The following is a 93,370-nucleotide window of genomic DNA, read 5'->3' on the forward strand; positions in this document are numbered from 1 at the left end:
CGCGAAGATCTCGGCGCTCGTCGTGCCCATCGCGGGGATCGCGCTGCAGGTGTCGTTCCTCGTCGTGCTCGGCGTCGGCGGGTTCCGGGTGGCGAGCGGCGCGATCACCATCTCGAGCCTCGTGGCGTTCATCCTGTTCCTGTTCATGATGATCATGCCGCTCGGCCAGGCCTTCGGGGCGATCAACTCGGTCAACCAGGCCCTCGGGGCCCTCGGCCGCATCCAGGAGATCATCTCCCTGCCGAGCGAGGACCAGTTCGACGCGGCGATCGAGCCGGCCGCCCCACTTGAGACGGATGCCGCGATCAGCTTCGACGGCGTGCACTTCACCTATCCGGAGGCGGCGAGGCCGGCCCGGACCGACGGGGCCGACGACCCTGACGAGCCCCCGGCCCGCAAGGATCTCACCGTGCTCCACAGCATCAGCTTCGAGGCGCCGCGCGGCAAGCGCACCGCCCTCGTCGGCCCGAGCGGCGCGGGCAAGAGCACGATCCTGGCCCTGATCGAGCGCTTCTACGACCCGGCGGCCGGCGTGGTGCGCATCGGCGGCCTCGACGTGCGCGGCCTCGACCGCGAGGCCCTCCGCGCGCAGATCGGCTACGTGGAGCAGGACGCCCCGGTGCTCGCGGGCTCGCTGCGTGACAACCTCACCCTCGGTGCGCCGGATGCCACGGACGCGGAGTGCATCCGGGTCTTGCACGACGTGAACCTCACCGAGGTGCTGGAGCGCAACGAACTCGGCCTAGACGCCCCCGTCGGCGAAGACGGCATCATGCTCTCCGGCGGCGAACGCCAGCGCCTCGCCATCGCGCGCACCCTGCTCGCCGCTCCTCCCATCCTGCTGCTCGACGAGTCCACCTCGAGCCTCGACGGGCTCAACGAGCAGCTGCTGCGGGAAGCCATCGACGCCGTCGCCGAACACCGCACGCTCATCGTGATCGCGCACCGGCTCTCCACCGTGGTGGACTCCGATCAGATCGTCGTGCTCGACCACGGCCGCGTGGTGGGAGTCGGCACGCACTCCGAGCTGGTCAAGTCGACTCCCCTCTACAAGGACCTGGCCAAGCACCAGCTGCTCGTCTAGCCATCGGGGCCGGGCCACCGGCTCAGTCGGCGAGCGCCCACATCGCCACGGCACTCGCGGCGGCGACATTGAGCGAGTCGATGCCGTGCGCCATCGGGATCGTCACGATCGTGTCCGCGGCCGCGAGCGCCTCGGCGGTGAGCCCGTCGCCCTCCGCGCCGAGCACGAAGGCGACCCGCTCGGGCGCGGTGGCGGCGAAGTCGCGCAGGCCGACTGCGCCCGGCCCCAGGGCCAGCGCGGCGATGTGGAAACCGGATGCCGAGAGCAGTTCTCGCGTCGACGCCCAGTCTCCGACGCGCGTCCACGGCACCTGCAGCACGGTGCCCATGCTCACTCGGATCGCGCGGCGGTAGAACGGGTCAGAGCAGCGCGGCGTCACGAACACGGCGTCGGCGCCGATCGCGCCGACCGACCGGAAGATCGCCCCGACGTTGGTGGGGTCCGCCACGTTCTCCAGAATCACCACTCGGTTGGCCGTCGCGAGCAGGGACTCCGGGGCGGGCAGCGCCGGCCGGTGCATCGCGGCGATGAGGCCGCGATGCAGGAGGTAGCCGGTGAGCTCCTCGAGCAACGCCGACGGGCCGGAGAAGACGGGCACGTCGCGGTCGCCGAGCAGGTCGAGCGCCTCGTCCACCGAACCGCCGAGGGCGAGAACGGACCGCGGCCGATGCCCGGCAGCGAGGGCCCGTTCGAGCACGAGCGCCGACTCGGCGATGTAGAGCCCGTGCTCCGTGCCGCGCGCCTTCTTGAGGGCGACATCGGTCTGATGCGAGTAGTCGCCGAGGCGGGCATCGGCCAGGTCGGTGATCTCGATGACGGGAATCTTGGGGCCTCCAGGGAAGGCTCCAATTCTAGGCGACGGCCCCCGCCACGGCCGCCGGAGCGACCTCCCGGTCGCCGTTGTGCACGACCAGCACCGGACAGTGGGAGTATTCCGCGCACCGGGAACTCACCGAACCCAGCAACAGCCCGACGAAGCCGCCGTGGCCTCGGCTGCCCACGATCAGCATCTCGGCGCCCTTGCTCGCGTCGATGAGCACCTGCGCCGTCGCCCCCTCGCACACGACGGGGACGAACCAGTCGGGCGGAGTCCCCCCGAACACCTGCTGGGCCGCCTCGTCCAGCACCGAACGGGCGTCGGACTCCGGGGACCACTCCGAGGTGACGTAGCCGCCGAATTCGAGCGGGTACTGCCAGACCGTGATGGCCTCGAGCCGCACGCCGAGCGCCTCGGCCATCCTCGCCCCGCGCCGGAGTGCGTCGATCGACGAATCGGAGCCGTCGACCCCGACGACGATTCGCGCGGAGTCCTGATCCTTGTGTGTCGTGTCCATGGTTCATGGTCTGCCCCCTCCCCCGCCACCGACGGGCCGAAAGTCCCTCCGCCGGGGACCTTCGGCCCTGACGGTCCGCAGCCCTCGGGCCGAGGCTGGGCAGATGACTACTTCCGCGAATGGACACAGCGACGCCGAGGTCCAGGCCGCCGTTGTCGACGAACTCAGCTGGACCCCCGACGTCGAACCGGCCGGCATCGGCGTCTCGGTGCACGACGGGATCGTCACCCTCTCCGGCGAGGTCGACCCGAGCGAGCGAGCTGCCGCCACGCGGGCGGCACTGCGAGTGCGGGGGGTGTCGACCGTCGTCGACCAGTTGGAGGTCCGCGCGCCGACCGCGGGTGCGATCACCGACGCGGAGGTGGGGACGGCGGTGAACAATGCACTGCTCTACACCGCGGACGTTCCCCACGCGACGGTGCAGGCCGAGGTGCGCAACCACGTGGTGACCCTGCGCGGCACCGTCAACTGGAATTACGAACGCGACGCCGCCTACCGTGCCGTGGAGCGGATCGCGGGGGTGTACTTCGTCGACAACCGCATCGCCCTGACGCCCCGGCCGACCGCGCACGACACCGAAGAGAAGATCCGCCGCGCACTCATCCGCAACGCCATCGTGGACGCCGACAGCATCACCGTGCAGGTTCGGGGCAGCGAGGTCACCCTCACCGGCACAGTCCGGTCGTGGGCGGAGAAGCGGCAGGCGGGATTCACCGCATGGGCCTCGCCCACCGTCTCGAGCGTGCACAACCAGATCTCGGTTCGACCGTTCTAGCCGGCCTCGGGGTGACTGCCGGCCGCCGTCAGAGTTCCAGCACGAGGGAACCGGAGGCGGATCCGCTTCGCAGGTCGTCGAGCGCCTCCGCCGCCCGCTCGAACGGGTACAGGGTGGTCCGGGGTCGCAGCCGCAGCGTGTGAGCGAGCCGGAGGAAGGCCGCCCCGTCGCCGCGGGTATTGGCCGTCACGCTGCGCAGGTCCCGCTCGTGGAAGAGAGTGCTCTCATATTCCAGCGTCGGAATATTGGTGAGGTGGATGCCGGCGACCACCACCGTCCCCCCGGCGGCCGTCGCCCTCAGCGCGAGCGGCACCAGTTCGCCGGCCGGGGCGAACACGATCGCGGCATCGAGCGGATGCGGAGGCACGGCCTCCGCGTCGCCGACGAACGCGACGCCCAGGCTGCTCGCGAGTTCACGGTTCGCCGCGCCGCGGGTCATCGCGTACACCTCCGCGCCGGCCGCCATCGCGAGCTGCGCGGTGATGTGGGCGCTGGACCCGAAGCCGTAGATGCCGAGCCTGCCGCCCGGCGGCACCTGGGCCCTGGCGAGGGCGCGGAAGCCGATGATCCCGGCGCAGAGCAGCGGCGCGGTCGCGATCGGGTCGCTGTCGCCGGGAAGAAGGTAGGCGAAGGCCTCGGGCACGGTGGCGAACTCGGCGAAGCCGCCATCCGCATCCCAGCCCGTGTAGGTCGAACGCGGGCACAGGTTCTCGCGGCCCGTTCGGCACCACTCGCACGCCCCGCAGGTGCCACGGAGCCAGGCGATGCCCACGAGGTCTCCGAGCCGGAGTTCGATCACGCCGTCTCCGAGCCCCGCGACCGTGCCCACCACCTGGTGGCCGGGGACGACGCCGACCCGGTGCACCGGCAGGTCGCCGTCCACGACGTGCAGGTCGGTGCGGCATACCCCGCACGCCGTCACCCGCACCAGCACCTCGCCCGGCGCGGGGAGTGGCGGCTCGCGCTCCGCCAGTCGGATCGATCGCGTGGTCGAGTCGCTGGTCCAGGCCTTCATGCTCTCCGTCCCTTCGCCGCCGCCTCGGGCGCTCTGGCCAGTCAACCCGGGGAGTGCCCCGAATCGACGGTCGAAAGTCCCGCATCCCGGTGTCGCGTGACGAAAGGCCCTACCGGGCGCTCGGTCCGGGGCTAGCGTCGGAATCAGGGCGACGGCCCTCTCCGATCGGCCGCCGCGAAGAGAGAGGAAAAGAAAAATGGCTATGTTCTTCGACCCGTTCCGCGAATTGGATCGCATGAGCACGATGACCGAAGGGCGACGCGGTCCACGATTCGTGCCGATGGACCTCTATCGCGAGGGCGACCACTACATGCTCAACGCCGACGTGCCCGGGGTCGATCCCGGCTCGATCGACATCGATGTGGACGGTTCGGTGCTCACGATTCGCGCGGTTCGCACGCTCTCCACCGCCGAGAACGCCGAGTGGCTCACCCAGGAACGCCCGAGCGGCTCGTTTGTGCGCCAGTTGAGCCTCGGTGACGGCATCGATGCAGACAGCATTTCGGCGAGTTACCACAATGGGGTGCTCAGCGTGATGATCCCGGTGAGCCAGCGGATGAAGCCGCGCAAGGTGGCCATCACGGCCGGAGCCCCGGAGACGATCGCCGTCACCACGGGCAAGCCGGCCGCCGCAAAGAAGTAGCCGCGGCATCCGCCGAACCTTCCGAAATCCATGCAATCGGCGCCGACGCGCCGCTCAACATCGCCCCGGAACGGCGTGTTGAGCAGAAATGCATGGATTTCGGAACGGGAACGAACGGGTCGGGAGGGGACGGGCGGGGACGGGCGGGGACGGGAGCCGGCGAGGGCGGGGTGGGCGTCAGGCGAAGGGGTTGGGGGTGAGCACGTACTTGGTCTCCAGGTACTCGTGGATGCCCTCGGCCCCGCCCTCGCGGCCGAGGCCGGACTGCTTCACCCCGCCGAACGGGGCACTCGCGTTCGAGACGACGCCGGTGTTCAGCCCCATCATCCCGGTCTTGAGGCTCTCGATGAGGCGCTGGCCGCGCGCGAGGTCGCGCGTGAAGACGTAGCTCACCAGACCGTACTCGGTGTCGTTCGCCTTGGCGACGGCATCCGCCTCGTCGGTGAAGGTCGAGATGGCGAGCACCGGCCCGAAGATCTCCTCGCGCAGGATGTCGCTGCCCGCCAGGACTCCGGAGATCACGGTGGGTTCGTAGAAAGTGCCGTCGCTGTCGATGGCCGATCCGCCGGTGAGCAGGGTCGCGCCGCGCGTCACCGCGTCCCGAACGAGATCGGAGGCCTTGGCCACGGCCGCTTCGTTGATGAGCGGGCCGATGCCCACGCCGTCCTCGGTGCCGCGACCCACCGTCAGTTGTTTCACGCGCGCGGTGACCCGGGCGGCGAAGTCCTCGGCCACGGATTCATGCACGATGAATCGGTTGGCGGCGGTGCAGGCCTGGCCGATGTTGCGGAACTTGGCGATCATCGCGCCGTCGACCGCCTTCTCGATGTCGGCGTCTTCGAAGACGAGGAACGGCGCGTTGCCGCCGAGCTCCATCGAGGTGCGCAGCACGTTGTCCGCGGCCTGCTTGAGCAGCCGCACGCCGACGCCCGTGGAGCCGGTGAAGCTGAGCTTGCGCAGGCGCGGGTCGGCGATGATCGGCGCCGACACCTCCCCGGAGGTCGAGGTGGTGATCACGTTGAGCACGCCCTTGGGCAGTCCGGAGTCTTCGAGCAGCCTGGCGAAGTAGAGCGTGGTGAGCGGCGTCAGCTCGGCGGGCTTGACGACGGCGGTGCAGCCGGCGGCGAGCGCCGGGGCGATCTTGCGGGTGGCCATGGCGAGGGGAAAGTTCCAGGGCGTGATGAGGAACGACGGACCCACGGGCAGGTGCGTCACGATCGTGCGCCCGGTGCCCTCGGGGTTCACGCCGTAGCGACCGCTGATGCGCACCGCCTCCTCGCTGAACCAGCGCAGGAATTCCCCGCCGTAGGCGACCTCGCCGCGCGCCTCAGCGAGCGGCTTGCCCATCTCGATGGTCATCAGCAGGGCGAACTCATCCGCTCGCTCCTGAAGCAGGTCGAATGCCCCGCGCAGGATCTCCCCGCGCACCCGAGGTGCCGTGGCCGCCCAGGAGTCCTGCGCCGCGGCGGCGGCGTCCATGGCCCGCGCCCCATCCGCGACCGAGGCATCGGCGATGGTCCTGATGACCGCCCCGGTGGCCGGATCATGCACCTGGATGGCGCGGCCGGAGGTGGAGTCCACCCAGTCGCCGCCGATGAAAAGCTGATCGGGCACCTTTGCCAACAGCTCGGATTCTGACAGAGCACTCATGGAATCGAGTCTACTGATCCCCGCCGGTCGCCGAGTGCCCGTCAGGCCGGGTGAACCTCGGCGCCGGCCGCGGCGAGTTCCCTGAGTGCCGCGTCGCTCGAGGACGGGGCCACCCCGGCCACCAGGTCGGAGAGCACGGCCACGCGTCGTCCTGTGGCGAGCGCGTCGATGGCCGAGGCCCGCACGCAGTAGTCGGTGGCGATCCCGGCCACGTCGATGTCGTCGATGCCCAGGGCGGTGAGCAGCTCGGCGACCGTGCGGCCGTCTTCCGTGACGCCCTCGAAGATCGAGTAGGCGGGACGCCCCTGGCCCTTTCGCACCTGCACCGTGAGGAGACCGGTTTCCAGGTCCGGGTGGTACTCGGCGCCGGGGGTGCCGGCCACGCAGTGCACCGGCCAGGTGGACACGAAGTCCGGGGCCTCCGCGGTGGCGAAGTGACCGCCGTTGTCGTTGTCGGCGTCGTGCCAGTCCCGGGAGGCGATCACCTGGTCGTAGCGGCCCGGATGTTCGCGAAGGTAGCGTGTGATGCCCGCGGCGACCGCCGCCCCACCGTCGACACCGAGAGCGCCGCCCTCGGTGAAATCGTTCTGCACGTCGATGACGAAGAGCGCCCGGCTCATCGGCGCGCGCTGGTTTCTGTCATCACGGCTGGCCCGGTCAATTGTTGGAAAGGTTGTTGCCGCAGCTGAACACGGCGGTGGTGATGGTGTCGAGGGCCGGCTGCGTGCGGCTGTTGATCTTGCCGAGGGCGTAGAAGGCGAAGCTGAGGGTGGTTCCGTCGGCGGCGTGCACTATTCCGGCCAGGGCATATTCGGTCTTGATCCAGCCGGTCTTGGCGTTCACCGCTCCGCGGGCGATCGCGTTCGCTCCGGTGAATCGGCTGGCCAGGGTGCCCGTCTTGCCGGCGATCGGCAGGGCGTCGTAGATGATCTTGAGGTTCTGCTCGCCCGAGGCGACCTTGGCCATGAGTTGCGCGACGAAGGTGGCCGGAACCGCGTTGGAGTTGCTCTCCCCCGACCCGTCGATGATGGTCAGCCCGGTGGGCTGCAACCCGTAGCCCACGAGGGCGGCGGGGATCACGGTCTTGAGCGAGGCCGACGAGCCGTCGCCGCCACTCATCTTGGAGGTGACCCGCGCGATCATCTCGGCGAGCGTGTTATCCGAGATGGGAAGCAGGTAGGAGATGAGCGTCTTGAGCGGCTGGGACTTCACCTCGCCGAGGAGCTTGGTTCCGGCGGTCGCCGTGCCGGCCGTGACCGTGGCGGTCGCCGCCAGACCGAGCGCCGAGACGAAGGCCGCACCGGCGCGGCCCACCGGGTCGTTGCTGCGGGGGCTGTCCTGGGCCTTCGGGTCGGCACGGTCGCCGTCCACCATGAGCGCGGTGATCTCGGGCTGGTAACCCTCGGTCTGCTCGCTGCGCTCCCAGGTGGGGTCCCAGTTATCTGCCGGGTTCCACATGTTCGCGTCGAGGATCACGCTCGTGATGTCCACCCCGGCGTTCTTGGGGTCGGCCGCCCACTGGGCCTTCACCTGGTACGCCAGGTCGCTCAGCTTAGGCGCGCCCTTGTAGACACTCTCCTCGGCCGGCCCGAGGGCGCTCAGGGTGGGGTCGCCGCCGCCCACCAGCACGACACTGCCCGGGGTGCTTCCCTCGTAGACCTTGGTGGAGAACTGGTAGGCCGGCCCGAGCACGGCGAGCCCGGCCGCCGTGGTGAGGGTCTTCATCACGCTCGCGGTGCGCGCCGGGGTCGCCCCGGCCCGGTCGAAGAGCACCTCGCCGGTCGTCGCGTTGATCACGCTGCCCTGGAAGGTGAGCAGGTTGGGATCGGATGCCGCCTTGGCCACCGTACAGGTGCGCAGGTGGGTGGGGTCGGCGATCGCGCTCGGGGTCGGCCTGGCGGTCGGGGTCGGCGTCGGCGTCCTGGTCGGCACGACCATCGCGGCGGGCGTCGGCGAGCCGACGGCCGCTCCGGCGAAGAGCGCTCCGGTGCCGAGGAGTACGAAGGCCAGTCCGAGAGCGGAGAAGAGCCACGCGTTCGGATGCGTGCGAATGCTCGCGAAGACCCCGCCGAGCGCCGCGCTGGCCGCTGCCTTCACTCCCGGCCGGGGCGCGCCGGGAGAAGTCCCGGCGGAATCCGGGCCGGCTCCGCCTGTCGCGTGGGACCCCGGCGCGCTGTCGAATGCCGCGGGAATGTGGGCCGTGGCCGCGGCCACCGGGAGGAACGGGGTGGCGTCATCCGCCAGGCCCGGTTCGGTCGAGATCAGTTCCGTCGCGGGCGGCTCGTCCCCCACGGACGGCGGGGTGTCGGGCCGGACCGCACCGGGCAGGGCCGCATCCGCACGGACCGCGTCGGCAGCCTCGGCAGCCTCACGAGCGGCGCGCCGGCTCAGGTGCTGCTCTGGAGGCGACTGTGGGTCCTGGGGGTCACTCACGCCTCCATTCTAAACGGAGGCGCTTGTGCCCCTATTCGCCCGGGTAGACCACGCCGATCTGGCGCCGGATCTCATCGAGGGTCTCCATGATGCGCACGCTCTCCTCGGGCGGCAGGATCTCGCCGCTCGTGAGTCCGGCGCCGATGAGGCGCTCGGCCTCCCAAGCCTGGAACTGCATCCCCCGAGGCTCCACCGTCGTCTCGAATCGCTCGATCACGGTGCCGGCCGAGTCGAGCACGGTGAAGGTGGTCGGCGAGTACCAGACCGAATCGATCTCGATGCGCCCCTCCGTGCCGAGGATCACGGCCCGGTTCGGGCCGGCGGTGTCGAGCGCGCAGTGCAGCACGGCCTGCTGGCCATCGGCGTAGCCGAAGACGATCGCGGTCTGGCGGTCGACGCCCGTTGGCGTCTTCGCGGCGTTCGCGAAGACCGTGGACGGGGAACCGAACAGGTCGAAGGCGAACGAGACCGGGTAGATGCCGAGGTCGAGCAGGGCCCCGCCACCGAGCTCCGGGTTGTTGATGCGGTGCCGGGGGTCGGTCGGCAGGCTCTGGTTGTGGTCGGCGATGAGGGTGCGCACGTCACCGAGCGTGCCGGCGGCGATGATCTCCCGGATCCGCGCCATGTGCGGCAGGAATCTCGTCCACATCGCCTCGAGCACGACGAGGCCGGCGTCGGCACCCACTCGAACCACCTCGCGGGCCTCCGCGGCGTTGAGGGTGAACGCCTTCTCGATCAGCACGTGCTTGCCGGCGCGCAGGGCGAGGAGGGCGTTCTCGGCGTGGAACGGATGCGGGGTCGAGACGTAGACGATGTCCACGTTCGGGTCGGCCACGAGCGCCTCATAGCTCCCGTGGGCCACCGGAATGCCGAACTCGGCCGCGAAGGCGTCGGCGGAGTCCTGGCTGCGGGACCCGACGGCGGTCACGGCGAACCCATTGTTCACCAGATCGGCCGCCTGCAGGTGGGCGATGAACCCAGTGCCGAGGATGCCCCAGCGAATCGTGCCAGCCATGTCTTCCTTCCGACCGGGCGACCGCGCCCGCGCCACAAGGAATCTAGCAGCCACCCCAGCGGGCCGCGGCCCGCGTGAAGCTGTGCGGCTCGTTGGGGATTCCGCCGTGGGTCATCGCGAAGTAGATGCAGACGCCGCCGGTTCCGCCGGCGTAGCTCGGCTTGTAGAGGGACAGGCGGTGCGGCGCCGAGTCCCACCACTTCTGGGCGACCGTCGCGCCGGTGTTGCCGGTTCCGCCGGCGAGATTGCCGTCGCAGCCGACGCTCGGCACGCCGTCGCTGCGCACCGAGCCGAGGTGGCCCCAGGCGCTCATCGGGTCGGTGCTCGGGTCTTCCGCCATCCAGAACAGCCGTTGTTCCATGCAGCTGTCGTAACGGAAGTTGCCGGCCGGGATGGAGGGCAGGCAGTTCGCCGCCCGGATGGCGTTGTAGGCCGCGGAGAAGGACTGGATGTCGCCGGAGGTCGTGCCGGCGACCCCTCCGCCGGACGTCCGGCCGGGCGCGCTTCCGCCGCCTCCCGCGCTCCCGGGGCAGCCGGAGCCGGTTGCCACCGCCGCGGCGCGTCGCTCCGCGGTGCCGGAGGCAGCGGACGGGGTCGCGCGATGCCCGCTCACCGTCCTCGACGCCGGCGGGGCCGGCGGGGCCGGCGGGACGACGACGACGGGCACGGGCACGGGCTTCTGCCCGAGGTGCTCGGTGTCCGTCTTGAGGTAGTCGGCGGTGTGAGCGGCGCGGCTCACGATGGCGTCGATGCCGGGGACCGAGATCTGAACGGTGGCCCTGGCCGCGCGAGCGACAGGGGAAGCGAAGACGGGCACGCGGATCTCCGCGGCGGTGGCGGACGCGGCCGCGCCGAGCGCCGGTCCGCCGCCGCCGACGAACGGCAGCACGAGTGTGAGCACGGCCGTCACGAGTGTCGTGAGTAGTGCGAAGCGCTTCATTCCAGATTCCCCCGAACCCCCGAAAGGTGCGTACCCCTCAGCAGCACCTCCCTCAACGCTAGGCCCGCCCTCGCCCGGTCACAACCAATTCCGGGCATCAGGCCAGAGGAACACCCTCGAAATGGGGGCGTGTCGTTGCCGCCCGAAACCCTCAGTCCGGGGGCAGACCACACGTTGCGTCCCCCTTAAGGCGGACAGGTTTTGGGGCGAGGCGCCTAGAACCCGAAGCGCACCCTGGCGAGCCGATGAGCCTCGAAGGCGGCCCCCTCGAGCGGGGCGTGAGTGCTCACGATCACCTCGGGCGGGTCGAGCGCCAGGCCCGGGATGCGGCGCGCGAGGCCGTCGACCAGGCGCGCGCTGGCGGTGAGCGGGCCCCCGAGCACGACCGCGCGGGGGTTGACCAGAATCGTCGCGTTGACGATCGCGGTCGCCAACTCGTCGATGGCGCGCTCACCCGCCTCGCTCGGCGGAGTGCGGGAGAGAAGCCCGACCGCCGCCTCGAGATCGATGCCATAGGCATCCGCCGAGCCGAGGCCGAGCAGCGCGAGAGTCTGGGTGAGGTCCCGGCCCGTCGGGGTTCGAAGGTAGCCGATCTCGCCGGCGAGGCCGCGGGAGCCCCGCACGAGGGCACCGGAGGCGAAGACCCCTGCGCCGATGCCCGTCCCGAGATAGACATAGACGAAGTCTTCACAGGCGGTCATCGAGCCCAGATGACGTTCGGCGATCGTCGCCCAGTTCACGTCGTTGTCGACGATGGCCGGGCCTGTGGGGGCGAGGGCGAGTTCGCGCAGAGGGTTGAACTGGCCGGCCGGGAACGGGGAGTTGGGAAGCCGCACGGTATCGCCCGTCGAGCTGTCGACCGGCACGGCGACGGAGACCGCTGCGGAGATGAGCTCCGTGCGCGCGGCATCCGCGCTCGCCCGGATGAGCCGATTGGCGAGCGCGACGACGTCGTCGGTCGTGGCGGAGGGCGGCAGGGCCTCCGCGCGGTCGAAGAGCGTGTGGCCCGCGAGATCCCTGGCCCGCACCGAGACGCCGGTCGGCTGCAGCCCGAGCGCGAGGGAGTGACCGCGGCTCCCGTTGATCCGGTACAGAGTGGCGACTCCGCCGCGTCTCCCGCCGCGCACGCCGGCATCGACGATGAGTTCGCTTCGCTCGAGGCGCACGGCCGCGTCGGAGATGGCGGGTTTGGAGATTCCGGTCGCGGCGGCGATCTCGGCGCGAGACAACGGGTCACCCGAGTCGTCGAGCGCGCGCAGGAAGCACTGGTCGGTGTGGGCGGCGAGCGGGTTGAGGCGGGGCTGGTGGCCGTCGTCGGTCATGATCACCTTTTCAGTTCGCAGGCTTTACCAAATGCTACCCGGTGGCGTAGGATCGTCCCAACACTTCAGTAAGACCTCATTACTGAATAACCAGGGAGACATCATGAATGCAATGGAGCAGACGAGCTGGGCCACCCCGCCCGAGGACATCTCGACCGCCATCGTGGCGGTCAAGAAGAAGCTGCGCGCCCAGATCGGCGATGTGAACGCACTGTTCGCCCGGATCGAGGCCGCGCTCGAGATCGAGGTCGCCGACATCGTCGCGACGAAGGAACGCGGCGAAGACGTCTGGCCGGTGATCCAGTTCTCGGACATCGCCGCCGGCACCGTGTCGAAGCAGCAGCTCGACCTCATCCATCGTCGCGGCTGCGCCGTCGTTCGCGGGCAGGTGCCCGTGGAGACCGCCACCGCCTGGGACCGGTCCCTCGTCGACTACGTCGACAGCAACGACTTCGAGAAGAAATACCGTGGACCGGCGGACGACTTCTTCGGAACGCTCGCCGCCTCCAGGCCGGAGATCTACCCGATCTACTGGTCGGCCGCGCAGATGGAGGCACGCCAGCACGCCAACACGGCGACCGTGCAGAGCTTCCTCAACGCGCAGTGGAAGAACGAGTCGCAGGGCACCGTCTGGTTCGACCCGGACCAGGACTCGATGTATCCGGACCGCATCCGCCGCCGCCCGCCGGGGGTCACCTCCCAGGGCCTCGGCGCGCACACCGACTCGGGGTCGGTCGAGCGCTGGCTCACGCCCGCGTACCAGGAAGTCTTCTCCACCCTGTTCCACGGCGACTTCGACAGCTACGACCCGTGGGATGCCGCGCACCGCACCGAGGTCGACGAGTACCCGTCCTCCACGATGTGCAGCGTGTTCCGCAGTTTCCAGGGCTGGCTCGCGCTCTCCGAGATGCAGCACGACCAGGGAGTGCTGCACGTGGTTCCCGCGCCATCGGCCATGGCGTACCTGCTGATCCGGCCCCTGCTCGAGGACGTTCCGGAGGACTCGCTCTGCGGAGCCGCCCAGGGCAAGGCGCTCGGGGTGAATGAGCAGTGGCATCCGCTGCTCATGAAGGCCGTCTCGGGAATCCCCGACGTGCAGCCGGGTGACTCGGTCTGGTGGCACTCCGACCTCATCCACAGCGTCGCGCCGGTGACCGACCAGGAGGGCTGGGGCAACGTGATCTACATCCCCGCCGCGCCGATGTGCGAGAAGAACGCGCGCTACGCGGCCAATGTCGCGGAGCGGTTCCGCCTCGGCGAGAGCCCGACCGACTTCCCCCAGGAGGACTACGAGGTGGAGTGGCCCAACCGCTTCGCCGAGGCACAACTGAACGAGATCGGCGCTCGGGCGCTCGGCCTCAGGGGTGCCGTCCGCTGAATCGTGGGCCCACACGTCACGGGACGACGCGCACGGGGCTGCCGACGGCGATCTTCGCCAGTGCGATGTCGCCGGCGCTGTCGAGACGGATGCACGCGTGACTGACCGCCCCGTCGTGCACCGCCGCCCAGTGGATGCCGACGAGACCCTGCACTACAACCGGCCATGCCCGCCCCCGAACTGCGGACCTGGGGTTGTCGAGCGCCCTACCGCGGCCTATGGTCAGGGGCAACACCACCCACGCGACGAGTGAGGAAACCATGAGCGACAACACCTACCGAGTGATCGAAGTCGTCGGAACATCCCCGGACGGCATCGATGCGGCCATCCGAAACGGCATCGCCCGTGCGTCCGAGACGGTCCGTCACCTCGACTGGTTCGAGGTCATCGGCACCCGCGGCCACATCGAGGACGGCAAGATCGCCCACGTACAGGTCACGATGAAGGTCGGGTTCAAGCTCGAGTAGGGGCTCCGACTTCGGGATGGAACTCGGTCTGGTCGCGCGGGAAGAGTAGCCGCACACAGCCCCAGCCGATCGCGGCGCCGACAAGCTGCGCCGCGATGTAGCCGCCGGCAGAACCGGGAGCGATGCCGGCGAAGCTGTCGGTGACCATGCGGCCGATCGTGATCGCCGGGTTCGCGAAGCTTGCCGACGACGTGAAGAAGTACGCCGCTCCGATGTACGCGCCGACGGCGGGAGCGGCCAGGGCGGAACGTCCGGTGTGCGCGAGGGCGAAGATCACGAGGACGAGACCCGCGGTGGCGACGGCCTCGGCAAGAAGGTGCGGCGCGGACAGTCGCTCGGTCGTGCTCCAGGTCACGGCCGGTTCGCCGAACATCAGGTTGGCGAGCATCGCGCCGACGATGCATCCCACGACCTGCGACGGGATGTAGCGCACGACCTCTCCCCAACCACGATGACCGAGGAGCGCATCGACGAGGGAGACGACGGGGTTGAAGTGAGCCCCCGACAGCGGGGAGAACACCAGAATCAGAACGGCCAGGCCGAGCGCGGTGGCGAACGCGTTCTCGAGCAACTGCAGACCGGTGTCGTTCGGCGACAGCCGCTGGGCGGCGATCCCCGATCCCACCACGATCGCCGTCAGCAGTGTGCTGCCCAGGAACTCGCCCACCACGCGCCGCGCGGCGGATGCGGAAGCGGCCGGAGATCCGCCAACCCCGGGCGGGGAAAGGGTCTCGGCCCATTCACTCACGGTCAGCCCGCGACGGGCAGCAGTTCGGCGAGCAGGGCCTGAACCCGGGCCTTGATGTCGTCGCGGATCGGGCGAACCTCGTCGATCGACTTGCCCTTGGGGTCCGTCAACTCCCAGTCCTCGTAACGCTTGCCCGGGAAGATCGGGCACACGTCGCCGCAGCCCATGGTGATGACCACGTCCGAGTCCTTGACCTGCTCGGTCGTCATCAGCTGGGGCACGGCCTGGGAGATGTCGATGCCCTCCTCGGCCATCGCCTGGATCGCCATGGGATTGATCTGGTCACCGGGCTCGGACCCGCCGGATAGCACCTCGACGGCCCCGCCGGAGAGTGCGCGCAGGTAGCCGGCGGCCATCTGCGAGCGACCCGCGTTGTGGATGCACACGAACAGAACGGTGGGCTTCTCGGGCATGGGATTCCTTACTCTCGACGGCACTTCAAAGCATAGACCGAGATCTATGGGTCCGCGTTCGATCGAGAGGGAATTCAGACGGCGTTCACCGTGAGGGACTCGAGAAGAGCCCGCACCCGGGCCTCGATGTCGTCGCGGATTTCCCGCACTCGCCCTATCGGCAGGCCCACCGGGTCTGCGATCTCCCAGTCGAGGTATCGCCTCCCCGGGTAGACGGGGCAGGCATCCCCGCATCCCATCGTGATCACGACATCCGCCGCGCGCACCACCTCGTCGGTCAGCGGTTTGGGAAACTCGCCGCCGATCGACACCCCGATTTCATCCAGCGCGGTGATCACCACCGACCGGACGGCGCTGGCCGGCGCCGATCCCGCAGTGCGGACCCGTACGGCATCGCCGGCCAGCTGGCGCAGGATTGCGGCGGCCATCTGAGACCGGCCGGCATTCTGCACGCAGACGAACAACACCTCCGGAACATGATCGAGGGCGGCGGACTCGCTCCTCGACAGGGCAGAGAGCCGGTCCGAGGCGAACCGCGAGGTGAGCGAGGGGAGGTAGCGTGTGATCCGGGCGTTCTCGGCCAGGAGGGCGTAGCTTTCCCGCACGTACCGTTCGACGGTTTCCGGACCGAAGACGCCGGCAAACCGCCCGGAGAGATCCGCAGCAATGCGCTCGAGCACACCCTCGGCCATCGCCGTGGCGTGGGACCCGGTGAGCACCTCCGCCACGCGGTCCGCCTGGTCGGGCTGCATCGAGTACCACGCGACTCTGCCCTCGGGTGTTCGCTCCAGAAGGCCCTCCCCGACGAGCGCCTTGAGGTGATGGCTCACCGTGGGTTGGCGCAGCCGGAGCTCGGCGGCCAGCTCGCCCACCGAACGCCGCCCGGTCGGGCTGTCCATGATGAGCCCGAGGATGCGCGCCCGCGTCGGATCCGCGAGGAGTCTCAGCACCGCGGACGGGACCGAATCGGTATCCATAGATTGCAGTCTATGGGTCCGCGCATGATCTGGCTGTGCTGCCCAGGGACGTTGGTTATGTTTCCTGGCACGGGTGGCGCGGGACGGCAGGACGGGTTGTGCAGGACGGCTCCGCTGTCCACGGGTGCCCACCCCGCAGACTCCAGTTATGCAGGACGGGTTGTGCAGGACGCCTCGGGCGGATAGCGAGGACAATAGGTGCAGAACCGACGGGAGCGTCCTGCAGACCGGGACCGTTCGGGTCGCCACACCCCCGCCGTGTCCTGCACAAACTGTCTTGCCCACGCTGTCTTGCCCACGCTGTCTTGCCCACGCTGTCCTGCACAACCAGAGTCTGCGGGGTAGGCACCGCACCTCCGGCGCCCGTCCTGCAGAACCCGGCCCGACCGACGCGGGCGGCACAACGAGATGGTCCGCCCCAGGAACTCGAGCATCGACTCCCCCACCTCACCCCGCGTGGGTCTCCAGGAGGAAGTGCCTAGAGCGATTCGGTGAGGGAGGCGGCTTCTCGCCTGGCCCAGTCGGAGAACGAGGTCGCCGGTCGGCCCAGCACCCGCTCGACGCCGTCGCTGAGGTAGGCGTCTTCGCCGCGGCGAATTCCCCCGAGCATCGCCATCCGCCACGCGATGTAGCCCTCGGGAGTGTTCGCCTCGCGAAGACGCTCCTCGTGTCGAGTGGGGTGCTCGTCGACGAAGGTGAAACTGCGACCCGCGTGCCGACCCAGCACGGAGACGGCCTGGTCGAATCCGACCGCACTCGGACCGGAGATGTCGATGGTGTCTCGGGCATATCCCGGGTCGACCAGCACGGCGGCGGCCACCTCGGCGAGGTCTTCGATGTCGATGAACGGCTCGGCGCCATCCGCGACGGGGGCGTGCACCTCGCCGTCGACGGGCACGAACATCGCCTCGGTGAAGTTCTGGGCGAAGTGCGTTGGTCGAAGAATTGTCCAGTCGAGCGGACCGGCGCGCAGCGCCTCCTCGGCGAGCGCGACCGCTCCGCCCGGCAGGAATTCGACGCCTCGTGCGGAGAGGAACACCGCGCGCTGAACGCCCTCGGCCTCGGCCGCCTGGAGGAGCTCGGTCAGAAGGCCCGACCAGTCGGTCGCGCTACCGGGCCCGACCACGAAGATGCCGTCGATTCCGGCGAGCGCGGGTCGGTAGGTGGCGGTGTCACGCCAATCGAAGCGCACGTCGCCGCCGGTCCTGCTGGCGATACGAACGGTGTTGCCGGCCGTTCGCAGGATCTGGGCCAGTCGGCCTCCGACCTTGCCGGTGCCGCCGATGATGAGGTAACTGTTCATGGGTTCAACTTTCTAGTGATGACGCGTGGACGTGTGATCAGGAGATGGCGAGCCAGCAGCGCGGCGATGTCGATGATCATGGTGTGTCCCGCCTTCCTGTTGGTCAGTTCGATTGGGTGCTGAGGGCCGGGATCGGTTCCCGCTTCGCCCCCGCGTTTGCGGTCGCGAGTCGTGCGTGTCCCTGTCGGGAGCGGGCGAAGTAGAGCCGAATCGAGTTGATGCCGATAGCCCCGATCAGCACCGTGATGCCGGCCAGGATGGCGATCACCGGCGCCTGCCAGCCGAACGGCCGCACGAGATGCAGCCATTCGATCGCGTACCCGCTCACCGCCGCGAAGGGAAAGGTGAAGGACCAGAACCCGAGCGAGAAGCGCAGCGTGCGGTAGCGGGGAATGAGGAAGAGCTGCATGACAACCATGACCACGGTCAGGGCCGCGAGCGCGTATTCGACGGTTCCCGCGTGGCCGTCGATCGCGAACCAGGCCGTGCCGGCAACGGCCGGCGGGGCGACGATGATGGCAAGCGTCGGAGTCAGCGGTGCGGGCAACGCCGGTCGGGTAGCGAGTCGGGCGATCAAGGCGGCGAAGATCGCGACCCAGAAGAGGATGCCCACCGCGAACGCTCCGACGGCGAGTGCGGTCAGCCCCACGTCCGCGGCCGTCGCCGCCCCCACGAGGCCGGCGGCCACCGTGGGCAGGAAGTATCCCCCGTGCATCGCGTCCGCCTGGAGCGACCCGCTCGTCCAGAAGGCGAGCAGCCACCCCGCGAACAGAGCCGCCACGACTATCGATGCGACGACCAGAACGACACCCGCCACCGGAATCAGGCGGTACAGGGTGGCCCCCAACAACATCCCGACGGTCGGCACGAGAGCGGCGATCGGACCCTGCGCCGGGTGCCTCAGCTGGCCGACCAACGAGTCCGCGCTGCGGGCACCGCGCACCGCGTGCGCGACGATCATCCACACCCACGCGATAGCCGCCAGCACCCACAGGGCGTCAGCGATCCCGCCGGGCCACTCGAGATCGGCACTCGCCCCGGTCCACACCGCCGCCAGGCCGGAGAGACCGAAGGGAATCGCGAGGGTGTTCAGGGGGATGCGGGTCCCGGTTGTCGTCATCGCACCACGCTAATGCTTTATTGTAAATAAATCCATTAGCTCGTCTCGTGCAGAACATGGACGTGCACGGTGCGGTCCTCGGCACGAGTGCTCCATCTCGGGCCGAGTCGGGCGCCGGCGACGTGCTCGGGCGCCACCGCGCGGCTGGGCGTCGCTCGCCGGACGCGATCGACGCGGCATGCGCTGTCGCACCGCTAGGCCGAGACGGCCGCCCGAGCGTGCCGCGCGACGCGTTCCCGGTTGCCGCAGCCTTCCGGGGTGCACCACCGGCGCTTGGCGTTCAGCGCCACGAAGAACATGCTGCACGTGGGCGAGGCGCATCGCCTCAGGCGATCCGCGCTGGATCCGGTCAACACCGTGATGGCAGAGCGCGCGGCGACCGCCAGTGACAGGGCGCCGGGCGTTTCTGCTATCCACCGCACGCGAGACTCGGTGGTGGCCCCGTTCGTCGAGAGTTCCGGCCGAGCGACCGCGGAGGCGACCGATTCATTCACGAGGCGGAGCGCTTCCTCGTCAAACGGGGCACCGTCGACCTTGGCATCGAACAGCCTTCGGATGGCGCCGCGGAGTCGCTGGGTCGACTCGAGGTCTGGCACTCCAGCGCCCTCGGGGAGTTGGCTCTCTTCCAGCCGCCAGAACACCTCGTGGCGCCGGGCGTCTCCAATCAGGTCCAGCGGAGGCTCGACCGCCGTCTTGATGGTGTCGGCGAGATCGACGGCCAACGGCTCTCCGGCCACCACCAGGCCGGCCGCACGAGCGGCTTCCTTGGGAACGATGGACGGCGCGCGCATGCCCACAGTCTACTCGCATATAACGGATAGCTAGCTTATTGTGCATTAGTTTCTCGACGTCGCGCCGACGATTCCTAGGTGTACTGTCCAGGAAAGTCGGCCGAGGCACTCACGCTCGCCCACTTCTCGGTCTCCGCGGCTCGGGCATCCGCCGCGGCGCGGATCAGGCTCACCGCTCCGGCGCCGAGCACGAGGCGGAGGGGCAGATCGTCGCCGTTGACCGTGTCGACGATCACGTTCGCCGCCCGCGCGGGATCTCCCGGCTGATTACTCGCGTTCGAGGCGCGGTACGCGTTCAGGGCGCCCACGGTCTCCTCGTAATCCGCTCCTACAGGGTGGAGCTGCATGGAAGAGCCCTGCCAGTCGGTTCTGAACGCTCCGGGCTCGACGATCATCACTCTGACTCCGAAGGGGCGCACCTCATTGGCCAGCACCTCGGAGAAGCCCTCGACGGCGAACTTCGCCGTCTGGTATGCCCCCATGCCGGGAGTGCCGCCCACCCGGCCGCCTACCGAGGAGAACTGCACGATAGTACCGGAGCGCTGCGCTCGCATCACTGGCAGTGCGGCCCGCGTCACGTTGACCGTGCCGAACAGGTTCGTCTCCACCTGGCCACGGAAGTCGGCGTCCGTCATCTCTTCGATCGGCGCGCTGTTCGCATAGCCGGCGTTGTTCACGACGACGTCGAGAGATCCGAATTGCTCCACAGCGAACCTCACCGCCGCCTTCGCCGAGTTGTCGTCGGTGACGTCGAGGGCGAAGGTGCGCACGCTCGAGCCGTGGGCCTCGACCAGGGGAGCGAGTTCCTCGGGGCGGCGTGCGGTAGCGACGAGGCGATCGCCGCTGGCGAGAACCGCGCGACTCAACTCCGCCCCGAACCCTCGCGAACTGCCCGTAATGAGCCACGTCTTCGTCATCGGATGCTTCCCTTCGATCCATGCCACGAAGCAACTAAACGGTTATTCGTGGCTGTCGACAATGCAACACCCTCTTAGATGAGCTTGTCAACTAAAAAGTTAGTTGTAAAATCGGGAACATGATCCGAGACGCCGAGCGCACGAAGAAGCTACTGCTGAAGGCCGCCACGGACGAGTTCGCCGCCTACGGCATCGCCGGCGCCCGAATCGATCGCATTGCGGCCAGCGCCGGTGTCAACAAGGCGATGATCTACAGCTACTTCGAGAGCAAGGACAACCTGTTCGACACGGTCTTCAACGCCATGACGAGCGCGTCGCTCGAGCAGGTGGTCTTCGACGTCGCTGACCTTCCCGGCTACGCCGGTCGCTTGTTCGACTCATTCGAGGACAATCCGGACACGGTCCGGCTCACGACCTGGTACCAGTTGGAGAGGCCGCACGGGACTCCACTGCACGCCGTCGTTGCATCCAACGCGGCCAAGCTCCACGAGCTGCGCGGCGCGATTGCCGCCGGCACTCTCCCCGACCGCTTCGAACCCGTGGAGTTCCTCGCCCTCGTTCGCGCGGTCGTGCTGTCCTGGTCGACGACGGTTCCCGAACTGGGTCCCGCCGTGCCGAAGGACAGGGCTCGGCGGCGCGCGGTCATCGTCGACGCCGTGCGGCGGCTCATCGCCTTCGACTGAAACAAAAGAGGGGCCCGACGCCTGGCGAGCCTCGGCTCGAGCGGTTGCCCAGCGCCTACACGTACTGCGCCTCGCCCGACTCGAAGGGCCACAGTTCGACGACGATTATCATGTCGATCCATTCGTAGCGCGCAGCCCGGCGAGCAGCGTCTTTCACCTTAAGACAGGAAGCGGCACGAGTTTGTGACACCCGGTCACATCTCGATGAGCCACCCGGTCATAGTTAGAAAGCGGACCGACGCCTTCGGTCCCGTCGGCTCAGGAGGAACGCCCATGCCGCAGAATCTCGACCAGGGAAGCACCAACCGCGAAGACGACGTCGACATCGACGACGCGGTCGCCGTGTTCGCCTCCGTTCGGCGACGCCTCTTCGGTATCGCCTATCGCATGCTCGGCACATCGTCGGACGCCGATGACATCGTTCAGGATGTCTGGGTGCGGTGGCAGACCTGTGACCGGAGCCTGGTTCTCGACCCGCCAGCGTTTCTCGCAACGGCGACCACGCGCCTGGCGATCAACGTTCTCCAGTCCGCGCACTCCCGGCGCGAGACGTACATCGGCCCCTGGCTCCCGGAACCGGTCAACACCAGCGACGACCCCGCGCTCGGCGCCGAGCGCGGTGAAGCGCTCGGGTTCGCGATGCTCCTCCTCTTGGAGAAGCTGACGCCCACCGAGCGCGCCGCCTACATCCTGCGTGAAGCCTTCGACTACCCGTACGAGCAGATCGCGCAGATCGTGCAGCTCAAAGAACCCGCAACACGACAGCTCGTGAGCCGTGCGAGAAAGAAGCTGACGACCGAGCGCCGGGTGCCCGTCGAATCCACCGAGCAACGTCGCCTGCTCGCCGCGTTTCTTCAAGCCGCCCAGCAGGGTGACGTCACGACGCTCGAGGAGCTGTTCGCCTCAGACGTGGTCAGCTACTCCGACGGCAATGGCGTAAGATTCGCCGCCAGGATTCCGGTCCACGGACGCAGCCGCGTGGCGAAGTTCATCGCTGCCTTCTCGACCCACTTCTGGACCGGCAAGACCATCGACTGGGTCGAACTGAACGGTCAGCAGGCCGTGACGCTGACGGAAGACGGCACGGTGACAACCGCGCTCACGATGACGGTCGGTGATGACGGAATCCAGCAGCTGATGTGGATCATGAATCCCGACAAACTCGGTCACGTCGCGTCCGCACGCGCGTGAACAGCCGTGTTGGCCCAGATCCCGCCATTGGCGAACGACGAAGGTGGAACAGGTGTCGCCTGTGGACCCCGTGAACCCGAAGTCCGAGGACGACCTCTCCAGTGAGCGCCCCCGGCTGCACGACATCGCCTTCCGCATGCTGGGCTCCTCCTTGGAAGCCGAACGCGCCGTCGACCAGACAGTCGCCCGATGGCGCCGGGCGCAGAAGGCCGACCCGCACGCGATCGCCGCACGGCGCGATCTGCTGACGGAGATCCTCGCGCGCACCTGTGTCGATATCTTGAGACAGGCCCGGGACGGCCATGACCGCTACCTCGGTGGCTGGCTCCCTGAGCCCATCCCCCACCCGCGCGCCGAGACCCGGCAAATCCTCGCCGATCCGGTCGACCGGATCTCGCTTGACGAGTCATTGAACATGCTTCTGCTTGTCGTGCTCGAATCGCTCACTCCCGAACAACGCGTCGCGTTCATCCTGCACGACGTGTTCGGTGTGCCCTTCTGGGGCATCGCCGATGTCGTCGGCCGCTCTCCCGATGACGCTCGTGAGCTCGCGCGCTCCGCTCGTCGTCAGATCCAGCAACGGAGGAAGCACGAGGTACCCCAAGAACACCACCGCAGCATTGTCATGGAACTCCTCGGCGGCTGCACGGCGAGAGCCGAAGACCGCGTGCGGGCGATTCTCCACCCGGACATCACCGTGCTCATCGACAACGGGGGGAGGGTGAACTCCGCTCCTTCGCCGGTCCGGGGCGTGGACGAGGCCGCGCGGCTCCTCATCGGCGTCGTCACCGGAGTTCCCGGTATGACCGTCTCCGAGCAGTCGGTCAACGGCCAGACCGGACTCGTCTTCCGGCAGGCATCTCGGGTGGTCGGCGTGCTGAGCGTGAACATCAAGGCCGACAATATCGTCGACACCTGGATCGTTCTCAACCCCGACAAGCTCCGCGCCTGGAACACGGACTGACGCAGGCTCGAACGCTCCTGCCGGTCAGCTTGGGCGCGCCGGATCGACCAGGTCCGTGTACTCCCGATGTTCGCCTATGAACGCTGCGACGACCGGACACTGCACGATGATCCTGAGGCCACCTTCGCGAATGTCGTCCAGGGCGTGGGCGATGAGACCCGCGGCGATCCCCCACCCTCGGAATCGTGATCGCGGAACATTGCGCTCCTCCTTCTGCGGGACGGGTGCCTCCGCGTGGGTCGCCGAGCCCGTCACGATGCCAGACGAACCGCTGTCTCAGCCAGACGCATGGAGAACCCGGCCTCATTGTCGTACCACGCGGCCACGGAAATCAGTCCATTGAATGACTGGGTCAGCGGGAGGTCGACGATCGAGGAGTGAGGGTCACCGACCACGCGGGCCGACGTCCACTCGTCCTCGAAGGTGTCGAGGATGCCCTTCAGCGGGCCGGCGGTCGCGGCGCTGCGGAACAGGTCCCTGAGCGACTCGGTTGAGATCTCTCGCTCCGGAACCGCGTTCAGTTCCACGATGCTTCCGGTGCGCACCGGCACGCGATACGCCTTCCCCGTGATCTTCAAATCCGGCCAGATGAACCCGAGCGCCTTGGCGGCTCCTGAGGAGGAGGGGATGATGTTCTCGGCACCTGCCCAGGAATCCCGTCGGCTCTTCATCGGCTGATCGGTCAGCGACTGCGTGTTCGTGTACGCGTGCACCGTCGAGAACACTCCGTGTCTGATGCCCGTCGACTCGAGAAGCACCTTGACCACCGCAGCGAGAGCATTCGTCGTGCAACTCGCCATGCTGATGATCTTGTGGGCCTCCGCGTCGAAGTCATCGAGGTTGATGCCCGGGAGCAGGACGGCGTCGCAGTCGTCGGCCGTCGCGCTCGGTCCGCTCACGAGCACCCGCTTCGCGCCGTTCTCGAGATGGAGGCGCGCCACCTCGCGGGTGACCGCTCGGCCGCTGCAGTCGACGACGAGGTCGACCCCCAACTCGCCCCACTGGGGAAGCGATTCGCGCGAGTTCAGATAGGTGATCCTCCTGCCGTCGACGGAGATCGATCCCTCGTCGGAGGTGACCCCGGGCCAGCGGCCGTAGTTGGTGTCCACCTCGAGCAGGGCCGCGAGGGTGCCGGCGGGCGCAATGTCGCACACGACTTTCGGCACGAAGAGGTCGTTGCGCACTGCGCTCCGCAGCAATTGGCGCCCGATGCGCCCGAGTCCGTAAATCGCGATCGAGTCCATTTCCCATTCCTTTCGCCGGGAGTGAAGCTTCAGCCAGGTCTACTTGACGACCACCGGTGCCGCGCTCGCCAGCCACTCCTCGAAGCGGGTGGCGAAGATCACCGCGTCGGCGCCCGGCAGCAGCATACGCTCGTCCAGTTTCTGACCGAAATAGGTGGATTCGGCATCGGTGAGCACGGTACGCGGGTCGCCAGCGAAGCCGAGGCCGGCACGGATGAGGTCATCGAGTCCGAACTGCTCGGGTCCCGCAACCTCGATGGTGGCATTGAGCGGCTCGCCGACGGTGGTTCGGGCGACCGCGGTGGCGACGTCCTCGGCCGCGATCGGCTGGATGAGTGCGTGCGAAAGACGCACCTCGTCACCAACAGTCGCGGTCGCGGCGATGCTCGTCACGAACTCGAAGAACTGGGTCGCGTGAATGAGCGAGTATGGGATGCCGCTTGCCTTGATGAGGTTCTCCTGGGCGACCTTCGCACGCTGGTAGCCGCTGTCCGTCATCCGCTCCGCACCGACGACGGAGAGCGCCACATAGTGGCCGATGCCGGCCTCCTTCGCTGCGGCGATGATGTTGGCGGTCGCGGTGGTGAAGAATCTCATCACGTCGTCGTCGGCGAACGAGGGTGAGTTCGACACGTCGAGCACGGTGTCCGCACCGACGAGAACGTCGGCCAGCCCCTCGCCGGTCAGGGTGTTCACGCCGGTGTTCGGCGAAGCGGCGATGGCTTCGTGGCCGTGGGCGGAGAGCTTGGCGACGACCTTGGACCCGATGAGGCCCGTGCCCCCGATGATGACGATCTTGGACATGAGTGAACCTTCCCTGTGCGCGGCGCGGGGAGTTCCGCTGCCGTCACAGAGCTATGACCGGATAGCGTGCCCTCGTGTGACGGTCAGCACCCACGGCGCGGGCGACACGGTGCCACCGGTCGGGCGCAGAGCGGGCGCCGTCCCTCATCCACATTGCGTATCCCCCCCACGAAGATCGCCGGGACTTACGGCCCCATGACTGTGCGGGCGAGTGGGAACACTGGGAGGGGCAGGATCCGTCAGGACTCCGCGGAATACACGGGCAGCGAGGCGACAAGATGATGTGGGGCTACGGCATGAGCGGTTGGGCCTGGGGCTTCGGCGTGCTGGTGGTGATCGGAGTGGTGATCCTCGTGATCGTGCTCGTCCGGATGCTCGCCACCCCCCGACCGACCCCGCCACCGACGCTTCCGGGCGCGGCGCCATCGCCGAAGCAGATCCTGGATGAGCGCTACGCCAGGGGCGAGCTGACGACCGAGGAGTATCGGGAGCGGCTCGCCGCGCTCGGGCTCGGCTCCTGATGCAGCCGATGAGCCGCCGTACCGCCCTCACGCTGGGCGGCGTCGGTGCCGCTCTCGTTCTTGCGGGGGGCGCCGGGTTGGTCTGGGACGTCTCCACGAACTCCGGCTCGCCCCCACCCTCGCCCCGCGGGAGGGAGCTAGCCCAACCCCGGATCATTCGCAGCGCCAACGGCACACTCGACGTGACGCTCATCGCGAGCCCCTCCCCGGTCGTCATCGGCGGCACGTCTGTCACTGCCCTGGCCTACAACGGATCGCTCCCGGGGCCGACACTCCTGGTGCGTCCAGGAGACACACTGACGGTGACGCTCACGAACCGGCTGAACGATCCGACGAACCTGCACACTCACGGGCTCCACGTGTCGCCGGCCGGTTCGAGCGACAACGTGTTCCGCCGCATCGACCCTGGCACGACGGCCGAGTACCGCTACGAGATCCCGACTGACCATCCTCCCGGGCTCTTCTGGTATCACCCCCACCACCACGGGATGGCCGCCCAACAGGTGTTCGGTGGGCTCTACGGCGCGATCATCGTGGAGGATCCCGCTCCGATTCCGGCGACGACCGAGCGAGTCCTCATCGTGTCGGACCTGACGTTCGACGCGTCCGGGACCATCGCGGCGGCCTCGCAAATGGACCGGATGCGCGGACGCGAGGGCACCACCGTGCTGCTGAACGGTCAGGTCGGCGCGACGATGACCGCGCATCCTGGGGACCAAGAACGCTGGCGGATCGTCAACGCCTGCACCTCCCGCTACCTCGACCTGCGGCTCGACGGTCAATCGATGCGGCTCCTGGGCAACGACTCCGGCCGGTTCGCCACGCCCCGCCCGGTGGACTCCCTGACGCTGTCGCCCGGCAACCGAGCCGACGTTCTCGTCACCATGGCCGCTGGCACCTCGGTGCTGCAGACGCGGCCCGTAGATCGAGGGACCCCAGCCGGCATGATGGGAAACCCCTCGTCCGGTGACTCGGTGAGACTCGCGACTCTGCGCGTCTCCGGCGCCGCGGCGGCCTCGTTGCCGAGCCCGCCCGGGGCCACGCCGCGGGAGCTCCGTTCCGAGCCGCTCACCGGCAGGAGGACGCTCACCCTCGCCATGGGTGGAGCCGGGATGGGCGGATCGATGATGCGTTTCACCATCGACGGTCGCGACTTCGATGCCGCCCGCGTCGACCAGACCGTCGCCGCCGGCGCGATCGAGGAGTGGACCATCGTCAACACGAGCCCGATGGATCACCCCTTCCACCTCCACGTCTGGCCCATGCAGGTCATCGAGACGGGCGGCCAGTCCTTCGCGACACCGACCTGGCAGGACGTCGTGAACGTGCCGGCCCGCAGCCAATCGCGGGTTCGCATCGCCTTCGAGGACTTCACCGGCACCGCCGTCTATCACTGCCACATCCTCGACCATGAGGACAACGGCATGATGGGCGTCATCTCCGTGGTGTGACGGTGGTGGCCTCCACCGCCGCCCGGACGCTCGATCGCGAGCACGGTCGACCTGTGCGGCGCCCGAGGGACGAAGGCTCGGACTAGCCGATGAACCCGGCCCGAACGGAACAGCTCAACCGACACGCCCTTCGGCTTGCCGGTTTCACGGTGGCCTACAACGTGCTGGAGGGCATCGTCGCCATCGCCGCCGGCATCACGGCCGGCCTGGTCTCCCTCATCGGATTCGGTTTCGACTCCGGCATCGAATCCGCGACCGCGATACTCGTCGGGCTCCGTCTCGCTGCCCGTCTGCGGCACGGCGAACGGGACGAGGCGAAGGAGCGCCGAGCTCTCAAATTCGTCTCCGTCACCTTCTTCGTCCTCGCCGCCTATGTCGTCGCCATCGGCATTCGCGACCTGGTGCTGCGGGAACAGCCGAACCCCTCTCCGGTCGGGATCGGGCTCCTCGTCGCGTCGGTCGTCGTCATGCCGATCCTGGCCGCGATGAAGAAACGCGTGGGCACCACGCTGGGCGACAGCCTCGTCCTGGCCGATGCGGCAGAGACTCGAATCTGCGTCCTGCTGAGCATTTCCACCTTGCTCGGACTCGTCCTCTTCGCCCTCACGGGGGCGGCCTGGATCGATCCCGTCGCCGGTTTCGTGATCGCCGTCTTCGCCATCAACGAAGGTCGCGAAGCCTGGCACGGGGAACTCGAAGAAGACGACCACCACACCCGCCGCGAACACGAGACCAGCGGGCAGTGACCGGCTGGACACCGCCCGCGAGGAGCGCTTCTCGGAGACCGCGCGTCGAGACGGCTCTAGTGGTCGTGCCGATGGTGCGAGTCGGGGTAGTGCTCATGGGTGTGAGTGATCGGCTCGTGAGCGTGCTCGTGCTTGTGCCGCTCGCCCGGCGCAACCACTCCCTCGTGTTCGTGCTGGTGGTGCTCGTCGTGAGTGTGCCAGTGATCGTGCGTGACAGCGTCGTGGGTGTGCTCGTGCTCGTGGCGTTCCGTGAGATGCAGCCACACGCCGAAGGCCATGAGGACCCCCGCGACCACGATCGGGATCGACACACTCGCGCCGAGGGCGATGGCGAGCACGGCGCCGAAGAACGGGGCTATCGAGAAATAGGCCCCGGCCCGCGCCGTGCCGACGAACCTCATGGCCACGATGAAGAGAACCAGGCTCACACCGTAGGCGAAGAACCCGACCACCATCGCGGCGGCGGTGGTGAAGGCGGGTGGCACCTGCGCACCGAGGGCAAAGGCGATCACCAGGTTCACCGGGCCCGCGACTCCCCCCTTGACCGCGGCGAGCCAGGTCGCATCGTTCAGGGCGATCTTGCGAGTCAGATTGTTGTCGATGCCCCAGCTGAGGCACGCGCCGAGGATCGCCAACGACGGCCACACGGTGCCGAGGTCTGCCCCGGTCGGGATGCTGAGCACCACCGCCCCCGCCACGATCGCGGCCATGCCGAGAGCAATTCGACGGTCGAAGTTCTCTTTGAACACGAACCACGCCAGAAGGGCCGTAAACACGCCCTCCGCGTTCAGAAGGAGCGATGCTCCCGTCGCGGGCATGCCCGACAGGCCGAACATGAGCAACACCGGGCCGAGGATGCCTCCGAAGCCCACCGCGCCCACCAAGGGCAGGAGTTCACCTCGCGGGAGACGCACACGAGGTGAGCGCCGAATGATTCTCACCAGCCCGAGTCCGAGACCGGAACCGGCGTAGAGCAGACCGGCGAGCATCCACGGGCTGACGGACCCGAGAAGGATCTTCGCCAGCGGCGTGCCCGCCCCGAAGAGGATCGCGGCGGCAAGACCCGCCTGCACGCCCGGGCTCCGAAGACTCGTGAGTTTCATGTCCCCATTGGATCACGAGGAGGCGGCGCTTCTGCATCCTTCAGGTCTGCCATTCAGGCCCGCTCGAAGACGGCGGCGAGGCCCTGCCCGCCGCCGATGCACATGGTTTCGAGGGCGTAGCGGCCGTCCATCCGCTGCAGCTGGTGGGCGAGGCCGGCGAGGATCCGCACGCCGGTGGCGCCGATCGGATGCCCGAGGGAGATCCCGCCGCCGTTCGGGTTGGTGCGCTCCCAGTCGGTCTCCGTGAAGTTCCACTCGCGGCTGACCGCGATCACCTGGGCGGCGAAAGCCTCGTTGAGCTCGATGAGGTCGAGGTCCTTCAGACCGATTCCGGCGCGCTCGAGTGCCAACTTCGTCGAGGGCACCGGGCCGAGCCCCATCCGGGTCGGGTCGACGCCGGCGCGCGCCCAGGACACGAGGCGCACGAGCGGGGTGAGGCCGAGCTCGGCAGCGCGCTCGGGGGTGGTGACGATGCACGCGGCGGCCGCATCGTTCTGGCCGCTCGAGTTGCCGGCGGTGACCGTGGCGTCCGGATCGCCCTTCGTCACCGGCTTCAGCCGGGCGAGCACCTCCACCGACGTGTCGGCACGAGGGTGTTCGTCGGTCGTGACGACGACGTCGCCCTTCCGGCCCGGCACGGTCACGGGCACGATCTCCGCGTCGAACAGCCCGGCGGTCTGTGCGGCCACCGCCCGTTGGTGCGACCGCGCCGCGAGTTCGTCCTGCTCCTCGCGGCCGATTCCGTAGTCGCGGCGGAGGTTCTCCGCCGTCTCGACCATGCCCCCGGCGGTCGGGTAGAACCTGCCGCCGGCGGTCGAGCGACCGCGGGTGAGCGCGTCGTGCAGCATGAGGCCGGCGCCCGAGATGCCGCGACGGCCCTCGACCGTGTACAGCGGGGCGTTCGACATCGACTCCACCCCGCCGGCGATCACGAGGTCACTCGCGCCGGTCTGCACCTGCAGCGCCGCGTCGATCACCGCCTGCAGGCCCGATCCGCACCGCCGGTCCACCTGGTAGCCACCCACGGTGACGGGGAGCCGGGCATCGAGGGCCGCGACCCGGGCGATCGGTGGCGCCTCGGACGTGGGGTAGCCCTGGCCGAAGATCACGTCATCGACCAGCGAGCCGTCGAGTCCGGTTCTCGCCACCAGCTGCTCGATCACCAGGGTCGCGAGCGACAGGGCGGACAGCGTGGCGAACTGGCCGCCGAACCGGCCGACCGGGGTGCGCAGCGGCTCGCAGATCACGACCTGGCGCAACTCGGTCATGCCGTCACCAGCGCGATCGCGAGCGGGGCGCCGGTGGCGGCCACGACCTCCTCGACCGTGACTCCGGGGGCGAGTTCGCGGAGGACCAGGCCGTCTCCGGTCACGTCGATCACGGCCAGGTCGGTGATGATCAGGCCCACGCAGCGCACCCCCGTGAGCGGCAGGCTGCAGCGCTCGACGATCTTGTGGCTGCCGTCCTTGGCCACGTGCTCCATCAGCACGATCACCCGGTCCGCGCCGTTCACGAGGTCCATGGCCCCACCCATGCCCTTGATGAGCTTGCCGGGCACCGCCCAGTTCGCGATGTCCCCGGCGACCGAGACCTGCATCGCGCCGAGCACCGCTGTAGCGATCCGACCGCCCCGGATCATGCCGAAGCTCGCCGCGGAGTCGAAGTACGACGCACCCGGAAGCACGGTGACGGTCTCCTTGCCCGCGTTGATGAGCTTCGGATCCTCCTCGCCCTCCCACGGGTACGGGCCGACACCGAGGATGCCGTTCTCGGAATGCAGGACAACGGTGACGTCGCCCGGAATGTGGTTGGGAATCAGCGTCGGCAACCCGATGCCGAGGTTGACATAGGTGCCATCGTGCAGCTCCAGTGCGGCACGGGCGGCCATCTCGTCGCGGGTCATCGCCATCAGTTTGCTCGCCTTCGTACGGTGGTCTTCTCGATCGGCAGCTCCGTCGACTGCTCGCGACTGAGCACGACGACGCGGTCGATATAGATGCCGGGCAGGTGGATCTCGTCCGGGTCCAGCTCCCCCGGCTCCACGATCTCGTCCACCTCGGCGATGGAGATGCGGCCGGACATCGCCGCGAGCGGGTTGAAGTTGCGGGTGGACTTCTCGAACACGAGGTTGCCGTGCCGGTCACCCCTCGCCGCCCGCACCAGCCCGTAGTCGGCGCGGATCGCCTGCTCGAACACGTACTCCCGATCCTCGCCGAGCGAGGAGAGCATCCGCGTCTCCTTCGCCGGGGACTGCACGGCGACGCTGCCGTCGGCGGCGTACCGCCAGGGCAGGCCGCCCTCGGAGACCATCGTGCCGACACCGGTGGCGGTGAAGAAGCCGGGGATGCCGACCCCTCCCGCGCGCAGCCGCTCGGCGAGGGTGCCCTGCGGGGTGAGTTCGACCTCGACGTCTCCCCCGAGGTACTGCCGGGCGAACTCCTTGTTCTCGCCGATGTAGGAGGCGATCACCCGGTCGATGCGCCCGGCGGCGAGCAGCTCGCCGAGCCCCCAGCCGTCGACGCCGCAGTTGTTCGACACCACCTCGAGCCCCGAGGTGCCTCGGGCGAGGAGCGCCCGGATCAACACGATCGGCACTCCGACGAGGCCGAAGCCGCCGACCGCGATCGTGGATCCATCGGGGATGTCCGCCACGGCATCCGCGGCGGAGTGGGCTGTCTTGTCCATTCAGTTGTCTCCTGAGTCGAGGTCGGCGAAGACCGACCGGGCGATGGCGAAGGCGCCGTTTGCCGCGGGCAGTCCGGCGTAGAGAGCGGTGTGCATGAGGACCTCGGCTATTTCCGCCCTGGTCAGCCCGTTGGCGATGGCGGCCCGAACGTGCATCGCGATCTCGTTGTCGTGCCCGCCGGTGACGAGGCTCGCGAGGGTCGCGATGCTGCGCTCGCGCCTGCCGAGCCCGGGTCGGCTCCACACGTCCCCCCAGGCATACCGGGTGAGGAACTCCTGGAAGTCCGCCGTCTCGGGCGTGATCTTGGCGTTGGCCCCGTCGACGTGCGTGTCGCCGAGCACCTCTCGACGCACTCGCATCCCCCGCTCGTAGGCGGTATCGGCCGACTCGCGGAGGAGGTCGGCGAGCACCTCGGCGACGAGTACCGGCTGCTCGAGCACGGCGAGGTGGGACGCCGCGGCGATCGTCACGGAATGGGCTCCCGGGATGCGTGCCGCGAGGTTCTGCAGGTCGGCAGCCGTGGTCACAGGGTCGCTCTCGCCGCCGACTACCACCGTCGGAACGCGGATGCCGCCGACCTCTGCCCCGCGGTCGAAGCCGGCGAGCGCCTCGCAGCAGAGGGCGTACGACTCGTCGTCGACCTCGCCCAGTTCGACCAGGGTGCGGGATGCCTCGGCCGGTGCCCGCTCCACGAAACCGGGGGCGAACCAGCGGCCGGGCGTCGCCCCGACCAGCGAGGGCGTGCCTTGGCGGCGCACCTGGCGCGCCCGATCGGCCCAGCCCTCGGCCGTGCCGATCTTCGAATCGGAGTTGAGGATCGCCAGTCCGAGCAGACGGTGCGGATGCCGCAGCGCGAGTTCGATTCCGATGGCCCCGCCGAAGGAGACCCCGGCGTAGACGAAGCGGCCGCCGCCGGTCTCGTCGACGAGCCGGATCACCGCATCCGCGAGTTCCGCGAAGTCGAACGGCGCTGACGCAACCGGGCTGGCCCCGTGCCCCGGGAGGTCGAAACGCAGCACCCGGACGGCACGCCCGGCGGGGGTGGCGCGCAGCGCGGCGAGCGCCGGACCCCAGAGCGCCGTCGTCGTGCCGAGGGAGGGGCCGAGCACCAGAAGGGTGCTCGACGTGCTCTCGGCGCCCGCGGGGTCGATCGAACAGCGCAGGGTCGGCACAGTCATGAGGCATCTCTCTTTCTCAGGCGGGCAGCGCGTCTGGCGAGCGCGGCATCCACCACGGTCGCCGCGGCGACGAGGGTGGTGGCGGTCGACAGTTCCATCGGCACTGCCTCCGCGAACGGCGTTGGGCCGTCGATGGCCGAGGCCACCATCGCGGTCGCCTCGGCCCGGCCGCGGTCGCGGGTGAGCCGCGAGAACACCTCTTCGGAGTAGATCAGCCCGGCCGTGAGATCGACGTTGGCACGCATCCGGTCGGCATCCACGACGAGCCCGGCGAAGAGGGCGGCGGATGCCTCGGACGCCTCGACGGCGAGCGCGAGAAGCTGCCGAAGGGCCTGCCACTCGGAGTGCCACTCGCCCGCGGCCCGTTCGTCGGCCGAGGCCATCGCCGAGAACAGGGTCGAGAGCAGCCCGGGCGATCGCCCTGCGGCCGCGACGATGAGCACCGCCGTGGCCGGATTGCGTTTCTGCGGCATCGCCGACGATGAGCCGGCTCCGCCCTCGGCGACCTCGGCGACCTCGGTACGGGCGAGCACGAGCAGGTCGGCGGCGATGCGACCGAGGGCACCGAGGGCGGTCGCCAGGGCCGAGGCCAGCCGAGTGACCGGGGAGCGTTCGGCCTGCCAGCTGCGACCGGGGTCGGCGAGACCGAGCCGCGCGGCGAGCCCGGCACGCAGCGCGGCGGGGGCGTCCGGTGAGCCGGTCAGATCCACGAAGGACGACCCGATGCCGACGGAGCCGGCGAGTTGCACGGGGGGCTCGATGCGGCCGAGAGCCGCGATCGCCGACTCGACGCCGTCGAGCCAGCCGGCGACCTTCGCCCCGAACGTGATGGGGGCCGCGTGCTGGGTGAGGGTGCGCCCGGGCATGAGGCTTCCGCGGTGCTCGTCGGCCAGGTCGGCGAGGCGGGCGCCCAGGTTGTCGAGACGATCGGCCACGACCACGATCGCCCGGGAGGCCACGAGCATCAGCGCGGAGTCGAGGATGTCCTGGCTGGTCGCACCCCGGTGGATCCAGTCGCCCGCGCCGGGCCGCTCCCGGTCGGTGTAGTCGCGAAGCGCGGCGACGAGCGGGATCACGGGGTTGCCGCCGGCGCGCGCTCCCCGGCGGAGGGCGTCACGGTCGACCCGGGCGCCCGAGAGCGAGGACGCGATCTCCTCCAGCCAGGCCGGTGCGAGGCCGGCGTCCGCCCAGGCGCCGGTGAGGGCGGCCTCGACGGCGATCAGGGCGGCGAGCACGGCGTCGTCCCCGGTCAGCGCGCAGGAGCCGCTGCCGAAGGCGAGCGGCTCGAGGAGGCCCCAGTCCGAGGCGTCGTCGCCCGGGGCGTCAGGCACGGCGGGAGAGCGGATAGTCGATGAACACGGTCTCATTCTCGCCCTGCAGGCGGATGTCGAACCGATACTGCGCGGCTCCGTCCCGTTCGGCGACCAGGGTGGCCACCCGAGCCGCGTCCACTCCGGCCAGGAACGGGTCGGCCCCGTTCGCGGCCGGCTCGTCGGAGAAGTACGCCCGCGTGAACAGGTGGTGCAGAAGCCCCCGCGCAAACACGGTCACGAGAATGTAGGGCGCGGACCCGGCGCGGGCCGACCCCGGCTTCACCGTGGTGAAGGAGTAGTGCCCGGAGCCATCCACCGCGGCACGCCCGAAGCCGGTGAAGGTGTAGCCGTCCCGGTGCAGGCTGCCGCGCTCCGCGACAACGGCGCCCGCGGCATCCGGCTGCCAGATCTCGATGAGGGCATCCGGCACCGGCTCGGAGTCGCCGTCGAACACCGTGCCGTGGAGGCGGATCGTCTCTGGCGCGTGGGGCGGCAGCAACTCGGGCCCGCCCGCATAGGGCAACGCGTAGCCGTAGAACGGGCCTACCGTCTGTGACGGGGTCTGGCGCGCCGCCATCGCATGGGTCGAATCAGGCGTGGTCATCGTGTTCGCCCTCCATCCAGGTCGCCTTCGAACCGGTCAGCACGATGTCCCAGCGGTAGCCGATCGCCCAATCCGGCTCGGTCACATCGTGGTCGTAGTGCGCGATCAGCCTCTGCCGGGCGCTCGCGTCGGTGATCGACTGCAGGATCGGGTCGAGCGGGAAGAGCGGATCGCCGGGGAAGTACATCTGGGTGACGAGCCGCTGGGTGAATTCGGTTCCGAACAGCGAGAAGTGGATGTGAGCCGGTCGCCACGCGTTGCGGTGGTTTCTCCAGGGGTAGGCGCCCGGCTTGATCGAGGTGATGCGGTAGCTGCCGTCGTCTCCGGTGATCAGCCTGCCGGTGCCGGTGAAGTTGGGGTCGAGCGGCGCCGGATGCTGGTCGCGCTTGTGCACGTAGCGTCCGGCCGAGTTGGCCTGCCACACCTCCACCAGCTGGTTGCGCACCGGGCGTCCCTCCCCGTCGAGCACCCGTCCGGTGACGATGATGCGCTCGCCGAGCGGTTCGCCGGAGTGCTGGATGGTGAGGTCGCTCTCCTGGGGCGCCACATCGGTGTGGCCGTAGACGGGCGAGACGAGTTCGATCACCTCGGGGTCGGCACGAACGAGGTCGTGCAGCGGATGCCGCAGCGTCGCGCTCCGATAGGCCGTGAATCCACGGTCCGGGTGATCGGCGCCGGGGGTGGCCCCCGCCTGAAGCCGGGTGATCTCGGCGGAGATCTCGGCCTGGCTCGCCAGTTCGTCTCGGGACGGGTCGGTCATGGTTACAGCCCTTCGATCGGGAGTCCGGTGTACTGCTCGGCGAGCCCGCGCCTGGCGTGCTCCGATCCGGTGACGTAATCGAGTTGCCCGAGCTGGCTCATGTGGCGGAAGGCCCGGTCCGCGTCACTAGCACCCGGGCCGCTGGTGTGCAGCATGTCGGTCATCCACTGCGAGAAGTACTGGGTCTTCCACTGCCGGCGCAGGGCACGGTCACTGTACAGCGTCAGTGGGACGCGGTCGCCGGCGAAGAAGGCGGTGAAGGCCGCCCCGAGCATCGCGACGTCGGAGATCGCGGCGTTGAGTCCCTTGGCTCCGGTCGGAGGCACGATGTGGCCGGCGTCGCCGACCAGGTAGAGGCTGCCGTACTCGAGGGTGGATGCGACGAAGCTGCGCATCGGCGTGATCGACTTCTCGGTGACCTCGCCCTCGTGCAGCGTCCACCCGTCCACTCCGAGGCGGGTGTGCAGCCCGTCCCAGATGCGGGCGTCGCTCCAGTCGTCGATGGACTCGCCGGGGTCCACCTGCAGGTAGAGCCGGGAGACCGACGGCGATCGCATGGAGTGCATAGCGAAGCCGTCCTCGTGCAGCGCGTAGATCAACTCGTCGGTCGACGGGGCGACGTTGGCGAGGATGCCGAGCCAGGCGAACGGGAAGTCCCGCTCGTACGAGGTGATGGCTCCGGCCGGGATGATCGTGCGACAGACACCGTGGAACCCATCGGCCCCGACGATGAAGTCGGCGTCGACGGTGAATTCGACCCCGTCGTTGACGAAGTCGACCGAGGGATGTGGGGTGTCGATGCCCCGGGGAAGCACGCCGCTCGACTCGAAGTAGACGGCCGAACCGAGGGCATCGTGCGCGAGCATGAGGTCGTTCACCACCTGCTGCTGGCCGTAGACGGTCACGGTGCGGTCGATGAGCGCCTTGAAGTCGATGCGGTGCCGAGTGCCGGCGTACTGCAGGTAGATGCCGTCGTGCACGAGGCCCGCCTCACGTAGCCGGGAGTCCAGCCCGAGCGAGGCGAGAACATCCACCGAGGACTGTTCGAGCACCCCCGCACGCACGCGGGACAGGATGTACTCGCGCGAGCGCTGCTCGACGATGACGAAGTCGATGCCCGATTTCTCGAGCAGATGTCCGAGGAGGAGACCCGCGGGACCGGCGCCGATGATGGCGACCGTGGTTCGAATGTTCACTGCGGGCCTTCGCGACGGTGGGAATGGTGGCTCAACTGTCTCGGAACGGCGCACCAGCCACTACGGCAATTCCATTGAGTGGAAGAAAGAACTCAGGCCCGCCAGCCGAGCGCCCGGGAAATCCCTCGAGCCGCGACGCTCACGGCGAGCGGAAACTGCGGATCCGCACTTCGGTCGGCGTGCGCCACGATGGAGACGGCCGCCACCACCTCGCCGGTGTGATCCCGTATCGGTGCCGCGGCCGAGAAGGAGTCCTCCGTCATCTCGTTCACCGAGACGACGAGGTCCCTGGCGCGGATGTCGGCGAGCCGCGGCCGTAGCTCGGGGTCCGTCGTCATCGTGTTCTGCAGATACCGGCGCGGCCGAGCCTGCACCACCTGCTCGAACACGTCGGCCGGCGCGAACGCGAGCAGCACCAGCCCCACGCCCGTGGCGTGCAGGGGAAGCCGGCTGCCCACCTCCGAGATCACCGGGACGGCACCCCGGCCGGAGAACCGCTCGAGGTACAGCGCGCCCAGCCCATCCCGCACCGCGAGGTGCACGTTCTCCCTCGTGAGTTCGTAGAGGTCCTCGAGGTATGGCCGGGCGACGGTGCGCAGCCGGCGGGCCGTCGGCGCCCGCATGCCGAGCTTCCACAGCCGCATCCCCACGCGGTAGCGGCCCTCGTCGGTGCGCACGATTCCACCCCACTCCACCCACTCGGTGACGAGCCGGTGGGTGGTGGACAGCGGCAACCCGCTGCGGCGGGCGATCTCGCCGAGCGTCAGGTCGTCGCTGCCCGGGCCGCCGAACGCGTCGGCGATCGCGAAGACGCGTTCGGCGACCGAGCGCGGGTCGTCCGACGAGCGGTTGCCTGCCATGGCGCAATGCTAGCGGTGCCACCCCCAGTCAATCGCTGATGACCGTTCCCCCATCCACCATGATGTTCTGGCCCGAGACGAACGAACCGGCCGGCGATGCGAGCCAGAGGGCAGTTCCGGCGATGTGGAACGGCTCACCGAAACGGCGGAGCGGCGTCTTCGCCAGTCGCGCGTCGGCCAGTTCGGAATCCGAGGTGATCGTGCGCGCGAGATCGGTGTCGATGACGCCGGGCGCGATGGAATTGACCCGGATGTTCCGATCGCCCCACTGCACGGCAAGGTTGCGGGCAAGCTGCGCATTCGCCGCCTTCGTGATGCCGTACTGACCAAGAATCCGATTGCCACGAACGCCGGCGATGCTCGACATGATGAGAAAGGTTCCCCCTCCACCCCTCGCTATCACCGGCAGGGTGAGGTTGGCCATCGCGATGACGCTGCGGACGTGAACGTCGAACATCACCTCGAGCTGGTCTTCAGTGCCGCCCGTATGCGGGCTGCTGTCGAGGGCGACCCCGGCGTTGCAGAACACGACGTCGAGACGGCCGTGTGCCCGGATGACGAAGTCGACCAGATCCTCGAGTGCCCGATGGTCTGTCACATCGAGCGTCCGGCCCTCGACGGCCAGCCCGTGTTCGTCGGCGATTCGCGCGGCGACGCGCTCTGGATCCTCGTGCTCGAGTCCGGTGAGAATCGTGGTCGCGCCGGCCGAGGCGAAGGCCTCGGCCGTGGCGAGTCCGATGCGGCGGGTCGCTCCCGTGACCACGGCGACCATTCCCTCGAGGGAGAAGAGCTCGGTGACCTGTGCTGCCGTCATACCATGACCTCGGTTCGCGCTCGGGCTACGCGACGAGCGTGACTCGGGTGACCTTCGCCGAGGCGAGCGAACCGCCGACGAACACCTCGAACTCCCCCGGCTCCAGGACCAGTTCGGGCAACGGGCCAACGGGCCGTCGCCCCAGAACCCGAGATCCTCCGCGCCCAGATCGAACTCGACCGTCACGGAATGGCCGGGCTCCAGGGTGACCCGCCGAAAGCCCCTCAGCCGGCGCACGGGTTGGGCGATGCTCGCCACCACGTCGTGGACGTACAACTGCACAACCTCGTCGCCGAGCACCGTGCCCGTGTTCGTCACCGATACCGAGACGCGGACTCCGCCCGCCGAAATGCTGAAATCCTGAGCTGTCCCCGACTATCACCCCATCGGTGAGTTCGACGATCTTCGGCGCGAAGTCTCCGACGACCCTCTGGATGGCGGAGGGTTCGGTCATTGTGGGCTCCTTCTACATGGCGGGAACGGTCGCGGCAGCGTTGGATTGCCGTACTCGCGCGCGGGCCGAGCGTGCGGCTGGCGCGATGAGCGCCAGGGTGGCGGCCAGGGCAAGTGCGAGCAGGACGCTGCCGGCGGTGAGGGCTGCCGACACTTCGGTCGCAAGCCGTGCCTGAGCAGACGCGTGGTCGACAGCGGCTCCCGCAGCGGATGCGGTGGCCACAAGGATGCCGAGTCCGAGCGATGATCCGACCTGGTGGAAGGTGTTGACGAGCCCAGATGCGGCACCCGCGTCAGCAGGCGAGGTGCCGGCGATCCCGGCGGAGGTCATGGGTGCGAACGCGAGGCCCTGCCCACCGCCGATCAGCACCATGGGCAGGGCGACCCCGAGCAGGTAGCTGCTGTCGGGGTCGACGCGACTCAGCCAGATCATGCCGGCCAGGGTGAGAGCGACTCCCGCGACGAGCACCGGCACGGCACCGGCGCGCCCGATGATCCGCGGGACCAGCATGGCGACGGCGAAGTTCACGATGGTCATCGGCAGGAACGCCAGCCCTGCCTGCAGCGCGGTGAATCCGAGCACTCTCTGCAGGAACTGCGAGGTGAAGAAGAAGAATCCGATCATGGCCGCGAGGTAGAAGAAACGCGTGAGGAAAGCGCCGGTGCGCTCACGACTCGCGAACAGCCTCAGCGGCACGATCGGCTGCACCGCACGCGATTCGACGATGACCAGGAGCACCAGGGCGACGACAGCGCCACCGAGGGCGATCAGCGTGGGGACCGACGTCCAGCCATTCTCCGAGCCGTTGAGCGTGGCGAACACCAGTCCCCCGACGCCCAGAGTGGAGAGGATCGCACCGGCGATGTCGAGCCTCCCGGGATGCGCCGGGATTCGCGGGAGGTACCGGGGAGCCAGGGCGATCATCGCGATGCCGATCGGAACGTTGACGAAGAACCCGGCACGCCAGGAGATCCACGACGCCAGAGCGCCGCCGATGACGAGGCCGAGGCTCGCCCCGATTCCCGCCATCGCCGCGTACCAGGCGACGGCCCGTGCTCGTTCCCGTCCTTCGAAGCTCGCCGTGAGCAACGAAAGGGCGGAAGGGGCCACGATCGCGGCGCCGATGCCCTGCACCGCGCGGGAGGCGATCAGCCATCCCGCCGATGGGGCGAGCGCGATGGACAGGGAGGCGGAGGCGAAGATGATCAGCCCGACGATGAACACGCGTTTGCGGCCGATCAGGTCGCCCGCCCGCGCGCCCAGCAGCAGCAACCCTCCGAACACGAGGGTGTAGGCATCCTGCACCCAGGCCAGTTCGGTTGCTGACAGGTGCAGGTCCGCCTGAAGGCTGGGCAGCGCAGTGAAGATGACGGAGTTGTCGAGCAGGATCATGAAGTAGCTGACGAGAATGATCGCGAGGATCGCGCCCTTGTGCCGCACGGTTGTCCCGGGGGTGCTCACGGGGTGACCATCACCTTGAGCGCGGAGCGCTCGTCCATCGCCCGGTATCCGTCTGGGGTGTGTTCGAGGTCCACCGTCCGGTCGAACACCTCGCCGGGATTCACGGTGCCGTCGAGCACCGCGGGCAGTAGGTGCTCGATGTAGGCACGAACCGGCGCGGGGCCGCCGGTGAGGGTGACGTTCTTGCCGAACAAGCTGCCGAATCCGACCGGGGCACTCTCGTATTGCGGCACGCCGACCCGGCTGATGACTCCGCCCGGACGGACGACGCCGAGGGCCTGCTCATAGGCGGGCATGTGTCCGACCGCCTCGAGAACGGCGCGGGTGCCGTACCCGCCGGTCAGCTCTCGGACTCTCTCGATGCCCTCCTCACCGCGCTCGGCCACGACATCCGTGGCACCGAACTTGCGGCCGAGGTCCGTGCGGGACTGGTGACGGCCCATGAGGATGATCTGCTCGGCACCCAGCTGACTGGCCGAGAGCACGGCGAGCAGTCCGACGGCGCCATCGCCGATCACCGTGACGGTGCTGCCGTCGGTGATGCCGGCGCGGACCGCGGCGTGCCACCCCGTTCCGTAGACGTCCGAAAGGCTGAGGAGCGACGGATAGAGATCGGGCGAGACGGGGCCGGGTACCTTCACGAGGGTGCCGTCAGCGAGCGGGACGCGAACGGCTTCGGCCTGCGCGCCCCCGACCTGCAGGCGCGGCATGTTCCAGAAACCGCCGTGCTCGCAGGAGGTCTGCAGTCCCTCGCGGCAGAACGGGCAGGTGCCGTCCGACCAGGCGAAAGGTGCGATGACGAAGTCGCCGACCTTGAGGGTCGCGACGTCGGCGCCGGTCTCCTCGATCACCCCGATGAACTCGTGGCCGATGGTGGCGCCCTGGTCGGACGCAGGCATGGAGTGGTAGGGGTGCAGGTCGCTGCCGCAGATGCACGCGCGCGTCACCCGGACTATCGCGTCGGTGGGTCGGAGGATTCTCGGGTCCGGCGCATCCTCGACACGGATGTCTCCGGCTCCGTAAATGTAGGTGGCTCTCACGGGCGTTCCTTTCACTGATGTTCTCGAGTTCCATCCCATCCCTGATGCGCACACCGCGGGAGTGACTGCCATTACGTGTAATGCCAGTACCTCCCACAGCGCGAGACGGCGGCCTAACGTCGTAGTCATGACCAACCAGGACGACGTCAAGGAGTTCCTCTCCTCCAGACGAGCGAAGATCACCCCGGATCAAGCGGGTTTACCCGCCTATGGCGGCAATCGACGGGTGAAGGGTCTCCGCCGCGAAGAGGTCGCCATGCTCGCAGGAATGAGCGTGGACTATTACAACCGCCTCGAACGTGGGAACCTCCGTGGGGTGTCGGACGCCGTGCTCGGCTCCGTCGCCCGCGCGCTTCACCTCGACGAAGCGGAGACCTCACACCTCTTCGACCTCGCCCGAGCAGCGAGCGCGTCGCCGACGAAGCGACGCCGATCGAGTCCGCTCGGCGTGCGGCCCAGCGTTCAGCGGATGCTCGATGCCATGACCGAGGCCCCGGCCTGGGTGCGCAATGCTCGCCACGATTTCCTTGCGGCCAACCGTCTCGGGTTCGCGCTGTACAGCGAGATCTTCACCGACCCCGTGCGGCCGGCCAACAACGCGAGGTTCGTCTTCCTCAACGAGCGCTCGAAAGCGTTCTTCCCGGACTGGGAACGCGCGGCAGACGACATCGTGGCCATGCTTCGATCCGAGGCGGGCGTGAACCCCTACGACCGGGACCTGTCCGACCTGATCGGCGAACTGTCGACCCGCAGCGAGACCTTCCGCACTCGCTGGGCGGCGCACAACGTGCGGTTCCATCGCACCGGGGTCAAACGGCTGCATCACCCGCAAGTCGGCGACCTCGAGCTCTCCTACGAAGCGATGGAACTGAGCTCAGACCCCGGCCTCACCTTCCTCGCCTACACGGCCGAACCGAACACGCCCTCGGCGGACGGCCTGCGCCTTCTCGCAAGCTGGGCCGCCACTCTCGACGCCGTCGAAGCGCCGACGACCGACCCCGCCATCCCCCACAACAACTAGACAACCGCTCCCCACCTGAAGGAGAACTCCGCATGGAGATCATCACCCTGCCCGCCACCTCCAAGGGCCCGGCAGCCATGTTCGCCGGCGACGTCTGGTTCGACGTCGTCGCCCCGCCGCAGGCCGACCCATCGCGCATGAAAGTCAACATCGTGCACTTCTCCCCCGGGGCGCACACCGCCTGGCACTCACACGCTCTCGGGCAGACCCTGCACGTCACCGAGGGCGTCGGATACGTCCAGTCCCGCGGAGGAGAGGTCGTGAAGATCCTCCCCGGCCAGACCATCTATACCCCGCCGGGGGAAGAGCATTGGCACGGTGCGACACCCGACCATTTCATGTCTCACCTGGCGATGTGGGAGGGCATCCCCGAAGGCGGGGAGACCACCTGGGGTGCCCACCTCACCGACGACGAATACCCGTCAGCATGAGCGGCTGGACAGCCGACGAACTCTCCCGGATCGGTAAAGCGGGCGAACTACGCATCGCGGGACGCCGCGCCGACGGCACGCTCCGCACACTTGTCATCATCTGGCAGGTTCGAGTCGGCGACGACATCTACGTGCGTTCTGTCAACGGACCGGGAGCCGCCTGGTACCGCGGCACCCAGGAACTCGGCGAAGGACACATCGAGTCCGGCGGTATTTCGAAGGACGTCACCTTCACCAGCGACGACTCGAAGGACGCGGAAATCGACGCCGCCTACCGAGCCAAATACGGAAACGGCAGCCCCGTCCGCGCCATCACCAGCGCGACCGCCACCAGCACCACCCTGCGCGTTGACCCGCGCTGAGTTGAGCGGCACTGAAAGGACAACCGACATGGACACCTTCACCCTCAATAACGGCATCCGGATTCCCCAGCTCGGGTTCGGCGTCTTCCAAACGCCGCCAGACGAGACCCGGGACGCCGTGGGCGCCGCACTCGCCGCCGGGTACCGGCACATCGACACCGCGGCGGCGTACGGCAACGAACGCCAGGTCGGCGAAGCGATCGCGGAATCCGGCATCGACCGGGCCGAGGTGTTCATCGAGACGAAGGTGTGGATCAGCGACTACGGCTACGCCGAGACGCTGCACGCGTTCGACAAGAGCGCACGCAAACTCGGTGTCGAGCAGATCGACCTTCTGATTCTCCACCAGGTCCTCCCCAGCGAATTCGACAAGACCCGCGAGGCCTACCGTGCCCTCGAAACCCTCCTCGCCGAGGGAAAGGTCCGCGCGATCGGGGTGAGCAATTTCATGGTCGACCACCTGGACCAGCTCATGGAGACCGCCACCGTCATCCCGGCCGTCAACCAGATCGAACTCCACCCCTACTTCCAGCAACCGAACGTGCAGGCCGCAGACGCCGAGCGCGGCATCCTCACCCAGGCATGGTCCCCGATCGGCGGAATCACCTTCTACCGGGACAGCGGCCACGGCAACACGCTCGACGACCCGACCATTGGTGAGATCGCAGCAAAGCACAAGAAGTCGCCGGCCCAAGTCATGCTCCGCTGGCACATCCAGGAAGGCCGCTCGGTCATCCCCAAGTCGACGAAGCCGGCACGCATCGCCGAGAACATCGACGTGTTCGACTTCGAACTGTCTCCGGAGGAACGTTCCGCGATAGACGCCTTAGACACCGGACACCGAGGCGGCCCCGAGCCCGAGGCGATAACGCTCGAAGCCTTCGGCCGCTCGATTCCCGAGGACTGAACCCGCTTCGCGGCCGGCACTTCCCGGCGGAGCCCTGCTGCCGCAACTTCCCGTTCAGCGCAACCGACCTTTGACGACGGGCCTCGATCGGAGCCGGTCTAGTACCCGAGCGCGAGCTTGGCTTCGGAGTGCTGCCTCGCGATCTGCGGCGCGAGTTGCATCGCCGGAAGTTCGGCTAATTCACTGGGCCACTCCGGGAATGCGCCCAGGGCAGCCGCAGCGGCCTGCATTCCTGCGCCTCGTCTGACGTACCCATCGATAGCAGGCACACCCACTGGCATGTCGACCATCTCGCGCAGGACAGTCTGGACTGCGACGTTCTGGGCGGCGCCTCCGATGAGGAGCACCCGTCGAACCTCGACCTCGCATCACCTCGCCGAGCGCTGGCTGTAGCAGCCATCGACGGCCGTCGGTCCTTTCGAGACTCCTCCGGTTGTGGCGGCAATCAGCATCTGTAGCGTAGGGGCATGGACCTTCAGCTTCGCGATCGTGTCGTCCTCGTTGTCGGGGGAACTGGATTCATTGGCTCTGCGATCGTTAGTCGCGCACGTGAGGAGGGCGCGACTGTGGTCGTCGCTTCGCGCCATGGTACTGAGGGAATCATGATGGATGCTCGGGACGAGAAATCTGTTGCAGCAGCTGTCGAACGAACGCTCAAGGACTACGGCCGCTTGGACGCGGCAGTAATCACTGCCGCGCCGAGCGCCCAGACATTGGATCCCACGCGTAACGGCGATCCTGCCCAAGTCGCTGAAGCATTTGATGCCAAAGCGATGGCGTTCCTTCGAGTAGCAAAGGCCGTCGTGCCGGTGATGCGCAAGGCAAACTACGGTCGCATCGTGGGCATCAGCGGGCAAAATGCCTTCGTTACTGGAAATATCGCCGGATCAGTCCGGAACGCCGCGCTGATCATTGCCGCAAAGAACCTGGCAGATGAACTAGCGGAGACTGGCATCGATGTGATGACCGTCAACCCGGGAACAGTTGCGGAAGACCCATCTGCGTTAGTTGAGAATGGCAAAGGTGGCGAGTCGTCACCGACGCAGATCGCCGACCTTGTTGCGTTTCTCATTTCCCCAATTGCGTCTATGTCGGGTGAATCGATCGCAGTGGGACACAGAGTGCGTGGCTTCATTAGCCTCTAAGAGGCTCCCGCATCGGCTAGCGAACTCATCAGGGCCGTCACAATGCACACCCCTGAGACGCTAATTAGCGAACGACCGCCCGAGATTGCGGACCGTGTCGCTCAAGCCCCGAGAGCCTCGCGAAGCAGCCTCTTGGTGCTGACCATTGCCTCGTCCGCCACGATCGCAAGCGGAAGCGTTTCGAGCGCGTTGGAGATTGGTTCGAGCGAGAACGGAAGGGGTGATGCCGCCGCGGCGTGCAGCGCGCGGAGGAATCCGAGCGAATCCAGAGTCCCACGCCCCGGATACGTGCGCTGATAGCGCGCCTCTTCCTTGTGATTCGATCCGCGATCGACTACATCGGAAAGCTGCACGACCGCGACTCGGCTCAAGGCCTCAGCGGTGAGCGCATCGAACGATGTGCCGGCTCGGAAGAAGTGCAGGATATCAAGCACGATCGAAGCATTTGGTGCTCCTACTGAATGTACGAGGTCGAGTGAAGCGGCGAAGCTGGGAATCGCGTTGTATGGCATGAACTCGAACGCGATCGGCAGGTGCGGGAGCCGCTCGCATACGCTGGCGAAGGTATCCCGGACCATTGAGTGCTCTACGTTCCACGCGGCGACGTGGACTCGGTCGGGTTCGAGGGCGAGCGCCAGGTCCTCGACAAGGGAATTGATGTGCCGCACGTGGCTGTCGTCGCCGAGCCGGATGAGCTCGAGCTCCCCGATGCTCAGTCCCGCATCCGAGAGACGGAGCCGGAGCTCGTCGAGCGAGATCCCGCGCTCGAGCGCGGCGACACACTGCCCGACTGTAACCCCAATGCGGTCAAAGCCCGCCGCCCTGGCCGCACTGACGACGTTCGGAAAGCTGCGGTCACGGAACGTAATGGCGCCAAGCGTGAGGGAGCCAACGAGGTCAAAAACGGTCATGGGGCTACTCTGGCTAGTCGCTCGTCCGCGCACCCACCGAGTTCTCGCCGGGCGAGAACAGCGGCGGCGTCGATAACAGTCCGGTGCGCAGACTAGGGGCTGGGAGAGGAACTGACATGGAACGGTTCGCACACAACACGCTTGCACAGCGCGTCGTCGTCGGGACGGGAACGATTGTCGGCGATCTCCTCGATGAAGTGGCCCGACTGTCTCTCGGTAGGGTGCTGCTGATCGGCGAGAACCGCCCGGACGGGCCGGCCGCCGAGATCGATGCGGCTCTGCATCCGGTCGCGTGGCTCACGTCCATCGAGCAGCACGTACCCGCGGACCTCGCCACGCGAGCCCGCGAGACGGCGACCGAGTCGGCCGCCGATGGAATCGTCGCGGTCGGCGGAGGGTCATCCATCGGGCTCGCCAAGATCATTGCTCTGTCTCACGGCATCCCAATCATCGCGGTGCCGACCACCTTCGCCGGCTCCGAGGCTACGGATGTCTGGGGCATCACTGAGGACGGCCACAAAAAGACGGGGCACGATCTTCGCGTGCTCCCCCGCACCGTCGTGTACGACACCACACTCACCGCGACTCTGCCCGCGTTCATGATCGCGGCCTCGGGGATGAACTCGGTCGCGCATGCGATCGACACTCTGTGGGCACCGTCCGCCGATCCGATCAACGGTGCTCTCGCCCTCGAAGCGCTCCGAGCGCTCAACACCGGACTCCGCGCAATTGTTGCGGGCGACGCCGCTGACGCGGATCGCATGGAGGCCACGACGGGCACGTATCTTGCGGGTGCCGCGTTCGCCTCCGCCGGCTCCGGACTTCACCACAAGATCTGCCACGTGCTTGGCGGCACCTTCGGTTACCCCCACGCTCCCACCCACGCAGTTGTGCTGCCCTACGTGCTGGCGCTCAATGGTCCACTCGTGCCCGACACGACGCGTCGGATCGCCGACGTGCTCGGCACGGGCACCGCTCTCGGCGGCCTGATCGCGCTCGGCGCGGCACTGGACGCCCCCCGCGCGCTGCGCGACATCGGACCCGTCTTCGATCACGCGGCGGCAGCGGACATTATCCTCGGCGAAGCTCCGCCCTCGAACCCGCGTCGACTGACGCGCGACCTGCTCATCGAACTCCTCGATCTCGCGTGGCAGGGCGGCGACGCGGAAGAACTCGAAAGGAACGCACGATGAACACCGCTTCCGGGGGTTCGGCCCCCGACCTCCAGACACGATCGGAACTCGAGCTCATCGACGAGGTCGTCCGCTCCTTTGATGGCACATCGAATGCCCGACTGCGGCAGATCCTGCAGGCGGTCGTGCGGCACTCCCACGCCCTCGTTCGCGAGGTGCGGCTCACCGAGAAGGAGTGGGACGCAGCGATCACGTTTCTCACCGAGGTCGGGCACATCACCGACGACCGGCGCCAAGAGTTCGTCCTGCTTTCCGACGTGCTGGGCGTGTCGATGCAGACGATAGCCGTGAACAACGAACGTCAGGGTGACGTGACGGAGGCGACGGTGTTCGGCCCGTTCTTCGCCGACGATGCGCCGCGTATCGAGAATGGCGGGGACATCGCTTTCGGCGCCGCGGGCGAGCCCAGCTGGGTGCACGGTTCGGTACGCGATCTCGACGGCGAACCTATCGTCGGTGCTCGCATCGAAGTGTGGGAGGCCGACGAGAACGGGCTGTACGACGTGCAGTACTCCGACGAACGCACCGCTGGCCGCGCCTGGCTCACCTCGGATGAGAAGGGTGACTATCGGTTCTGGGGTCTCACGCCGACGCCGTATCCGATTCCCCACGACGGCCCGGTCGGCCGACTTCTCGAGGCGGCGGGGCGCTCACCGGTACGAGCCCCGCACCTGCACTTCATGGTCTCCGCGCCGGGCAAGCGCGCTCTGATCACGCACATCTTCGTTGCGGGCAGTGACTACCTGGAGAGGGACAGCGTCTTCGGCGTCAAGGATTCGCTGATCAAGGACTTCGTCCGGCACGCCGTCACCGAGCCGACCCCCGATGGTCGGCTCATCACTACTACGACCTGGACCTCGGTGCTATTCGACATCGTGCTGGCCGACGAGCTCGACTGACGCGCGAGAACCGGCGAGTCGCCAGGCGAACCGCCGGTTCTCGCTGGGCGATCAGTGCAGGGGGATGCCCGCCGAAGGCGCACCACCGAGCCACGCGGCACCCGCGCGGTAGAGCTCGTCGACGGCGTCTCCCACGAGGCCGGGCAGGTGGTTCTTGACAGTGAATCCCTGCTTGACCTGGAGGTATCCCAGATGGCGGTAGCCCGTCGGCAAAGAGTCCAGTAAATCGGGATCGAGCGCGAGCGTCGCCGAGGGGTCAATAACAAACAACTGGTCCTTCTCGTAGATGGGTTGGCGGCGAACGATGCGCCACTGCCCCGCGCGGCACTCGAAGAAATCGTAGAACCGGCCCGTGCACAGCACGTCTACACCGACCCCGTCGATCTCCGCACGCTGGCTGATCGTCATCTTGGTCTGGGCGATGGCCCGATCCCCGACGACATCGATCGAGCATCCACCGAGGAAGTGCAGGATGCGCACCCCGGCCTCGAAGCCCTCGCGGCTGACGCGGATGAACTCGGTGTACGCGCCCTGAAACCAGGTCGCGGTCATGTATCCGTCGTCGTGCCAAACCGTCGCGAAGCGTTCCCAGTCGCCGGCATCCCGCCACACCGCCCAGCTTTCTACGGTGTCGCGGATCTCGCGACGAGCACGCGCTACCTCGGCGGCGTCGCGTCGGTTGCCGCTGGCGGTGTCGGCAGAAACGTCGTTCGTTAACATGGCGATTTTACCTTTCGTGCGCGTTGCTTTGACCGGTACTGCGCGCCTGCAGCTTGGCCGCAGAGTCCCGCGTTCGGGTCCCCAAGTTTTCGCCCAGCGGTATTTGAATGGAAACGCTATAAGCTACGAGCGGCGCAGCAGGGCGCTGCAGACGACGACCGGAGGCACCATGAGCGGGAATTCGGCAGAGCCGGGTCGCACGACCACGAGCCGGGTGCTGGCTATTCTGGGGGCGTTCTCCCCGGCAGCGCGATCACTGTCCCTCTCCGAACTCTCGCAGAACAGCGGGCTGCCCATACCAACGGCCCACCGCCTCACGACGGAACTCGTGACTTGGGGAGCCCTCGAGAAAACTGAGACGGGCCGCTACCGCATCGGAATGCGAATTTGGGAGATCGGGTCTCTAGCACCGACCCAGCAAGGCCTGCGCACGGTCGCCCTTCCGTACATGCAGGATCTCTACGAGGCGACTCACGAGAATGTGCAGCTCGCCGTGAGAGAGGGAAACCGGGTGGTCTACGTCGACGCGATTTCGGGTCATCGCTCGGTGGGGACTGAAACTCGGGTCGGCGGAAACCTCCCGCTTCACGTCACCGCTGTCGGCAAGATCGTGCTCGCTTACTCCGAACCCCAGTTGTTGAGCAGTACGCTCGCCGCCGGACTTACCTCGTATACCCGGTTCACCATCACAGAGTCTCACCTGCTCGCTGAGGCTATCCAGCAGATACGGGCCGAGCAACTCGCCTACTCTCGGGAAGAACTCACTTTCGGGGTGTGCGCCGTCGCGGCTCCCGTGCTCGCGAACGACGGCAGTCTCATCGCCGCTCTGGCGATCGTCGGCAGGTCATCGATGAATATCACCGCCCTCGCACCGGCGCTACGTACGGCAGCGCTCGGCATCGGACGACGCATGACAGCGCTGCCCGCCGCGTGGCGCCGGTCGCCGACGACGCAGCTCGCGGCACAGTTCGACTGATCTCTTCTCGCCCAGCGAAAACCGCTGTCTTGCCCATGTCGTCGGGCGCCTAACGTGCGGATGTCGTCGTGTTGCTGCGAAGCCACGTTTACGCGCTCATCCAGCAAGCCAAACCGCACGGCGAACAGCGAGCAACGGTGGAGAGCATCCAGAGCCTCGCCATCGCGCCGGAATCCCCTCCCGCGCGCTGATCAAGCAGGCCGCTTTGACCACCGCGACCAGAAGCTGAGGAGTGCTTTCGCGAGTTCGAGCGGGCGCTCCTCCGGCGCGTAGTGGCCGCATTCCAGGATCACGCCGCGGATGTCGTGGGCACGCAGCCTAAGCCTGTCGTACAACAGGCCGCGGACGCCAGCGCTCGCGTCGACCGTCAGCAACGGCACCAGGATGCGGCGCTCTCCTCGGCGAGTAGCGACCCCGCGACCCGTGTCGCTGAAGTTCTCGCGGTAGTACTCGAGTCCAGCGCGGCAGCTGGACCGCTGGAGTCCACGCTGCTTCTGTCTCTCGGGTGCTCCGGACGCGTTACGGCCAGTCGTGAACCGTGACATCGGTGACGTACAACTCGCGGATGACGACGGAACTGGGCTGCTCCAGGCAGAACATGACGGTGTCGGCGACGTTCCCGGGAGCCATCCTGTCCATCGACGGTGTGAATCGTTCTGGGCGTCCGTCGAAGAAGTTGGTGTCCATGGTGCCAGGGTTGACAAGCGAAATCGGTATCACGCCGTTGAGCTCGAGCGAGAGGGCGTGGAACATCGCACGGAACGCGTGCTTCGAAACCCCATATGCCGACATCCCCGGCGTGATGCGCCGCCCGGCGGTGGAGCCGATGCCGACGAGCCGGCCCTTCGCCGCCTTCAACGCCGAGATGCCCGCTCTGGCGACGGCCGCGTTGCCGAGCAGGTTCACCGCGATGGGCTTACTCCAGGTTTCGATGTCCTGCTCCTCGAACATGCCCGGGATATTGATTCCGGCGCACAGTACGAGCGCGTCGATCGCGCGACCATCCCCAATCGCTTCCTCACCGGCCGCGAAGGCCGCGGCTGTATCCGAGAGGTCGGCCAGTACGGTGGGAGCCTTTTCGCTTGGATTGCGATCGATGACCGTCACCTCCCATCCCTTGAATAAGGCACGGGTCACGACCTCTGCGCCGAGGCCGCTCGAGCCTCCCGTGATTACGAGTCGGCGGGAGGGGGTGTCAATCGGCATCAGGCTTCCAAGAACGGAAGCAGTACGTCCAGCAGTTCACTCGGGCGCTCCTCGGCAACCCAGTGACCACAGTCACGGATGGAATGAGCAGTGACGTCCTCCGCGAACTCCGACAGCACAGCCCCGATCCGATCGCCCCAGCGTCGGTCGCCGCCAACCCCGAGCACCGGAATGCGCAGCGGGTCGAGCGCGAACCGTCGGTTGTCGATCACATCCTGCGGCAGCGCACGATACCAGCCGAGGGTTCCGCGGGTCGCGCCGGGCTGGGCCAACGCCGCGGCCCACATCGCTAAGTCATCGGCGGTCATCGCCCCCTGGTTGTACATCCGCTCCCGGATCATTGTCTCGACGTACGCGGTCTCCCGGCCGGCGATGAGCAACTCCGGCAGGTCTGGCTCCTGATGGAAGCTGAAGTGCCACATGGGTCGACTCAGCAACGCCGTCTCCCATTCGCGAGCGCCCGGCAGGAGAACGTCGATGACGGTGAGACGGTCCACGGACTCCCGGAAGCTCGCGGCCCACGCGTACGCGACCATCCCCCCGAAGTCATGTCCGACGACGGATACGGTGTCGAAGCCCAGCTCTCGCCGTAACGCGTCGAGCTCGCCCGCCATCGTCACCTTCTCGTAGCCCGTTGCGGGCTTAGTGGACTGCCCGGCACCCTTCAGATCGACGGCGATGACGGTGAAGCGCTCGGCGAGCGGGTCCATCACGTGGCGCCACCCCTGCCAGGTCTGCGGAAAACCGTGCAGAAGAAAGAGAGGACGACCCGATCCCCCGATGACCGAGTGCAGCTGCACCCCGTTCCCAACATCCGTCATGTGATGCTGGAAGTCGCCGCTGGAACCCGCGTCCATGTAAGCCTGCTCTCTATGTCTTCGCGACGGGCGGACTACCCGTCTCTCTTCGAAGGGTAGAACGCATGCGCCTCTGGACATCGATGGGGTTACCGCCGGGCGAGATGGTCCGTGCGGCCTCCGCTGGCTCCCGGCATAGCGTGCTCGAAGAACGCCGCTGAGAGGACAGGGAACCGTGAGCTATGAAGTGACTCTCTGCGCGATGAACCTGCTCCAGGTTGGATTCGACGAGCGCGTGCGCGTGGCATCGGCAGCCGGATTCGACTCTATCGGCCTCTCCCTCGCGCAATACCGACAGGCTCAGGACGACGGTTTCACGGATGCCGCGATGCGGGCTCTGCTCGCGGACACCGGGCTGCGCCTCGCCGAGATCGAGGGACCGTGGGATTGGCTGAGCGGCGACGCCTCGTCCCTCGAAGACACCGCAACGATCTTGCATGCAGCGCGCGCGCTTGGATGTTCCCACATCACCGCTGTGCAATTCGTGCCCGCCGATGTCGATCATCGGGTCCGTGCGCTAAGCCGACTATGCGATGCCGCAGCGGAGTTCGGCGCCCGAGTCGGGCTCGAATTCATGCCGTTCAGTAACGTCCCGACGCTCAGCGATGCCTGGGGCATCGTTCAGGCCACCGCTCGGGACAACTGCGGCTTGGTACTCGACAACTGGCACTTTCAGCGGACGAACGGGTGGGAGGAGCCCCTAGCCCTCATCCCCCATGAACGCCTCTATGCCATTCAGCTCTGCGATGCCGCGGCCGAGGCGGAACCGGATGCGCGCGAGGAGGCTCGTCACCGTCGACTGCTCCCGGGCGAGCAATCAGTCGCCATCCTCCGCCGCCTCGAGGACATCGGTTTCGCGGGTCGGCTGTCGACCGAGGTCTGGTCCGATGAACTCTTCCGCGCCGACCCGCGCGACGCCGCCGATCGTCTGTTCTCCGCCACGGTTACCGCGCTTCGCGCGGCGAACTGGCCCTGAGTGACGTCGAGACCAAATGCTGTCAGCTCACCGCGCTAATCGGAATGAGACTCTCCGGATCCGCGGATGCCTCGACGAGGCTCTCGAGCTGCGTTTCGAAAGTCACCGGCTGCAGGGTCTGGACGGTGCGGCAACGCTTCGTCCCATAGAACAAGACCGCGGATGAACGTTGCCAAAGCAAGATGGGACATCAGAATGCCCCAACGCTTCCTACCGCTGCGGGTGGCACCCGCCATAAGGTGTCGGGGATCCCGCGCGATGTGCGAGCCGCGTCGGTCGTCCACCCCGCCGATTCCCCATTCCGACACCGGCCTCACTGAACGCCACTGCCTTCGCTCCGATACCACCAATTCTATTTCGCCCGGCGGAACCTCGATCGATCAGTCCGATCCCGAGGCGCCTAGTGTCCCGAGGATGTGACGCCAGCCTGACGCTGTGTCACCACAAATCACGACAGACAAGGAACAACGATGTTCAGATCCAAGTCCATGCCTAAAGCCATTGGTGCACTGGCGTTGGTTGCGCTCTCGATGGTCGCACTTAGCGGCTGCGCTACCACCGCAGGGACCCCTGCCGCGAGCAAGCCAGCGGACAGCAAGAGCGCTGCGGAATTCACTGCGAAGATCGGTGCCGACATCACCGAGTTGTCCAAGCCGAATCTCGCACCGGCCCCCGCGTCCGGCCCGGCAGCCGTTTCGGGGAAGACGATCGCGGTCTTGCCCGTCACTTTGGCCGACGCGTCTGCGAAGCGCGCGTCCAATACCGTCGTGGAGGCGAGCACGGCGATAGGTTGGAAGGCCACGATCTACGACACTCACGTTTCCGCAACTGAGGCAAACGAGAAGCTGCTGCAGGCGGTCACCACAAAGGTCGATGGAATCGTCCTCGTCGGCCTCGACCCGCAGAACATCGGAAGTGGTCTGGCCGCTGCAAAGGCAGCTGGCATCCCGGTCTCGTGCATCGCCTGTTGGGGGCAAGACGATGCCGACACGAAGTCGAAGTTCCTCTCGGTCGCCCCGTCTGAGCAGGTCCTGACGGACTTGGGACGGGTGAGCGCCGAGTACGCCTATCAGTACACGAAGGGACATCCCAAGTTCCTGGCGATGAACGACACATCGCTGACCAACCTCAAGTTCCGCCAGAACGGCTTCGACAAGTTCGTCGCGGACTGCACGAGTGCCGGAGCGGACTGCCGAGTATTGGCGAACCAGAATTTCCAGTACGCCAACACATTCACGACTCTTCCGGCGCAGGCTGCGTCGCTCGCCCAGGCACATCCCGGCTTCAATGCATTTTGGGCCGGCTTCGACGTCGCGGCACCGCCGATCATCAGTGGGCTTACTCAAGCCGGACTGACCTCGAGTGGTTCCTTCCTCGTCGGCTCGCAGGGTGACGGGGCAAGCGAGAAGCTCATCGCCAGCGGCGGATACCAGAAGGCCACTGTGGCCATCTCCTGGGAGTGGGCGGCGTACGGGATCATCGACAACTTCAATCGCCAGTTCAGCAAGGGAAAGCCGATCGACGTCACGGTGCCGATCCGCCTCTTCGACAAGTCCAACATCGCAGAAGCGAAAGACGGCACATGGGACGGAGACGTGGACTTCCGCGCCGCCTTCAAGAAGATCTGGAACGGCTAGCCGCGATGAACAACGAGGCCCGTTCAGCACTGCAGGTGTCAGGTTTGAGTAAGACGTTCACTGGCGTCCGAGTGCTGGACGGCGTCTCTTTCGATGTGTTCCCCGGAGAGGTCCATGCGCTGCTCGGCCAAAACGGTAGCGGCAAGTCAACCCTCATCAAATGCCTTGCCGGGGTCTATCGGCCCGATCACGGTGCTGAGATCTCTATCGCGGGAAAGCCCACCCGGCCCGGATTCCCGCCGAGCGGAGCCCGGCAACTGGGCCTGGCCTTCGTTCACCAGGACCTCGGCCTCATCCCCGACATGACTGTCGCCGAAAATCTGGCGTTGGGAGTAGGTTTCACCACACGAGGCGGCCTCATCAGCTGGCGGAAGCAACGCTCACTCGCCGAGCAGGCGATCGATATCTTCGACCTCGCGGTGCGGCCGGATGAACTGATTCGCGATGTGCCCGTGACCATGCGCACGCTTCTCGCCATCGCCCGCGCTCTGCAGACGCGCACCGGCCCTAACTCCTCCGAGCTGGCTTGTCTGATACTCGACGAACCGACGGCTTCGCTGCCTGATAACGACGCGGACATCCTGTTCGCCGCTCTCGATCGGGTCAAGGCGCAGGGAGTAGGCATCGTGTACGTCTCCCACCGGCTCGATGAGATCTTCCGGATCGCTGACCGCGCGACCGTTCTGAGAAATGGGGTGAAGACGGGATCGTACGACATCGCCGCGCTCGATAAGCGCGCCCTGGTGGAGATCATCATCGGGCAGAAGCCGCCGACAACATCGTCATCGGCCGCGACATCTCGTCCCTCCTCGGCCGCCCTGCCCGATGTACTACGCGTCTCGAACGTCTCGGGAATCCGGATTAAGGATCTGTCTTTGACCGTTCGTGCCGGTGAGATCGTCGGCGTAGCAGGTCTCGGCGGCAGCGGACGCAGCGAGCTAGCTCGCCTGATCTTCGGAGCCCAGGAGCGGCGGTCGGGGACGGTTCAGGTCGCCGACACAACCCTCCCCGCCGGATCGGTGTCGGCCGCTGTCGAAGCCGGTGTCGGCCTCGTGCCGGAGGACCGGCGTCGGGACGGATGCGTCATGTCGATGACGGTGACCGAGAACATGACCCTAGTCCACCCGCCCACGCTCACGTCCGGATTCCTCGACCTACGGCGTGAGAAAAGGAAGGTCAGGGACTCCATCCTGGAGTTCGATATCCGTCCGACCGACCCGAATACGGTGATCGGCACCATGTCGGGAGGGAACCAGCAGAAAGTGGTGCTCGCCAAGTGGCTGGAGGTGAATCCGAAGCTGCTCATCCTCGACGAACCCGTGCAGGGCGTGGACATCGGAGCGAAAGCGGATATCTACCGCTCGCTCCGCTCGGCTTCAGAGCAAGGAACGGCACTACTCATGATCGACAGTGACTTCGACAACCTTGCCGAGTTATGCGATCGAGTACTCGTGATCAGAGATGGGCACGTCGCGGAGGAGTTGGTGGGCGCGCAGGTGACTTCGGCGGCCATGTCGCGAGCGACGTTCGGCATAGCCGATACACACAGCATGCTTACGACCGAATTCGATGAAGGAGACCGGTAATGACTCAGCACGTAACGGATAAGCCACAGGTAGCTTCCGGCCCGGCGCCGGCGGGCGCGGCGATCCAATCGAACCGAGCGATCGCCGTCTCGGCATCTCGATTCGGATTGCCGGTCCTGCTCATCATCCTCATCGTCATCTTCTCGGTTCTGGCTCCCCAGACCTTCGCGACAGTTACGAATTTGAGGACGGTCCTCAGTACACAATCCGTTCTCGCCGTGCTCGCGCTGGCGGCCATGATGACGTTGGTCATCGGCGAGTTCGACCTTTCGCTCGGTGCGCAGATGGGGCTTTCGGCGCTACTCTTCCCCGGCCTTGCCGCGAATGGGACGTTGCCTCTTCCCGTCGCACTGATTTGCGCGATTCTCGCCACGACGCTGGTAGGCCTGATCAACGGCATCCTGGTCGCGAAACTGAAGATCAACTCGTTCATCGCGACGATCGGGATGGCGGCGTTGCTCTCCGCCGCAGTTCTCGCATACTCGGGAGGCAACACCATTTATGCGGGCGTTCCGCCGTCGCTCCTCTCGATCGCGGCCTTTGCCCCATTGGGCATCCCCGGACCGATCATCTACGTAGCCGTTATCGCCCTGGTCGTGTGGTTGCTTCTGCAGCGCACACCGTTCGGTCGCTGGATGGCCGCTGTCGGCGGAAGCCGGGATGCGGCCAAGCTCTCGGGAATCAACACAGACCGGGTCACGGTTGTCACGTTCACGCTGGCGGGAGTCTTGTGCGGGATCTCCGGTGTACTGCTGGCAAGTCAACTCGGAAGCGGGAACCCGGCCGTCGGCCCCGGCCAGCTGCTGCCCGCCTTCGCCGCCGCGTTTCTCGGTGCGACCTCGTTCCGTGTGGGCCAATTCAATGTGTGGGGAACGATCTTCGCGGTCTTGACGATTGCGACGGGAGTCGCTGGATTGAACCTGCTGGGACTGCCCTCCTGGGTGGAGCCAGCGTTCAATGGGTTGGCCTTGATCGTCGCGGTGACCGCCACCCGTTACCTCCGTGGAAAGCCGTTGTAGACCGTCTCGTTGCCTGTGGCGGCTCGTCGAGCCACCACAGCGGGCCGCGGAGGGCGGGAGCATTCCGGGCGCCCTCAAACTGTAGACAAGAATCAAGATGGTCCTCGGCCTGGACCGGAAGATTTGGCGGTTGCTGAAGCGTGACGGCATCGACGTGGCCCGCTGCACCGTCGAGCGGCTGATGCGCCGGCAGGGGATGCCTGGGATCCGCCGCCTTCGTCGCCGACGTCTTCGGCCGCCGCATCGTCGGTTGGCGAACCACGACCGGAGAAGCCACCGCCGGGGTCGCGCACCACAGCGACGCGGGATCCCAGTACACCTCAATCCGACGCACCATTCCGCACCATCGACGAGCTCGAACTCGCGACCCTGTCCTGGGTGAAAACACCGCCCAGCCGCAACCGCGACAGGGAGAACCCGCCCTCCACCAACCCCGGGGCGATCCAGGACAGTACAACTAGCGACTCACGCCCACACGGTCACGGCCCTTCAGGCGGCGAACTGGCCCGCGTGAGTGCGAGCGTTACCGCGGTCGGCGCAACCGCCGTTTATCGGGATGAAATCCCGGCGGACACGCGGAGATCACGACGATGCACTCGAGAAGCGCTTCGAACGTTATCGAATCTCCGGGCCGCCCCTTGCGGCAGCATAAAGCCAGGGAACCGAGACAATCGAGCACGTTACCGCTGGGCAAGAAGACATGATGTGCGTGGCAACGACACCGGCCTAGGGTTTTGCCTGCGCGCCATAAGGACGTGGCCGCGGATGGAGAGAGAAATGCCGCAGACCTTCGTATTGATAAACGGCGCCTGGCACGGCGGTTGGGCGTGGCACGCGGTCGCGTCCGAACTTCGGACAGCAGGACATGAGGTGTACGCCCCGATCCTCCCCGGCCTGGGCGAACACGATGACCCGTCGACACTCACCCTTCAAGAGTGCGTCGACTTCGTCGCTGACTACATCACCAGCAAAGGCCTCTCAGAAGTGATCCTGGTTGGACATAGCTGGGGCGGCTTCCTCGTCTCGGGCGTGACCATGAAGCTCGGACGCGCGATCGCCCGCCGCGTCTATTTAAACGCCCACGTACCACTCACCGGCGAATCGCTCAACGACATCGTGCCGCCGGAATACGTGACACTATTCGACGAGCTCGCAGAGGCCTCCGGCAACAACTCGGTGAGCTTGCCTTATGAACTCTGGCAGGAGGCGCTCATGCAAGATGCCGGCGAGGAAGCGCAGCGAATCGCCCACGCGGGGCTATTGCCCCAGCCCTACCGCTACTTCACGGACAGCCTCGATCTCGATGGCCTCGAAGATAAGGGCGTCCCGGCCAGTTACGTCACGTCGCCAGATGACCTCGCTCTGCCGCCGGGTGAGTACGGCTGGACGCCCCGCTTCCCCGACCGCCTCCGGAACGTCAGGATCGTAGCCACGGTTGGCAGTCACGAGAGCCTCTTCACCCAGCCGGCAGCAGTCGCTGCTGCGCTACAAGAGGCCTCAGCCTAGTTGCCGAACCGATCGGCGGGAGCGCTCGATTGGCTCCCGCCGTTTCCCCTTATTTCCTTGGCTCCGGTCGCTGGCGTCTCGCAGAAATGAGGTTTGATGCGGCGAGGAGCCTACGTGCAACTCTGCCTCGACGGCTACGCCGTTGGCGATCCAGCGATACTTCCTGCTGCGCCTGACGCACATTGGCCCGGCTGCCCTTCCCCGACGAGCTCGACGACCTGGTCGTCGGCACCGGCCCTGCCGGGTGCGTTCTCCCAGGCGTTCTGAATGGCCATGACCATGCGGGCCAAGACCACCGGGCGAAAGAGAGCGTGTTCTGCCAGCCAAGGTGAACTAGGTGCCGAGTTCAACGTCAACCGGTCGACGAACGCGGACATGGTCGCGCGCTCAAACGCCGTGGCGTGATCGAGCGTGCTCGGCACGAGAGCGACGCCCGCCGCCACGTATCAAGTCTCACCAACTCAGACGATGGGGACGCTGCTCCGGCGCATCCTGGACCAGTCAGGAGTGCTCCGAGCGGAGCTGAGCCGCACGTCGCACGGGCGAATTGCTGGCTCCGAATGCGAGGTAGTCGCCCAGCCTCTGCACTATCTCGAAGAACACGTTGTCGCGCGTCTCGGTGTACGCCTGCAGGAACTCGCCATCGGAATTCCGGTCATACATGATGTTCAACGCCTTGAGCGTCTGGACGTATTCGGGCGACAGATCGAATCGGCCGATCAAGTCGTCGTAATAGTTAGTCGGCAGCTGCAGCATCGGCACCCCGTTGAGGTCAAGGGAACGCACGGTCGAGAAGATGTCTCTCGACCCGAGCGCGATGTGCCCCGGAGATCGCGCGCCTCCTCCGGCCACGGACTCGACGACGCTCGTGGGGAGCACGTTGAGCACGACCCGAACCGTGCCGGCCCCATTGGCGAGCACCTGACTGCGAACGAGGCCGCGCTCGTCGGCCACGTCCTCGCTCGGTTGTGCGACCAGCCCAAGGATCGACCGATAGAAGAGAACCGCTTCGTCGAACGTGCGCCAGTTCTGAGGGAGCGCGATGTGATCCACATGGTCTATTGCTCGAGACCTCGCCGGCTCGGGTTCGGTTGCACCCGAGAAGCGTCCGATCCAGTCCGGCTCGTTCGCGACCGGTGCGGGACTCAACCCGACTCGCACCGATCCCGGGGCCCGCAGCACGTGGCTCGACGGACTCGGATCGGGTGCGACGTCGTGAGCGAGTAGCTCGCCTGCCCTCCGCGATGCCGCCTCGACGTCGACCAGGTGAAACCCGATCCCCACGATCCCGACAGGTGCGGTGTCGTCCGACCCACTCGTCGTGATAATGAGCCGCACATCCCCCTGCGACCACAGATCGTCGCCGTTGCCGGATGCACCGCGATGAACGAATCCCAACGCGAGGAAAGTGCCGTCCAGGTCGTGCCGCTCGGGTACCGCGACCCGGATGTAATCGAAATCCTCCGCGGGACCACTGTGCGTCAGACGCGTCAACGAGGGACTGACTGCGCCGTCTCGAAAGCCGACTGTGGTCGCGGTGATGTCTTCGAGATAGCGAAGCGAACGGAGGCCGTCGATCGCAGTCAGTCGTGGATCCGTCTGCCTGAATACGTCGTTGAAGACCTCGATCGACATCGGACCGGCGTATCCGGTTTTGGCGATCGCGGCGGTCCACCCGACGAGGTCGAAATCACCCTGCCCGGGAAACAGGCGATAGTGGCGACTCCAGGACAGCGGATCCAGCTGGATCAGGGGGGCATCCGCGACCTGGGCGAAGAAAATCTTCTCACCGGGGATCTCCTCGATCAGCTCGAGCGATGATCGCCGAGACAGCATGTGGAAGCTGTCAAGACACAGGCCGACCGCGGGGTGGTCCGCCTGGCGAACGATCGACCACGCATGGTCGTACGTCGACACGAAGCGCCCCCAGGCGAGCGCTTCGTAGGCGATCTTGACCCCCCTCTCCTGGGCGAGGTCGCCAAGGACCCTCAACTGCTCCGCCAGCAGGTCATCGTCATCGATCACCGCCGTCGCTACGTTCGAGCACAGCAGCATCAGCGGTGCGCCGAGCTGTGCGGCGACATCCAGCTTTGCAGCAGCCCGGCGAAGGTTGGCTTCGAACTGGGATTCGAGCACTCCCTCGAAGTCGCGGAAAGGCTGATAGAGCTCTACGGCCATGCCAAGGTCCCTGGCGAAACGCCCCACGCCCCGCGGACTCAGGGGACTCGCGATGAGATCATTGTCGAAGATCTCGACGCCGTCGAATCCGGCAGCTGCCGCGGCCCCGAGCTTCTCCTCCAATGAGCCGGAGAGGCTCACCGTGGCGATGGATGCCCTCATCAGACCGACGGTCCTGCACCAGCGAACCCGGGGGACAGGGGTAACCCGCGGCTGGTATCGCTTCCGCCATTCAGAAATGGAACGAGCAGGTCCAACAGTTCCTGAGGACGCTCCTCGGGAACCCAGTGCCCGCAGTTCGCAATGGAGCCGCCGGTTACATTTACGGCGAATTCCTGCAGAATACCGACCATCCGCGATCCCCACCGCTGGTCCCCGCCAATCGCGAGGACCGGTAGCTCAAGCGGGGTGCGCGCGAATTCACGGTTGTCGTCGGCGTCGCGCGGAAATGCCCGGTACCATTCCAGCATCCCTCTGATGGCACCGGGTCGAGCCATCGCCTCGGCGAAGACGGCTACATCCTCGGTAGTAATGCCCCCCTGGTTGTAGATGCGCTCGCGAACGAAAGAGTCGATGTACAGGAACTCTCGCCCTTGAATGAGCTGCTCTGGAAGATTTCGATGCTGATGAAACGCGAAGTGCCACAGCTTCGGGTCGACGAGGGCTGTATCCCAGAAGCTCGCCCCGGGGATCGGCACATCGATGATCGCCACTCGCTGTACCGAGGCCGGTGCCGATGCCGCCCAGGCGAAGGCCGTCATTCCTCCAATGTCATGACCGACGACCGATACCTCGCCATAGCCGAGCTCTCGACGCAGAGTGTCGAGTTCTCGAGCCATGGCGAGTTTGCTGTATCCGTCGACCGGCTTGTCCGAGTCGCCGCTGCCTTTGAGGTCCACGGCGATCACGGTGTGGTGCTGCGCGAGCGGCCCCATGACATGGCGCCACTCTCGCCACGTCTGCGGAAAGCCATGAAGGAGGAATACCGGCTGGCCGACACCGCCGATGACCGAATGCAGCCGTACTCCCCCGACGTCTGTCATGTGGTGCTCGAATACAACACCGTCAAACACGACCATTTCGTCCGCCTCTCGTGAGTTGCGACTGACATCAGGCGGATGCAGTCGCCGAGCAGCCTAAGCAGGGATGTTCGACGCGGCTCAGTCACGACTCCGCCCGGCGGAATAGGTCGCTCGGGAGGTTGAAGCCTCTCATTCAAGGCCCAGCCGAGAAGAACTCCTTCAAGTGCCCCAGTACGGCCCCCGGCTGTTCCTCTGGCAGGTAATGTCCGCAGTCCGGGATGGCGTACCCCTGGACGTCGGACGCATATCGTCCCCAGATTCCGAGCACGTCATCGTTGCGCAACCCACCGTCCGCGCCCCATAACAGGAGGAGCGCAGCGGTGACGACGGTGCCTGCTGCGGCATCTTTGTCGTCCCTCTCGAGGTCAATGCCGAAGCCGGCGCGATAATCCTCCAGCGACGCCGCCAGATGTGCCGGATCTTCAAACGCGCGGAGATATTCGGATAGCGCATCGTCATCGATGGCACCCTTCTCGAGCGGCTCGCGAAAGAAATATCGCAGGTACGGCTCGGTGTTGCCGGCGAGCAGGATCTCCGGGAGGTCGGGCTGACGGTGGAAGAACCAGTGCCACATGCGCGTAGCCGAATCCACATCGACGGCAGCCATCACTTCGCGGGTAGGAAGGATATCGAGGAGAGCGAGCCGCTCGATGTCGGCGGGGTGGTCGAGCGCCCAGCGGTGAGATACGCGGGCGCCACGATCGTGACCGGCGACGAGAGCAGACGCATGACCCAGATGCTGCAGCAGCTCATGGAGATCGCGCGCCGTCGAGCGCTTATCGTAGCCTGTCGTCGCCAGGCCAGAGGCCCCGTACCCTCTCAGATCGGGAGCAACGACGGTGAATTCTCCGCCGAGCCCCTGCATCACGTGACGCCAGCAGGTGCTCGTCTGCGGCCATCCGTGCACCAGCACGACCAGCCGCTCGCCGTCCCCGAAGCGGCGGTAGGAAAGTCGCACCTCGTCCAGATCGACGGAGTGTGCGGTGACTTTCGACATGCGGCAACCTTCTCTCCGGTACGCAATCTCGCACCGTCGGTGACCGTACCACCTGGACCGAATCCAATAGTCTCACCGGTTTCCGCCGACCGAAAACTCGACGTGCAACGGAATTGCGTCCATGGAACATTCGGACCTAGTGCAATCTAGGGAGTGACATGAGCGACGATACAAAGAACGCAGTGGCCGTCGTCACCGGGGCAGCTGGCGGCCTCGGCAGGGTGATAACTCGCGTTCTGCTCGAGGACGGGTTCCGCGTGGCCGCCATCGACATCGGCCGAGGCCGGCTCGACGAGGCTTTTCGCGACGAGATCGGCTCTGGAGATGTGCTCGCGCTGGAATGCGACATCACCGACGAAGCCGCGGTCGCCCGCACGATCGCTCGAGTCGACGACACTTGGTTGCGGCTAGACGCACTCATCAACAATGCTGGAATTGAGCCACAGCACTCGATCCGCGATGCCGACATGACCCTGTGGGATCAGACGTTCGCGGTCAACGTGCGAGCCCCCATGATGTTGGTAAAACACGCCACGCCTATCTGGGAACGACAACAACGCGGCACAGTCGTCTGCATAGGCTCGCGTACCTGGCAGAGCGGAAGCAGCACCGCATCCTACGGAGCGTCGAAGGCAGCGCTCGTTGGATTGGTTCGGTCGATCGCCTCCGAACTCGGACCGATCGGCGTGAACGCGAACGTCGTCGCTCCCAGTTTCGTGCGGACTCCCCTCAATGCGATCAAGGGCGACCATGATTACATCGACGACTACGCAGCGCGATTCACGGCGATAAGCGCGATGCGACGACTGATCGAGCCGATCGATGTGGCCAACGCCGTTGCGTTTCTCGCGTCGCCTCGGGCTAGGAACATCACCGGCGACGTGATCAACGTCGCAGCCGGCAGCCACATGCCACCGACCATCAGGTAAACGAGAGATTGAAGGACGCTGGGTTCTCGACGTTCGGCCCCGCCCGGTGTGGAAAATTGAGACTTCACGTCGTCAGCGATCCGGTTCGGGCTCACCCGTCGGTCGACGAGTGCGAGGCTCCAGCGCTGCAGCCAGGCTCTCTTCAAGCGCGCGCTTCCGGATCGCATGGAACGTCTTCCGAGACAGACCATGCTCGAGACAGAAGGTCGTCACCGACCCGCGTGGCGCATCGCGGAAGTGTCACCGATCTACTGACGGTTGACGTAGAACAATCCGCCCTTCCAGTGCCGGTCGTCATCGACGGCATCCGGACGCGGGCGGCAAGGGTCACGCACATTGGCGGGGCACGCGTCGTGCTGACCTCTAGCCGAGCGCGCCGCCTGGGACTTCATCGGGCAGGAGGGCGGCGGCACCGAGTTGGTCGTGCTCAACCCGACCTGGATCGCCGGGTCGACGCTGACATCCGACGCCCGGTCGTCCCTGCAGGCGTTCTCGGCGATGCTCGGCGGACACATGCCGCTCGCGCCGCGGCAGCGGTTCGGGATCGCCGACGTGCGGGACGTGGCCTCCGCCCACCTGGCCGCGATGTCCGCCCCGGATGCCGCCGGCAAGCGCTACTGCTGCTCGCCGACGGGCCCACTACAAGCTGGCTCGGCGTCGCACACGTTCTGCACGAGCACTTCGGCGCCCTCGCCGCGAAAGCGCCGACAGAGGAGGCGCCCGGCGACGACCTGCCGCCGCTGGTGATCCACAACGAGCGCGCGAAGGCGGAGCTCGGGTTCGCGCCCCGGCCGGCCGAGACGACCATCGTCGAGACGGTCGAGAACATGCGCGTGCAGCGGATGCTCGGCTAACGCTCCGCCTCTAGAGTGCGAACCCCGACTGAGTCATTCGTCCCAGAAGCGCGAGCGCATGCTGCGAGGAGGTACCTTCAACCGCCGTGCAGATGACGATGCTCTGACCCGGCGTCTCCGCGCTGGTCAGGAGTTGCTGGCGCAGGGCGAGTTCACCCGCGACCGGATGCCGCACGCGATATGTCGCGCTCGACGAGGTACGGATGCTCTGCCCGGCCCAGATCCTTACGAAGTCGTCGCTCGACACGGATAGCCGGCCGATCAACGCGAGCAGGCGAGCGTCGGTGGGGAATCGAGCCGAGAGCACACGAAGGTGCCCGACGCTGGCGATCGCCTTCTCTTCCCAGTCGAGGTAGAACTCGCGCATGTGAGGGTCGAGGAAGATCATCTCTGTGGCGTTTGGTCGGCGCTCGGAGTCATCGACATCTGCTGGGTCGAGGTGCGGCGCGAACAGGGCGTGGCCGGCGCGGTTCCAAGCCAGGATGTCACGGCGCCTCCCGAGAACCATTGCGGCAGTGTCCTGAAGTCCGGTCAGGATCTCGCGGAAGCCGGCACTCGCCTGCTCCTCCGGCGGATCCGCGAACGGGAGGGGACGCGTAGCTGCACGCGCGAGGTTGTGCAGGTGGTCGCGCTCGACGTCTCCGAGCCGGAGCGCCCGCGCGAGCGCATCGAGCACCTGGGGCGATGCGTTGGCCGCCTGTCCCTGCTCGAGCCGCGTGTAGTACGAGGCACTCACTCCGGCGAGGATCGCGATCTCTTCGCGACGAAGCCCAGGAACACGACGGCGAAGCGGGCCCCGCTCTTCGCCTGCATCCGGAATCACCCGGGCGCGGCTGGCAGCGAGAAACGCACCCACTGTTCCCGCATCCCGACTGTGCATTGTTCATGATCCCACAGAATGCCACTCTGATGCCTGACCCTGTCAGGGGTAGTCCAGCCCGGGCGTGGCAGGTCGACGCTGTTGCAGGCAAGCTTGCCGATACCTACTGAGAGGACTGCGATGAAGACCATCACAATCGGCGAGATCCCGATCATCCGGGTGGAGGAGATGCACGGCCCGATCATGCCGCCGGACGTCTTCTTCCCCACCGTCCCGGCCGACGCGTGGACGAACCACACCGAGTTCGTGCCCGATCACATCGATGCCGAGGCCACCCTGGTCGAGGTCGCGATGCAGACCTGGGTGCTCAGGAGCAAAGACAAAACGATCCTCATTGACACCGGCGTCGGCAACGACAAAGCCCGACCAGCCGTCGACGTCTGGGACCACAACAGCATCGACTTCCTCGGTGCCCTCTCCAGGGCGGGCGTGAATGCGGCTGACGTGGACATCGTGGTCAACACCCACCTTCACGTCGACCATGTCGGATGGAACACCTTCCTGCGCGACGGCGAGTGGCATCCCACCTTCCCGAACGCGACGTACCTGGTGAACCGACTCGACTTCGAGTTCTGGAACCCGGCCGGCAACGACACCATCACCGGGAGTGTCAACGAGAACGTCTACGAGGACAGCGTCGCACCTGTGCACCAGGCCGGGCAGATCCAGCTGTGGGAGGGGACTCACGCGATCGACGACGCGATCACCCTTCAGTCGGCGCCCGGCCACACGCCGGGCCACAGTGTCGTGCTGCTCGAGTCCGGCGGGCAGAGCGCGCTGTTCGCGGCGGACCTCATCCACAGCCCCATCCAGATCCCGCATCATGAGCACAACAGTTGCTTCTGCCTGGATGCCGCCGCCGCCGCCGCCTCGCGGCGCAACTCGTTCGATTGGGCCATAGACCACGACGCCCTCGTGCTTCCCGCCCACATCAGCGGGCACGGGGCCTTCCGTGTCGCGCGGGCGGGTGGCGGCTACGCCATCCAGGCCTGGGCGGAATTCGACCGACTGTGAACATCACCGCCGAAACCGAGCAGGGGACGGTGGTGGGCACTCGCGGACCCTTGGCGGTGGTCTTCCATGGCGTGCCTTATGCGGCACCGCCAGTGGGGCGGGCGCGTTTCGAGGCTCCCGCCCCTCCGCCGCATTGGTCGGGTGAACGGGACGCGCGCTTGCCAGGGCCGAACGCGCCTCAGCCGCGCCGGGATCGGTTCGGGCAACTCGACCTCTCCCCATTCTTCGCGGATGGCTGGCACCACGGTGACGACTATCTGACGCTGTCGATCTCGGCCCCGCCGGAGGCGCACCGCGCTCCCGTGGTGGTGTGGGTGCACGGTGGCGCGTTCCTCGCCGGTTCCACCCGAGCGCCCGCCTATGACGGTGAGTCGTTCGCGCGCGACGGCGTCGTCTTCGTCGGCGTCAATCTGCGCGTTGGCGCAGCCGGGTTCCTGAGGCTGCCGGACGCCCCCGACAACCGCGGTGTGCTCGACGTGGCGGCAGCTCTGGGCTGGGTGCAGCGCAACATCGCGGCCTTCGGAGGCGATCCTGGAGCTGTTACGCTCATGGGCCAGTCGGCCGGGGCGATCATCGTGATGGACTTGCTGGGCCGCCCCGACATTCACACCCTCATCTCCCGCGCGATCGTGCAGAGCGGGACAGGTCTCGGCGGATTGACCGGCGAACAGGCGGATGTAGTCACAGGCGCGCTGGCCGCAGCGATCGGCGTCGCCCCGTCCGCGGCGGGTCTCGCCGACGTCTCAGACGAGGAACTCGTCGCAGCGTTCCCGCGGCTGATGGACGTTGACATCACCCGACCCGGCGCGCGCGCACCGATGGATGGGATCGTACGATACGGGGTAGTGAGCGACCGGCAACCTCTGGTGTCCCTCCCCGATGGTGCCGGCGTCGGCATTCCGTTGCTCATCGGGTCGAACCTCGACGAGGCCGCGTTGTATGTGCCGCAGTCCGACCGATCGGACGCCTCCGCCGAGCGCGCGCTCCACGCAGCAGCCGCTCGATTGAACGCGGACCCGGACACCATCGTCGAGGCCTACTGGCGACCCGATCGCACCCCCGACGAGGCGCACATCGCACTCCTCAGCGACGGCATGTTCGGCCTGGGCACTCGGCTCTTCGCTGAGGCTCATTCTCGTGCCGGTCTCGCGTCCACCTATGTGTACGAATTCGAGTGGAGATCGGACGCGCTGCAAAACCGTCTCGGTGCTTCTCACCTCATGGAGCTCCCGTTCGTCTTCGACAATGCCCGAATGCCGAGTCTGCACGGGCCCGACCGTCTGCTCGGCGATACCCCGCCGCCCCGCGATCTCGCCGAACGCATGCACGACAGTTGGATTCGCTTCGTGACGGAGGGCGACCCGGGGTGGCCGGCATTTACGGGACCGGACGGGCCCGTTCAGCGGATCGGGCGCTCCTGGACCGTGCAGCACGCTCACCGCAGCGCCGAGTTCGCCGCCTGGGGCCGGTGACCACGCTGTCCAGCCCAGAGGACGACTACTCGTTGGACGCAACGAGAATCGCCGGGGCCAGACAGATGGGCGCTCGGGCGGAATCGTGGGCCAGTAACTCCTGGCATGGACCTGAACCACCATTCATTCCGACGCTGCCGATGCTCTGAGGCGACTCACAGTGGCTTACCCGGCCGGAAAAGAGCAGATGGAAAAGGACGATCCCAAACTTGGATCCGTCGTTAGCAATGCAGCGGTCAGACGATTCGGGCTGTGCAACGACATCGGTGAGCGATGGCGCGCGATCCGAAGACCGTACGGGCGTCCTTGGGCATCACTCGTGTCTAGTGGGATTGAACGTCCGAGAGTGTCTCAGACCAGTAATGCGAATGTCGCCCGGACGTCTGCGACGAGGGCATCTGGCATTTCGAGGGCGAAGAAGTGCCCACCAGCGGCTGGTTCGTTAAAGTAGATGATCTTCGAGTATCGGCGCTCAAGTTGACGGCGCTACTTTCGGACAGCCTCCTTCGGGGGCATGGTGAAGCCGACCGGGACGCTGATCGGGTCGTCGATGGTGGCCGGCGATGACCAGCCGGACTGGTCCAATTCCCAGTACATCCGGGCGGCGGAGGCGCCTGAGTTTGGCAGCCAATACCTCATGATGTCGTCGAGTATCTCGTCGCGGGTGAAGGAGCCTTCGGCGTCGCCGGGTGTGCCGCAGGTGTCCTGGAACATGGCGTAGATCCATGCGGCCTGCCCTACGGGTGTCCCCGACTGTCCCTCCCGATTTGAACGCTGACCGGTGGTCACAATCAGCACAGAACGTCGACACCGCTCCCCTCGGGGCATCAGACGGCCACTGAACGATGGCGAGACGGACGCGAGGATCAACAGGTTCAACAGCGCTCATCCCTCAAACATCGAGGCAGAAGTGTCAGGACCAAACGCCACGAAAGTGTCAGAGGTCTATTGATGCAGAAGTGTCAGGGATGTCCTGATACATAACAAGCAGCTGAAGCTCTCGCCGACGGGCTAATCCCCAATGAATACGGGGATTTTGAGGGAGCCGCCTGTCAGAATCGAACTGACGACCTTCTCATTACGAGTGAGATGCTCTACCGACTGAGCTAAGGCGGCGTGCTTCGGGAAACCCAAGTGGCACAGCATGAAAGCTTAGCGGATCGCGAGGGGTCCGCTTGCGCCCCGGAGTCAGCCGACCGGAACCCTGGTCGGCGCGAGGATCGAGCCGAGTTGGCCGAATGAGGCGCGGAGGCGGTCCGCGAGGGCGACTCCCCCTTCGTTGTCGGCCCAGCAGGACCAGGCGTGCTTCATCGCCCCGAACGCCACGAGGGTGATGAGTCTGGCCTTGTCGGCGAGGGCCGCCGGGTCGGCGGCGAGCGCCGGCTGGTCCGCGACGAGACGGCGGGCCACCACATCGGCGAGCTGGTCCTCGAAGGCGCGCATCGCCGCCATCCGCAGGGCAACGAACTGGGGGTGCTGCTTGAGCACCCCGCGGCGCAGCAGGAGGAGGTCGGTGTCGGTGGATGAGACGTCGGAGCTTTCCGCGAGCAGGTCACCGATGCCTTCCAACAGGCTCGACGAAGGACCGGCCGCCACGAAACGGGCGACGGCCCCCTCACCGGGAAGCTCGGGTGCATCGCCCACGATCGCCGCCTCCTTCGAGGCGAAATAGTTGAAAAAGGTGCGGGGCGAGATGTCTGCGACGTTGCTGATCTCGTCGATGGTGACCGTGTCGAGGCCCTTCTCGGCGACGAGGCTGAGGGCCGCGAACTGGATGGCGCGCCGGGTGGCCAGGCGCTTGCGCTCGCGCAGACCGGAATGGGCGGCATCGATAGTCATGAGTACATTCTTGCGCGAACTGCAAATTTGCACAATTTGGTGCGCAACCCTTCGGTCCGGCGCTCCCCGCTCATCCGGTGCAGTCCGGATCGCTCGAGGGCACAACCCCGGTGGTGAAGTAGCGGTCGACCGCGCCATCCACGCAGGCGATTCCGCGGTTGTACGCGGTATGCCCCTCGCCGTGACGCGTGATGAGGTGCGCGCTCTGCAACTGCTTCGACAGCGCAACACCCCACTGGTACGGCGTCGCCGGGTCACCGGTGGTGGCGAGCACGAGGATGGGTGCCGCCCCCGTTCCGGACACGGGAGACGGCGGGGTGCGGTTGTGGAACGGCCAGTTCTGGCAGACGACGTCGCCCACCACGGAGGGTCGCGTCGTCGTGGGCGCGGCGGCCACGAGCAGGGCATTCTGCCGGGCGATCTCCGCCGGGTCGGTCACCACCGGGTAGTCCAGGCACATCACCGCGTAGAACGCGACCAGTGAGTTGTCCTTGTAAGTGCCGTCGCTGTTGCGACCGTTGTAGAAGTCCGCGAGCACGAAGGCGGTATCCGTCTTGCCCTTCCTGATCTCGCCGAACATGTCGCTGAGGTACGGCCACGACGACTTGTCATAGAGGGCGGAACTGATCGCGGTGGAGAGCAGGTTGTTGTCGAGTTTGCGACCGTCGGGCGCGGTGAGCGGTGACACGGTGAGATGGTCGTAGAGGGCGGAGATCTTCGCCAGGCTGTCGTCGACACTCCCCGTGAACGGACAATTCTTGGTCGACGGGCAATCCTCGAGGTAGTGACGCAGCGCGGTCTCGAAGGCCTTCGACTGCGCGAGGTCGACGTCGAAGATCGACAGGGTCGAATCGGTTGCGCCGTCGAGCACGACGCGACCGACCCTGTCGGCGAACCGGTCGGTGTAGAACATGCCGATGTCGCTGCCGTAGGAGTATCCAAGGTAGTTGAGCTTCGTGTCCCCCACCACTGCGCGCAGCATGTCCAGGTCGCTCACCGTGCTCTGCGTGTCCACGAAGTCGAGCAGCCGGCCGGTGTTCTTGAGGCATGCCGCGCCGAGATCCGTCGCCGACGTCGTCACCTCCGCCACCCAAGCCGGACTGTTGACGGGATTCTTGGCCAGACCGTAGATGTAGTCGTCGAGCCCGGCGTCGTCGTAGCACTTCACCGCGCTCGACCGGCCGACGCCCCGGGGATCCCAGCCGATCACGTCGAAGCTCTTGCGCAGCGTCGCGCTCACGGCGAACTTGAGGTTGTCGTGCACGGTGTCGTAGCCGGAGGCGCCCGGGCCGCCCGGGTTGACGAAGAGGGAGCCGAGGCGCGTGCCGGTGGCCGACGCCCGGGTGAGCGCGAGCGAGATGTCGGTGGATGCCGACGGATGTTTCCAATCCATCGGCGCCTTCGCGAATGTGCACTGCTGGCTTCCGCAGGCCTTCCATCGGAGCACCTGCGAGTAGTACGGCTGGAGCTCGGCCGAGACCTTCTCGCCCGTCGGCTTCGAGGTGGTGGCGCCGCCAGAGGTGCCGAACGGCACGCATCCGCTCAGCACCAGCGTCGCGGCAACAAGCGCCGCCGCGATTCCGACGGCACGCACGCCCTTCCGCCGGGTCGTCAGCACAGGGGATCCTTCGCCGGCACTGTGCCGCTCACCAGGAAGTCGTCGACGGCGTTGTTCACGCACGCGTTGGACTTGTTGTAGGCGGTGTGTCCCTCGCCCTTGTAGGTGACGAGGTGGCCGTTGTCGAGTTCCGAGGCGAGATTCTTCGCCCACACGTATGGCGTGGCCGGGTCGTTCGTGGTTCCGACGACCATGATCGGGGCCGAGCCCTTCGCCGCTATCGCGACCCGCTCGCGCGTGGACTTGAACGGCCAGGCGGCGCACGACACGTCGTAGGACAGCTGCGGGCCGAGTACGGGCGCCGCCCGCTTCAGCCTGGCGGCATCCGCCCTCAGGCTCGCATTGGTCACCGGAGGGTTCTCGTAGTCGAGACAGTTCACCGCGATGAACGCCTCCGCGGAGTTGTCGGTGTACTTTCCCTTGGCAGTGCGGCCGAAGTAGCTGTCGGCGAGCTGGAACGCGTAATCCGCATCGCCCTGCATCACCCGGCTGAACAGGTCATTGAGGTACGGCCAGCTCTTCTTGTTGTAGAGCGGCAGGATGATCGCGTTGGTCATCGCCGCGCTGCCGAGCCGGCGACCGTCCGTGGCGAGCAGGGGGCTCACGTCGAGGCTGTCGAGCAGCGAGCGCACCGTCGCCATGGCGGAATCGACGGATCCGGTGAACGGGCACTTCTTTCCGGTCTCGCAGTCGGCGATGTACGCGCGCAGGGCGCTCTCGAAGCCCTTCGCCTGGGTCTCGCTCACGTCGAGGCTCGAGGTGGCCGGGTCGAGCGCCCCATCGAGCACGAGTCGCCCCGTCTTCCTCGGATACAGGTCGGCGTAGGTGGCACCGAGCAGCGTGCCGTACGAATAGCCGAGGTAGTTGAGCTTCTTGTCGCCGAGCACCGAGCGCAGCAGGTCCAGATCGCGGGCGGCGCTCACCGTGTCCACGAAGCCGAGCAGATCGCCGGTGTATTTGAGGCAGTCCTCCCCGAACTTCTTATTGCTCGCCTCCTGATCGGCGATCCAGGCATCCGATCCCACCGGATTCGGTGACACGTCGAAGAGGTACGAGTCGAGCTGCTTCGGATCGGCGTAGCAGGACACCGCGGAGGACTTGTTCACGCCGCGGGGGTCGAATCCGACGATGTCGAAGTTCTTCTGCAGCGTGTCGTCGACGGCGTAGGACAGGCTGTCGCGCACGAAGTCGTAGCCGGAGCCGCCGGGGCCCCCCGGGTTCACCAGCAGCGAACCCAGCGCGGTGCCGGAGGCAGTCTTGCGGATGAGCGCGAGCGAGATCGACTTGGTCGCCGGATTCTTCCAGTCCATGGGGGCCTTCGCCGTCGTGCACTGGAACTCGCCGCCCTCGCAGCTCTTCCACTTCAGCACCTGGCTGTAGAAGGGTTCGAGGTCGGCCGCCACCGTCTCCCCCGTCGGGGTCGACCGCATGCTCGGCGGCTTGGGCAGGAACGACGAGACGCACCCGCTCAGCACGAGCACGGCCGCGAGGGCCGCGGCCACGGCGGAAAATCGCGCCGGGTGGCGACGTATGGTCATGGATTCCTCTGGTCTGGCGCTCGGCGAGCGCGGGCGTGCTGGGTCGTGGCGGCTACCGGGCCGCCGAGATGAGCATGGCCTCGAGGGCGAGCGCCGGCGAAACGTTGCCGTCGATGCGCTTGCGGGCGGTGGCGATCGCATCCATCGTCCCGAGAGTGGCCGCCGCGGTGGTGGCCTCCGCCGCGCTCACGAGCTGCGAGTGGATGGCCAGGTTGATCGGCTCGCTCGGCACCCCGAGCTGCAGCAGCAGAATGTCGCGGTACAGCGACTGCAGGTCCACCATGATGCGGTCGATGCCGTCGCGCAGGCTGCGGGTCGCTCGCCGCTTCTGGTCTTCCTCGAGGGTGCGCAACTGGGCGCGCAGCGCGGGCGGGATGGTGCCGCCCGGCTCGATGCCGAGGGACCGCAGGGCGCCCTCGCGCTCCTCCGCGTCCCGCTCCTCGGTGATCGCCTTGGCATCCTCGCCGGCCAGGGCGAGCAGCTTGGACGCCGCGACCACCGCATCGGAGACGCTGTGGATGCCGAGGGCGATGTCCAGGGTCAGCTGGCGTCGCCGTCGCGCCTCCTCGTTCGTCGCCAGACGATGGGCCATGCCGATGTGGCTCTGCGACTCTCGTGCGGCGCGCGTCGCGGTGGCGAGGTCCACCCCGTCGCGACGGGAGATCAGTTCGGCGACCTCCGCGACATCCGGCACCCGCAGCCGCACGCTGCGCACCCGCGACCGGATGGTGGGGAGCAGGTCGGCCTCGCTCGGCGCGCAGAGGATCCACACCGTGCGCGGCGGCGGCTCCTCGAGCGCCTTGAGCAGAACGTTCGACGTGCGTTCGACCATTCGGTCGGCGTCTTCGATCACCATCACGCGATAGCGGCTCACCGACGGCGAGAAGTAGGAGGTGGTGACGAACTTCTGCACGTCGGCCATCTTGATGATGACTCCCTCGGTCGACAGCACTCCCAGATCCGGATGCGTGCGGGCCGCCACCTGGCGTCTGGTCGCCTCCTCGCCTTCCGGGTCGGGCGGGCTGAGCAACGCCGTCGCGAACGCGTACGCGAGGTTCGACCGACCGGAGCCCGGCGGACCGGTGATGAGCCACGAGTGCGTCATCGCGGAGTCGCCGATGGGCGCATCGCGGAGGCTCGAATCGGCCGCCGCGGCGCGGAAGATCGCAATGGCCTCCGATTGGCCGGTCAGTTCATCCCACACGGACATAGCGCTAAGCCTAGGCGGACCCGCCGATAGCCAGCTCTACGCCGGCCCCCGGCTGCCGGCGGCCGGCGGCCTCGCCCGGCGCGTGCGTCGCGCGCTGCTCGCCCTGCTCGCCCCCGGCGCTGCCGCCAAACCCGCCGTCCCGCCGCGTCCGTCCCGCGCGTCCGCCGTGCCGCCGCGTCCGCCCTGCCGCGTCCGCCCTGGCACCTCCGTCCTGGCACCTCCGCCGCGCCCGCCCTGCCACCTCCGCCGCGCCCGCCCTGCCACCTCCGCCGCGTGCATAACTCCTGCAATATCTCAAAAACAGCCCAAATCCGCCTGGTAAGAACGTTCAATTCCTCTATTTGCAGGAGTTATGCACACGGCCGCTGGCGCGGGACGGCAACGCGGCCGCGCCGGGCCGTGCGAGGGCAGCCAGGCGCATACTGCTCGAAGTGGTCCCTCTGCCACGGCTGGCGCCTCCGCTGCGTGCATAACTCAGGCTGCATTTCCAGAATCACGCGCATCCGCCCGATCGGAACGTTCAATTGCGCGAAAAGCAGGAGTTATGCACACGGGAGTCACGGCACACCGGCGCCGCGGGCGCCGCGGGCGCCGCGCCCGTCGGGGGCGCCGGGGCCGCTGGACGCCCCGGGCGCGTCAGTCGCGTGAGGCGGAACAGGCAGGGGGACGGAGACAACAGAGGCAACCGGCGCTGGGCGACTGGCCGAAGCGGGCCGCCCCAAGCAACGGAGTCAACGGACGAGCAGCGCCTCGACGCGCGCGCGAATGGCCGCGGAAATCGACTCGATCGAGTCGGTCGCGCTCAACACCAGGAAGCGGTCGGGCTCATCGGCGGCGAGACTCAGGTAGCCCGCCCGGACCCGCGCATGGAAGTCGTCCTTCTCCGCCTCCAGGCGGTCATACCGCGTGCGGGCATCGTCGAGCCGCTCCCGTCCGATCGTCTCGTCGAGATCGAGCAGGATGGTGAGGTGCGGCATGAAGCCCTCGGTCGCCCAGAGCGACAGGTCCCGCACCTCCTTCGCGTCGAGCACTCGACCGGCGCCCTGGTAGGCGACGGACGAGTCCAGATAGCGGTCCTGGATCACGATGTCTCCGCGCTCGATCGCTGGCCGCACCTTCGTCGCGATGTTGTGCGCGCGGTCGGCCGCATAGATCAGCGCCTCGGCGCGCGGGGCGATGTGACCGCGTCGGTGCAGCACGATCTCGCGCAGCTCGACGCCCAGCTCGGTGCCGCCCGGCTCGCGAGAGCGCACCACGGTGTGCCCGGAGGCGACGAGCCAGTCGGCGAGAAGCTCGGCCTGGGTCGACTTGCCCGAGCCGTCGCCGCCCTCAAAGGTGATGAAGAGCCCGGACACGACTATTCGCTTGCGGCGGGCTTCGACGCCGCCGGCTTGCGCACCGCCGGCTTCTTGGCCGCTGGCTTCTTGGCGGCCGGCTTCTTCGCAGGAGCCTTCTTCGCTGGGGCCTTCGCCTTCGGCTTCGCCGGTCCCTTGGCGCGCTTGTCGGCGAGAAGCTCGACGGCCCGATCGAAGTCGACCTCCTCCACCGTCTCGCCGCGCGGGATCGTCGCGTTCGTGACGCCGTCCGTGACGTACGCACCAAACCGGCCGTCCTTGATGCGGATGGGCTTGCCACTGACCGGGTCGGCGTCGAACTCCTTGAGGGCGCTCGATGCGCGCCGCGCACCGTACTTGGGCTGGGCGTAGAGCTCGAGGGCGCCCGGGAGGTCGATCTCGAAGATCTGGTCCTCCTCGGTGAGCGACCTGGTGTCCGCCCCCTTCTTCAGGTACGGGCCGAACTTCCCGTTCTGGGCGAGGATCTCCTCGCCGGACTCGGGGTCCTGCCCCACCACGCGCGGCAGCGCCAGCAGACGCAGGGCGGTGTCGAGATCCACGGTCGCAAGGTCCATCGACTTGAAGATGGATGCCGTGCGCGGCTTCACCGCGGCGGCCTTCTTCGGGGCGGCTCGCTTCTTCTTCGGCGCGATGATCTCCCCGGTGACGGGGTCCACGGTCTCGGCCGGCTCGGCGACCGGCTCCACGGCCTCCGGTTCGGGATCGACCTCGGTCACGTACGGCCCGAACCGGCCGTCCTTGGCCACGATCATCTTGCCGTTCTCCGGGTTGACGCCGATGACGCGATCGACGACGACGGGCGCCTCGATGAGTTGACGTGCCTTGTCGACGGTGAGTTCGTCCGGGGCCAGGTCCGGGGGGATGTTGACCCGGCGCGGCGGGACATCCGGTGCGGCCTCGGGATCGATCACCTCGAGGTACGGGCCGTACTTGCCGATGCGGAGTGTCACGTCATCCGCAAGCTTGATCGAGTTGATGCTCTTGGCGTCGATGTCGCCGAGGTTGTCGATCACGTTGCGCAGCCCGCGGTGCTTGTCGCTGCCGAAGTAGAAGCTGTTGAGCCAGGCGACCCGGTCCTCTTCCCCGCCCGCGATGCGGTCGAGGTCGTCTTCCATGCCCGCGGTGAAGTCGTACTGCACGAGGTCCGTGAAGTAGTCCTCGAGAAGCCGAACGACCGAGAACGCGATCCAGTTCGGAACGAGGGCCGTGCCGCGGGGGGTCACGTACCCGCGGTCGATGATCGTGGAGATGATCGAGGCGTAGGTGGACGGACGCCCGATACCCAGCTCTTCGAGCGTCTTGACGAGACTGGCCTCCGTGTAGCGCGGGGGTGCACTGGTCTCGTGCCCCTTCGCCTCCACGTCCACGATGTCGAGCTTCTGCCCCGCGGTGAGCGGCGGCAGCTTCGCCTCGGTGGGCTCCGCGACGTCGTTGCGGTCCTCATCGCGGCTCTCCTCGTAGGCCTGCAGGAAGCCACGGAAGGTGATGACCGTGCCGCTCGCCGCGAATTCCGCGACGGCTTCACCGAGCACGGGACCCGCGGTGATGACCACGGAGGCGGTCGATCCCTTCGCGTCCGCCATCTGGGACGCGATGGTGCGCTTCCAGATGAGGTCGTAGAGCTTCCAGTCGTTGCCGCGGAGCACGCCCTCGAGCTCGCCGGGGGTGCGGAAGGTGTCGCCGGCCGGGCGGATCGCCTCGTGGGCCTCCTGCGCGTTCTTGCTCTTGCTCGCGTAGACGCGTGGCTTCTCGGACACGCTCTCCGCGCCATACAGCGAACTCGCCTGGGCACGCGCGGCGTTGATGGCCTGCTGCGAGAGGTTGAGCGAATCCGTACGCATGTAGGTGATGTAGCCGTTTTCGTACAGGCCCTGCGCCACGCTCATGGTCTGGCGGGCGGAGAAGCGCAGCTTGCGCGCCGCCTCCTGCTGAAGCGTTGACGTGCTGAAGGGGGCGGCCGGTCGCCGCGTGTACGGCTTCGAGTCGACCGACGCCACGACAACCGAGACGCTCGGATCCCGCAGCGCGTCGGCGAGGGCCGTGGCCGCCTTCTCGTCCAGGGCCACGACATCCGCGCGGCCCCCGGTCTGAGCCTTGAGCTGGCCCCTGTCGTCGAAATCGCGGCCCGTGGCCACCCGGCTGCCGTCGAGCTTGGCCAGGCGAGCCTCGAACCGAGTCGAATCCGTGGATGCCGTGAGCTGGGTCGAAAGGTCCCAGTACCCGGCGGGAACGAAGGCCAGGCGTTCGCGCTCCCGGTCGACGACGAGCCTTGTGGCCGCCGACTGCACCCGGCCGGCGGACAGGCCCGGCCCGATCTTGCGCCAGAGCACGGGCGAGACCTCGTAGCCGTAGAGGCGGTCGAGGATTCGACGGGTCTCCTGGGCGTCGACGAGGGCGGTGTCGATGTCGCGGGTGTTCTCCTGCGCGCGCTGGATCGCCTCCTTGGTGATCTCGTGGAATACCATGCGCTTCACGGGAACCTTGGGCTTGAGTTCGTCGAGAAGATGCCATGCGATGGCCTCCCCCTCGCGGTCCTCATCAGTTGCGAGATAGAGCTCGTCGGCGCCCTTGAGCGCGCGCTTGAGTTCGGCGACCGTCTTCTTCTTCTGGTCGGAGACGACGTAGTAGGGGGCGAAGCCGTTCTCCACGTCGATGGAGAACTTGCCGAGCGAGCCCTTCTTGAGTTCTGCCGGAAGGTTCTTCGGCTCGATGAGGTCACGGATGTGTCCGACCGAGGCCAACACCTCGTATCCGTCGCCCAGGTACTGGGCGATCGTCTTCGCCTTTGCCGGCGACTCGACTATGACCAGCTTCTTCGTGCCTGGCACCTTGCTCCTTGACTTCTGCGGCTTGCGCCGCCACTGTTTCTCGACCCTCGCCCAACCTGCGGCGGCGTTGGAACAGGATGTCGCGGCGAAGAGTGTCAGGGCGCACCCCCGACAGGCACACCATACACACAGAAACGCCGAGCAACCCCATTTCACTCCCGATCATGACGACGCCTCCCACTCATCTCGGTGACAGACCACGACGGCTGCCGGGCGCGCGGCGGCGCCAAAGCCGACGCCCCCGGATGCCCCACCGAGCCGCCGGGGGGACCGGCCGTCGCGCGAATACTGAGCCGGAATCCGACCACCGCAACCTCCACGCTCACCGTGACGACGGCGCCGTCGACCACGCAACCGTCGAGCCGCGCCCCGTTTGACGCCGCCACGTCGGCTGCCGATTCGCAGGGATCTCCCGGCTGGATGCCGACGGCCACGTCCGCCGCGGCGAGCGCGGAGGCATCGGCCGCCGCCCAGCCCTGTCCCACCGCGGCGAGAACGCGAATGACCGGAATCATGAGCGCCGCGACGGCGATGACAACCGCGACAACCGCGATGCCGAGCACCGATCCCGAGCCGCTCTCGCCCCTCACCGCCCACCGGCCAGGGCGCAGCTGCGCGCCGAGAGGGACACGGCTCCCAGCAATCCGCGCGCCACGGATCCGGAAGAGCTCGCACGCACGCACACGACGGACCCCTGGCCCTCCTCGCTCAGCATCGCTCCCGGAGCGAGCCTGGCCGCCAATCGGCCAGCCGTGCCGAGATCCTCCCCACGCGCCAGCGCCCGGGCGGCGCTCGCCGCCACCTGCTGCAGCATGAGTTGCGCGCCGGCGAGCTGCAGCCCGGACAGGCACAGCCCGAGCACGAGCACCACCGCCGGGATCACGACGGCGAACTCCGCCGTCACGCTTCCGCGGTCGGGAGAGCCGTCACCCCGCGAAGGTGAGCGCACGGTGCACCAGGTCGGTGAGGATCCCCCTCACCTCGTCGCTTCGCAGTATCGCGACCAGCAGCCCAGCAAAGCCGACCGCGGCCATCGTCGCAATCGCGTACTCGGCCGTCGCCGCCCCCTCCTCGTGTGCCAGCATCCTCTTCAACCGTTTCATGCCCCTGTCCCTTCGTATCGATTGGCCGTGCCGACGCGCGCCGGCAACGCCAGCCTGACCTCGTTCGGCGCCCCTCGGCGCCGTCGCCATCTGGCCGGGGGCAACCGTCGAACGGGCAGTGGCTGGGGGCGAGACGAGGGGCCATTCAGAACCCCGCTACCGTCGAGGACACCACGGCGATGAGCAGTGGTGCGACGCCGAGCAGCATGAACGCGGGCAGCACGCAGATGCCCAGCGGAAGCATGAGGGTGACCGCCACCGTCGCCGCCCGGCGTTCCCCCGCGCTGCGGGCGGCCCGTCTCGCCTCCGCCGCCTCGCTGCGCAGGAGGGCCGCCGCCGGGACGCCCGCACGCCGCGACAGCGCGAGCACGTCGTCGATGGCCTCGCGCCCCCCGTCGTCGTCGAGGCCGAATCGTGTCCACGCCGCGCTCACGGAGGAAATGGCCCGCGGGAGCGCCGCGCCGCCCGACACCGCGATGGCCATGAGATCGAGGGAGAGGCCCGGGGTGAGCTGCCTCGGCCGCGCCGAGTCGACAACGCGCCGACTCCACCACCGGGCCGCGAGCATCAGCCCCACCCCGAGGGCGAGGCAGGCGAGTCCGGGCGGGGTGCTGAACAGCACCGACAGGCTGTCGAACCCGAGCACCAGCCCGAAGAGCACGCCGACCACGGGCAGCATCACCACCATTCGCGCGGTCGCGGTCGGACCGGCGAGCGCGGTGCGCAGGTCTTCCTGATTCTGCGCGAGGGCCCGCAGCGACGCCGCGAGTTCCGCGAGTGTCGGTGCGAGCGGGGCACCGGCATCCGTCGCCACCTGCCAGGCCGCGGCGATTCCGCGCCAGACCGGCTCGTTGCGCCCGGCCGACGGGGCGACAGCGAGCACCGCCTCGGCGATGCTCGTGCCGGCCGCGACAGAGTCGACGATGGCGCGCAGCCTGGCCGCCTCAGGCCCGACGGCCGCCTCGGCGAGGTAGCCCCATCCCGACGACGGGGCCACTCCCGCCGAAAGCAGCACACCGAGCCGCTGCACGAAAGAGGCGATCGGCTCGACGCTGGCCGTCTCGCTAGCCACCCGCCGCCTCCACCATGATCAGCCGCCCGCGCGGATCCAGCTCGAATCGGCCGATCTGGGCGAGCCGACGTGAGCCGGCCGCGCGCTCGAGGTGGAGCACCGTACCGATCGCGCTCACCGTCTGCCGGGCAATCGCGGTCTCGCTCATCCCGGCGAGCGCACCGAGCGCCTCGAGCCGGGCCGGCACGTCCTCCAGCGAGTTGGCGTGAAGAGTTCCGGCGCCGCCGTCATGACCGGTGTTGAGCGCCGCGAGCAGCTCACGGATCTCGCCGCCGCGGCACTCGCCGAGCACGAGCCGGTCCGGGCGCATCCGCAACGCCTCGCGCACGAGACGTTCGAGCCCCAGCTGGCCCGCGCCTTCGAGGTTCGCCTGCCGGGACTCGAGCGACACGAAGTGCGGATGCGCCACTCGCAACTCGGCGACATCCTCGATCGCGATGATGCGGTCGGCCGGCGCCGCGCGCGCGAGCAGGGCCGCGAGAAGGGTGGTCTTCCCCGTGCCGGCCGCACCGGTGATGAGCAGGTTCTCCCGCCGGGCCACGAGCCGGTCGATGGCGTCGAGGGGAACCAGGGAGAAGAATCCGGTCGCGTCGAGATCGCCGAGACCCAGTCGCTCGAGTCGTGGCAGCCGGATAGAGAGGAGCGTGCCACCGGTGGAGATCGGCGGCAGCACGGCATGCACGCGGATGCCATCGTGCAGGCGCACATCCACGCAGGGTGTCGCTTCGTCGATGTGGCGTCCGCCGAGGGCGATCAGTCGCACCGCCAACTCCCGCAGCTGGGACTCGGCGACCGTCGGCATCCGCTCGCGCTCCGCGCCCCGGCCACGATCGACCCACACCCCGCCCGGCCCGTTGACGAAGACGTCGGTGACGGCCGCATCGGACACGAACGGCCCGAGCGGTCCGAAGTCGGACAGCTCCTCCCCGGCGATCCCCCGCCGCATCGGATCGACCGACCGATGTCCGCCGGAAGAGGGCGAGACGTCACTGTCCAGCACGCCGACCGAGTGCGCCGCCCCGCGTCCGCGGAACCCGCCAGGCCTGCCCACGACGAAACGCTCAGGCGGCCCGGGCGACGGCGTCCGCTCGAACGGTCCGTCCGGCCCAGTCGGGCCCGAGGGCGCCGGAAGCGAGTCGAAGCGATCGAACATCGCCCGACCGTATCCGTCGGCGGGGCACCAGTGGACTCGCGGCGGAGCGCGGTGACGCATCGGGAATCGTGGGTGTCGCCGGGGAGGAGGGGAGGCGGGGCAGGGGCCCGCCCTCTCCAGACCGAATTGTCTACCCGGGGCCGTCGTGAGCCTGCCGATTAAAAGAAGAGGGGCGGCGCCGGTTGGGGGGAACAGACGCCGCCACAGCAACGCTGGATTGGGGGGAATCGCTACGCGCTGCTTACCGAATTTGCATTCGACGGGTCTCAGTGTACTCCAGCAAGGCCCGCACGCAAGAGAAGATGTTCCGGCATCACAGCACGTTCCCAGAGTGGAATTCGGCAGCAGTGTTGTCGGGCCGCTACGAAGCGCAACCTGCGCCCGGTCTAGGATCGGAAGGACGATTTCAACGGCCACCGCGCCGCACGCTCGAACAGGATAACGATGTCCAACACCTCTATCGACAGCCTTCAGCATGAAGAGCGCCGATTCCCGCCGACGGCCTCGTTTTCGGCCACCGCGGTGGCCACGAGCGCTCTCTACGACGAGGCGAAGGCGGACCGTCTCGCCTTCTGGGCCAGACAATCCCGCGACCTGCTGCACTGGCACAAGGACTTCACTCAGACCCTCGACTGGTCGAACGCTCCATTCGCCAGATGGTTCGCCGACGGCGAGCTCAATGTGGCATACAACTGCCTCGACCGTCACGTTCTGGCTGGCAACGGCGACCGGATCGCCATCCACTGGGAGGGCGAACCGGGCGACAGCCGCGACATCAGCTACGCCGAGCTCACCGCCGAGGTCAAACGCGCCGCGAACCTGCTGACCAAGCTCGGCATCGGCAAAGGCGACCGGGTCGCCATCTACCTTCCGATGATTCCCGAGGCCGTCGTCTCGATGCTCGCCGTCGCGCGCGTCGGCGCCGTGCACTCGGTGATCTTCGGCGGTTTCAGTGCGGAAAGTCTCCGCTCCCGCATCGACGACGCGAGCGCCAAGCTCGTCATCACCGCAGACGGCGGATGGCGCAAGGGGCGCGTGAGCCCCCTCAAGCCCGCGGTGGACGGCGCGCTCGCGAAGGAGGGCGACCTCTCGGTAGAGCACGTCCTCGTGGTGAAGCGGTGCGACAACGACGTGGAATGGACCGAGGGCCGCGACCTCTGGTGGCACGAGGAGATCGAAACCGTCGACGCCGAGCACGAGGCGGAGGCATTCGAGGCGGAGCAGCCCCTCTTCATCCTCTACACGTCGGGCACGACCGGCAAGCCCAAGGGAATCCTGCACACTACCGGCGGCTACCTCACCCAGGTCGCGTTCACGCACAAGAACGTGTTCGACCTTCACCCGGAGACAGACGTCTACTGGTGCACCGCCGACGTCGGATGGATCACCGGGCACAGCTACGTCGTCTACGGCCCGCTCGCCAACGGCGCAACGCAGGTGCTCTACGAGGGCACTCCAGACACGCCGCACCCCGGCCGCTGGTGGGAGATCATCCAGAAGTATGGCGTGACCATCTTCTACACGGCGCCCACCGCCATCCGGTCCTTCATGAAGCTCGGCCGCGAGATTCCCGATTCGTTCGACCTCTCGAGCCTTCGGGTGCTGGGCAGTGTCGGCGAACCGATCAACCCCGAGGCGTGGGTCTGGTACCGCGAGGTGATCGGCGGGGGGAGCACTCCGATCGTCGACACCTGGTGGCAGACCGAGACGGGGGCCATCATGATCTCCGCGCTGCCGGGCGTGACGATCACGAAACCCGGCTCGGCGCAGGTACCGGTGCCCGGCATCACGATCGAGGTGCTCGACGAGGCCGGAACGCCGGTTCCGGCGGGAGGCGGCGGCCTGCTCGCCGTGACCGAGCCGTGGCCTTCGATGCTGCGGGGCATCTGGGGCGACCCGGAGCGCTTCAAGGAAACCTACTGGGACAAGTTCGCCGCGGTTCTCGACAAGCCCGTGTACTTTGCCGGGGATGGCGCCCGCCTCGACGAGGACGGCGACATCTGGCTGCTCGGCCGCGTCGACGACGTGATGAACGTCTCGGGCCACCGTCTCTCGACAGCCGAGATCGAGTCGGCGCTCGTGTCGCATCCGATCGTGGCCGAGTCCGCCGTGGTCGGAGCCGCGGACGAGACGACCGGCCAGGCCGTCGTCGCGTTCGTGATCCTGCGCAGCGAACATGTCGAGCACCAGACTCCGGATGAGGCGAGCGCACTGCTGCGCATCCACGTCTCGGAGCAGATCGGCGCGATCGCGCGGCCGAGGGAGATCTTCATCGTGGCGGAGCTGCCGAAGACCCGGTCGGGCAAGATCATGCGCCGCCTGCTTCAGGATGTCGCGGAGGGACGGGCCATCGGTGACACGACCACGCTCGCCGACACCTCGGTGATGCAGATCATCAGCGACAAACTCAGCAAGGGGTAGCGCGGCACCGCCCGGCCCCGCGCCGATTCGCGTTTCTCCGGAGGTTTGAGCCCGAAACCCCACTGTGCACGTTCACAGCGGCCGGTTTCGCGCCGAATCGGAAGAACCTCCGGAGAAACGCCAGGGGCTGGTCCCTGCACAGGGCAGGGTTTCGGCCGTTCATGCACAGACGCGGTGCGGTCGACTCCCATGGTCAAGCCGCGCGAGCACACTGGCGCGCATGCAGCGACCCTTACCGATCGACCAGCTCGTGCGGGCATCCGGGGGAATTGCCCCTCGACGACAGATCCTGGATGCTGGCCACACCCCGAAAGCGCTCGCCTGGAACGTCGGGCAGGGCCGGCTGGTGCGAGTGCGCCGCGCGTGGTACGCCCTGCCGGATGCCGAACCAGACCGAGTGAACGCCGTACGACTGGGCGGGCGGCTGGGCTCGTTCTCGGCGGCGGCAAGTTACGGCATCTGGCGCGGCCTGGATCGAGATCTGCACGTCAGTTGGAAGCCGCACGGAAACGTGGCCAAGCCTGGTCGCGTGCAATTCGACTTCCCTGCATCACGTGATCTCCCCCCAGGGCGGAGCGTGATTTCTCACTGGCGGGTCGATGGCTTCGCGGAGGGGCCGGATGCGTGGCGCGAGTCGGTGCCTCAAACACTTGCGCAGATTCTCCTGTCTGCGGAACAGACCGCAGCGGCATGCTCGTGCGACTCCGCCCTCAACCGGGGACTGCTGGACGTCTTCCAGCTGTTCGAACTCTTCGAGCGGCTGCCTCGTCGACTTCGCCGCCTTCGCCTTCGACTCGACGGGCGGGCGGATTCGGGGCTCGAGACCATAGTGAGGTTGTGGCTGGTGTCGATCGGTCTTGACGTTCGCTCCCAGGTCATGATCGGCGGGCGTGCGGTCGACCTCCTGGTCGGCACGTCCCTTGTCATCGAAACCGACGGCCGCGAATGGCATTCCGACGAGGAACGCTTCAACAGCGACCGGATCCGCACAGCCCAACTTCAGTCGCTCGGCTACACGGTCATCAAGCTCAGCTACGTCATGATCATGTTCAACTGGCCGCTTGTGGAGGCCGTGGTGCGAAGCGCCCTGCAGTCCGGCCGTCACCTCGACGCCGTACGCTGACGCCGGCAACCGAGCCCGGCCCGCTGCTTGTCCGCCAAAGCGCGGCAACTGCGCGGCTACCGCTCGGCATCCTGACGCCGCGCGACATCCGCAACGCGCGTTTCTCCGGAGGTTTCGTTCCACGCACTCGACTTGCACGTTCAATTACGACAGACTGCCCCGAAATCACCGCCGGAACAGCGAATCCTCCGGAGAAACGCGCAGGGCGCGCAAAGCGGAGGCGCAGGACGCGGAGACGCAAAGCGGACGCAAAGCGGGGGCGCAGCACTCGGCGGGCCGCGCCACCGGCGCTACGCGAACTCGAGGATGAGCTCCACCTCGACGGGCGAGTCGAGCGGAAGCACGGCCACGCCGACGGCGCTACGCGCGTGCACGCCGAGATCGCCGAAGATCTCACCGAGAAGCTCGGATGCCCCGTTGATCACGCCGGGCTGGCCGGTGAACGAGGGGTCGGATGCCACGAAACCGACGACCTTCACGACGCGCGTGATGCGGTCGAGGGATCCGATGGCCGACTTCGCCGCGGCGAGCGCGTTGAGGGCACAGGTCGCCGCGTAGCCGCGGGCGTCCTCCGGGCTGACGGTGGCACCGACCTTGCCGGTGGCGGCGAGGGTGCCGGCGACCATCGGCAGCTGGCCGGAGGTGAACACGAGGTTGCCGCTCACGACCGCCGGAATGTAGGCGGCGACCGGCCGGGCCACGTCGGGGATGGTCAGTCCGAGTTCGGCGATGCGGTCATCCAATTTCGACATCAGGCGTCTTCCTTCTTCTCGCGCTTGAGGTAGGCGACGAGGCCACCCTCCGGTCCCTGCACCACCTGAACGAGCTCCCAGCCGTCGGATCCCCAGTTGTTGAGAATTGCCGCCGTATTGTGCACGATCAGGGGGGTTGTGACGTATTCGAAGCTCGGCATCACGGCATCCGTTCAGGTTCAGTTCGGGCGGTAAACGTAGCTTTGATTGTATGGGTGAAGATTTGCGTCGCTCCGGTCTGCCCACAGTGGTGGCCGGATTCTTTGGTCTCAGCATGCTCGCCGGCGTGCTGGTGACGGCAATGGTGACCCCCGCCGTGGCCGTGACCAGCCAGACCGCCGAGGCATCGATCGCGGTGTTCGACAAGCTCCCCGACTACCTCGCGCTCGGCTCCGGATCGCAGCAGAACACCATCTACGCCACGCGCGCCGGCGCCCCGGTGCAGATCGCCACCATCTACAACCAGAACCGCCAGGAGGTGGCCTGGGATGCCGTGTCGCCCTTCCTGAAGAACGCGGCTGTGGCAGGCGAAGACCGCCGCTTCTACAAGCACGGCGGCGTCGATGTGGAATCGGTCGCCCGCGCAGCGATAGGCAACATCGCGAGCAACGGCATCACGAGCGGAAGCTCGACCCTCGACATGCAGTTGGTGAAGAACATCCTCGTGCAGCAGGCGCTGCAGGTGGACGACCCCAAGGCCCGACAGGTGGCCTACCAGGCGGCGATCGACGACACGCTGCAGCGCAAGCTCAAGGAGATGAAGCTCGCGATCGGCCTCGACAAGGAGTACCCCAAGAAACAGATCCTCCTTGCGTACCTCAACATCACCGGCTTTGGCGGAAACACCTACGGGGTGGAGTCGGCGGCGCGGCAGTACTTCAGCGTGCCGGCGAAGGACGTGACGCTCCCGCAGGCGGCGAGCCTCATCGCCATCGTGCAGCAGCCCAACCGTCAGAATCTCAGCGACCCCAAGTACTACAAGGCCAACAAGGTGCGACGGGACCAGATCCTCACGGCCATGTACGACGTGAAGGACATCACCAAGAAGCAGTTCGACGAGGCGATCGCCACTCCGATCGCCTCCGAGGTGAAGATCACGCCTCCGAGCAGCGGATGCCTGTACGCCGTCGACGCGAAGTTTGCCTGCGACTACGTGAAGCGGCTCGTGCCCAGCCTCGCCTCGCTCGGCCCGAACGTCGCCGCACGAACCACGGCGTGGGCCACCGGCGGCTACAAGATCTACACGAGCATCGACCTCGACCAGCAGGATGCGGCCCAGGCCGCGCTGAGCAAGAGCGCACCGGCCAACGAGTCCCGGTTCGCGCTCGGCGCTTCGGCGGTGTCGGTGCAGCCGGGCACGGGAAAAATCCTGATCATGGCCCAGAACAAGGAGTATGACAACTCGGCAAGCGGTGATCCGCTCACGACCACTGCCGTCAATCTCAGCACCGACCGTTCGTACGGCGGGTCATCCGGCTTCCCCACCGGATCCACCTACAAGATCTTCACCCTCACCGACTGGCTGCAGAACGGCCACGGCCTCAATGACGTCGTCAACGGGAGCGTGCGGGCATTCCCGCAGTCGAGCTTCAAGGCGCCCTGCGACCCGGGCGCGCTGAGCGGCTCGCCCTACGCGCCCAAGAACGACTCCTCGGGCGAGGGCGGTTCGATGACGGTGCTCAACGCCACGAAGAACTCGGTGAACGCGGCATTCGTGGCCATGGCGCAGAAGCTCGACCTGTGCGACATCCGCGCCGACGCAACCGCCATGGGCGTGCACCGCGCGGACGACACCCCGAAGAAGCCGTCTCCCCTGCACGTCGACCCGTCGTCGGTGCTCGGCACCAACGAGATCGCCCCGCTCACCATGGCCGCGGCGATCGCCACGATCGGGGCCAACGGCCTCTATTGCGCTCCGACCATGGTCGACAAGATCGTGGGACCGGATGGCAAGGAGCTGGCCGGACAGCAGTCCAACTGCAGCCAGACCATCACCGCGAAAATCGCCTCCACTGTGGCCTACGCCCTCTCGGCCGTGATGAAGTCGGGCACTGGTGCCCCCGGCGCGCCCAGGGACGGCGTGCCCATCGTCGGTAAGACCGGAACGACGGATGACTCGTACCACAACTGGCTCATCGCCAGCACGACGAAGGCGGCGCTCGCGGTGTGGGTCGGCAACATCCAGGGCACGCCTGGCCTGCGCACGCCCAAGAACCCGCAGGGTGACCAAAGCCTGCGCAACATCAGCATCGCCGGAACCAACGGGTACAACACCAAGTTCAACATCTTCCGCGCGACCATGAAGTCGCTCGACTCCAATCCCGCCTACAAGGGCGGAGCGTTCCCCCTGCCCGACCAGTCACTGCTCAAGGGCCGCGGCGTACCGGTGCCAGACGTGACCGGCCAGCAGCCCGCCGCGGCGAAGGCCCTGCTCGAGAGCCTCCAGTTCACGGTCGCGGACGGCGGAACCGTGCCGTCCTCCGTGCCGGCGGGCCAGGTTGCCAGGACGGACCCACCGGCCGGAACCGTCGGGGCGCTCGGCGACACCATCACCGTCTACACGAGCGACGGGACCCTGGCGACGACCATGCCGGATGTCGTGGGCAACGCCCGCGCCGCGGCGGTAACCGCCCTCGAGGCGGCCGGTTTCGCCAAGTCGAAACTCAGTTACAGCTGGGTGTCGAGCGCGCCGGCCGACCTCTGCAAGGTGCTCGCCACCAACCCGGCGGCGGGCGCCAAGACGGGCACCGACGCCTCGGTGGTGCTCACGGTCGGCAACGGCGGCTCGGTAAATGGGTCGGACCCCGGGCCACTGTGCCCCTGAGCGTCGGCCCAGACCCGGCACGACCCCAGATTTGATCGGTTACCCTAAGCTTTATGTCTGCCCTCAAAGTGAAGCCGTCAGGCGTGATCGGCGGCCTCATCGGCCTCGTCGGTTTCAGCGTGCTTGCCGGCGTGCTCGTCACCGCCATGGTCACCCCCGCTCTCGCCGTGACAAGCTCGGCCGCCAAGGGCGCGATCGGCATCTTCGACAACCTCCCCGACTACATCCAGATCGGCGGCCAGTCGCAGCGCAATGAGATCTATGCGCTCCGGGGCGGCGCTTCGGTGCCGATCGCCACGGTGTACGACCAGAACCGTCAGGAAGTGGCCTGGGACGGCGTTTCCCAATTCGTGAAGGATGCCGCGGTCGCCGGCGAAGACCGCCGGTTCTACCAGCACGGCGGCGTCGACCTGCAGTCGCTGCTGCGCGCCGGGGTCGGCTTCGTCACGAAGACGGGAACGACGGGTGGTTCGACTCTGGCGATGCAGCTCGTGAAGAACATCCGCGTGCAGCAGGCCCTGCAGGAGAGCACCCCGGCCAAGATCAAGGCCGCCTACGCGGACGCCATCAAGGCGACCCCGGACCGCAAGCTCGCAGAGATGAAGCTCGCCATCGGCCTGGAGAAGCGGTACAGCAAGAACCAGATCCTGCTGGCCTACCTGAACATCACGGGCTTCGGAGGCGTCACCTACGGAATCGAAGCGGCGGCGGAACGCTACTTCAGCGTCACCGCCAAGGACGTGACCCTCGCCCAGGCCGCGAGCCTCGTTGCGATCGTGCAGCAGCCGAACGACCAGCGCCTCGATAACCCGGCGCACTACCGGGTGAACAAGCTGCGACGCGACATCATCCTCGGCGACATGCTCGAGCTCGGCAAGATCACCCAGAAGCAGCACGACGAGGCGGTCGCCACCCCGATCGAGTCCTACATCAAGCTGAGCCTGCCCAACAACGGCTGCCTGAACGCCGCGGACGCCAAGTTCTTCTGCGACTACGTCGTGCGCAACGTGCCCAACCTCACCGCGCTCGGAGCGAGCAAGACCGAGCGCGCCGCCAACTGGACGCACGGCGGGTACAAGATCTACACGAGCCTCGACCTCGACCAGCAGGACGTGGCCCAGGCCCAGATCAACAAGACGACCCCGAACACCGAGACCCGATTCGCGCTGGGGTCGGCGGCGGTGGCCATGCAACCGGGAACCGGCAAGATCCTCGTGATGGCCCAGAACAAGGACTACAACAACACGAGCGAGGCCACCCCGGCGCAGACCTCGATCAACTACAGCACCGATCAGGCCTACGGCGGCTCGACCGGATTCCAGACCGGATCGACCTACAAGATCTTCACCCTCACCGACTGGTTGCAGAACGGGCACGGGCTGCAGGAGCGGGTCGACGGAACGCCGCGCACATTCGCGGCGAACTCGTTCAAATGCAAGGGCCAGCCCACCGGATCGCCGTACGCGCCCAAGAACGACAGCGGAGGCGAGGGCGGGTCGAGGACGGTGCTCTCTGCCACCACGAACTCGGTGAACGTCGCGTTCGTCGCGATGGCCCAGAAGCTGGACCTGTGCGACATCCGGGATGACGCGATCGCGATGGGCGTGCACCGGGCCGACGGCAAGGAACTCGACTACTACCCGTCCACCGTGCTGGGCGTGAACCAGATCGCGCCCCTCTCCATGGCAGGTGCGATCGCCACCATCGGGGCCGGCGGCGTGTACTGCGCCCCGACCGCCGTCGACAAGGTCGTCGGACCGGACGGCAAGGAGCTTCCCGGCCAGGAGAAGGACTGCACGCAGGCCATCGACCCGAAGATCGCGGCGACCGTGGCGTACGCGCTCAAGACGGTCTTCACGGCCGGCACGGCCACCTCGGCCAACCCCCGAGACGGCGTCGACCTCGTGGGCAAGACCGGAACCACCGACGGCTCGTACCAGAACTGGCTCATCGGCACGACGACCAAGGTCGCCCTGGCCGTCTGGGTCGGCAACATCCAGGGCGACCCGGCCAAGCGCACCGCGAAGAATCTCGGTGGTGAGCAGAGCCTCCGGCAGATCAGCGTGGGCGGCGCGAACGGGTACAGCCTCAAGTTCACCATCTTCAAGACGGCGATCAAGTCGCTCAACGCCAACCCCGCGTACAAGGGCGGAGCGTTCCCCGCGCCCGACTCGGCACTGCTCGCCGGGCGCAGCGCCATCGTGCCCTCCGTGGTCGGCCAGTCGCCGGCCGCGGCCGAGGCGCTGCTCACCAGCCTGCAGTTCAACTATGCGGACGGTGGTCCTGAGGCCTCGGCCCAGCCCGCGGGCGTGGTGTCTCGCACCGATCCGCCGGCCGGCACGTCGACCAGCCTCGGGCAGACGGTGACCGTCTACACGAGCGACGGCTCCCTGGCCACGACGATGCCCAACGTCGTGGGTCTCGACGTGCAGAAGGCGAATTCCACCCTCGCGTCGTACGGCTTCAGCCCGAGCAACGTGACCTACACGTGGATCGCCGGGTCGCCGACGCCCGGACCGAACCAGACCTGCACCGTGGCCAGCTCCAACCCCGCAGCAGGTGCCGCCGCCTCCAAACAGGATCCAATCACGCTCACGGTCTACGGCAAGCCGGACGGCTCAGAACCTGGCGGGGGCGCGTGTCCTCACTAGGCGGTGAGCGCAGCGCCGGCCGGGTCGTGACAACGGCCCTGGCCGGAGCCGCCGCGGCCGGGCTCGGGGCGCTCGCCTGGGGCAGCCTCGTGGAGCGCAATCGCTTCACGCTGCGTCGCCAGGTGGTCCCGATCCTGCAGGCCGGCGCGCGGCCGCTCACCGTGCTTCACATCTCCGACCTGCACATGGCTCCGTGGCAGCGCGCCAAGCAGGAGTGGGTGCGCGGGCTCGCCGTGTTCGAGCCTGACCTCATCGTGAACACGGGAGACAACCTCGGACACGAGCGCGGCAACGAGGGTGTGGAGTACGCCCTCGAGCCGTTCCGCGGCATCCCGGGAATCTTCGTGCACGGCTCGAACGACTATCACGGCCCGGTGCTCAAGAACCCGTTCACGTACTTCATCGCGCCCTCCGAGAAGAGCCATCACGCGCCGAATCTCGACACGAAACGACTGAACGCGTTCTTCGAGGGTCTCGGCTGGCTCCAGCTCGACAACACCGCGCGCGCCATGAGCATCAAGGGTTCGCGCCTCGAGTTCCTCGGCGTCAACGACGCGCACATCGGCTGGGACAAGCTCGAGCGGATCCCGGGCGCGATGGACGAGATGCGGGAAAACGTGGGCTGGCAGGATGACGTGGGCGGCCCGGACCCGGTCACGATCGCCATCACCCACTCCCCCTACCAGCGGGTGCTCGACACGTTCGTCACCTACGGCGCCGAGCTCATCTTCGCCGGGCACACCCATGGCGGTCAGGTCTGCGTGCCCGGCTACGGTGCCCTGGTGACCAATTGCGACATCCCGCGCGAGCAGGTCAGCGGCCTCAGCCTGTGGAAGCACGCCGGTCGTGTGGCCTATCTGAACGTGTCCGCGGGGCTCGGAACCTCCATCTTTGCCCCCGTCAGGTTCGCCTGCCCGCCCGAAGCGACGCTGATGACACTTGTCCCTCGAGATTTCAGCTATTCTTGATGAGGCTCAGGGTTGGAACCGCAAGGTTTCCGCTCTCAGTCGATCGGGGTGTGGCGCAGTTTGGTAGCGCGCTTCGTTCGGGACGAAGAGGTCGCAGGTTCAAATCCTGTTACCCCGACAAATGTCATGTCTCGAGACATCGTTCATAGATGTCTTGAGACATGGTTCACAATTCGCTCTCCTTTGGGAGGGCGTTTTGTGGTTTCTGGGGTTGGTAGTCGGTGTTGGTGTCGAGGGTGAGTTCGCGGAGGAGTTCGCCGGTGGTGGGGTTGATGATGCGGATGTCGCGGTCGTGGATGAGGAGTCGGATGCGGACGCCTTTGTGTGCTCGGCCGATGCCGATGTGGTGCATTTTCGAGTTGTAGCGGAGGGTGACGACTCCGGAGTCGTCGATGCGGTCTTCTCGGATTCTCCAGTGGCCGTCGGTGCCGGCGGGGGTGGCTTTGCTGCGTGCGCTGTAGGACTGTTTCCCGCGGCGGATCCCGCGCAGCCCCTGACGGCGCATCAGCCGCTCGACCGTGCAGCGGGCCACTGATTCGGCCTGGGTTTAGTTCCGTCTTTTGATCAAGGATGGAACTGATGGCTAGATATACGACTGAGATGCGTGAGCGGGCTCTGAGGATGCTCGGTGAGGCGCGGGTGGATCACCCGAATCAGATGACGGCGATCCGGCATGTGGCAGGGCTGCTGGGGATGAGTCCCGAGACGTTGCGGGTGTGGCAGCGCCGTTACGAGGTCGACGCGGGCGCAAGGCCCGGC

92 protein-coding genes, 2 tRNA genes and 4 pseudogenes (1 of these 98 only partly in view) are annotated in these 93,370 nt (G+C 67.3%); 36 read left to right on the forward strand and 62 right to left on the reverse strand.

Translation table 11 applies throughout. The annotated features are described in order from the left end of the window. A protein-coding gene (locus tag FVP33_RS17700) for an ABC transporter ATP-binding protein (protein ID WP_147785019.1) crosses the window boundary here: on the forward strand, positions 1-1,084 show its 3' portion. Its footprint begins 758 nt before the window's first position; the window shows 1,084 of its 1,842 coding nt (coding positions 759-1,842); its start codon lies off the left edge, out of view; it ends in the stop codon at positions 1,082-1,084. A gap of 22 nt (positions 1,085-1,106) precedes the next feature. Here the strand turns inward: FVP33_RS17700 and FVP33_RS17705 are convergent, their stop codons facing one another. Together FVP33_RS17705 and FVP33_RS17710 are read right to left on the reverse strand one after the other, a co-directional pair. Beyond that, entirely contained in the window at positions 1,107-1,907 is an 801-nt protein-coding gene (locus FVP33_RS17705) for a TrmH family RNA methyltransferase (protein ID WP_147785020.1), read from the reverse strand. A gap of 28 nt (positions 1,908-1,935) precedes the next feature. Continuing rightward, complete coding sequence (locus FVP33_RS17710) at positions 1,936-2,418, reverse strand: universal stress protein (protein ID WP_147785021.1); 483 nt, start codon at positions 2,416-2,418, stop codon at positions 1,936-1,938. Between the two features lie 103 nt (positions 2,419-2,521). On the opposite strand from FVP33_RS17710, the gene FVP33_RS17715 reads away from it, so the two are divergent. Next, the gene (locus FVP33_RS17715; protein WP_147785022.1) at positions 2,522-3,193 is read left to right on the forward strand and encodes a BON domain-containing protein; all 672 of its coding nucleotides are present in this window, start codon (positions 2,522-2,524) and stop codon (positions 3,191-3,193) included. A gap of 28 nt (positions 3,194-3,221) precedes the next feature. Here FVP33_RS17715 and FVP33_RS17720 read toward each other — a convergent pair whose 3' ends face one another. Continuing rightward, entirely contained in the window at positions 3,222-4,208 is a 987-nt protein-coding gene (locus FVP33_RS17720) for a zinc-dependent alcohol dehydrogenase family protein (RefSeq protein ID WP_147785023.1), read from the reverse strand. Positions 4,209-4,404: 196 nt separating this feature from the next. Here FVP33_RS17720 and FVP33_RS17725 point away from each other — a divergent pair, with 196 nt between their 5' ends. Continuing rightward, positions 4,405-4,851, forward strand: coding sequence for an Hsp20/alpha crystallin family protein (locus FVP33_RS17725; protein ID WP_147785024.1), 447 nt, complete (start codon positions 4,405-4,407; stop codon positions 4,849-4,851). 177 nt (positions 4,852-5,028) lie between these two features. Here FVP33_RS17725 and FVP33_RS17730 read toward each other — a convergent pair whose 3' ends face one another. From FVP33_RS17730 to FVP33_RS17755, 6 genes are all read right to left on the reverse strand, one after another. Next, positions 5,029-6,501, reverse strand: a complete 1,473-nt coding sequence (locus tag FVP33_RS17730) for an NAD-dependent succinate-semialdehyde dehydrogenase (protein ID WP_147785025.1) — start codon at positions 6,499-6,501, stop codon at positions 5,029-5,031. Between the two features lie 41 nt (positions 6,502-6,542). Next, positions 6,543-7,121: an isochorismatase family protein gene (locus FVP33_RS17735; protein WP_147785026.1), complete on the reverse strand. Its 579-nt coding sequence runs from the start codon at positions 7,119-7,121 to the stop codon at positions 6,543-6,545. Between the two features lie 37 nt (positions 7,122-7,158). Continuing rightward, the gene (locus tag FVP33_RS17740; protein WP_147785027.1) at positions 7,159-8,934 is read right to left on the reverse strand and encodes a D-alanyl-D-alanine carboxypeptidase/D-alanyl-D-alanine-endopeptidase; all 1,776 of its coding nucleotides are present in this window, start codon (positions 8,932-8,934) and stop codon (positions 7,159-7,161) included. Positions 8,935-8,965: 31 nt separating this feature from the next. After that, positions 8,966-9,949, reverse strand: coding sequence for a Gfo/Idh/MocA family protein (locus FVP33_RS17745; RefSeq protein WP_147785028.1), 984 nt, complete (start codon positions 9,947-9,949; stop codon positions 8,966-8,968). Between the two features lie 43 nt (positions 9,950-9,992). After that, the gene (locus FVP33_RS17750) at positions 9,993-10,889 is read right to left on the reverse strand and encodes a hypothetical protein (RefSeq protein ID WP_147785029.1); all 897 of its coding nucleotides are present in this window, start codon (positions 10,887-10,889) and stop codon (positions 9,993-9,995) included. A gap of 215 nt (positions 10,890-11,104) precedes the next feature. Further along, positions 11,105-12,211, reverse strand: a complete 1,107-nt coding sequence (locus FVP33_RS17755; protein WP_147785030.1) for an ROK family transcriptional regulator — start codon at positions 12,209-12,211, stop codon at positions 11,105-11,107. A 103-nt stretch (positions 12,212-12,314) separates the two neighbouring features. On the opposite strand from FVP33_RS17755, the gene FVP33_RS17760 reads away from it, so the two are divergent. After that, positions 12,315-13,589 carry a DUF1479 domain-containing protein gene (locus FVP33_RS17760; protein WP_222706785.1) on the forward strand — a complete coding sequence of 425 codons (1,275 nt, stop codon included), beginning with the start codon at positions 12,315-12,317 and terminating at the stop codon, positions 13,587-13,589. Between the two features lie 16 nt (positions 13,590-13,605). Here FVP33_RS17760 and FVP33_RS19615 read toward each other — a convergent pair whose 3' ends face one another. Next, the gene (locus FVP33_RS19615) at positions 13,606-13,743 is read right to left on the reverse strand and encodes a L,D-transpeptidase family protein (protein WP_187270793.1); all 138 of its coding nucleotides are present in this window, start codon (positions 13,741-13,743) and stop codon (positions 13,606-13,608) included. A 106-nt stretch (positions 13,744-13,849) separates the two neighbouring features. Here FVP33_RS19615 and FVP33_RS17765 point away from each other — a divergent pair, with 106 nt between their 5' ends. Then, entirely contained in the window at positions 13,850-14,056 is a 207-nt protein-coding gene (locus FVP33_RS17765) for a dodecin (RefSeq protein WP_147785031.1), read from the forward strand. On the opposite strand, the gene FVP33_RS17770 is transcribed toward FVP33_RS17765, so the two are convergent. From FVP33_RS17770 to FVP33_RS17800, 7 genes are all read right to left on the reverse strand, one after another. Beyond that, a complete protein-coding gene (locus FVP33_RS17770; protein WP_147785032.1) occupies positions 14,043-14,804 on the reverse strand; it encodes an aquaporin in 762 nt (253 codons plus the stop codon). The two genes, FVP33_RS17765 and FVP33_RS17770, sit on opposite strands and share 14 nt — an antisense overlap. 2 nt (positions 14,805-14,806) lie before the next feature. After that, a complete protein-coding gene (locus FVP33_RS17775; protein ID WP_147785033.1) occupies positions 14,807-15,217 on the reverse strand; it encodes an arsenate reductase ArsC in 411 nt (136 codons plus the stop codon). 74 nt (positions 15,218-15,291) lie between these two features. Continuing rightward, a complete protein-coding gene (locus FVP33_RS17780; RefSeq protein WP_147785034.1) occupies positions 15,292-16,194 on the reverse strand; it encodes a metalloregulator ArsR/SmtB family transcription factor in 903 nt (300 codons plus the stop codon). A 478-nt stretch (positions 16,195-16,672) separates the two neighbouring features. After that, positions 16,673-17,497: an NAD(P)H-binding protein gene (locus FVP33_RS17785; protein ID WP_147785035.1), complete on the reverse strand. Its 825-nt coding sequence runs from the start codon at positions 17,495-17,497 to the stop codon at positions 16,673-16,675. Between the two features lie 103 nt (positions 17,498-17,600). After that, on the reverse strand, positions 17,601-18,617 hold the full coding sequence (locus tag FVP33_RS17790; protein ID WP_147785036.1) for an SLAC1 family transporter: 1,017 nt from the start codon (positions 18,615-18,617) through the stop codon (positions 17,601-17,603). A gap of 194 nt (positions 18,618-18,811) precedes the next feature. Continuing rightward, positions 18,812-19,408, reverse strand: coding sequence for a CGNR zinc finger domain-containing protein (locus FVP33_RS17795; RefSeq protein ID WP_147785037.1), 597 nt, complete (start codon positions 19,406-19,408; stop codon positions 18,812-18,814). 74 nt (positions 19,409-19,482) lie between these two features. Next, the gene (locus FVP33_RS17800; protein ID WP_147785038.1) at positions 19,483-20,325 is read right to left on the reverse strand and encodes an oxidoreductase; all 843 of its coding nucleotides are present in this window, start codon (positions 20,323-20,325) and stop codon (positions 19,483-19,485) included. A 119-nt stretch (positions 20,326-20,444) separates the two neighbouring features. Here FVP33_RS17800 and FVP33_RS17805 point away from each other — a divergent pair, with 119 nt between their 5' ends. The 3 genes from FVP33_RS17805 (at position 20,445) to FVP33_RS17815 (ending at position 23,163) form a co-directional block, all read left to right on the forward strand. Beyond that, entirely contained in the window at positions 20,445-21,008 is a 564-nt protein-coding gene (locus tag FVP33_RS17805; protein WP_147785039.1) for a TetR/AcrR family transcriptional regulator, read from the forward strand. 273 nt (positions 21,009-21,281) lie between these two features. Further along, positions 21,282-22,199, forward strand: a complete 918-nt coding sequence (locus tag FVP33_RS17810; protein WP_147785040.1) for an RNA polymerase sigma-70 factor — start codon at positions 21,282-21,284, stop codon at positions 22,197-22,199. A gap of 52 nt (positions 22,200-22,251) precedes the next feature. After that, complete coding sequence (locus FVP33_RS17815) at positions 22,252-23,163, forward strand: sigma-70 family RNA polymerase sigma factor family protein (RefSeq protein ID WP_147785041.1); 912 nt, start codon at positions 22,252-22,254, stop codon at positions 23,161-23,163. A 24-nt stretch (positions 23,164-23,187) separates the two neighbouring features. Here FVP33_RS17815 and FVP33_RS17820 read toward each other — a convergent pair whose 3' ends face one another. From FVP33_RS17820 to FVP33_RS17830, 3 genes are read right to left on the reverse strand one after another with little or no spacing between them, the layout of a single operon-like run. Then, complete coding sequence (locus FVP33_RS17820; RefSeq protein WP_187270794.1) at positions 23,188-23,418, reverse strand: N-acetyltransferase; 231 nt, start codon at positions 23,416-23,418, stop codon at positions 23,188-23,190. After that, a complete protein-coding gene (locus FVP33_RS17825) occupies positions 23,415-24,407 on the reverse strand; it encodes a type I glyceraldehyde-3-phosphate dehydrogenase (RefSeq protein ID WP_147785043.1) in 993 nt (330 codons plus the stop codon). The genes FVP33_RS17820 and FVP33_RS17825 overlap by 4 nt, the downstream gene beginning before the upstream one ends. A gap of 39 nt (positions 24,408-24,446) precedes the next feature. Beyond that, positions 24,447-25,211: an SDR family oxidoreductase gene (locus tag FVP33_RS17830; RefSeq protein WP_147785044.1), complete on the reverse strand. Its 765-nt coding sequence runs from the start codon at positions 25,209-25,211 to the stop codon at positions 24,447-24,449. A gap of 278 nt (positions 25,212-25,489) precedes the next feature. On the opposite strand from FVP33_RS17830, the gene FVP33_RS17835 reads away from it, so the two are divergent. The 3 genes from FVP33_RS17835 to FVP33_RS17845 all read left to right on the forward strand — a co-directional run bounded on the left by FVP33_RS17835 (position 25,490) and on the right by FVP33_RS17845 (position 27,929). Then, positions 25,490-25,732: an SHOCT domain-containing protein gene (locus FVP33_RS17835; RefSeq protein WP_147785045.1), complete on the forward strand. Its 243-nt coding sequence runs from the start codon at positions 25,490-25,492 to the stop codon at positions 25,730-25,732. Between the two features lie 8 nt (positions 25,733-25,740). Next, complete coding sequence (locus FVP33_RS17840; RefSeq protein ID WP_342779881.1) at positions 25,741-27,183, forward strand: multicopper oxidase family protein; 1,443 nt, start codon at positions 25,741-25,743, stop codon at positions 27,181-27,183. An 89-nt stretch (positions 27,184-27,272) separates the two neighbouring features. After that, positions 27,273-27,929 carry a cation diffusion facilitator family transporter gene (locus FVP33_RS17845; protein WP_147785047.1) on the forward strand — a complete coding sequence of 219 codons (657 nt, stop codon included), beginning with the start codon at positions 27,273-27,275 and terminating at the stop codon, positions 27,927-27,929. Between the two features lie 56 nt (positions 27,930-27,985). Here the strand turns inward: FVP33_RS17845 and FVP33_RS17850 are convergent, their stop codons facing one another. The 14 genes and pseudogenes from FVP33_RS17850 to FVP33_RS17915 all read right to left on the reverse strand — a co-directional run bounded on the left by FVP33_RS17850 (position 27,986) and on the right by FVP33_RS17915 (position 41,398). After that, on the reverse strand, positions 27,986-29,032 hold the full coding sequence (locus tag FVP33_RS17850; RefSeq protein ID WP_147785048.1) for a DMT family transporter: 1,047 nt from the start codon (positions 29,030-29,032) through the stop codon (positions 27,986-27,988). Positions 29,033-29,085: 53 nt separating this feature from the next. Continuing rightward, positions 29,086-30,300, reverse strand: coding sequence for an acetyl-CoA C-acetyltransferase (locus tag FVP33_RS17855; RefSeq protein ID WP_187270795.1), 1,215 nt, complete (start codon positions 30,298-30,300; stop codon positions 29,086-29,088). Beyond that, positions 30,297-30,941 (reverse strand): CoA transferase subunit B, encoded by a 645-nt coding sequence (locus FVP33_RS17860; RefSeq protein ID WP_147785049.1) that lies wholly within the window; start codon positions 30,939-30,941, stop codon positions 30,297-30,299. The genes FVP33_RS17855 and FVP33_RS17860 overlap by 4 nt, the downstream gene beginning before the upstream one ends. After that, entirely contained in the window at positions 30,941-31,717 is a 777-nt protein-coding gene (locus FVP33_RS17865; protein WP_147785050.1) for a CoA transferase subunit A, read from the reverse strand. The genes FVP33_RS17860 and FVP33_RS17865 overlap by 1 nt, the downstream gene beginning before the upstream one ends. Then, the gene (gene pcaDC / locus FVP33_RS17870) at positions 31,718-32,896 is read right to left on the reverse strand and encodes a bifunctional 3-oxoadipate enol-lactonase/4-carboxymuconolactone decarboxylase PcaDC (protein WP_147785051.1); all 1,179 of its coding nucleotides are present in this window, start codon (positions 32,894-32,896) and stop codon (positions 31,718-31,720) included. It lies immediately after the preceding gene. Continuing rightward, positions 32,893-34,227 (reverse strand): lyase family protein, encoded by a 1,335-nt coding sequence (locus FVP33_RS17875; RefSeq protein WP_222706786.1) that lies wholly within the window; start codon positions 34,225-34,227, stop codon positions 32,893-32,895. Before FVP33_RS17875 ends, pcaDC begins: the two co-directional genes overlap by 4 nt. Beyond that, a complete protein-coding gene (pcaG, locus tag FVP33_RS17880) occupies positions 34,220-34,813 on the reverse strand; it encodes a protocatechuate 3,4-dioxygenase subunit alpha (protein WP_187270796.1) in 594 nt (197 codons plus the stop codon). The genes FVP33_RS17875 and pcaG overlap by 8 nt, the downstream gene beginning before the upstream one ends. After that, entirely contained in the window at positions 34,800-35,573 is a 774-nt protein-coding gene (pcaH, locus tag FVP33_RS17885; protein WP_147785053.1) for a protocatechuate 3,4-dioxygenase subunit beta, read from the reverse strand. Before pcaH ends, pcaG begins: the two co-directional genes overlap by 14 nt. A 2-nt stretch (positions 35,574-35,575) precedes the next feature. Continuing rightward, positions 35,576-36,769: a 4-hydroxybenzoate 3-monooxygenase gene (locus FVP33_RS17890; protein WP_222706787.1), complete on the reverse strand. Its 1,194-nt coding sequence runs from the start codon at positions 36,767-36,769 to the stop codon at positions 35,576-35,578. A gap of 92 nt (positions 36,770-36,861) precedes the next feature. Continuing rightward, positions 36,862-37,629, reverse strand: coding sequence for an IclR family transcriptional regulator (locus FVP33_RS17895; RefSeq protein ID WP_147785054.1), 768 nt, complete (start codon positions 37,627-37,629; stop codon positions 36,862-36,864). Between the two features lie 28 nt (positions 37,630-37,657). Next, positions 37,658-38,443, reverse strand: coding sequence for an SDR family NAD(P)-dependent oxidoreductase (locus FVP33_RS17900; RefSeq protein WP_147785055.1), 786 nt, complete (start codon positions 38,441-38,443; stop codon positions 37,658-37,660). Between the two features lie 147 nt (positions 38,444-38,590). Further along, positions 38,591-38,761 (reverse strand): annotated as a pseudogene (locus FVP33_RS20255) (fibronectin type III-like domain-contianing protein); the annotation flags it as partial. Positions 38,762-38,909: 148 nt separating this feature from the next. Next, entirely contained in the window at positions 38,910-40,358 is a 1,449-nt protein-coding gene (locus FVP33_RS17910; RefSeq protein WP_246142407.1) for an MFS transporter, read from the reverse strand. Beyond that, positions 40,355-41,398: a zinc-dependent alcohol dehydrogenase family protein gene (locus FVP33_RS17915; protein ID WP_147785056.1), complete on the reverse strand. Its 1,044-nt coding sequence runs from the start codon at positions 41,396-41,398 to the stop codon at positions 40,355-40,357. The genes FVP33_RS17910 and FVP33_RS17915 overlap by 4 nt, the downstream gene beginning before the upstream one ends. 127 nt (positions 41,399-41,525) lie before the next feature. On the opposite strand from FVP33_RS17915, the gene FVP33_RS17920 reads away from it, so the two are divergent. Genes FVP33_RS17920 through FVP33_RS17935 form a run of 4 tightly spaced genes read left to right on the forward strand, consistent with a single transcriptional unit; the run spans position 41,526 to position 44,119 of the window. After that, positions 41,526-42,419: a helix-turn-helix domain-containing protein gene (locus tag FVP33_RS17920; protein WP_147785057.1), complete on the forward strand. Its 894-nt coding sequence runs from the start codon at positions 41,526-41,528 to the stop codon at positions 42,417-42,419. Between the two features lie 32 nt (positions 42,420-42,451). Next, entirely contained in the window at positions 42,452-42,850 is a 399-nt protein-coding gene (locus FVP33_RS17925) for a (R)-mandelonitrile lyase (protein ID WP_147785058.1), read from the forward strand. Continuing rightward, the gene (locus FVP33_RS17930) at positions 42,847-43,212 is read left to right on the forward strand and encodes a DUF2255 family protein (RefSeq protein ID WP_147785059.1); all 366 of its coding nucleotides are present in this window, start codon (positions 42,847-42,849) and stop codon (positions 43,210-43,212) included. Before FVP33_RS17925 ends, FVP33_RS17930 begins: the two co-directional genes overlap by 4 nt. Positions 43,213-43,240: 28 nt before the next feature. After that, complete coding sequence (locus FVP33_RS17935) at positions 43,241-44,119, forward strand: aldo/keto reductase (protein WP_147785060.1); 879 nt, start codon at positions 43,241-43,243, stop codon at positions 44,117-44,119. A 98-nt stretch (positions 44,120-44,217) separates the two neighbouring features. Here the strand turns inward: FVP33_RS17935 and FVP33_RS17940 are convergent, their stop codons facing one another. Beyond that, positions 44,218-44,466 carry a hypothetical protein gene (locus FVP33_RS17940; RefSeq protein WP_147785061.1) on the reverse strand — a complete coding sequence of 83 codons (249 nt, stop codon included), beginning with the start codon at positions 44,464-44,466 and terminating at the stop codon, positions 44,218-44,220. A 120-nt stretch (positions 44,467-44,586) separates the two neighbouring features. On the opposite strand from FVP33_RS17940, the gene FVP33_RS17945 reads away from it, so the two are divergent. Further along, positions 44,587-45,264 carry an SDR family NAD(P)-dependent oxidoreductase gene (locus FVP33_RS17945; protein WP_147785062.1) on the forward strand — a complete coding sequence of 226 codons (678 nt, stop codon included), beginning with the start codon at positions 44,587-44,589 and terminating at the stop codon, positions 45,262-45,264. A 101-nt stretch (positions 45,265-45,365) separates the two neighbouring features. On the opposite strand, the gene FVP33_RS17950 is transcribed toward FVP33_RS17945, so the two are convergent. Then, positions 45,366-46,175 (reverse strand): sugar phosphate isomerase/epimerase family protein, encoded by an 810-nt coding sequence (locus tag FVP33_RS17950; protein WP_147785063.1) that lies wholly within the window; start codon positions 46,173-46,175, stop codon positions 45,366-45,368. Between the two features lie 116 nt (positions 46,176-46,291). Between FVP33_RS17950 and FVP33_RS17955 the strand changes: the two genes are divergently transcribed. After that, a complete protein-coding gene (locus FVP33_RS17955) occupies positions 46,292-47,368 on the forward strand; it encodes a maleylacetate reductase (protein ID WP_147785064.1) in 1,077 nt (358 codons plus the stop codon). Then, a complete protein-coding gene (locus tag FVP33_RS17960) occupies positions 47,365-48,267 on the forward strand; it encodes a dioxygenase family protein (RefSeq protein ID WP_147785065.1) in 903 nt (300 codons plus the stop codon). The genes FVP33_RS17955 and FVP33_RS17960 overlap by 4 nt, the downstream gene beginning before the upstream one ends. Positions 48,268-48,318: 51 nt before the next feature. Here FVP33_RS17960 and FVP33_RS17965 read toward each other — a convergent pair whose 3' ends face one another. Then, entirely contained in the window at positions 48,319-48,987 is a 669-nt protein-coding gene (locus FVP33_RS17965; RefSeq protein ID WP_147785066.1) for a nuclear transport factor 2 family protein, read from the reverse strand. A 169-nt stretch (positions 48,988-49,156) separates the two neighbouring features. Between FVP33_RS17965 and FVP33_RS17970 the strand changes: the two genes are divergently transcribed. Further along, positions 49,157-49,963 (forward strand): IclR family transcriptional regulator, encoded by an 807-nt coding sequence (locus tag FVP33_RS17970; protein WP_147785067.1) that lies wholly within the window; start codon positions 49,157-49,159, stop codon positions 49,961-49,963. 191 nt (positions 49,964-50,154) lie between these two features. Here the strand turns inward: FVP33_RS17970 and FVP33_RS17975 are convergent, their stop codons facing one another. Genes FVP33_RS17975 through FVP33_RS17985 form a run of 3 tightly spaced genes read right to left on the reverse strand, consistent with a single transcriptional unit; the run spans position 50,155 to position 52,026 of the window. Continuing rightward, positions 50,155-50,508 (reverse strand): hypothetical protein, encoded by a 354-nt coding sequence (locus FVP33_RS17975; RefSeq protein WP_147785068.1) that lies wholly within the window; start codon positions 50,506-50,508, stop codon positions 50,155-50,157. Then, the gene (locus FVP33_RS17980) at positions 50,483-51,169 is read right to left on the reverse strand and encodes an SDR family oxidoreductase (RefSeq protein WP_147785069.1); all 687 of its coding nucleotides are present in this window, start codon (positions 51,167-51,169) and stop codon (positions 50,483-50,485) included. The genes FVP33_RS17975 and FVP33_RS17980 overlap by 26 nt, the downstream gene beginning before the upstream one ends. Continuing rightward, positions 51,169-52,026 (reverse strand): alpha/beta fold hydrolase, encoded by an 858-nt coding sequence (locus tag FVP33_RS17985; protein ID WP_147785070.1) that lies wholly within the window; start codon positions 52,024-52,026, stop codon positions 51,169-51,171. The genes FVP33_RS17980 and FVP33_RS17985 overlap by 1 nt, the downstream gene beginning before the upstream one ends. Positions 52,027-52,201: 175 nt before the next feature. Between FVP33_RS17985 and FVP33_RS17990 the strand changes: the two genes are divergently transcribed. Continuing rightward, positions 52,202-53,002 carry a sugar phosphate isomerase/epimerase family protein gene (locus tag FVP33_RS17990; RefSeq protein WP_147785071.1) on the forward strand — a complete coding sequence of 267 codons (801 nt, stop codon included), beginning with the start codon at positions 52,202-52,204 and terminating at the stop codon, positions 53,000-53,002. Positions 53,003-53,450: 448 nt separating this feature from the next. Here FVP33_RS17990 and FVP33_RS20035 read toward each other — a convergent pair whose 3' ends face one another. After that, entirely contained in the window at positions 53,451-53,783 is a 333-nt protein-coding gene (locus FVP33_RS20035; protein ID WP_246142408.1) for a hypothetical protein, read from the reverse strand. On the opposite strand from FVP33_RS20035, the gene FVP33_RS17995 reads away from it, so the two are divergent. From FVP33_RS17995 to FVP33_RS18010, 5 genes and pseudogenes are all read left to right on the forward strand, one after another. Continuing rightward, positions 53,770-54,639, forward strand: a complete 870-nt coding sequence (locus FVP33_RS17995) for a sugar ABC transporter substrate-binding protein (protein ID WP_246142409.1) — start codon at positions 53,770-53,772, stop codon at positions 54,637-54,639. The genes FVP33_RS20035 and FVP33_RS17995 overlap by 14 nt on opposite strands. 5 nt (positions 54,640-54,644) lie before the next feature. Then, positions 54,645-56,225, forward strand: a complete 1,581-nt coding sequence (locus tag FVP33_RS18000) for a sugar ABC transporter ATP-binding protein (RefSeq protein ID WP_187270798.1) — start codon at positions 54,645-54,647, stop codon at positions 56,223-56,225. After that, positions 56,225-57,244, forward strand: a complete 1,020-nt coding sequence (locus tag FVP33_RS18005) for an ABC transporter permease (RefSeq protein ID WP_147785074.1) — start codon at positions 56,225-56,227, stop codon at positions 57,242-57,244. Before FVP33_RS18000 ends, FVP33_RS18005 begins: the two co-directional genes overlap by 1 nt. Before the next feature lie 115 nt (positions 57,245-57,359). Then, positions 57,360-57,579 (forward strand): annotated as a pseudogene (locus FVP33_RS19810) (IS3 family transposase); the annotation flags it as partial. Between the two features lie 442 nt (positions 57,580-58,021). Then, positions 58,022-58,750, forward strand: coding sequence for an alpha/beta hydrolase (locus tag FVP33_RS18010; protein ID WP_147785075.1), 729 nt, complete (start codon positions 58,022-58,024; stop codon positions 58,748-58,750). A 134-nt stretch (positions 58,751-58,884) separates the two neighbouring features. Here FVP33_RS18010 and FVP33_RS18015 read toward each other — a convergent pair whose 3' ends face one another. The 4 genes from FVP33_RS18015 to FVP33_RS18030 all read right to left on the reverse strand — a co-directional run bounded on the left by FVP33_RS18015 (position 58,885) and on the right by FVP33_RS18030 (position 63,007). Then, a complete protein-coding gene (locus FVP33_RS18015) occupies positions 58,885-59,193 on the reverse strand; it encodes a hypothetical protein (RefSeq protein WP_147785076.1) in 309 nt (102 codons plus the stop codon). 58 nt (positions 59,194-59,251) lie between these two features. Next, positions 59,252-61,090 (reverse strand): sugar phosphate isomerase/epimerase and 4-hydroxyphenylpyruvate domain-containing protein, encoded by a 1,839-nt coding sequence (locus FVP33_RS18020; protein ID WP_147785077.1) that lies wholly within the window; start codon positions 61,088-61,090, stop codon positions 59,252-59,254. Then, positions 61,090-62,007 (reverse strand): alpha/beta fold hydrolase, encoded by a 918-nt coding sequence (locus tag FVP33_RS18025; RefSeq protein WP_147785078.1) that lies wholly within the window; start codon positions 62,005-62,007, stop codon positions 61,090-61,092. Before FVP33_RS18025 ends, FVP33_RS18020 begins: the two co-directional genes overlap by 1 nt. Positions 62,008-62,143: 136 nt before the next feature. After that, on the reverse strand, positions 62,144-63,007 hold the full coding sequence (locus FVP33_RS18030) for an alpha/beta fold hydrolase (protein WP_147785079.1): 864 nt from the start codon (positions 63,005-63,007) through the stop codon (positions 62,144-62,146). Between the two features lie 158 nt (positions 63,008-63,165). Here FVP33_RS18030 and FVP33_RS18035 point away from each other — a divergent pair, with 158 nt between their 5' ends. Both FVP33_RS18035 and FVP33_RS18045 read left to right on the forward strand, forming a co-directional pair. Further along, the gene (locus FVP33_RS18035; RefSeq protein WP_147785080.1) at positions 63,166-63,936 is read left to right on the forward strand and encodes an SDR family NAD(P)-dependent oxidoreductase; all 771 of its coding nucleotides are present in this window, start codon (positions 63,166-63,168) and stop codon (positions 63,934-63,936) included. Positions 63,937-64,359: 423 nt separating this feature from the next. Continuing rightward, positions 64,360-64,683, forward strand: coding sequence for a Rossmann-fold NAD(P)-binding domain-containing protein (locus FVP33_RS18045; RefSeq protein ID WP_147785081.1), 324 nt, complete (start codon positions 64,360-64,362; stop codon positions 64,681-64,683). Positions 64,684-64,800: 117 nt separating this feature from the next. On the opposite strand, the gene FVP33_RS18050 is transcribed toward FVP33_RS18045, so the two are convergent. Beyond that, a complete protein-coding gene (locus tag FVP33_RS18050) occupies positions 64,801-65,670 on the reverse strand; it encodes a helix-turn-helix transcriptional regulator (protein WP_147785082.1) in 870 nt (289 codons plus the stop codon). A gap of 120 nt (positions 65,671-65,790) precedes the next feature. Between FVP33_RS18050 and FVP33_RS18055 the strand changes: the two genes are divergently transcribed. Both FVP33_RS18055 and FVP33_RS18060 read left to right on the forward strand, forming a co-directional pair. Then, positions 65,791-66,684 (forward strand): MBL fold metallo-hydrolase, encoded by an 894-nt coding sequence (locus FVP33_RS18055; RefSeq protein ID WP_147785083.1) that lies wholly within the window; start codon positions 65,791-65,793, stop codon positions 66,682-66,684. Further along, positions 66,681-68,156 carry a carboxylesterase/lipase family protein gene (locus FVP33_RS18060; RefSeq protein WP_187270799.1) on the forward strand — a complete coding sequence of 492 codons (1,476 nt, stop codon included), beginning with the start codon at positions 66,681-66,683 and terminating at the stop codon, positions 68,154-68,156. Before FVP33_RS18055 ends, FVP33_RS18060 begins: the two co-directional genes overlap by 4 nt. Before the next feature lie 486 nt (positions 68,157-68,642). Here the strand turns inward: FVP33_RS18060 and FVP33_RS19620 are convergent, their stop codons facing one another. From FVP33_RS19620 to FVP33_RS18125, 13 genes are all read right to left on the reverse strand, one after another. Continuing rightward, positions 68,643-68,870: a hypothetical protein gene (locus FVP33_RS19620; RefSeq protein ID WP_187270800.1), complete on the reverse strand. Its 228-nt coding sequence runs from the start codon at positions 68,868-68,870 to the stop codon at positions 68,643-68,645. Between the two features lie 329 nt (positions 68,871-69,199). Beyond that, positions 69,200-69,272, reverse strand: a tRNA-Thr gene (locus FVP33_RS18070). Between the two features lie 72 nt (positions 69,273-69,344). Then, a complete protein-coding gene (locus FVP33_RS18075; RefSeq protein ID WP_147785086.1) occupies positions 69,345-69,995 on the reverse strand; it encodes a TetR/AcrR family transcriptional regulator in 651 nt (216 codons plus the stop codon). A 70-nt stretch (positions 69,996-70,065) separates the two neighbouring features. Further along, positions 70,066-71,613, reverse strand: coding sequence for an alpha/beta hydrolase (locus FVP33_RS18080; protein WP_147785087.1), 1,548 nt, complete (start codon positions 71,611-71,613; stop codon positions 70,066-70,068). Further along, complete coding sequence (locus FVP33_RS18085) at positions 71,607-73,151, reverse strand: alpha/beta hydrolase (protein ID WP_147785088.1); 1,545 nt, start codon at positions 73,149-73,151, stop codon at positions 71,607-71,609. Before FVP33_RS18085 ends, FVP33_RS18080 begins: the two co-directional genes overlap by 7 nt. Before the next feature lie 52 nt (positions 73,152-73,203). Further along, positions 73,204-74,361, reverse strand: coding sequence for a DNA polymerase III subunit delta' (locus FVP33_RS18090; RefSeq protein ID WP_147785089.1), 1,158 nt, complete (start codon positions 74,359-74,361; stop codon positions 73,204-73,206). Positions 74,362-75,092: 731 nt separating this feature from the next. Beyond that, positions 75,093-75,716 carry a dTMP kinase gene (gene tmk / locus FVP33_RS18095; RefSeq protein ID WP_147785090.1) on the reverse strand — a complete coding sequence of 208 codons (624 nt, stop codon included), beginning with the start codon at positions 75,714-75,716 and terminating at the stop codon, positions 75,093-75,095. A 2-nt stretch (positions 75,717-75,718) separates the two neighbouring features. Beyond that, positions 75,719-78,544, reverse strand: coding sequence for a type I DNA topoisomerase (gene topA / locus FVP33_RS18100; RefSeq protein ID WP_147785091.1), 2,826 nt, complete (start codon positions 78,542-78,544; stop codon positions 75,719-75,721). A gap of 152 nt (positions 78,545-78,696) precedes the next feature. After that, on the reverse strand, positions 78,697-79,134 hold the full coding sequence (locus FVP33_RS18105; RefSeq protein WP_147785092.1) for an Rv3654c family TadE-like protein: 438 nt from the start codon (positions 79,132-79,134) through the stop codon (positions 78,697-78,699). After that, positions 79,131-79,448 carry a TadE family type IV pilus minor pilin gene (locus FVP33_RS18110; protein WP_246142410.1) on the reverse strand — a complete coding sequence of 106 codons (318 nt, stop codon included), beginning with the start codon at positions 79,446-79,448 and terminating at the stop codon, positions 79,131-79,133. Before FVP33_RS18110 ends, FVP33_RS18105 begins: the two co-directional genes overlap by 4 nt. 22 nt (positions 79,449-79,470) lie before the next feature. After that, positions 79,471-79,647, reverse strand: a complete 177-nt coding sequence (locus FVP33_RS18115; protein WP_147785094.1) for a DUF4244 domain-containing protein — start codon at positions 79,645-79,647, stop codon at positions 79,471-79,473. Between the two features lie 145 nt (positions 79,648-79,792). After that, positions 79,793-80,719 (reverse strand): type II secretion system F family protein, encoded by a 927-nt coding sequence (locus FVP33_RS18120; RefSeq protein WP_147785095.1) that lies wholly within the window; start codon positions 80,717-80,719, stop codon positions 79,793-79,795. After that, a complete protein-coding gene (locus FVP33_RS18125) occupies positions 80,712-81,872 on the reverse strand; it encodes a TadA family conjugal transfer-associated ATPase (RefSeq protein WP_147785096.1) in 1,161 nt (386 codons plus the stop codon). Before FVP33_RS18125 ends, FVP33_RS18120 begins: the two co-directional genes overlap by 8 nt. A 444-nt stretch (positions 81,873-82,316) precedes the next feature. On the opposite strand from FVP33_RS18125, the gene acs reads away from it, so the two are divergent. Together acs and FVP33_RS18135 are read left to right on the forward strand one after the other, a co-directional pair. Next, a complete protein-coding gene (gene acs / locus FVP33_RS18130; protein WP_147785097.1) occupies positions 82,317-84,293 on the forward strand; it encodes an acetate--CoA ligase in 1,977 nt (658 codons plus the stop codon). A gap of 220 nt (positions 84,294-84,513) precedes the next feature. Beyond that, positions 84,514-85,416 (forward strand): DUF559 domain-containing protein, encoded by a 903-nt coding sequence (locus FVP33_RS18135; RefSeq protein WP_147785098.1) that lies wholly within the window; start codon positions 84,514-84,516, stop codon positions 85,414-85,416. Between the two features lie 290 nt (positions 85,417-85,706). Here the strand turns inward: FVP33_RS18135 and FVP33_RS18140 are convergent, their stop codons facing one another. Further along, entirely contained in the window at positions 85,707-86,168 is a 462-nt protein-coding gene (locus tag FVP33_RS18140; protein WP_147785099.1) for a RidA family protein, read from the reverse strand. Further along, positions 86,168-86,329, reverse strand: a complete 162-nt coding sequence (sp36, locus tag FVP33_RS19625; protein WP_187270801.1) for a Sp36 family protein — start codon at positions 86,327-86,329, stop codon at positions 86,168-86,170. The genes FVP33_RS18140 and sp36 overlap by 1 nt, the downstream gene beginning before the upstream one ends. 50 nt (positions 86,330-86,379) lie before the next feature. Between sp36 and FVP33_RS18145 the strand changes: the two genes are divergently transcribed. The 4 genes from FVP33_RS18145 to FVP33_RS18160 all read left to right on the forward strand — a co-directional run bounded on the left by FVP33_RS18145 (position 86,380) and on the right by FVP33_RS18160 (position 92,729). Next, positions 86,380-88,992 carry a transglycosylase domain-containing protein gene (locus FVP33_RS18145; RefSeq protein WP_147785100.1) on the forward strand — a complete coding sequence of 871 codons (2,613 nt, stop codon included), beginning with the start codon at positions 86,380-86,382 and terminating at the stop codon, positions 88,990-88,992. A 53-nt stretch (positions 88,993-89,045) separates the two neighbouring features. After that, positions 89,046-91,643 (forward strand): transglycosylase domain-containing protein, encoded by a 2,598-nt coding sequence (locus FVP33_RS18150; RefSeq protein ID WP_147785101.1) that lies wholly within the window; start codon positions 89,046-89,048, stop codon positions 91,641-91,643. Continuing rightward, complete coding sequence (locus FVP33_RS18155) at positions 91,631-92,611, forward strand: metallophosphoesterase (RefSeq protein ID WP_246142411.1); 981 nt, start codon at positions 91,631-91,633, stop codon at positions 92,609-92,611. Before FVP33_RS18150 ends, FVP33_RS18155 begins: the two co-directional genes overlap by 13 nt. A 44-nt stretch (positions 92,612-92,655) precedes the next feature. Further along, positions 92,656-92,729 (forward strand) — tRNA-Pro (locus FVP33_RS18160). A 48-nt stretch (positions 92,730-92,777) separates the two neighbouring features. Here FVP33_RS18160 and FVP33_RS18165 read toward each other — a convergent pair. Continuing rightward, positions 92,778-93,143, reverse strand: a pseudogene (locus FVP33_RS18165) (hypothetical protein); the annotation flags it as partial. 47 nt (positions 93,144-93,190) lie between these two features. On the opposite strand from FVP33_RS18165, the pseudogene FVP33_RS19815 reads away from it, so the two are divergent. Continuing rightward, positions 93,191-93,370: pseudogene (locus FVP33_RS19815) on the forward strand (IS3-like element ISMyma3 family transposase); the annotation flags it as partial.

Source organism: Lacisediminihabitans profunda (assembly GCF_008040105.1).
GTDB classification, from domain to species: domain Bacteria; phylum Actinomycetota; class Actinomycetes; order Actinomycetales; family Microbacteriaceae; genus Lacisediminihabitans; species Lacisediminihabitans profunda.

Coding starts and splice junctions, on each gene's coding strand:
- FVP33_RS17925 (WP_147785058.1), top strand. CDS start 42,452: ATGGAGATCATCACCCTGCCCGCCACCTCCAAGGGCCCGGCAGCCATG.
- FVP33_RS17805 (WP_147785039.1), top strand. CDS start 20,445: ATGATCCGAGACGCCGAGCGCACGAAGAAGCTACTGCTGAAGGCCGCC.
- FVP33_RS17725 (WP_147785024.1), top strand. CDS start 4,405: ATGGCTATGTTCTTCGACCCGTTCCGCGAATTGGATCGCATGAGCACG.
- FVP33_RS17790 (WP_147785036.1), bottom strand. CDS start 18,617: ATGACGACAACCGGGACCCGCATCCCCCTGAACACCCTCGCGATTCCC.
- FVP33_RS18055 (WP_147785083.1), top strand. CDS start 65,791: ATGAAGACCATCACAATCGGCGAGATCCCGATCATCCGGGTGGAGGAG.
- FVP33_RS17975 (WP_147785068.1), bottom strand. CDS start 50,508: ATGTCACGGTTCACGACTGGCCGTAACGCGTCCGGAGCACCCGAGAGA.
- acs (WP_147785097.1), top strand. CDS start 82,317: ATGTCCAACACCTCTATCGACAGCCTTCAGCATGAAGAGCGCCGATTC.
- FVP33_RS17860 (WP_147785049.1), bottom strand. CDS start 30,941: ATGGCGATGACCCGCGACGAGATGGCCGCCCGTGCCGCACTGGAGCTG.
- FVP33_RS17955 (WP_147785064.1), top strand. CDS start 46,292: ATGGAACGGTTCGCACACAACACGCTTGCACAGCGCGTCGTCGTCGGG.
- pcaG (WP_187270796.1), bottom strand. CDS start 34,813: ATGACCACGCCTGATTCGACCCATGCGATGGCGGCGCGCCAGACCCCG.
- pcaH (WP_147785053.1), bottom strand. CDS start 35,573: ATGACCGACCCGTCCCGAGACGAACTGGCGAGCCAGGCCGAGATCTCC.
- FVP33_RS17960 (WP_147785065.1), top strand. CDS start 47,365: ATGAACACCGCTTCCGGGGGTTCGGCCCCCGACCTCCAGACACGATCG.
- FVP33_RS17840 (WP_342779881.1), top strand. CDS start 25,741: ATGAGCCGCCGTACCGCCCTCACGCTGGGCGGCGTCGGTGCCGCTCTC.
- FVP33_RS17735 (WP_147785026.1), bottom strand. CDS start 7,121: ATGAGCCGGGCGCTCTTCGTCATCGACGTGCAGAACGATTTCACCGAG.
- FVP33_RS18115 (WP_147785094.1), bottom strand. CDS start 79,647: ATGAAACGGTTGAAGAGGATGCTGGCACACGAGGAGGGGGCGGCGACG.
- FVP33_RS17710 (WP_147785021.1), bottom strand. CDS start 2,418: ATGGACACGACACACAAGGATCAGGACTCCGCGCGAATCGTCGTCGGG.
- FVP33_RS18000 (WP_187270798.1), top strand. CDS start 54,645: ATGAACAACGAGGCCCGTTCAGCACTGCAGGTGTCAGGTTTGAGTAAG.
- sp36 (WP_187270801.1), bottom strand. CDS start 86,329: ATGCCGAGCTTCGAATACGTCACAACCCCCCTGATCGTGCACAATACG.
- FVP33_RS17800 (WP_147785038.1), bottom strand. CDS start 20,325: ATGACGAAGACGTGGCTCATTACGGGCAGTTCGCGAGGGTTCGGGGCG.
- FVP33_RS18125 (WP_147785096.1), bottom strand. CDS start 81,872: ATGTTCGATCGCTTCGACTCGCTTCCGGCGCCCTCGGGCCCGACTGGG.
- FVP33_RS17785 (WP_147785035.1), bottom strand. CDS start 17,497: ATGAACAGTTACCTCATCATCGGCGGCACCGGCAAGGTCGGAGGCCGA.
- FVP33_RS17825 (WP_147785043.1), bottom strand. CDS start 24,407: ATGGACTCGATCGCGATTTACGGACTCGGGCGCATCGGGCGCCAATTG.
- FVP33_RS17930 (WP_147785059.1), top strand. CDS start 42,847: ATGAGCGGCTGGACAGCCGACGAACTCTCCCGGATCGGTAAAGCGGGC.
- FVP33_RS17855 (WP_187270795.1), bottom strand. CDS start 30,300: ATGACCGAGTTGCGCCAGGTCGTGATCTGCGAGCCGCTGCGCACCCCG.
- FVP33_RS17900 (WP_147785055.1), bottom strand. CDS start 38,443: ATGACGGCAGCACAGGTCACCGAGCTCTTCTCCCTCGAGGGAATGGTC.
- FVP33_RS17850 (WP_147785048.1), bottom strand. CDS start 29,032: ATGAAACTCACGAGTCTTCGGAGCCCGGGCGTGCAGGCGGGTCTTGCC.
- FVP33_RS17750 (WP_147785029.1), bottom strand. CDS start 10,889: ATGAAGCGCTTCGCACTACTCACGACACTCGTGACGGCCGTGCTCACA.
- FVP33_RS17745 (WP_147785028.1), bottom strand. CDS start 9,949: ATGGCTGGCACGATTCGCTGGGGCATCCTCGGCACTGGGTTCATCGCC.
- FVP33_RS17980 (WP_147785069.1), bottom strand. CDS start 51,169: ATGCCGATTGACACCCCCTCCCGCCGACTCGTAATCACGGGAGGCTCG.
- FVP33_RS17795 (WP_147785037.1), bottom strand. CDS start 19,408: ATGCGCGCGCCGTCCATCGTTCCCAAGGAAGCCGCTCGTGCGGCCGGC.
- FVP33_RS17965 (WP_147785066.1), bottom strand. CDS start 48,987: ATGTTAACGAACGACGTTTCTGCCGACACCGCCAGCGGCAACCGACGC.
- FVP33_RS17895 (WP_147785054.1), bottom strand. CDS start 37,629: ATGGCAGGCAACCGCTCGTCGGACGACCCGCGCTCGGTCGCCGAACGC.
- FVP33_RS18145 (WP_147785100.1), top strand. CDS start 86,380: ATGGGTGAAGATTTGCGTCGCTCCGGTCTGCCCACAGTGGTGGCCGGA.
- FVP33_RS17985 (WP_147785070.1), bottom strand. CDS start 52,026: ATGGACGCGGGTTCCAGCGGCGACTTCCAGCATCACATGACGGATGTT.
- FVP33_RS17945 (WP_147785062.1), top strand. CDS start 44,587: ATGGACCTTCAGCTTCGCGATCGTGTCGTCCTCGTTGTCGGGGGAACT.
- FVP33_RS17715 (WP_147785022.1), top strand. CDS start 2,522: ATGACTACTTCCGCGAATGGACACAGCGACGCCGAGGTCCAGGCCGCC.
- FVP33_RS17950 (WP_147785063.1), bottom strand. CDS start 46,175: ATGACCGTTTTTGACCTCGTTGGCTCCCTCACGCTTGGCGCCATTACG.
- FVP33_RS18020 (WP_147785077.1), bottom strand. CDS start 61,090: ATGAGGGCATCCATCGCCACGGTGAGCCTCTCCGGCTCATTGGAGGAG.
- FVP33_RS17765 (WP_147785031.1), top strand. CDS start 13,850: ATGAGCGACAACACCTACCGAGTGATCGAAGTCGTCGGAACATCCCCG.
- FVP33_RS17830 (WP_147785044.1), bottom strand. CDS start 25,211: ATGTCCAAGATCGTCATCATCGGGGGCACGGGCCTCATCGGGTCCAAG.
- FVP33_RS18090 (WP_147785089.1), bottom strand. CDS start 74,361: ATGTCCGTGTGGGATGAACTGACCGGCCAATCGGAGGCCATTGCGATC.
- FVP33_RS17720 (WP_147785023.1), bottom strand. CDS start 4,208: ATGAAGGCCTGGACCAGCGACTCGACCACGCGATCGATCCGACTGGCG.
- FVP33_RS17780 (WP_147785034.1), bottom strand. CDS start 16,194: ATGGATACCGATTCGGTCCCGTCCGCGGTGCTGAGACTCCTCGCGGAT.
- FVP33_RS18150 (WP_147785101.1), top strand. CDS start 89,046: ATGTCTGCCCTCAAAGTGAAGCCGTCAGGCGTGATCGGCGGCCTCATC.
- FVP33_RS17760 (WP_222706785.1), top strand. CDS start 12,315: ATGAATGCAATGGAGCAGACGAGCTGGGCCACCCCGCCCGAGGACATC.
- FVP33_RS17730 (WP_147785025.1), bottom strand. CDS start 6,501: ATGAGTGCTCTGTCAGAATCCGAGCTGTTGGCAAAGGTGCCCGATCAG.
- FVP33_RS18050 (WP_147785082.1), bottom strand. CDS start 65,670: ATGCACAGTCGGGATGCGGGAACAGTGGGTGCGTTTCTCGCTGCCAGC.
- FVP33_RS17865 (WP_147785050.1), bottom strand. CDS start 31,717: ATGGACAAGACAGCCCACTCCGCCGCGGATGCCGTGGCGGACATCCCC.
- FVP33_RS17845 (WP_147785047.1), top strand. CDS start 27,273: ATGAACCCGGCCCGAACGGAACAGCTCAACCGACACGCCCTTCGGCTT.
- FVP33_RS18005 (WP_147785074.1), top strand. CDS start 56,225: ATGACTCAGCACGTAACGGATAAGCCACAGGTAGCTTCCGGCCCGGCG.
- FVP33_RS18025 (WP_147785078.1), bottom strand. CDS start 62,007: ATGGTCGTGTTTGACGGTGTTGTATTCGAGCACCACATGACAGACGTC.
- FVP33_RS17755 (WP_147785030.1), bottom strand. CDS start 12,211: ATGACCGACGACGGCCACCAGCCCCGCCTCAACCCGCTCGCCGCCCAC.
- pcaDC (WP_147785051.1), bottom strand. CDS start 32,896: ATGACTGTGCCGACCCTGCGCTGTTCGATCGACCCCGCGGGCGCCGAG.
- FVP33_RS18075 (WP_147785086.1), bottom strand. CDS start 69,995: ATGACTATCGATGCCGCCCATTCCGGTCTGCGCGAGCGCAAGCGCCTG.
- FVP33_RS17835 (WP_147785045.1), top strand. CDS start 25,490: ATGATGTGGGGCTACGGCATGAGCGGTTGGGCCTGGGGCTTCGGCGTG.
- FVP33_RS18140 (WP_147785099.1), bottom strand. CDS start 86,168: ATGTCGAAATTGGATGACCGCATCGCCGAACTCGGACTGACCATCCCC.
- FVP33_RS18135 (WP_147785098.1), top strand. CDS start 84,514: ATGCAGCGACCCTTACCGATCGACCAGCTCGTGCGGGCATCCGGGGGA.
- FVP33_RS18030 (WP_147785079.1), bottom strand. CDS start 63,007: ATGTCGAAAGTCACCGCACACTCCGTCGATCTGGACGAGGTGCGACTT.
- FVP33_RS17935 (WP_147785060.1), top strand. CDS start 43,241: ATGGACACCTTCACCCTCAATAACGGCATCCGGATTCCCCAGCTCGGG.
- FVP33_RS17970 (WP_147785067.1), top strand. CDS start 49,157: ATGAGCGGGAATTCGGCAGAGCCGGGTCGCACGACCACGAGCCGGGTG.
- FVP33_RS18035 (WP_147785080.1), top strand. CDS start 63,166: ATGAGCGACGATACAAAGAACGCAGTGGCCGTCGTCACCGGGGCAGCT.
- FVP33_RS18010 (WP_147785075.1), top strand. CDS start 58,022: ATGCCGCAGACCTTCGTATTGATAAACGGCGCCTGGCACGGCGGTTGG.
- FVP33_RS17775 (WP_147785033.1), bottom strand. CDS start 15,217: ATGCCCGAGAAGCCCACCGTTCTGTTCGTGTGCATCCACAACGCGGGT.
- FVP33_RS17810 (WP_147785040.1), top strand. CDS start 21,282: ATGCCGCAGAATCTCGACCAGGGAAGCACCAACCGCGAAGACGACGTC.
- FVP33_RS18085 (WP_147785088.1), bottom strand. CDS start 73,151: ATGACCATACGTCGCCACCCGGCGCGATTTTCCGCCGTGGCCGCGGCC.
- FVP33_RS17920 (WP_147785057.1), top strand. CDS start 41,526: ATGACCAACCAGGACGACGTCAAGGAGTTCCTCTCCTCCAGACGAGCG.
- FVP33_RS19620 (WP_187270800.1), bottom strand. CDS start 68,870: ATGTTCCAGGACACCTGCGGCACACCCGGCGACGCCGAAGGCTCCTTC.